This window comes from Arthrobacter sp. BE255 (assembly GCF_031457335.1).
GTDB lineage: Bacteria > Actinomycetota > Actinomycetes > Actinomycetales > Micrococcaceae > Arthrobacter.
The window spans coordinates 1-112134 of record NZ_JAVDWK010000003.1 but is presented as its reverse complement, the minus strand read 5'-3'; the positions used below and the strand labels follow the sequence as shown (position 1 = coordinate 112134).

At 66.2% G+C, this 112134-nt stretch carries 102 protein-coding genes, 7 tRNA genes, 1 other RNA gene, 1 pseudogene and 1 riboswitch (1 of these 112 only partly in view); of the genes and pseudogenes, 31 read left to right on the top strand and 80 right to left on the bottom strand.

What is annotated here, in order from left to right:
* The 7 genes from nrdF to J2X42_RS06830 form a co-directional block, all read right to left on the bottom strand.
* Nucleotides 1–653 carry the 5' portion of a class 1b ribonucleoside-diphosphate reductase subunit beta gene (nrdF, locus tag J2X42_RS06860; RefSeq protein WP_310163541.1) on the bottom strand. Its footprint begins 322 nt before the window's first position, so only the first 653 of its 975 coding nucleotides appear in the window; the start codon lies at nucleotides 651–653; its stop codon lies off the left edge, out of view.
* Between the two features lie 402 nt (nucleotides 654–1055).
* The gene (nrdE, locus tag J2X42_RS06855) at nucleotides 1056–3176 is read right to left on the bottom strand and encodes a class 1b ribonucleoside-diphosphate reductase subunit alpha (protein ID WP_310164283.1); all 2121 of its coding nucleotides are present in this window, start codon (nucleotides 3174–3176) and stop codon (nucleotides 1056–1058) included.
* A gap of 53 nt (nucleotides 3177–3229) precedes the next feature.
* The gene (gene nrdI / locus J2X42_RS06850) at nucleotides 3230–3634 is read right to left on the bottom strand and encodes a class Ib ribonucleoside-diphosphate reductase assembly flavoprotein NrdI (RefSeq protein WP_310164281.1); all 405 of its coding nucleotides are present in this window, start codon (nucleotides 3632–3634) and stop codon (nucleotides 3230–3232) included.
* Between the two features lie 197 nt (nucleotides 3635–3831).
* Nucleotides 3832–4077, bottom strand: a complete 246-nt coding sequence (nrdH, locus tag J2X42_RS06845; RefSeq protein ID WP_013601222.1) for a glutaredoxin-like protein NrdH — start codon at nucleotides 4075–4077, stop codon at nucleotides 3832–3834.
* Nucleotides 4078–4556: 479 nt separating this feature from the next.
* Entirely contained in the window at nucleotides 4557–5930 is a 1374-nt protein-coding gene (locus tag J2X42_RS06840) for a cyclopropane-fatty-acyl-phospholipid synthase family protein (RefSeq protein WP_310163535.1), read from the bottom strand.
* Complete coding sequence (locus J2X42_RS06835; RefSeq protein ID WP_310163534.1) at nucleotides 5927–6658, bottom strand: DUF1365 domain-containing protein; 732 nt, start codon at nucleotides 6656–6658, stop codon at nucleotides 5927–5929. Before J2X42_RS06835 ends, J2X42_RS06840 begins: the two co-directional genes overlap by 4 nt.
* Nucleotides 6655–8031, bottom strand: coding sequence for an FAD-dependent oxidoreductase (locus tag J2X42_RS06830; RefSeq protein ID WP_310163533.1), 1377 nt, complete (start codon nucleotides 8029–8031; stop codon nucleotides 6655–6657). The genes J2X42_RS06835 and J2X42_RS06830 overlap by 4 nt, the downstream gene beginning before the upstream one ends.
* 240 nt (nucleotides 8032–8271) lie before the next feature.
* On the opposite strand from J2X42_RS06830, the gene J2X42_RS06825 reads away from it, so the two are divergent.
* Entirely contained in the window at nucleotides 8272–9189 is a 918-nt protein-coding gene (locus J2X42_RS06825) for a LysR family transcriptional regulator (RefSeq protein WP_310163531.1), read from the top strand.
* Between the two features lie 46 nt (nucleotides 9190–9235).
* Complete coding sequence (locus J2X42_RS06820; RefSeq protein WP_131133166.1) at nucleotides 9236–9742, top strand: DUF2004 domain-containing protein; 507 nt, start codon at nucleotides 9236–9238, stop codon at nucleotides 9740–9742.
* A gap of 132 nt (nucleotides 9743–9874) precedes the next feature.
* On the opposite strand, the gene metE is transcribed toward J2X42_RS06820, so the two are convergent.
* The 8 genes from metE to J2X42_RS06780 form a co-directional block, all read right to left on the bottom strand.
* The gene (gene metE / locus J2X42_RS06815; protein WP_310163527.1) at nucleotides 9875–12205 is read right to left on the bottom strand and encodes a 5-methyltetrahydropteroyltriglutamate--homocysteine S-methyltransferase; all 2331 of its coding nucleotides are present in this window, start codon (nucleotides 12203–12205) and stop codon (nucleotides 9875–9877) included.
* Between the two features lie 55 nt (nucleotides 12206–12260).
* Entirely contained in the window at nucleotides 12261–13226 is a 966-nt protein-coding gene (locus J2X42_RS06810) for a methylenetetrahydrofolate reductase (protein WP_310163525.1), read from the bottom strand.
* 332 nt (nucleotides 13227–13558) lie between these two features.
* Complete coding sequence (locus J2X42_RS06805; protein WP_310163523.1) at nucleotides 13559–14326, bottom strand: hypothetical protein; 768 nt, start codon at nucleotides 14324–14326, stop codon at nucleotides 13559–13561.
* The gene (locus J2X42_RS06800; protein WP_310163521.1) at nucleotides 14323–15402 is read right to left on the bottom strand and encodes a VWA domain-containing protein; all 1080 of its coding nucleotides are present in this window, start codon (nucleotides 15400–15402) and stop codon (nucleotides 14323–14325) included. The genes J2X42_RS06805 and J2X42_RS06800 overlap by 4 nt, the downstream gene beginning before the upstream one ends.
* Nucleotides 15399–16418, bottom strand: coding sequence for a VWA domain-containing protein (locus tag J2X42_RS06795; RefSeq protein ID WP_310163520.1), 1020 nt, complete (start codon nucleotides 16416–16418; stop codon nucleotides 15399–15401). The genes J2X42_RS06800 and J2X42_RS06795 overlap by 4 nt, the downstream gene beginning before the upstream one ends.
* The gene (locus J2X42_RS06790) at nucleotides 16409–16879 is read right to left on the bottom strand and encodes a hypothetical protein (protein ID WP_310163518.1); all 471 of its coding nucleotides are present in this window, start codon (nucleotides 16877–16879) and stop codon (nucleotides 16409–16411) included. Before J2X42_RS06790 ends, J2X42_RS06795 begins: the two co-directional genes overlap by 10 nt.
* Nucleotides 16869–17750 (bottom strand): DUF58 domain-containing protein, encoded by an 882-nt coding sequence (locus J2X42_RS06785; RefSeq protein ID WP_310163515.1) that lies wholly within the window; start codon nucleotides 17748–17750, stop codon nucleotides 16869–16871. Before J2X42_RS06785 ends, J2X42_RS06790 begins: the two co-directional genes overlap by 11 nt.
* Nucleotides 17751–17757: 7 nt before the next feature.
* Nucleotides 17758–18765, bottom strand: a complete 1008-nt coding sequence (locus J2X42_RS06780) for a MoxR family ATPase (RefSeq protein ID WP_310163513.1) — start codon at nucleotides 18763–18765, stop codon at nucleotides 17758–17760.
* Between the two features lie 142 nt (nucleotides 18766–18907).
* Here J2X42_RS06780 and J2X42_RS06775 point away from each other — a divergent pair, with 142 nt between their 5' ends.
* Entirely contained in the window at nucleotides 18908–19111 is a 204-nt protein-coding gene (locus tag J2X42_RS06775; RefSeq protein WP_131133175.1) for a hypothetical protein, read from the top strand.
* A 16-nt stretch (nucleotides 19112–19127) separates the two neighbouring features.
* On the opposite strand, the gene J2X42_RS06770 is transcribed toward J2X42_RS06775, so the two are convergent.
* The 7 genes from J2X42_RS06770 to J2X42_RS06740 form a co-directional block, all read right to left on the bottom strand.
* Entirely contained in the window at nucleotides 19128–20000 is an 873-nt protein-coding gene (locus J2X42_RS06770; RefSeq protein ID WP_310163511.1) for a carbohydrate ABC transporter permease, read from the bottom strand.
* Nucleotides 19997–20914, bottom strand: coding sequence for a carbohydrate ABC transporter permease (locus J2X42_RS06765; protein WP_396134035.1), 918 nt, complete (start codon nucleotides 20912–20914; stop codon nucleotides 19997–19999). The genes J2X42_RS06770 and J2X42_RS06765 overlap by 4 nt, the downstream gene beginning before the upstream one ends.
* 3 nt (nucleotides 20915–20917) lie before the next feature.
* A complete protein-coding gene (locus J2X42_RS06760; protein WP_310163509.1) occupies nucleotides 20918–22270 on the bottom strand; it encodes an extracellular solute-binding protein in 1353 nt (450 codons plus the stop codon).
* A 108-nt stretch (nucleotides 22271–22378) separates the two neighbouring features.
* A complete protein-coding gene (locus J2X42_RS06755) occupies nucleotides 22379–23581 on the bottom strand; it encodes an ROK family transcriptional regulator (protein ID WP_310164277.1) in 1203 nt (400 codons plus the stop codon).
* 152 nt (nucleotides 23582–23733) lie between these two features.
* Complete coding sequence (locus J2X42_RS06750; RefSeq protein ID WP_310163508.1) at nucleotides 23734–24900, bottom strand: methyltransferase; 1167 nt, start codon at nucleotides 24898–24900, stop codon at nucleotides 23734–23736.
* Complete coding sequence (locus tag J2X42_RS06745; protein WP_310163506.1) at nucleotides 24881–26050, bottom strand: NAD(P)-binding domain-containing protein; 1170 nt, start codon at nucleotides 26048–26050, stop codon at nucleotides 24881–24883. Before J2X42_RS06745 ends, J2X42_RS06750 begins: the two co-directional genes overlap by 20 nt.
* 11 nt (nucleotides 26051–26061) lie before the next feature.
* Nucleotides 26062–26415, bottom strand: coding sequence for a zinc ribbon domain-containing protein YjdM (locus tag J2X42_RS06740; RefSeq protein ID WP_310163503.1), 354 nt, complete (start codon nucleotides 26413–26415; stop codon nucleotides 26062–26064).
* A 118-nt stretch (nucleotides 26416–26533) separates the two neighbouring features.
* On the opposite strand from J2X42_RS06740, the gene J2X42_RS06735 reads away from it, so the two are divergent.
* Nucleotides 26534–27868: a class I SAM-dependent methyltransferase gene (locus J2X42_RS06735; protein ID WP_310163501.1), complete on the top strand. Its 1335-nt coding sequence runs from the start codon at nucleotides 26534–26536 to the stop codon at nucleotides 27866–27868.
* Between the two features lie 74 nt (nucleotides 27869–27942).
* Here J2X42_RS06735 and J2X42_RS06730 read toward each other — a convergent pair.
* The 13 genes from J2X42_RS06730 to J2X42_RS06670 all read right to left on the bottom strand — a co-directional run bounded on the left by J2X42_RS06730 (nucleotide 27943) and on the right by J2X42_RS06670 (nucleotide 41352).
* Nucleotides 27943–28018, bottom strand: a tRNA-Ala gene (locus J2X42_RS06730).
* Nucleotides 28019–28229: 211 nt separating this feature from the next.
* Nucleotides 28230–28302: transfer RNA gene (locus tag J2X42_RS06725), tRNA-Ala, on the bottom strand.
* Between the two features lie 127 nt (nucleotides 28303–28429).
* The gene (gene rsfS / locus J2X42_RS06720) at nucleotides 28430–28831 is read right to left on the bottom strand and encodes a ribosome silencing factor (protein WP_131133182.1); all 402 of its coding nucleotides are present in this window, start codon (nucleotides 28829–28831) and stop codon (nucleotides 28430–28432) included.
* Between the two features lie 48 nt (nucleotides 28832–28879).
* A complete protein-coding gene (locus J2X42_RS06715) occupies nucleotides 28880–30076 on the bottom strand; it encodes a hypothetical protein (protein WP_310163497.1) in 1197 nt (398 codons plus the stop codon).
* Nucleotides 30077–30083: 7 nt separating this feature from the next.
* Nucleotides 30084–30713: a nicotinate-nucleotide adenylyltransferase gene (nadD, locus tag J2X42_RS06710; RefSeq protein ID WP_310164275.1), complete on the bottom strand. Its 630-nt coding sequence runs from the start codon at nucleotides 30711–30713 to the stop codon at nucleotides 30084–30086.
* A 40-nt stretch (nucleotides 30714–30753) separates the two neighbouring features.
* On the bottom strand, nucleotides 30754–30984 hold the full coding sequence (locus tag J2X42_RS06705; RefSeq protein ID WP_310163495.1) for a hypothetical protein: 231 nt from the start codon (nucleotides 30982–30984) through the stop codon (nucleotides 30754–30756).
* A 77-nt stretch (nucleotides 30985–31061) separates the two neighbouring features.
* Nucleotides 31062–32435 (bottom strand): glutamate-5-semialdehyde dehydrogenase, encoded by a 1374-nt coding sequence (locus tag J2X42_RS06700; RefSeq protein WP_310163494.1) that lies wholly within the window; start codon nucleotides 32433–32435, stop codon nucleotides 31062–31064.
* Nucleotides 32436–32461: 26 nt separating this feature from the next.
* A complete protein-coding gene (gene proB, locus J2X42_RS06695; RefSeq protein WP_310163492.1) occupies nucleotides 32462–33613 on the bottom strand; it encodes a glutamate 5-kinase in 1152 nt (383 codons plus the stop codon).
* A complete protein-coding gene (gene obgE / locus J2X42_RS06690; protein ID WP_310163491.1) occupies nucleotides 33603–35192 on the bottom strand; it encodes a GTPase ObgE in 1590 nt (529 codons plus the stop codon). Before obgE ends, proB begins: the two co-directional genes overlap by 11 nt.
* A gap of 116 nt (nucleotides 35193–35308) precedes the next feature.
* Nucleotides 35309–35572 (bottom strand): 50S ribosomal protein L27, encoded by a 264-nt coding sequence (rpmA, locus tag J2X42_RS06685; protein ID WP_009372867.1) that lies wholly within the window; start codon nucleotides 35570–35572, stop codon nucleotides 35309–35311.
* Between the two features lie 60 nt (nucleotides 35573–35632).
* Nucleotides 35633–35941: a 50S ribosomal protein L21 gene (rplU, locus tag J2X42_RS06680; protein WP_131133285.1), complete on the bottom strand. Its 309-nt coding sequence runs from the start codon at nucleotides 35939–35941 to the stop codon at nucleotides 35633–35635.
* A gap of 273 nt (nucleotides 35942–36214) precedes the next feature.
* Nucleotides 36215–37795 (bottom strand): bifunctional hydroxymethylpyrimidine kinase/phosphomethylpyrimidine kinase, encoded by a 1581-nt coding sequence (locus tag J2X42_RS06675; protein WP_310163487.1) that lies wholly within the window; start codon nucleotides 37793–37795, stop codon nucleotides 36215–36217.
* A riboswitch (TPP riboswitch) is annotated at nucleotides 37778–37875 on the bottom strand. (Overlaps the previous gene by 18 nt.)
* A 117-nt stretch (nucleotides 37876–37992) precedes the next feature.
* Nucleotides 37993–41352 (bottom strand): Rne/Rng family ribonuclease, encoded by a 3360-nt coding sequence (locus J2X42_RS06670; RefSeq protein ID WP_310163484.1) that lies wholly within the window; start codon nucleotides 41350–41352, stop codon nucleotides 37993–37995.
* Nucleotides 41353–41816: 464 nt separating this feature from the next.
* On the opposite strand from J2X42_RS06670, the gene J2X42_RS06665 reads away from it, so the two are divergent.
* Nucleotides 41817–42497 (top strand): vitamin K epoxide reductase family protein, encoded by a 681-nt coding sequence (locus J2X42_RS06665; RefSeq protein ID WP_310163482.1) that lies wholly within the window; start codon nucleotides 41817–41819, stop codon nucleotides 42495–42497.
* A gap of 116 nt (nucleotides 42498–42613) precedes the next feature.
* Here J2X42_RS06665 and ndk read toward each other — a convergent pair whose 3' ends face one another.
* Genes ndk through ileS form a run of 4 tightly spaced genes read right to left on the bottom strand, consistent with a single transcriptional unit; the run spans nucleotide 42614 to nucleotide 48197 of the window.
* Nucleotides 42614–43033 (bottom strand): nucleoside-diphosphate kinase, encoded by a 420-nt coding sequence (gene ndk / locus J2X42_RS06660; protein WP_131133190.1) that lies wholly within the window; start codon nucleotides 43031–43033, stop codon nucleotides 42614–42616.
* 37 nt (nucleotides 43034–43070) lie between these two features.
* A complete protein-coding gene (locus J2X42_RS06655; protein ID WP_310163478.1) occupies nucleotides 43071–43508 on the bottom strand; it encodes a DUF4233 domain-containing protein in 438 nt (145 codons plus the stop codon).
* 3 nt (nucleotides 43509–43511) lie between these two features.
* A complete protein-coding gene (locus tag J2X42_RS06650; RefSeq protein ID WP_310163476.1) occupies nucleotides 43512–44870 on the bottom strand; it encodes a folylpolyglutamate synthase/dihydrofolate synthase family protein in 1359 nt (452 codons plus the stop codon).
* A 3-nt stretch (nucleotides 44871–44873) separates the two neighbouring features.
* Nucleotides 44874–48197 (bottom strand): isoleucine--tRNA ligase, encoded by a 3324-nt coding sequence (ileS, locus tag J2X42_RS06645; protein ID WP_310163473.1) that lies wholly within the window; start codon nucleotides 48195–48197, stop codon nucleotides 44874–44876.
* A 390-nt stretch (nucleotides 48198–48587) separates the two neighbouring features.
* Between ileS and J2X42_RS06640 the strand changes: the two genes are divergently transcribed.
* Both J2X42_RS06640 and J2X42_RS06635 read left to right on the top strand, forming a co-directional pair.
* The gene (locus J2X42_RS06640; protein ID WP_310163469.1) at nucleotides 48588–49643 is read left to right on the top strand and encodes an endonuclease/exonuclease/phosphatase family protein; all 1056 of its coding nucleotides are present in this window, start codon (nucleotides 48588–48590) and stop codon (nucleotides 49641–49643) included.
* 65 nt (nucleotides 49644–49708) lie between these two features.
* Nucleotides 49709–50701, top strand: a complete 993-nt coding sequence (locus J2X42_RS06635) for an endonuclease/exonuclease/phosphatase family protein (protein ID WP_310163466.1) — start codon at nucleotides 49709–49711, stop codon at nucleotides 50699–50701.
* A 28-nt stretch (nucleotides 50702–50729) separates the two neighbouring features.
* On the opposite strand, the gene J2X42_RS06630 is transcribed toward J2X42_RS06635, so the two are convergent.
* Entirely contained in the window at nucleotides 50730–51488 is a 759-nt protein-coding gene (locus tag J2X42_RS06630; protein ID WP_310163464.1) for an SDR family oxidoreductase, read from the bottom strand.
* Nucleotides 51489–51570: 82 nt separating this feature from the next.
* Between J2X42_RS06630 and valS the strand changes: the two genes are divergently transcribed.
* Entirely contained in the window at nucleotides 51571–54189 is a 2619-nt protein-coding gene (valS, locus tag J2X42_RS06625; RefSeq protein WP_310163462.1) for a valine--tRNA ligase, read from the top strand.
* A gap of 351 nt (nucleotides 54190–54540) precedes the next feature.
* Here the strand turns inward: valS and J2X42_RS06620 are convergent, their stop codons facing one another.
* The 6 genes from J2X42_RS06620 to J2X42_RS06595 all read right to left on the bottom strand — a co-directional run bounded on the left by J2X42_RS06620 (nucleotide 54541) and on the right by J2X42_RS06595 (nucleotide 59754).
* Nucleotides 54541–55155, bottom strand: coding sequence for a DsbA family protein (locus J2X42_RS06620; RefSeq protein WP_310163460.1), 615 nt, complete (start codon nucleotides 55153–55155; stop codon nucleotides 54541–54543).
* A gap of 48 nt (nucleotides 55156–55203) precedes the next feature.
* On the bottom strand, nucleotides 55204–56484 hold the full coding sequence (clpX, locus tag J2X42_RS06615) for an ATP-dependent Clp protease ATP-binding subunit ClpX (protein ID WP_131133199.1): 1281 nt from the start codon (nucleotides 56482–56484) through the stop codon (nucleotides 55204–55206).
* Nucleotides 56485–56664: 180 nt separating this feature from the next.
* Nucleotides 56665–57324, bottom strand: a complete 660-nt coding sequence (locus tag J2X42_RS06610) for an ATP-dependent Clp protease proteolytic subunit (protein ID WP_267275380.1) — start codon at nucleotides 57322–57324, stop codon at nucleotides 56665–56667.
* 35 nt (nucleotides 57325–57359) lie between these two features.
* Nucleotides 57360–57980 (bottom strand): ATP-dependent Clp protease proteolytic subunit, encoded by a 621-nt coding sequence (locus J2X42_RS06605; protein WP_310164274.1) that lies wholly within the window; start codon nucleotides 57978–57980, stop codon nucleotides 57360–57362.
* Between the two features lie 219 nt (nucleotides 57981–58199).
* Nucleotides 58200–59597, bottom strand: a complete 1398-nt coding sequence (gene tig / locus J2X42_RS06600; protein WP_310163456.1) for a trigger factor — start codon at nucleotides 59595–59597, stop codon at nucleotides 58200–58202.
* Between the two features lie 82 nt (nucleotides 59598–59679).
* Nucleotides 59680–59754 (bottom strand) — tRNA-Pro (locus tag J2X42_RS06595).
* A 148-nt stretch (nucleotides 59755–59902) separates the two neighbouring features.
* Between J2X42_RS06595 and J2X42_RS06590 the strand changes: the two genes are divergently transcribed.
* Nucleotides 59903–59976 (top strand) — tRNA-Gly (locus J2X42_RS06590).
* A 69-nt stretch (nucleotides 59977–60045) separates the two neighbouring features.
* On the opposite strand, the gene J2X42_RS06585 is transcribed toward J2X42_RS06590, so the two are convergent.
* From J2X42_RS06585 to J2X42_RS06575, 3 genes are read right to left on the bottom strand one after another with little or no spacing between them, the layout of a single operon-like run.
* Nucleotides 60046–60936 carry a DNA-formamidopyrimidine glycosylase family protein gene (locus tag J2X42_RS06585; protein ID WP_310163454.1) on the bottom strand — a complete coding sequence of 297 codons (891 nt, stop codon included), beginning with the start codon at nucleotides 60934–60936 and terminating at the stop codon, nucleotides 60046–60048.
* Nucleotides 60936–61430: a ribose-5-phosphate isomerase gene (locus J2X42_RS06580; RefSeq protein WP_131133204.1), complete on the bottom strand. Its 495-nt coding sequence runs from the start codon at nucleotides 61428–61430 to the stop codon at nucleotides 60936–60938. Before J2X42_RS06580 ends, J2X42_RS06585 begins: the two co-directional genes overlap by 1 nt.
* A gap of 50 nt (nucleotides 61431–61480) precedes the next feature.
* Entirely contained in the window at nucleotides 61481–62488 is a 1008-nt protein-coding gene (locus J2X42_RS06575) for a hypothetical protein (protein WP_310163452.1), read from the bottom strand.
* A gap of 145 nt (nucleotides 62489–62633) precedes the next feature.
* Here J2X42_RS06575 and pepN point away from each other — a divergent pair, with 145 nt between their 5' ends.
* A complete protein-coding gene (gene pepN / locus J2X42_RS06570; RefSeq protein WP_310163450.1) occupies nucleotides 62634–65201 on the top strand; it encodes an aminopeptidase N in 2568 nt (855 codons plus the stop codon).
* A 9-nt stretch (nucleotides 65202–65210) separates the two neighbouring features.
* Nucleotides 65211–65684, top strand: a complete 474-nt coding sequence (locus J2X42_RS06565) for an OsmC family protein (RefSeq protein ID WP_310163447.1) — start codon at nucleotides 65211–65213, stop codon at nucleotides 65682–65684.
* Nucleotides 65685–65763: 79 nt separating this feature from the next.
* Here the strand turns inward: J2X42_RS06565 and J2X42_RS06560 are convergent, their stop codons facing one another.
* The gene (locus tag J2X42_RS06560) at nucleotides 65764–66756 is read right to left on the bottom strand and encodes an NAD-dependent epimerase/dehydratase family protein (RefSeq protein ID WP_310163446.1); all 993 of its coding nucleotides are present in this window, start codon (nucleotides 66754–66756) and stop codon (nucleotides 65764–65766) included.
* Nucleotides 66757–66875: 119 nt separating this feature from the next.
* Between J2X42_RS06560 and J2X42_RS06555 the strand changes: the two genes are divergently transcribed.
* Both J2X42_RS06555 and J2X42_RS06550 read left to right on the top strand, forming a co-directional pair.
* Nucleotides 66876–67571 (top strand): mechanosensitive ion channel family protein, encoded by a 696-nt coding sequence (locus tag J2X42_RS06555; protein ID WP_131133209.1) that lies wholly within the window; start codon nucleotides 66876–66878, stop codon nucleotides 67569–67571.
* Nucleotides 67572–67575: 4 nt separating this feature from the next.
* A complete protein-coding gene (locus J2X42_RS06550) occupies nucleotides 67576–68028 on the top strand; it encodes a globin (protein ID WP_310163442.1) in 453 nt (150 codons plus the stop codon).
* 37 nt (nucleotides 68029–68065) lie between these two features.
* Here J2X42_RS06550 and J2X42_RS06545 read toward each other — a convergent pair whose 3' ends face one another.
* On the bottom strand, nucleotides 68066–68725 hold the full coding sequence (locus J2X42_RS06545; RefSeq protein WP_310163440.1) for a hypothetical protein: 660 nt from the start codon (nucleotides 68723–68725) through the stop codon (nucleotides 68066–68068).
* A gap of 63 nt (nucleotides 68726–68788) precedes the next feature.
* On the opposite strand from J2X42_RS06545, the gene J2X42_RS06540 reads away from it, so the two are divergent.
* On the top strand, nucleotides 68789–69769 hold the full coding sequence (locus tag J2X42_RS06540) for an acyl-CoA thioesterase II (RefSeq protein ID WP_310163439.1): 981 nt from the start codon (nucleotides 68789–68791) through the stop codon (nucleotides 69767–69769).
* Between the two features lie 93 nt (nucleotides 69770–69862).
* Here the strand turns inward: J2X42_RS06540 and ettA are convergent, their stop codons facing one another.
* The 3 genes from ettA to J2X42_RS06525 form a co-directional block, all read right to left on the bottom strand.
* Entirely contained in the window at nucleotides 69863–71545 is a 1683-nt protein-coding gene (ettA, locus tag J2X42_RS06535) for an energy-dependent translational throttle protein EttA (RefSeq protein ID WP_310163436.1), read from the bottom strand.
* Between the two features lie 45 nt (nucleotides 71546–71590).
* A complete protein-coding gene (locus J2X42_RS06530) occupies nucleotides 71591–72079 on the bottom strand; it encodes a DUF6993 domain-containing protein (protein ID WP_310163433.1) in 489 nt (162 codons plus the stop codon).
* A 149-nt stretch (nucleotides 72080–72228) separates the two neighbouring features.
* Nucleotides 72229–72777, bottom strand: coding sequence for a single-stranded DNA-binding protein (locus tag J2X42_RS06525; RefSeq protein WP_310164272.1), 549 nt, complete (start codon nucleotides 72775–72777; stop codon nucleotides 72229–72231).
* A gap of 212 nt (nucleotides 72778–72989) precedes the next feature.
* Here J2X42_RS06525 and J2X42_RS06520 point away from each other — a divergent pair.
* Nucleotides 72990–73065, top strand: a tRNA-Arg gene (locus J2X42_RS06520).
* A 313-nt stretch (nucleotides 73066–73378) separates the two neighbouring features.
* On the opposite strand, the gene J2X42_RS06515 is transcribed toward J2X42_RS06520, so the two are convergent.
* Entirely contained in the window at nucleotides 73379–74653 is a 1275-nt protein-coding gene (locus J2X42_RS06515) for an ROK family protein (protein ID WP_310163431.1), read from the bottom strand.
* Between the two features lie 135 nt (nucleotides 74654–74788).
* Between J2X42_RS06515 and xylA the strand changes: the two genes are divergently transcribed.
* A complete protein-coding gene (gene xylA / locus J2X42_RS06510; RefSeq protein WP_310163429.1) occupies nucleotides 74789–75976 on the top strand; it encodes a xylose isomerase in 1188 nt (395 codons plus the stop codon).
* A 79-nt stretch (nucleotides 75977–76055) separates the two neighbouring features.
* Complete coding sequence (locus J2X42_RS06505) at nucleotides 76056–77477, top strand: FGGY family carbohydrate kinase (protein ID WP_310163428.1); 1422 nt, start codon at nucleotides 76056–76058, stop codon at nucleotides 77475–77477.
* A gap of 136 nt (nucleotides 77478–77613) precedes the next feature.
* Here the strand turns inward: J2X42_RS06505 and J2X42_RS06500 are convergent, their stop codons facing one another.
* From J2X42_RS06500 to J2X42_RS06490, 3 genes are read right to left on the bottom strand one after another with little or no spacing between them, the layout of a single operon-like run.
* On the bottom strand, nucleotides 77614–78453 hold the full coding sequence (locus tag J2X42_RS06500; protein ID WP_310163426.1) for a sugar phosphate isomerase/epimerase family protein: 840 nt from the start codon (nucleotides 78451–78453) through the stop codon (nucleotides 77614–77616).
* A complete protein-coding gene (locus J2X42_RS06495; protein ID WP_310163425.1) occupies nucleotides 78450–79664 on the bottom strand; it encodes a dihydrodipicolinate synthase family protein in 1215 nt (404 codons plus the stop codon). The genes J2X42_RS06500 and J2X42_RS06495 overlap by 4 nt, the downstream gene beginning before the upstream one ends.
* Complete coding sequence (locus tag J2X42_RS06490; protein WP_131133219.1) at nucleotides 79664–80833, bottom strand: Gfo/Idh/MocA family protein; 1170 nt, start codon at nucleotides 80831–80833, stop codon at nucleotides 79664–79666. Before J2X42_RS06490 ends, J2X42_RS06495 begins: the two co-directional genes overlap by 1 nt.
* A gap of 198 nt (nucleotides 80834–81031) precedes the next feature.
* Between J2X42_RS06490 and J2X42_RS06485 the strand changes: the two genes are divergently transcribed.
* Together J2X42_RS06485 and J2X42_RS06480 are read left to right on the top strand one after the other, a co-directional pair.
* A complete protein-coding gene (locus J2X42_RS06485) occupies nucleotides 81032–82135 on the top strand; it encodes a LacI family DNA-binding transcriptional regulator (protein ID WP_310163424.1) in 1104 nt (367 codons plus the stop codon).
* Between the two features lie 2 nt (nucleotides 82136–82137).
* Nucleotides 82138–82884 (top strand): alpha/beta hydrolase, encoded by a 747-nt coding sequence (locus J2X42_RS06480; RefSeq protein WP_310163423.1) that lies wholly within the window; start codon nucleotides 82138–82140, stop codon nucleotides 82882–82884.
* Here J2X42_RS06480 and J2X42_RS06475 read toward each other — a convergent pair.
* A complete protein-coding gene (locus J2X42_RS06475) occupies nucleotides 82860–83654 on the bottom strand; it encodes a TIM barrel protein (RefSeq protein ID WP_310163421.1) in 795 nt (264 codons plus the stop codon). The two genes, J2X42_RS06480 and J2X42_RS06475, sit on opposite strands and share 25 nt — an antisense overlap.
* A gap of 173 nt (nucleotides 83655–83827) precedes the next feature.
* On the opposite strand from J2X42_RS06475, the gene J2X42_RS06470 reads away from it, so the two are divergent.
* On the top strand, nucleotides 83828–84418 hold the full coding sequence (locus J2X42_RS06470; protein WP_310163420.1) for a GNAT family N-acetyltransferase: 591 nt from the start codon (nucleotides 83828–83830) through the stop codon (nucleotides 84416–84418).
* On the opposite strand, the gene J2X42_RS06465 is transcribed toward J2X42_RS06470, so the two are convergent.
* Both J2X42_RS06465 and map read right to left on the bottom strand, forming a co-directional pair.
* Entirely contained in the window at nucleotides 84411–85313 is a 903-nt protein-coding gene (locus tag J2X42_RS06465; protein WP_310163419.1) for an aldose 1-epimerase family protein, read from the bottom strand. The genes J2X42_RS06470 and J2X42_RS06465 overlap by 8 nt on opposite strands.
* Nucleotides 85314–85385: 72 nt before the next feature.
* A complete protein-coding gene (map, locus tag J2X42_RS06460) occupies nucleotides 85386–86153 on the bottom strand; it encodes a type I methionyl aminopeptidase (RefSeq protein WP_310163418.1) in 768 nt (255 codons plus the stop codon).
* A gap of 139 nt (nucleotides 86154–86292) precedes the next feature.
* On the opposite strand from map, the gene J2X42_RS06455 reads away from it, so the two are divergent.
* Complete coding sequence (locus J2X42_RS06455; protein ID WP_310163416.1) at nucleotides 86293–87012, top strand: DNA alkylation repair protein; 720 nt, start codon at nucleotides 86293–86295, stop codon at nucleotides 87010–87012.
* Here J2X42_RS06455 and mptB read toward each other — a convergent pair.
* Nucleotides 86995–88548: a polyprenol phosphomannose-dependent alpha 1,6 mannosyltransferase MptB gene (mptB, locus tag J2X42_RS06450; RefSeq protein ID WP_310163415.1), complete on the bottom strand. Its 1554-nt coding sequence runs from the start codon at nucleotides 88546–88548 to the stop codon at nucleotides 86995–86997. The genes J2X42_RS06455 and mptB overlap by 18 nt on opposite strands.
* Before the next feature lie 154 nt (nucleotides 88549–88702).
* Between mptB and orn the strand changes: the two genes are divergently transcribed.
* The 3 genes from orn to def all read left to right on the top strand — a co-directional run bounded on the left by orn (nucleotide 88703) and on the right by def (nucleotide 90246).
* On the top strand, nucleotides 88703–89347 hold the full coding sequence (gene orn / locus J2X42_RS06445; protein WP_310163414.1) for an oligoribonuclease: 645 nt from the start codon (nucleotides 88703–88705) through the stop codon (nucleotides 89345–89347).
* 129 nt (nucleotides 89348–89476) lie between these two features.
* Nucleotides 89477–89549, top strand: a tRNA-His gene (locus tag J2X42_RS06440).
* A 124-nt stretch (nucleotides 89550–89673) separates the two neighbouring features.
* Nucleotides 89674–90246 (top strand): peptide deformylase, encoded by a 573-nt coding sequence (def, locus tag J2X42_RS06435; protein WP_310163413.1) that lies wholly within the window; start codon nucleotides 89674–89676, stop codon nucleotides 90244–90246.
* A 15-nt stretch (nucleotides 90247–90261) separates the two neighbouring features.
* Here the strand turns inward: def and J2X42_RS06430 are convergent, their stop codons facing one another.
* The 4 genes from J2X42_RS06430 to rnpB form a co-directional block, all read right to left on the bottom strand.
* Nucleotides 90262–91059 (bottom strand): HNH endonuclease family protein, encoded by a 798-nt coding sequence (locus J2X42_RS06430; protein WP_310163412.1) that lies wholly within the window; start codon nucleotides 91057–91059, stop codon nucleotides 90262–90264.
* A gap of 112 nt (nucleotides 91060–91171) precedes the next feature.
* Nucleotides 91172–91375, bottom strand: a complete 204-nt coding sequence (locus J2X42_RS06425; RefSeq protein WP_310163411.1) for a hypothetical protein — start codon at nucleotides 91373–91375, stop codon at nucleotides 91172–91174.
* A 74-nt stretch (nucleotides 91376–91449) separates the two neighbouring features.
* Complete coding sequence (locus J2X42_RS06420) at nucleotides 91450–92928, bottom strand: glyceraldehyde-3-phosphate dehydrogenase (RefSeq protein WP_310163410.1); 1479 nt, start codon at nucleotides 92926–92928, stop codon at nucleotides 91450–91452.
* A 267-nt stretch (nucleotides 92929–93195) separates the two neighbouring features.
* Nucleotides 93196–93587: RNase P RNA component class A (gene rnpB, locus J2X42_RS06415), an RNA gene on the bottom strand.
* Nucleotides 93588–93643: 56 nt separating this feature from the next.
* Here rnpB and J2X42_RS06410 point away from each other — a divergent pair.
* Complete coding sequence (locus J2X42_RS06410; protein ID WP_310163409.1) at nucleotides 93644–94408, top strand: peroxide stress protein YaaA; 765 nt, start codon at nucleotides 93644–93646, stop codon at nucleotides 94406–94408.
* 59 nt (nucleotides 94409–94467) lie between these two features.
* Here the strand turns inward: J2X42_RS06410 and J2X42_RS06405 are convergent, their stop codons facing one another.
* Together J2X42_RS06405 and J2X42_RS06400 are read right to left on the bottom strand one after the other, a co-directional pair.
* Nucleotides 94468–95223 (bottom strand): C4-type zinc ribbon domain-containing protein, encoded by a 756-nt coding sequence (locus tag J2X42_RS06405; protein WP_310163408.1) that lies wholly within the window; start codon nucleotides 95221–95223, stop codon nucleotides 94468–94470.
* A 60-nt stretch (nucleotides 95224–95283) separates the two neighbouring features.
* A complete protein-coding gene (locus J2X42_RS06400; protein WP_310163407.1) occupies nucleotides 95284–96207 on the bottom strand; it encodes a Nif3-like dinuclear metal center hexameric protein in 924 nt (307 codons plus the stop codon).
* A 99-nt stretch (nucleotides 96208–96306) separates the two neighbouring features.
* On the opposite strand from J2X42_RS06400, the gene msrA reads away from it, so the two are divergent.
* From msrA to epsC, 3 genes are all read left to right on the top strand, one after another.
* A complete protein-coding gene (gene msrA, locus J2X42_RS06395) occupies nucleotides 96307–96831 on the top strand; it encodes a peptide-methionine (S)-S-oxide reductase MsrA (RefSeq protein ID WP_131133236.1) in 525 nt (174 codons plus the stop codon).
* A 65-nt stretch (nucleotides 96832–96896) separates the two neighbouring features.
* On the top strand, nucleotides 96897–97832 hold the full coding sequence (gene cysK / locus J2X42_RS06390; protein WP_310163406.1) for a cysteine synthase A: 936 nt from the start codon (nucleotides 96897–96899) through the stop codon (nucleotides 97830–97832).
* Between the two features lie 39 nt (nucleotides 97833–97871).
* Nucleotides 97872–98456, top strand: coding sequence for a serine O-acetyltransferase EpsC (epsC, locus tag J2X42_RS06385; protein WP_310163404.1), 585 nt, complete (start codon nucleotides 97872–97874; stop codon nucleotides 98454–98456).
* 3 nt (nucleotides 98457–98459) lie between these two features.
* On the opposite strand, the gene J2X42_RS06380 is transcribed toward epsC, so the two are convergent.
* Together J2X42_RS06380 and gndA are read right to left on the bottom strand one after the other, a co-directional pair.
* Nucleotides 98460–99296 (bottom strand): oxidoreductase, encoded by an 837-nt coding sequence (locus tag J2X42_RS06380; RefSeq protein WP_310163403.1) that lies wholly within the window; start codon nucleotides 99294–99296, stop codon nucleotides 98460–98462.
* 125 nt (nucleotides 99297–99421) lie between these two features.
* A complete protein-coding gene (gene gndA / locus J2X42_RS06375) occupies nucleotides 99422–100858 on the bottom strand; it encodes an NADP-dependent phosphogluconate dehydrogenase (protein ID WP_310163402.1) in 1437 nt (478 codons plus the stop codon).
* Between the two features lie 243 nt (nucleotides 100859–101101).
* Here gndA and J2X42_RS06370 point away from each other — a divergent pair, with 243 nt between their 5' ends.
* Nucleotides 101102–101830: a FadR/GntR family transcriptional regulator gene (locus J2X42_RS06370; RefSeq protein WP_131133241.1), complete on the top strand. Its 729-nt coding sequence runs from the start codon at nucleotides 101102–101104 to the stop codon at nucleotides 101828–101830.
* A 138-nt stretch (nucleotides 101831–101968) separates the two neighbouring features.
* Here the strand turns inward: J2X42_RS06370 and J2X42_RS06365 are convergent, their stop codons facing one another.
* The 3 genes from J2X42_RS06365 to J2X42_RS06355 are packed head-to-tail and all read right to left on the bottom strand — an operon-like array spanning nucleotide 101969 to nucleotide 104774.
* Nucleotides 101969–103078, bottom strand: coding sequence for an L-idonate 5-dehydrogenase (locus J2X42_RS06365; protein ID WP_310163396.1), 1110 nt, complete (start codon nucleotides 103076–103078; stop codon nucleotides 101969–101971).
* Nucleotides 103078–103848 carry an SDR family oxidoreductase gene (locus tag J2X42_RS06360; RefSeq protein WP_310163394.1) on the bottom strand — a complete coding sequence of 257 codons (771 nt, stop codon included), beginning with the start codon at nucleotides 103846–103848 and terminating at the stop codon, nucleotides 103078–103080. The genes J2X42_RS06365 and J2X42_RS06360 overlap by 1 nt, the downstream gene beginning before the upstream one ends.
* Nucleotides 103845–104774 (bottom strand): NAD(P)-dependent oxidoreductase, encoded by a 930-nt coding sequence (locus J2X42_RS06355; RefSeq protein WP_310163392.1) that lies wholly within the window; start codon nucleotides 104772–104774, stop codon nucleotides 103845–103847. Before J2X42_RS06355 ends, J2X42_RS06360 begins: the two co-directional genes overlap by 4 nt.
* A 70-nt stretch (nucleotides 104775–104844) precedes the next feature.
* On the opposite strand from J2X42_RS06355, the gene J2X42_RS06350 reads away from it, so the two are divergent.
* Entirely contained in the window at nucleotides 104845–105909 is a 1065-nt protein-coding gene (locus J2X42_RS06350; protein WP_310163391.1) for a D-2-hydroxyacid dehydrogenase, read from the top strand.
* A gap of 238 nt (nucleotides 105910–106147) precedes the next feature.
* On the opposite strand, the gene J2X42_RS06345 is transcribed toward J2X42_RS06350, so the two are convergent.
* From J2X42_RS06345 to J2X42_RS06315, 7 genes are all read right to left on the bottom strand, one after another.
* On the bottom strand, nucleotides 106148–107497 hold the full coding sequence (locus tag J2X42_RS06345) for an MFS transporter (protein ID WP_310163389.1): 1350 nt from the start codon (nucleotides 107495–107497) through the stop codon (nucleotides 106148–106150).
* A gap of 171 nt (nucleotides 107498–107668) precedes the next feature.
* Nucleotides 107669–108466 (bottom strand): IclR family transcriptional regulator, encoded by a 798-nt coding sequence (locus tag J2X42_RS06340; protein WP_310163388.1) that lies wholly within the window; start codon nucleotides 108464–108466, stop codon nucleotides 107669–107671.
* Between the two features lie 249 nt (nucleotides 108467–108715).
* A complete protein-coding gene (locus J2X42_RS06335) occupies nucleotides 108716–109006 on the bottom strand; it encodes a hypothetical protein (protein ID WP_310163387.1) in 291 nt (96 codons plus the stop codon).
* A gap of 93 nt (nucleotides 109007–109099) precedes the next feature.
* Nucleotides 109100–109175, bottom strand: a tRNA-Val gene (locus tag J2X42_RS06330).
* Nucleotides 109176–109282: 107 nt separating this feature from the next.
* On the bottom strand, nucleotides 109283–110203 hold the full coding sequence (locus J2X42_RS06325; protein ID WP_310163386.1) for a Sir2 family NAD-dependent protein deacetylase: 921 nt from the start codon (nucleotides 110201–110203) through the stop codon (nucleotides 109283–109285).
* Nucleotides 110204–110209: 6 nt separating this feature from the next.
* On the bottom strand, nucleotides 110210–110728 hold the full coding sequence (locus tag J2X42_RS06320) for a peroxiredoxin (RefSeq protein WP_396134033.1): 519 nt from the start codon (nucleotides 110726–110728) through the stop codon (nucleotides 110210–110212).
* Complete coding sequence (locus tag J2X42_RS06315; RefSeq protein ID WP_131133250.1) at nucleotides 110725–111144, bottom strand: DUF3052 domain-containing protein; 420 nt, start codon at nucleotides 111142–111144, stop codon at nucleotides 110725–110727. The genes J2X42_RS06320 and J2X42_RS06315 overlap by 4 nt, the downstream gene beginning before the upstream one ends.
* Before the next feature lie 397 nt (nucleotides 111145–111541).
* Here J2X42_RS06315 and J2X42_RS06310 point away from each other — a divergent pair.
* A pseudogene (locus J2X42_RS06310) lies at nucleotides 111542–112134 on the top strand (pyruvate dehydrogenase (acetyl-transferring), homodimeric type); the annotation flags it as partial.

Here is a 112134-nt window from a genome sequence, read left to right as displayed (position 1 = left end):
TCCTCGGAGAGACCTTCCAGGCCCTTCTGGAACTTGTAGCCGATGTAGTAGCCGTGCACGGCCTCGTCGCGGATGATCAGGCGGATCAGGTCGGCCGTGTTCGTCAGCTTGGCACGTGAGGACCAGTACATGGGCAGGTAGAAGCCAGAATAGAACAGGAAGCTCTCCAGCAGCGTCGAGGCCACCTTGCGCTTCAGCGGGTCGTCGCCTTGGTAGTAGTCCATGACGATCTGGGCCTTCTTCTGAAGGTTCTGATTCTCGGTGGACCAGCGGAATGCCTCGTCGATCTCCTTGGTGGAGGCCAGCGTGGAGAAGATCGAGGAGTAGCTCTTGGCATGCACGGACTCCATGAACGCGATGTTCGTGTAGACGGCTTCCTCATGCGGGGTGAGCGCATCCGGGATCAGCGAAACAGCGCCAACAGTGCCCTGGATGGTGTCCAGCAGCGTCAGACCGGTGAACACGCGCATGGTGAGCTGCTGCTCGTCCGGGGTCAGTGTGGCCCACGACTGCACGTCGTTGGACAGCGGGATCTTCTCCGGCAGCCAGAAGTTGTTGACCAGGCGGTTCCAGACGTCCACGTCCTTGTCGTCCTGGATGCGGTTCCAGTTGATGGCCTCGACGTGGCTCAGCAGCTTGACTTTCTCAGTCATGTCTTTTCTCTCTCCTCGACCTTACGGGTTTCCCCGAAGGCTAGCTGAGGCTGGGCCGGCGCCGATCTTTCGATTGACGCCGGTCCAGCCAAGGCCATCCGTTACTTCGATTCCTTCACCGTTGTTTTCGGATGCTTATCTGCGTACTTGGGTGTTACATACTGCCCAGTTCCGGCATCGCGGTACTTGGGCGGGTTCTTCTTACCAGCCACTGTATTCACCTCCTCACGGGATCTACGTCCCGGAAGGAGGATCGTCGACAGACGACCGACAACTCCTGTAAACTCAACAGTCCAAGGCAATCACTTTGGAACCGTCTCGTTACCGGGACGAATTGAGGAGTCATGTTAGAGCATGGCTCCTCAAGCTTTTAAGTGTCATTCCATTTACTTGAAACGTCAACTAAAGCATGCAAGAGACGCAGTTGTCCACCTCCGTCCCTTCCAGCGCGAGCTGGCGGAGACGGATGTAGTAGATGGTCTTGATGCCCTTCTTCCAGGCGTAGATCTGGGCCCGGTTGATGTCGCGCGTAGTGGCGGTGTCCTTGAAGAACAGCGTCAGGGACAGGCCCTGGTCCACGTGCTGGGTGGCAGCGGCGTAGGTGTCGATGACCTTCTCGTAGCCGAGCTCGTACGCGTCCTGGTAGTACTCCAGGTTGTCGTTGGTCAGGTACGGCGCCGGGTAGTACACGCGGCCCAGCTTGCCTTCCTTGCGGATCTCGATCTTGGACGCCACCGGGTGGATCGAGGAGGTGGAGTTGTTGATGTAGGAGATCGAGCCCGTCGGCGGGACGGCCTGCAGGTTCTGGTTGTAGATGCCGTGCTCCATGACGGAAGCCTTCAGCTCGCGCCAGTCATCCTGCGTGGGGATGTGGATGTTCTTGAACAGCTCCGCAACCTTCGCGGTCTGCGGCACCCATTCCTGCTCGGTGTACTTGTCGAAGAACTCGCCCGAGGCGTACTTGGACTTCTCGAACCCGCCGAAAGTCTGCCCGGTCTGGATTGCCAGAAGGTTGGAGGCGCGGACCGCGTGGAACACCACCGAGTAGAAGTAGATGTTGGTGAAGTCCAGGCCCTCTTCGGAGCCGTAGTGGACCCGCTCGCGCGCCAGGTAGCCGTGCAGGTTCATCTGGCCCAGGCCGATGGCGTGGCTCTGGTCGTTGCCGCGGGCGATGGACGGCACCGAGGTGATGTTGGACATGTCCGACACCGCCGAGAGGGACCGGATGGCCGTCTCAATGGTCAGGCCGAAGTCCGGGCTGTCCATGGTCTTGGCGATGTTCAGCGAGCCCAGGTTGCAGGAGATGTCCTTGCCGGTCTCGTCGTAGGACAGGTCGTCGTGGTACGTGGTGGGCTGGGAGACCTGGAGGATCTCGGAGCACAGGTTGGACATGATGATCTTGCCGTCGATCGGGTTGGCCCGGTTCACGGTGTCCTCGAACATGATGTACGGGTAGCCAGATTCGAACTGGATCTCGGCGAGGGTCTGGAAGAACTCGCGCGCCTTGATCTTGGTCTTCTTGATCCGGGAATCGTCCACCATCTCGTAGTACTTCTCGGTGACCGAGACGTCGGAGAACGGCATGCCGTAGACGCGTTCGACGTCGTACGGCGAGAACAGGTACATGTCCTCGTCCTTCTTGGCCAGCTCGAACGTGATGTCCGGGATGACAACGCCCAGCGAGAGGGTCTTGATGCGGATTTTCTCGTCCGCGTTCTCGCGCTTGGTGTCCAGGAAACGGTAGATGTCCGGGTGGTGTGCGTGCAGGTACACCGCACCGGCACCCTGGCGGGCACCGAGCTGGTTGGCGTAGGAGAAGCTGTCCTCGAGGAGCTTCATCACGGGGATGACACCGGAGGACTGGTTCTCGATCTGCTTGATCGGGGCGCCGACTTCGCGGATGTTGGTCAGCGCGAACGCCACGCCGCCGCCGCGCTTGGACAGCTGCAGCGCGGAGTTGATGGACCGGCCGATCGACTCCATGTTGTCTTCGATGCGCAGCAGGAAGCAGGAGACCAGCTCGCCGCGCTGGCGCTTGCCGGCGTTCAGGAACGTGGGAGTGGCCGGCTGGAAGCGGCCTTCGATGATCTCGTCCACCATCTGCAGGGCGAGCTGCTCGTCGCCGCGGGCCAGGTGCAGGGCAACCATGCAGACGCGGTCCTCGTAGCGCTCCAGGAAACGCTTGCCGTCGAACGTCTTCAGCGTGTAGGAGGTGTAGAACTTGAACGCGCCGAGGAAGGTTTCGAAGCGGAACTTCTTCTTGTACGCGCGGTTGAAGAGTTCGCGGATGAAGTTCATCGTGTACTGGTCGAGGGTTTCGCGCTCGTAGTACTGGTTCTTCACCAGGTAGTCGAGCTTCTCTTCCAGGTCGTGGAAGAACACGGTGTTGTTGTTCACGTGCTGCAGGAAGTACTGGTGCGCGGCCTCGCGGTCAGCCTCGAACTGGATCTCGCCGTTGGGGCCGTACAGGTTCAGCATCGCGTTCAGCTCGTGATAGCCCAGCCCCTTGTAGGCGGCCGGCATCTCGGGCTTTTCGACGGCGGCGCCCGCGCGGGTGCCCTGGCCTTCGGCCCTGGTTACTTCTGTATCTGCGACAGTCGTGTCCAAAACGTGTCCAATCCATTGTTGACGCGGGCAACGTCGTCTGGCGTGCCCATAAGTTCGAAGCGGTAAAGCCTGGGGACCTTGCATTTGGCGGCGATGATGTCCGCAGCCATGCAGTAGTGGTCCCCGAAGTTTGTGTTGCCTGCACCGATGACGCCGCGGATCAGTTTCCTGTTCTGCGGGTTGTTCAGAAAGCGGATGACCTGTTTGGGCACCGATCCCTCGCCGCCGGTGCCGCCGTACGTCGGCAGCACCAGCACAAACGGCCTGGTGGCGAGAAGGGGTGCGTCCTTCGGGTAAAGCGGGATCCGTGCCAGCTCGCGGCCGAGCTTCGCAACGAAGCGGCTGGTGTTCTCGGAGGTGGAGGAAAAATAGATGAGCTGGCTCTGCGTGGTGACCGGCTCCGGCGGAACCGCCTGGGCCTCACCGGCGCCATCCCGGCCGGCGCGCTGAGCCGCGTCAACAGGATTGTCGGTTTCACCACTCGCTGTGAAGGAAGCCCCGGCTGTTGCCAGTGCCACGGGAGTCACCTCAGCTGCATCGAAGGTTGCCTGACGGCAGGAAAAATGAGGCCCTAGGCCACGGAGGAAACGGCGGAGAGTGCCAGTTCCTCGATCTTGTCCGGGCGGAAGCCTGACCAGTGGTCCTGGTCGGTGACCACAACAGGAGCCTGCATGTAGCCCAGCGCCTTCAGGCGCTCGAGGGCCTCGGCGTCCTGGGAGATGTCCACGCTCTGGTAGGTAATGCCCTTCTTATCCAGTGCACGGTACGTTGCGTTGCACTGAACACAAGCCGGCTTTGTGTAAACCGTAACGGTCATGGTCCCTGTCCCCTTTGTCGAAATATCGCTCTTCATAGGCGGGCCGTTCCGAACTGGAATCCATGTCCGTTACTGCCCTGGCCTGCATGCCGCTTCCGCGGCCCGTCTACAGTTTGATGTCCTGCGCTGGTGTCCCGCTCAAGCTGTATGTAGATACTACATGTAGTGCAGAGGGCTCTCTGGAACCCCAAGATGATGTATTACAAGTATGTCATTTAATGCACTTTTAATCCACAGGCAAGCCCCCGCAAAATGTCCGGAAATCCGCTGATTTCAGGGACGAAATCCACACCCTGTGGAGTACTTAGCCACAATTAACCGTCAGCGTGTCGCTCCGTGGACGGCGTGTCGCGCCTGGTGCCGGGGACCCCATATGTTGTGTCCGGCACACAAAAAGGGGTCCCGAAGTGACCTTCGGAACCCCTCAAGGTGATCAATCCCACGGACAATTGGGCAGCGTCCGCGCGATGACCCAAAAACTAGAGTTGCGCCTCCCGGCGGTCCAGCACAATCTGCTGCACGTCCAGGTAGCCCGACTGGAAGCCTGCCCGCGAGTAGCACAGGTAGAAGAGCCACATCCGCTGGAACACCGCGTCAAATCCCAGCTCGCCCACTTCAGGCGACCGGGCAATAAACCGCTCCTCCCAGAGCCGCAGGGTTGCCGCGTAGTGATCGCCCATGCCCATGCGTTCCCGGACACGGAGCGTGGTGTGCTGCTGCGTCACGCCCTCAATGGCGCGTACCGACGGCAGGAACCCGCCCGGGAAGATGTACTTGTGGACCCAGGTGTAGGCGTTCCGGGTTGCAAGCATGCGCCCGTGCGGCATGGTGATGGCCTGGATGGCCACCTTGCCGCCGGGGGCAAGGACACGGTCGATCGTCTGGAAGTAGATCGGCCAGTACTCGTAGCCCACGGCCTCGACCATCTCAACGGACACAACGGCGTCGAATTCCCCCTCCACGGCCCGGTAGTCCTGCAGTGCCACCGTCACCCGGTCCGCGTAGCCTGCGGCAGCGATCCGCTCCTGGGCCAGGGCCTGCTGCTCGCTGGAAAGGGTGACGCTGTACACGGTGGCGCCGCGCGCCGCAGCCCGCAGGGCCAACTCGCCCCAACCCGTGCCGATTTCCAGCACACGCGTTCCGTCGGCCACGCCGGCCTTGTCCAGCAGCCTGTCGATCTTGGCCCGCTGTGCTTCCGCCAGGGACTCCCACGGCACGGACGTCAGGGCCCCGGCATCCGCCGGGAACAGCGCCGACGAGTAGCTCATGGTGCCGTCCAGGAAGTTCGAGAACAGCTCGTTGGAGAGGTCGTAGTGCCGCGAGATGTTGCTGCGGGTGTTCTGTTCGTCGTTGCGCTCCTGCCGCGGCGTCCGTGGCAGGTACAGGGTCCGGAGCTTCTGCAAAGGTGTGGGGATCAGCGTGTCCACGGACGCCGCGAAAACCTCCAGCACACATGCAAGATCAGAGGCCTCCCAGTCCCCGGCCATAAACGACTCCCCCAGGCCGATCAGTCCGTTGTCCCCGATCCGCGCCTCGAATGCGTCGGGCCTGACCATGGTCATGACGGGTGCTTCCGGGCCGCCGGTGCCAAGGACCGAACCGTCCGGGTAGGACACCCGCAGGGGCAGCCGGCGGACGGCCGCCTTGAACAGCAGTCCCGCGGCCTTGCCCGCCACCAGCGCCTTGGTGCCCGACGGCGCGTGGGCAACACCGGGCCAGACGTCAGGATCGATCGTGGCAGGCGCTGCCGGTACCCCGGCACCGTTCCAGTCCGTCACCGGGTGCCGGGTGCCTGGCTTCGCAGTGGCAACCTCCGCGGCTGCAGCTGTTCCGTTCTCATCGGTCATTGTCATTGGACTGCCTCCTGTGAGGGGTGATGTGGCTTTTTGACGACGGGCAGGCGTTTTGCCCAGAGTTTAACGCCCTGGATTCTGATCAGGGCGGATACCAGCAGCGGCGCGGCCGGGACGGCCACTGCCGCTGCGAGGATGTTCCTGATGGTGGCCGGATGCCGTTCACCATCCATGGTGGCGATGAACGGCCGGTGTCCGTCCCGCTCCAGCACGATCGACACAGCCAGCCGCTCATCCGGTGCGGGCAGCTTCATCCGGTACTGCCCGTCAAGGTCGTTGAACGGTGAAACATAGAAGGCCTTGGGAACGCTGGCGCGCCCGGACAGATCGGTTTCCAGGAGGTAGCAGTGGCGTTCGCCGTAAGTGTTGTGGACTTCGGCGACTACACACTGCAGGTCCCCGGACTGCCGGTAGCACCAGAACAGCGTGAGGGGGTTGAAGACATGGCCGAAGACCCGGGCGCTGGCCAGCATCCGGATGGCCCCGCCGTCGGGCTCCATTCCCCGTGTCCGCAGGAACCGCTCAACATTGGCGCGGATGGTTGCCGACGGGTTTCCCAGATGGTCGCCGGCACGGAACTCCGCCAGCGGCCGCATCAGCAGCGGCAGGCGCGGCAGCCGGTCGACGTCAACGAACCAGCTGTAGCTGCGGTACGTGAAGGCGTTCTTGAGCGGGGTCTGCCGCACGTGGGAAATCGAGGTGCGGTAGATGGCTGCAGTGGAACTCATGTGCCCTCCACAGCCGCCAGCAGTTCCGGCTCCGCCGCCGTACCGGGCACAGCCCAGGTCCGGCCCAGGCTTGCGGCGGCGCGCACACCGGACAGTGCACCGTCCTCGTGGAAGCCCCAGCCGAGGTAGGCTCCGGCGAACGCCACACGGTGGTCGCTGAGGGCGGCGATGCGCTGCTGTGCGTGCAGCGAGTCGGGGGTGTACTGGGGGTGTTCGTACACCATCCGTTCCAGGACCTTGTCATCGGCGATGAGTTCGGACTCCCCCAGGCTGACCAGGTAGGGCCGTCCGTCTGCGGGTTCTAGCCGCTGGAGCCGGGTGAGGTCGTAGCTGACCAGGACCTTGTCCGGACGGGCGTCGCAACCGGGGAGCCGGTAGTTCCAGGACGCCTTGGCGTTGGCCGCGGCGGGAAGGACGGCTGGGTCGCGGTGGAAGACGGTGTGGTTGACGGAGTAGGGCATGCCGCCCAGCGCCGCCTTCTCGTCCGGGGTGGCGTCAGCAAGGAAGCCGAGGGCCTGTGCCGGGTGCGTGGCGATCACCACGGCGTCGAAGTTTTCCACGCCGTCCGCTGTGCCGACCTCTACGCCGCCGGCGTGACGGCGGACAGCTGTCACCGGTGTGCCAAGCCGGATGTCCGTCAATGTTGCCGCGAGCTTCTCCACGTACCTCACCGAACCGCCCGTGACCGTACGCCACGGGGGCGAACCCTTGACGCCCAGCATGCCGTGGTGCCCCAGGAAGGTAAACAGATACCGTGCCGGGTAGGACAGGGCAGTGGTGGGGTCGCAGGACCAGACGGCGCTGACCACAGGGGTCATGAAGTGCGAGATGAAGTAGGGGCTGAAGCGCTCCCGCTCCAGGAACTCGCCAAGGGTCGGCTCCGGAGCGGCGGCCTTGGGGTCAACGGACGACGCCGGCACCTCCTGGATCAGCGCCCGGGCCCGGCGGTAGAAGCGCATGACTTCGACCAGCATCCGGAGGTAGCGTCCACGCAGCAGGCTCGACGGGCGCGCGATGATGCCGCGGGCGCCGTCGCGCGCCCCGGCGTATTCCAGCCCGCAGCCGTCACAGCGGACGGACATGCTCATTTCGGAATCCTGCGTTTCCACGCCCAGCTCGGCGAACAGCCGCAGCAGTGTGGGATAGGTCCGTTCGTTATGGACGATGAAGCCGGTGTCTATCCCCAGGGCAGGGCCGTTCTGCTGGGGCACGCTGTGCGTATGTGCGTGGCCGCCCAGCCGGGTATCCGCTTCGAAGAGGGTGACGCTGTCATGCCGGTTGAGGACATAAGCCGCCGTGAGTCCGGCCACGCCGCTGCCGACGACCGCCACGCGGCGGCCCGTGCTCCCGGCGTTTTTCCCTGGGATTGACACTGATCTGCTCCTGTTACTCGGACTCGTTCTGCGTTTTTTGCGAACTTTCTAGGGGCAATTCGTCACCGTGGCGCCTCCGGATGAGTGCTTTCCCAAGAATCTTTGCTGATCCCGATTCTCCAGTGCGGGCGGGCGGGGACCGGCGCGACATACCGGCGGTGATTGTTCGTGTGCCAGAATGAAGCGGCCGCCCAGACCCTGACCACCCCGGTCCGCCCGGCCCTGACCTGAAGGACAGCGTTGGTAAATCCGGTTCACCTGAAGACACTCCTCGAAGTGACGCGGCTCGGCTCGTTTGCGTCCGCCGCCGCACGCCTGGGCTACACGGCATCAGCGGTGTCCCAGCAGATGTCCGCCCTTGAACGGGACACGGGTGTGGTTCTTTTCGAGCGCTCAGCCCGCAGTGTGGTTCCCACCGAAGCCGCGGTGGTGATGACCCGGCACGCCGCCAAGGTGCTGACGGACATCGAGGCGCTGATGGCCGCCGCGTCGAAAACACAGGACAGCACCAGCCAGGAACTGCGGCTGGGGATCTTTCCCAGCCTGGCCACCTACGTCCTGCCGCGGATCCTTAAGAACCCTGCGTGGAAGAACCTGGGAATCGACCTGCGGGTCTCCGTGGCCGAACCGTCCCAGACCATCCAGGGACTGCGCACGGGCGGGGAGCTGGACGTGGCGCTGGTCTTCCAGGTGGGCCAGTCCGGGCTCGCCTGGCCGCACACCATCAACCGGCAGTGGATCGGGGACGACAACTTCCGCGTTGTGCTGCCTGCCGGCTGGGGGTTCCGCTCCGACGCCAAGGTGGCCGCGGACCACTTGTCCGAGATGCCGTGGATCATGCACCATCCCGGATCCCCCGACGCCATGGTGATCGAACGGCTCTTCGCGAGCTGCAACCTGCACCCGCGCGTCGTGGCCTACAGCGACGATTTCCACGCCAGCCTGGAGATGGCGGCCGCCGGACTGGGCGCCGCACTGGTGCCTGAGCTCGCGCTGCGGCACCGGCCGGCCGGGGTGGTGGTGCTGGATGTTCCGGAGATCAGGCTGGCCCGCAATGTTTTCGCGCTCCTGATCAACGAGAAGAAAACGGCACGCGTGCAGCTGTTCGTCGACCTGCTGGCCGAAACATTCGCAGGCTTGGGGACAACAGGCAATTAGAGCCGAATGCTTGGAACCGACCGCTTGACGGGTCTATGTTGAAGATATGAACAGGGTAGCGAGCCAGCACTTTGGAGAAATCGAGCTCAACCACGGCGAGGATCACAACATCGCCGCCAAACATGAGCTTGGTGGTACCACTCTGGAACTCGACCTGAACATCAACGCGCATGACCATTTTGACGAAGCGGCCATGCACAAGGTGGACTACCGGCTCCGCTACCTCCCCGAACTCGTTGACGAGGTCCGGGACATGATCGCCGAAGAACTGGAGCAGGAGGGCACCAGCCCGCAGGAGTATCTCCGCTTCCACTGCAACGCCCTCAAGGATGAACACCTCAAGAAGGTCTTCGGCGTCGAGGACCGCAGCGAACTGACCAACGCAGTGTTCCTCAAGGCCCTGAAACTCGGCCATGTCGGCATCTATCCCGGCCAGCCCGAACGCTACTTCGTCCTCGATTTCACGCTGGGCTCGCACTTCACGGACGAGGTCCTGGTGGTGTCCGCGGATGAGGACGGCGTGGTTGACGACGAAATCCTCTGGGAATCCTGAACCAAATCAACTTAAAGCACGACGGCGGCCCCTCACGTTGGTGAGGGGCCGCCCGTTCGCTCGCTTCTCAAGGTCCGGTGCGCTGAGCGCACCGGACCTTGAGTCTCTGCGAGCTCTCTTAGCTCTGTTCGGTTACTTGGCGGATTCCAGCAGGCCGGCGCGGACCGTCCTGGTGGCCTTGACCAGGTTGCGCAGGGACTCCTCGGTCTCGGCGTAGCCGCGGGTCTTCAGGCCGCAGTCCGGGTTGACCCAGAGCTGGCGGGACGGGACGTGCTTGACAGCGGTGCTGAGCAGCTCGGTGACTTCCTGCTCGCCCGGGACGCGCGGCGAGTGGATGTCGTAGACGCCCGGGCCCACGCCGCGGCCGAAGCCGTGGGACTCGAGGTCGTGGACAACCTCCATGCGGGAACGTGCGGCCTCGATGGAGGTCACGTCGGCGTCCAGTCCGTCGATGGCGTCGATGATGGCGCCGAATTCGGAGTAGCACAGGTGGGTGTGGATCTGGGTGGCGTCTGCAGCACCTGCGGTGGAGAGGCGGAACGAGTTCACGGACCAGTCCAGGTAGGAGGCCTGGTCCGCCTTGCGCAGCGGCAGGAGCTCGCGGAGGGCGGGCTCGTCCACCTGGATGACCTTGATGCCGGCAGCTTCGAGGTCGGCGATCTCGTCGCGCAGTGCCAGGCCAACCTGGTTGGCGGTCTCGCCCAGCGGCTGGTCGTCGCGGACAAAGGACCAGGCCAGGATGGTGACCGGGCCGGTGAGCATGCCCTTCATCGGCTTGTTGGTCAGGGACTGTGCGTACTTGGCCCACTCAACGGTGATGGGGGCGCTGCGGGTGACGTCGCCCCAGAGGATGGACGGACGGGTGCAGCGGGAGCCGTAGGACTGGACCCAGCCGTGGACCGTGACGTCGAAGCCTTCGAGGTTCTCGGCGAAGTACTGGACCATGTCGTTGCGCTCGGGCTCGCCGTGCACCAGGACGTCGTAGCCGAGCTCTTCCTGCAGCTCCACAACGCGCTTGATCTCATCCTTCATGAGCTGCTCGTACTGCTCGTTGGTGAGGTCGCCCTTGTTGTTGCGGGCACGGGCCGAACGGATTTCCGACGTCTGCGGGAAGGAGCCGATGGTGGTGGTGGGCAGCGGCGGCAGGTGCAGTGCCTCTTCCTGGGCGGCTTCACGGACCGAGTACTCGGAGCGGTTGAAGTCGGCCGGGGTCAGGGCGGCGGTGCGGGCCCGGACGTCGGCGCGCTGGACGCCTTCGGCAGCGGCGCGGGAGGCGATGATGCGGGTGGCCTCGTCGATGGCAGGCTGAACGGCAGCGGCATCGGTCAGGACGCCGGCGAGGGTGACAACTTCAACAGCCTTCTGGTCGGCGAAGGCCAGCCAGCTGCGGAGCTGCTCAGACAGCTGTACCTCCTCTTCGACGTCATGCGGGACGTGCTGGGTGGACGTGGAGGTGCTGATGGCCAGCTTGGCCACGGACTTCTTGAGCTCGGCGATCTTGTCCGCAGAAGCCTGCAGGTCGTTCCGCCAGATGTTGTGGCCGTCCACGACGCCGGCGACCAGAGTTTTGTTGCCCAGGGCGGCCAGTGCTGCTGCGGAGGGGACGGAGCCCTTGAAGACGTCGACGTGCAGGGCGTCGATGTTGGTGGCTGCGAGGGTTCCGAGCTGGCCGTTCAGCGCACCGTACGGGGTGGAGACGAACAGCTGCGGACGGGCGGCAACAGCCGACAGGACCTCGTAGCTGCGGGCGACGGCGGCCTGGATCTCCTCGGCGGAGGTGTCCTGGTCCACAACCAGAGCGGGCTCGTCCAGCTGGACCCAGCTGGCACCGGCTGCGGCCAGCTTCTCCAGCAGGGCGGCGTAGACCGGCAGGACGTCCTCGAGTCGGGACAGCGGGCTGAAGCCGGCGGGGGCGTCGTCGGAGGCCTTGCTCAGGAGCAGGAAGGTGACCGGACCCACGATGTAGGGGCGGGTTTCCACGCCGTTGGCGAGGGCGTACTCGAATTCCTCAACGATGCGGTTGGAGGTCAGCGCGAAGTTGGTCTCCGGGCCGATTTCCGGCACGAGGTAGTGGTAGTTGGTGTCGAACCACTTGGTCATTTCCAGCGGCTGCTCGTCCTTGTTGCCGCGGGCCAGGGTGAAGTAGCCGTCGATGCCGAGCTGGCCTTCGGCGTTGAGCAGGTTGCCGAAGCGGGCCGGCACGGCACCAATGTGGGCGGCGGCGTCGAGGACCTGGTCGTAGTAGGAGAAGGTGCCCGGTACGGCGGCGGCTTCGGTCAGCCCCAGGCCCTGCAGGCGCTTGGCGGTGCCCAGCTGGATCTCCTTGGCGGCGGCGTCAAGGGCTGCGGCGTCGATCTTGCCGGCCCAGTAGGCCTCAATGGCCTTCTTCAGTTCGCGGCGGCGGCCGATACGCGGGTAGCCGAGGATCGAGGCAGCGGGAAACGGGGCGTTAAATTCAGTCATGGAAGATTCCTTGAAGTGGTGAGACGGTTCGGAAGATCTTGCAGATGTCTAAGGATCAGCTGGCCAGCTGGCGCCGAGCGATGGCGCTGCGGCGGCTGGCTGAGCGTGAGTGGCGCGGAAGTGCCAGTTTGTCCAGCACTTCCAGCGCGCTCTGGTGTTCGTTGAACGTGTACAGGTGGATGCCGGGCGCGCCGGCTTCGAGCGCCGCGTTGGCGAGGTCCACCGTGGCGCGGACACCGATCCGGAGCCGTTCGCCGTCGGTGTCGGCTGCGGCGAGGCGTTCCAGGAGTTCCGGGGCCGGCTCGACGCCGGCCAGCTCCGCAAGCCGTGTGACGCGGCGCAGGCTGGTGAGCGGCATCACGCCGGGGATGATCGGGATGGTGACCCCGGCGCGGCGGGCCCGGGTGACCAGGTCTGCGTACTGCTCGGAGTGGAAGAAGACCTGGGTGATGGCGAAGTCCGCGCCGGAGCGCTGCTTGGCCAGCAGTACTTCGATGTCGTGTTCCTCGCTGGGCGACTCAGGGTGCTTGGTGGGGTACGCCGCGACACCCACGGCGATCTTCCCGGCGCACAGCAGGGCTGAACGCCGCTGTTCCACGCGGCGGATGAGGTCGATCAGGTCCTGCGCGTAGGTCAGCGAACCTGCGGCCGGCTGTGCGCCGTCCTGGGGCTGGTCACCACGCAGGGCCAGGATGCCCCGCACGCCGGTGTCCAGCAGTTCCCCGATGATCTCCGCCAGTTCCTGCGGTGTGTTGCCGACGCAGGTCAGGTGGGCCAGGGGGCGCAGCGTGGTTTCCTGGACCAGCCGGTGGACGAGTTCGAGGGCCGTGTCCCGGTTGGAGCCGCTGGCACCATAGGTCACTGCGACGTAGTCGGGGTCGGTGGTCTCAAGCTCACGGATGGTGTTCCAGAGGGATTCCGCAGCCGCGGGCGAACGCGGCGGGAAGAGCTCATAGGAAAGAGCCACCGGGGCGGCGTCTGTGAGGTTGGGATGGTGGTCAATAAGGCTTGGTGGTGACATTTGCGTCCTTGGCTTTGAGCCATTAACGGCAACTTTCGACAAAGTTGCGACAGTGCTGCCGTCAATGAATTGAGTTTGGGGAACACGGAAGGAACTCCACTAGGACGCAGCCGCGACTGCTACGCCTGGAATGAAGTTGTCCGTGAGCAAATGTCAGGCCCACATGGGGGCACCCACACCCTCCATGACGGAGGATCGCTGACACGTTACCGCGGTAACTTATATAGAACTCTAGGAGCCCTGCCGGAAGCGTTCAAGTCGGCCACCGAATTAAGACGCACCTTTACGCCGTATTTCGTGGCAGTGCAGAATTTTGTTCGCTGCCACGGCGGCTACCAGGGCTTGTCGGGTCCCGTGCTGTAATCGCCGTCGCGCAGGTATTCGTCGCGTTCCTGCCCGTTGTTGCGTTCCAGCTGGGAGTTCCGGGCGCTGTCGTTGAGCTGCTCGAGCCGGGTCTGCCGTTGCGGGTCGGCGTCGGCCGGTGACTCCGCAGTGCTTCCATCAGGCTGTTGCCCTTCGCTGTTGCCGGCCTTGGCGTCCCCGGATTTCTGCCGGAGGCGGGCTTCGGCCTGTTCCAGCTTCTCCCCCGCGTCCCGGGCGGCGTCCGGTGCCGCAGGCTGGCCGGAGGCGGCCAGGCAGCCTTCGGGCGCCCCGTCCACCACGGCCAGCCCTTCCGCGAACAGCTTTCCCGCCGCCGTCGCGTCCTTCGCCGCCAGCCGGGCATCACCAAGCTGTTCGATGCTGAGCACGAGATTGACGCGGATGACGCACTCATCGTCCCGTCCGCCGAGCGAAAGAGCCTCCTCGAAGAGCCGCCTCGCTGCCTCGAAGTCGCCTGCCAGGACCCGCGCGTCGCCCTCAGCGAAAGGTGCCTTGTGCGGTTCGACGACATTGGCAGCCCGCAGCCCCGCTGCGGCAGTACCCACCGTGTCGGCGTCCCGGGCTTCGAAGCCTGCGGCGGCCTGGCCCGTGAGGACACTGAGACTGAGCAGCTTGGCGGACAGGCAGAGGACCAACAGCACGGGCAGCCCTGACCAGAGCAGGAGGAGCCGCCGTCGCCGGCGTAATGCCGCCGGCTGCGGTAAACGATCAGGATTCATTTCGAAGCTCCCTGTGCATGCTGGCGGTCGCGGCCGGACCGCGGACTTGCCGGCCCGGTATGACTCAGCGGCCGGAGTTCCCGCAAATGCCGCAGCACGAGCACCGCTTCCCGCAGGGCCAGCGCGAACGCCCCGGCCGCGAGGATCCAATACAGTTCCGTCCGTCCTTCGAGGCTGCCGTCCCCTTCCCCGCGCTGCAGGGAGCCGGGGTCGGATTTCTGCAGCATCGGCGCCGCAGCGTCACCGGCCGAGCGGTGCACGTAAGGCACACCGAGGTCATTGGCGATCTTCCGGAGCTGGCCTTCGTCGATGAGGGAGAGGGCGTCCCGTCCGGCGCCGCCGCTGCGGTCCGGGATGTAGCCGGCGTCTTCGTCGGGGCCGGGCCCGGTGTTTTCCTTTATCCGTCCCCCTTCGGCTGTCCCGTAGCCCAGCACTGCTCCCCCGGTGACCAGGCCCGCGTCCAGCCGCATCGGTGCCGGGGCTTTTCCGCTGGTCTGCTCCCCGTCTCCGAGATAGAAAACGATCCGGGGCCGCTCCGGGTGGGTCTCGCGTGCCGCCCGGAGCCGCTCGTCCAGGACCTTGGCCGCCACGGTGACGCTGCTTCCCTTGGAGTAGGCTGCCACCTGGGGTTCCAGCACCGTGACCAGGGTGTCCAGCGCCGATGTGTCGGTGGTCAGCGGCATGCGGACGACGGCATTGGTGTCAAAGGTGATCAGCGAGAAGCGCGCGCCGGCCAGTTCTTCGGCGATGGCCATGATGTCCGCGCGTGCACCCTCCAGCCGCGGCCGGGAGTCACCGTAGTCCTCGGCGGCGATGCTGCTGGTGGTGTCCACGACGAAGAAGACGTTCATGTCCGCCGTCGCCGCCTCGGCGCTTCCGCCCGGGATTCCCGGCCGAAGCGCCGCCCCGAGAACGAGCAGCACAAGGAGGCCGCGGAGCAGCCAGTCGCGGCGGAAACCTGGCTCCAGACGGGAGCTTCCCCAGCGTGCATTGATGAACTGCCAACCGAGAAACAGCACGACGGCGGCCACCAGCGGCAGCATGATCCACGCCGGCAGGACGGGTTGAAGCGTCATGGCCGCAGCCGCCAGGTCGCGCCGGCCAGCACCAGGCCGGACAGCAGGGCCGCTGTCAGTGGAACGTCCGGCCGGTCCGTGACCACGGCACGGGGTGCGCCCTGGATGCCGGCTGCCTCTGTTGCCTGGACGTCCCGGACGATGCCCGCCACGGCGTCGGGGCTGCCCAGCGGATAGTAGGCACCGCCGGTGGCTTCCGCCGCGGCCCTGAGCAGGGCACCCGGCTGTCCGGAAGCGGTGCCGTAATCAAAGTCGCCCGGGTTCAGGGCGTAGACGCGGACGTCCCGTTCCTGGGCCAGGGCTCCCGCCTGCTCCAGGGTGAAGATCGGATCGCCGGACAGGAAGTTGTCCGTTGCCAGCACCACCGACCGCGAGCGCGGTGCCCCGTCCTGCGCCGCCGTGCCATCCCGGGGCGTGCCGTCTTTGGCGGGGAAGCTCTCCACGCAGCTGGCCAGCCCGTCGCCGATCAGGGACGAGCCGCGGCCGTTCCAGGTGCCGTCCAGGAAGCCCGACGTGCCGGGTTCCCCGTTGAAGACATCCGTGGCCATTTTCAGCTGCTCCTGGACATAGCTGTAGTCATCGGTCAGGGGAAAGACCTGAACCGCGCTGCTGTCGAAGATGGTGAGCCCGATCCGCTCACCGTCGAAGTCGGCGGCCAGTTTGGAGAAGACGTCCACTACTGCGGCGTCGGCGCCGCTCATGGACCCGGACGCGTCCAGGCACAGGACGATGTCCCGGTTGTGCTGCTCGGGCCGGATGGTGGCCAGGTCCACTGGCCGGGCGGCAGCGATCACCGCCGAGGTCAACAGGGTGACGGCCGCGAGCGCCGCGACGCCAAGCCAGCGGCGGTACCTGCGGACAGCGGCCTGGTATTCGGGCAGGGAGGTGAGGCGGTCCGCGTTGGCCACCGGCCGCCGTCGTGCGTTCCCCCGGGCGCCCCTGCGGAACACGAGCCAGCCGGCACCCGCCGCCGCGGCCGCGGCGACGGGGAGCAGCCACCAGTACATCAGTTCCATGAGCGCACCGCCTGCCGCGCCGTTTCGGCGGACCGGGCCAACGGCGGCAGCGGTTCCGCGCCGAACTCTCCGGGGTAGAGCCGGCCCACAGCGTTGGCCGCGGCCGGCAGCGGGTGGCTGTCCAGCTCGGCGAAGGTCATCCTGGGCGCGTCGACGCCGGTGACGTCGCGGGCGAATTTCCGGACCAGCAGGCTCAGCTCCTGGTGGGACGCGCGGGAGGTCATGCGCCCGGCCGCGGCGTCGGCTTCCACCGCGTCGATCCGCAGCAGGTATGCCTCCTTGAGGCTCTGGATGTCCGACGGCGGCGTGAACCGCGGAATGGCTGCCGGCACCGCGCGTGGGCGGGTGCTGAGGAATACAAAGAGGTACCAGCCCAGGACGAGGGCCAGCAGCCCGGCGCCTGTCCACAGCCACAGCTGGCTGTATTGGAGCGGCCCGTAGAACCCGGCGTTATCCTGCACGCCGGTGCCGTTCCAGCAGGGCGAACAGTTCGGTCATGACGTCGTGGCTGTTGGCCACGTGGCCTTCGGAGATCCCCACCCTGCGCAGCATGGCATGCCGGCCTGTGTCCCGTTCCGCCGTGGCCGTTGCGTAGGCCGCTGCCACGGCAGGCGACTCCGCGATCCGGCTGAGCAGCGGCGCGGAGTCCGCCACGCTGAAGGCATCCCCGGAGGGGGTAGCGCCGGAGAGTTCGGCGTCCCGGATGGTGAGCCAGAGGATCTCGTGCTGCGCCCGCAGCCGGCGCAGGAGCTGCTCCAGGCCCGGTTCTGCGGCGATTTCGTCCGTGACCACAAAAAGCAGCTTCCGTCCCTTGACTGTGCGTGCCACGTGCTGGAGCTGCTCCTCAACCCGGCTGGCCCCGCTGTCCAGGCTTGTCCTTGAGTCAACCTCCTGCAGCAGCAGTTCCAGGTGGGCCTCGCCCGCCTTGGCCGGGAGGGTGCGGCAGCCATGGGCATCACCGCACACCAGTCCCACCACGTCTCCGTGCCGGTGTGCCAGGTACCCCATCACGCCGAGGGCCATCACGGCGATATCCTTCTTGGTTTCGCCGTCACGGGACTCGGCGGCCATGTTCCGGCCAGTATCGGCAACCAGCATGAGGGTCTGCCGGCGGACCGCGACGTACCGCTTGATGAGCGGGGAGCCGTGGCGGGCGGAGGCCTTCCAGTCGATGTCCCGGACCTCGTCGCCCGGTACGTACGCCCGGAGGTCGTCAAAGTCGAGGCTGCGGCCGCGGAACACTGATCCGTACTCGCCGTCGAGGATGCCCCGGGCTTTCCGGTGGGCGAAGATGGACATCTTCGACTTGACGCGTTGGAGGAGACTGGTCACTACGGGCTCAGGGTGTCTGGACGGACGCCACGATGGCATCGATGACGGTCTCCACCGGCACCTGTTCGGCCACGGCCTCGAAGTTCAGGATCAGCCGGTGCCGCAGCACGCGGTGCGCGAGCGACTTCACGTCCTCGGGGATCACGTGGTCCCGGCCATTGATGAGCGCCACCGCCCGCGCTGCCTGGCTGAAGGCGATGCTGGCACGGGGGCTGGCGCCGAATTCGATGAAGCCGGCCAGCCGCCGGTCAATGTACTGCCCCGCGTTCCGGGTCACGAACACCAGGCCCACGATGTAATTGATGATGGCCGGATCGATATAGATGCGCTTCACCAGCTCCTGGACGCCCACCACGGCGTCCAGTGATGCGGCGGCCGCCGGAATCTGCTCCGGGGTGAAAATCCCGGCGTCGATGCGGCGGATGATCTCCGCTTCTTCCGCCGGTGAGGGATAGTCAAGGACGTCCTTGAGCATGAACCTGTCCATTTGGGCTTCGGGCAGCTGGTAGGTGCCTTCCTGCTCGATCGGGTTCTGCGTCGCGAGGACCAGGAACGGCGACGGGAGCTTGTATTCCACTCCGCCGATGGACGTCTGCCGCTCCTGCATGGCCTCCAGCATGGCGCTCTGGGTCTTGGCGCTGGAGCGGTTGATTTCGTCGAGCAGGACGATGTTGGCGTGGACCGGCCCCAGCTGGGTGACGAAGGTGCCCTTGGCTGCGTCGTAGATCTGCGTGCCCACGATGTCGCTGGGCAGCAGGTCCGGCGTGCACTGGATCCGGCGGAACTCGGCGCTGACGGCTTCAGCCACCGTCTGCGCGGCGGTGGTCTTGGCCAGGCCGGGGACGCTCTCCAGCAGGACGTGACCCCCGGTCAGGAGGCCCACCAGCAGCGATTCCCGCAACCGGACCTGCCCCACCACCTTCGCGTCGAAGCTGCGGGAGATGTTGGCCACCACCTGCTGCGCGCGGGCCAGTTCCGCAGGTTCGATTCGCGCGGATGTAGTGGTCTGAAGCACTGGTGTTCCCCCTGATGGCCGGTACGGACGGCAATTTGCCTGCTGGCTGCCCTCCGCCCGCCATCCTATCCAAGCCAACCGCGGCAACCGGTGCAATGGGGACCCCTCCCCATGGATGGCACAGCAGGTCTATCCTGTTGCAATGAGCGAGCTTCCAGCCAGTTACAAGCAGTTCCTCGCCGACAAAAGCGAGAGCTTCGTCCTTGCCGTCAAACCTGTGCTGCAGCAGTCCGCTGCGGACCAGCTGCACGGCGTCCGGGTCACCTACAACGTAGGTCCCACCGGCCACCAGGCACACCTCGACGACAGCATCCCGTTTGGCGTGGTGGTCGAGGACATCGACTGACCAGCTTCCGGTACGGTCAGCCCTTCATGGCGCCTGACAACGCGAAGGAACTGCCGGCGCCCCGCGCCACCATGACGTACAGGACCAGGACCGGAACTGAATAGAGGATCGAGAACGCGGCCAGCTGGCCGTACGCCACGGCGCCGTGCTGTCCGAAGAAGCTGAAGATGGAAACCGCCGCGGGCTGCCTCGCCTCCGACAGCAACAGGACAAACGGGACAAAGAAGTTTCCCCACGCCTGGATGAAGACAAAGATGAAGACCACGCCCAGCCCGTGGCGCATCAGGGGCAGGACGATGGTGCGCAGGGCGGCCATCGCTGAGGCGCCATCCACCCACGCCGCCTCCTCGAGGGAGACAGGCACCGCGTCCATAAAGTTTTTGGTCATCCAGATGGCCATCGGGAGCGTGGTGGTGGCCATAAAGAAAACCGTCGCCGGCATGGAGTCCAGCAGTTCAAGCTGGACGAAGAGCCCGTACACCGGCACCATGATGGCGGTGATGGGCAGGCACGTGCCGAACAGGACCGTGTACAGGAACGGCCCGTTGAACCTGGACCGGTACCGGGACAGCGGGTACGCCGCCAGAACTGCCACCACGAGGTTGACGGCAGCCGTTCCCGCGGAGAGAACCAGGCTGTTCCACAGCGGCTGGAACAGCAGGCCGGGCGTCATCACGGCGGCAAAGTTGTCCAGCGACACCTCGCCGGGCACCCGCGTCTGGTGCCCCGCTCCGGCATCAAGGGACGCAAACACCAGCCACAGCAGCGGCAGGACAAAGCATGCCCCGATCAGCAGCAGGGCGGCGTCGGCCGGAAGCCGGGCACGCCGCCGGCCGCGGGACTGCCCTAGGTGCCGCGTCCGCGGGGAGGCGGGTGCCGCCGTCGTCATGGTTTGCCTTCGCGCAGAAGGCGGACGTAGGCCGCGCCGAAAGCCGCCCCGATGAGGATCAGCACGGACGCAACAGCGGTTCCGTAGCCGATGTCGCCGAATTTGAAGGCCTCGACGTAAGCCAGCACGGGCAGCGTGGTGCTGGTGTTCGACGGTCCGCCGGCGGTCATGACCCAGACGAGCGTAAAGACAGCAAGGGTCTGCAGCGTGATGAGCATCAGGTTGGTGGCGATGCTGCCGCGGATCATGGGGAGCGTGATGAACGCCAGGCGCTGCCACGCGCCGGCCCCGTCCATCAGCGCGGCCTCCGTCACGTCGGCGGGGACGTCGTCGAGGGCGGCGCGGTACACCAGCATGGAAAAAGCGGTGCCGCGCCAGACGTTGGCCAGCATGATCGCCACCATCGGAAACGCGTACAGCCAGTCCGGCTGGCCGAGGCCCAGCCCGCCGAGCAGCTGGTTCAGCGTCCCGTCCCGGCTGAAGTACGCATAGGCGGCGAACGCCGCCACAATCTCGGGGAGCACCCAGGCAGCCACCACGGCAGTTCCGACGACGGCGGCAACAGGCCTGCGTGCCTGCCGCATCAGCACCGCGATGGTGAGTCCGAGCAGGTTCTGCCCAAGAATGGCGGACCCGCCGACGAAGAGGACCGTGAGGCCCAGCGAGAGCGGCAGGACCGGGTCGGTGAACAGCCGCTGGTAGTTCTCCAGCCCCACCCAGCCGGGGCTGCGCGCGTTGCGTCCGGTCAGCGCGGCGTTGGTGAAGGAGGCGTGGAACGCCCACAGCACGGGGCCGGCCAGGAACACCAGAAGGAGCAGGACTGCAGGGACCGCCGGCAGAAGGCGTGCCCAGCGCCTGAACGCGGCCTGCGTCCGCGGCCTGGCCGGCGGACGGCTGCGGGGAAGTTCCGGCACAGCCTACTTCCGGACGGTCTTGTCGCCGCCCACAATGCCTGCCACCGCGGCGTCGTAGTCCGTGGCTGCCTGTTCCGGCGACTTCGCGCCGGTGATCACTGCTTCCGTCGCTTCCTGCACGGCGGCCGAGATCCGCGGGTAGTCGGCGGTTGCCGGCCGGTAATGCGTCACGGAGACAAGTTCGGAGACGTCCTTCACGAACGGGTTTGCCGCCTGGTAGCCGGCGTCGGATGCGACATCCTCCCGGACCGCGATCTGGGAACTGCCGATGTTGAACGTCAGCGAGTTCTTCTGGTTGAGCGCGGTACCGAGGAATTTGAAGGCCAGCTCCGGGTCCTTCGTGCCGGCGCCCACCGCCAGGGTCCATCCCCCGGACATGCTGACCCCGCCGGGTGCCTGGCCGTCCTTCGTGGGGAACGCGGCCACTCCCATGTCCGTGCCGTATTCCGGCCATTCGTAGCTGCCGCCCTTCTGCCAGAACGACGGCGCGTAGGAACCTTCCACGGCGGCGCCCATCTTGGCCTGCGGGAGCCATTCCCCGAACACCTTCTTCCACACGTTCGCGTCAAGGGCCTCGGCCGGGGAGACGGCGAGCTGCTCGTCGTAAAGGGTCTTGAGGAATGCCAGCGAATCCGTGAACCCGTCCGAGCCAACCACCCACTTCTTGGCGTCGGCGTCGTACAGTTCATCGCCGGTTCCGTACAGCAGCTCATAGAAGCTCTGCATCACGGTACCTTCGCCGCTGGCCTTGCCCGCATACATGTTGAACGGCACCACCGTGGGGTCGCTGGCCTTGATTTTCCTGGCGGTGTCCAGGATGTCCTGCCAGGTCCTGGGCTCCCACGGGAGGCTGACGCCTGCGGCGGCGAGGACTTTTTTGTTGTACCAGATGGCGCGTGTGTCGGTGCCCAGCGGAACCGCGTATGTGCCGCCGTCGTCCCCCAGCCCCGCAGCCTTGGCGGCGTCGTCGAAAGTGTCCCAGTCCTTCCAGTCTTTGAGGTGGTCGTCCAGTTTCAGGAGGAAGCCGGCGTCGACGTCGGAGCGGACCTTGAAGGTGTCCTCGTAAAAGACGTCGGGAGCGGTGGATTGTGACCGGAGCGCAAGGGCCAGCTTGGTTCCGTAGTCGTCGTCGTTCGCCTGGATGGGTTGCAGCTCGACGGTGACGCCTTTGTTGGCGGCCTCGAATTCGGCCTTCGCAGACTTGAACAGGTCATCCAGGGCCGCGAACGAATCGGTCTTCTGGTAGACCACTTTCAGGGTCTTGGCCTGGTCGGCGGGTGCCGCCGGGGAACAGGCACACAGCGCCAGGGCTGCGGCGGCGATCAGGGAGGTAACGCTCAGGGCCCGGGGACGCATGGTGCTCCATTCAGTAAATGGCTGCAGTCCCTTTTGTCTGCGGGCCCCCAGCCGCGGCGATATCCAAATGCTAGATGGGCACCTTGCCGCGGGCAAGGCGCCGCGGGTTCAGCTCTCCAGCAGGAGCCGCTGCGCCCGGGGTGCCAGGGTATGTTCCAGGACCAGGCATGCGGCACCGACGGCGCCCACGTCCTCCCCTACGCCGGTCCCCACTACTTCGACGGTGTGGATGAGCCGGGCAGCACTGTTGGCGTCCAGGAGCGCCGGAATTTTCTCCAGGTACCGCTCGGACAGCCGGCTCCAGTAGGGTCCGCCGAAGACAACGCGCTCCACGTCCAGCGTGTTTGTCACGACCGAAACGGCCCGGGCCACGAGCACCGCCGACTTGTCGATGATGGCGAGCGCCTGCTCGTTCCCCTCATCCGCGAGGTCGCAGAGCCTGGAGAAGCTCTGTTGGACAACCGCCCCGCTGTTGTCTGGGCGGGAGCCGTCAAGGATGCCGGCGGCTTCGGCTTCGGCCACCAGCACCTGCGGGATAGCCGACGATTTAACGCAGCCGTGCAGGCCGCAGTCGCATAGGGGGCCGCCGGGGTCCACCACGATGTGCCCGATTTCGCCGGCGTTGCCTGACGTGCCGCGGACCACCTCGTCGTTGAGCACGATGCCGCAGCCGATGCCGGTTCCCATATACATAAAAATGAAGCTGCCGGCGCCGCTGGGGCCGCCGGCCCACGTTTCGGCGACGGCGGCGCTGGTGACGTCCTTGTCCACGAGGACCGAGTAGCCGGTGGCCTCGGTGAGGGCGTTGCGGAGTTCAACCCGGTCCCAGCCGGGCAGCAGCGGCGGATCAACCACTGTGCCGTTGTCCAGGTCGATCGGGCCCGGGGCGGCCACGCCCACGCCGGCGATCTTGGCGGTGTCCACGCCGGAATCGGCGACCAGTTGCTCGATCTCGGCGGCTATGGTTGCAATCACGGCCGCGGGGTCATTCCCGCCCGGAGTCTTGATCCGGGAGTGCTGCACTACCGCGCCCACCAGGTCCAGCACCACGCAGGTTGTGACGGCGGGGTCCAGATGGACGCCGATGGCGTACATGCCCGAGGGGTTCAGCCGGAGGATGGTTCGCGGCTTGCCCGGTCCGCTGCCTTCCTTGCCGGCTTCCACGATCAGGTGCTGGTCCAGCAGGCGGCGGGAGATGTTGGAAATTGTCTGCGGGGAGAGTCCCACGATCTGGGCGAGTTCAACCCTGCTCAGGCCACCGGAGGACCTGCGGATGGCATCAAGGATGACAGTGAGGTTGAAGTCCCCCATCCGCGGCAGGTTGGTGCCGCGCCTGGGCGATGGCTGCCGGATCTCGGACACGGATTCCCCTAAACGTTTTCGGCCACTAAATGATGTCTGAATCGTACGTTACCCCTTGTCATCCGCCCACATGCGGAGGCAGGGGTGCGGCGCGGCCATGCCTACCCCGCACGCCGCTTCGTCGAGACGGCAACGGTGAACTTGGGGTTTTGGCCTTTGACGGTGGTGGGGCCCACGAGGCGTTCCAGTGCGGGCAGGTAATTCAAGTGCCGGTTGAACACGGTCCAGAGTTGGCCGCCCGCCGCGAGGACCCTGCCTGCCGCTTCAAACATCTTGATTCCGGCGCCGGCGTGGACAGCAGCGCCAAGGTGGAAGGGCGGATTCAGCAGGATAAGGTCCGCGCTGCCGTCGGGAAGGGTGCTCATCGCGTCGTCCTGCAGGACACTCACCCGGTCCGCGAGGCCGTTGGCTGTTGCCGTGGCCTGGGCGGACGCGACGGCGGCGGCTGACTGGTCTGTGGCCGTGACCAGGGATCCGGGGTTCTGCCGGGCGTACATGGCGGCCAGGATCCCGGTGCCGCAGCCGAGGTCCACGGCGTGCCGGGCGGCGGGCATCCCGGTCAGGAACGTCAGCAGGAACCTCGTGCCGATGTCCAGTTTCGCTCCCGCGAAAACGGCTCCGTGCGCCGCAACGTCCAGGTTGAGCTCGGCCAGGTGCGCCACGGCAGGAACCGGTTCGGGCCCTGGCGCTTCCCTGGCGTCCGCGGCCGTGATGACGCGGGACTTCTGCCGGGCAAGCTGCGGCTGGACAGTGGCGAAATGCCGTTCAAGCACGGTGTTCATGCCCAGCGACATGTGCTTGACCCGACCGCCGGCCAGCAGCACCGCCCCGGGAGCGGCGTGCCGTGCCACGGCGCCGGCGATGTGGTCGAGTTCGGCCAGCGTCTTGGGAAGCTGGAGCAGGACGATGCCTGCACCAGCCAGCAGGTCCTCGCCCAGGGGCAGCTGCTCGAATCCGGGCCGCGTTCCGGCGTCGGGGTGGGTGGTGTCCAGGCCGAGGGCGGCGGCGTTGTTCCGCAGGGCACGCTCACCCGTGATGAGGTCCTGGTGGACGCGCACCGTATTGATTCCGAGGGTGGCCAGGGCGCCCAGGGTGAGGGCTCCGTAGCGGTCCCCGATGACGGCCACGCTGGTGTCCGCATGCACGTGGTCCGCCGCCGCCTCCAGGAGAAGCCTGTCCGTGGCGTCCCACGCCTGCAGGTTGGGCGCCTCAACGTCGGGGTGCCGCCGGAGCGCCCCGAAGACGTCCTCAAGACTGTTCTGTGCCACTGGCCGGTGCCGCCTTTTTGTTCGATGATGCTGGGGAATTGGATAGTCCGGGGGATGTTGGGGGTTCTATGCCCGGCAGTTTCAGGATGGCCGCCACGGCAGCCCGGCCTGCCCGGTTCGCGCCGATGGTGGACGACGACGGCCCGTAGCCCACCAGATGTACGCGCGGTTCCGCGGCCACCTGCGTGCCGTCCATGGCGATGCCCCCGCCCGGCCCGCGGAGGTGCAGCGGGGCGAGGTGTTCCAGCTCGGCGCGGAACCCGGTGGCCCACAAAATGACGTCGGCAGCCAGCAACGTGCCATCCGCCAGCCGGACGCCGTCGGACTCAATGGCCGTGAACATGGGACGGCGGTCCAGCGCTCCCCTCCCTGCCGCGGCCCGCAGCGCGGGCGTCCAAATCAAGCCGGTGGCGGCCACCACGCTCTGCGGCGGCAGGCCCTGGCGCACACGCTCTTCCACGAGTGCAACGGCGTTGTGGCCGGCCTGGGCGTCGAACCCGGCGTCCCTCCATTCGGGTTCCCTGCGGGTGAACCAGCTGGTGGTGGTCACCTGTGAGATTTCGTCCAGGAGTCCGACGGCGGAAATTCCTCCTCCGACCACGATGACGTGCCTGCCGCGGAACTCCTCCGCGGCGACGTAATCAGCGACGTGCAGCTGCCTGCCACGGAAGGTGGCCTGCCCCGGGTAGATGGGCCAGAACGGCCGGGTCCACGTGCCGGTGGCGTTGATCACCGCCCTCGCGGACCATCCGCCGTCGGACGTGGTGATGCCCAGCCGGCCGCTGGGATCGGCGTCCTCCCGGCTGACCGCCGTGACTTTGACAGGCCGCCTGATGGCGAGCCCGAGGTCGCGTTCGTAGCCGGCAAAATATCGCTCCAGGAACTCGGAGCTGGGTTCCGCCGGGTTCACGTCAGGCTTGGCGATGCCGGGAAGATCGCTGATGCCGTTGACCGTGGCCATCAGCAGGCTCTTCCAGCGGTGCCGCCAGGCACCTCCCGGGCCGTCCTCGGCGTCGAACACGGCGTACGTGGCGGCACCACCGGCACCGGCGCCGGCGGGCGTGAGGCCCCGCCGTTGCAGGTGGTAGGCGGCCGAGAGCCCGGCCTGCCCCGCACCAATCACCGCAACATCCACCAACTGCTTCTCCATGGCAGCTCCGGCTAGGCCTTCTTCACGACAGAGGATTTGAGCTGCATGGGACCCACACCATCCACTTTGCAGTCGATGTCGTGGTCCCCCACCCCGTCCATCAGCCGGATGCCCCGCACTTTGGTGCCCACCTTGATCACAGTGGAGCTGCCCTTGACCTTCAGGTCCTTGATGACGGTGACAGTGTCGCCGTCGGCCAGGACGTTGCCTACCGCGTCCTTGATCACGCGCACATCAGCTCCTGCCGCGTCGTCGTCGGCCTCCGGGGACCATTCGTTGCCGCACTCCGGGCAGACCAGGAGGGCGCCCATCTCATAGGCATACGGGCTGGAGCATACGGGGCACAAGGCGAGGGTGTCGGTCACCTCCCAATGATAATCGCGGCTCCGGCTCTCACCGTTCGCGCAAAATTTCGCCGGTAATCGCTGACAGAGGCCCTGCGCGGCCGTACTGTTGGCGCAAGGCGGAAGAGAGGCGACCATCATGACAAACACCACAGCAGCATCTCGGCTGGCCACAGCGCTGGGCATCGTCCTGGGGACGGCGGAGATCCCGCTCCGGCTGCGGGCCTGGGACGGGTCGGAGGCAGGGCCGGCTGACGCGCCCGTGCTGGAGTTCCGCAACCGCCGCGCCCTTCGGCGCATCCTGTGGTCGCCGGGGCAGCTAGGCCTGAGCCGTGCCTATGTTTCCGGTGACATCGATTCACCGGGAGACATCTTCGCGGCCTTCACGGCGCTCAGCTCCGCGGGAAAGTTCGCAGAGCCCGGACCGTTCAAGCCACTCACCCCTGCTGAAGTCTGGACGCTGCTGACAACCGCTGTCAGGTTGGGGGCGCTGGGGCCCAATCCTGCCCCTCCGCCCGAGGAGGCCCGTGTCCAGCGCGCGGGGCGCATGCACTCGAAGCGGCGGGATGCAGCCGCGATCTCGCACCACTACGACGTCGGAAACGACTTTTACTCAGTGGTGCTAGGCCCGTCCCTGGTCTACTCCTGCGCCGTCTGGGGAAGCATGCCCGGCTCGGATCCATCAGGCACTGGTCCCGGGGACGGCTCCCCCGACAGCCTGGTGGCAGGACTCGACTCCGCCCAGGAAGCCAAGCTGGACCTGGTCTGCCGCAAACTGGGGCTCCAACCGGGCATGAGGGTGCTGGACGTCGGCTGCGGCTGGGGCAGTTTCGCACTCCACGCCGCGGCACGCTACGGCGTCAGCGTTGTGGGTGTAACGCTCTCCACCGAACAGGCACTGCTGGCCCGTAAGAGGGCTGCCGACGCCGGCCTGACGGAGAAAATCGATATCCGGGTCCAGGACTACCGCGACGTGGACGACGGTCCCTTCGATGCCATCAGTTCCATCGGAATGTCCGAGCACGTGGGCCGTGAACAGACCCCGCACTACGTTTCCCGGCTTTACAGCCTGCTGCGGCCGGGCGGGCGGCTGCTGAACCACGCCATCTCCTGGAACGCCGGGCCCACCAGCCCGGACCCGGACTCCTTTATTCCGCGCTATGTTTTCCCGGACGGCGAAATGATCAGCCTGGGCGAGATGGTGTCCGCCCTGGAGGCGGGGGGCCTGGAAATCCTCGACGTCGATGCGTTGCGCCGGCACTATGCGCTCACCCTGCGTGCGTGGGTGCGGCGGCTTGAGGCCAACTGGGATGAGGCCGTGAAGCTCACCAGCATGGGGCGGGCAAGGGTGTGGCGGCTGTACATGGCCTCAAGCGCCCTCGGCTTCGAGGCGGGCATTACCGGCGTGAACCAGGTCCTGGCGCAACGCCCGGGCGGTGCGGAGCCGCCGCTGCGCCGGACCGACTGGATCTGATCCTTCGCCGCGTGGGAAATGCACCGGCGGCGGGAACCAAAAAAGCCACCCGGACCGGGTGGCTTTTTTGTGTTTGGTGGAGCTGAGGGGACTCGAACCCCTGACCCCCTGCATGCCATGCAGGTGCGCTACCAGCTGCGCCACAGCCCCAAACTTCTGATTCCGCGGAACTCTCGTTCGTGGAAGCAACCTGATCAGCTTAATGCAGAATTGCCGTGGACGCCAATCGGACGGGGCGTGTCCGCCGCAGGCACTCCCGAACAAGTCGTATGGGCTGGCCGGACGCATTCCGGGACGGGAAACAACGCGGACAGAAACAAAAAGATCCGCCGGAATCTTTCGATTCCGGCGGATCATCCGGTGGAGCTGAGGGGACTCGAACCCCTGACCCCCTGCATGCCATGCAGGTGCGCTACCAGCTGCGCCACAGCCCCAGATTTTTTCGCTGATCCGGTGTTTCCCCGAAGCAACTCAAATATCTTAGAACAGCATTTCCGAAAATTCCAAATCGGGCATATTCGGCCTGCCGGTACTGCTTTTCGCTGCAGTTTTTAGGCTGCTTTACTCTGCTTCGGAAACTGCGGGCGCCTTGGCCGATGTGTCGTCGCCCAGCTGCAGGTCAACCACTGGGCAGTCCTTCCAGAGGCGCTCCAGGGCGTAGAAAACGCGGTCTTCCTCGTGCTGGACGTGGATGACGATGTCGGAGTAGTCCAGGAGGACCCAGCGGCCGCCGGACCGGCCCTCGCGGCGCACGGGGCGGAGGTCCTGCTTCGACAGTTCCTCTTCGATGCCGTCAACGATGGCGTTGACCTGGCGTTCGCTCGGTGCCGAGGCAATGAGGAACACGTCGGCAAGCGCCAGGCGCTCACTGACGTCCAGGGCCACAATGTCCTGGGCGATCTTGTCCGCGGCTGCTTTGGCAGCGTGGCGGGCTGTGGCGATGGATGAATTTGATGCAGTCACGGGACTCCTTGTTGTTTTCAAAAACTATGGTTGGTGGCCGCAGCCAGGTCAGCGGGTGATGCCGCTGATAATGAGGATGACCCCGGAAACGAGGGCAACGATCCCGAAGGCGAGGACGCAGAACTGAATCATCCGCATCCTCTTCGCGCGGGCGAGCCCTGCAGTTGCCGCGTCAAGCGGCTCCAGTCCGTAGGCGGAGCTTGCCGGAATACGGGGCAGGTCATCAAAAAGATCGTCTGACTGCCCGGCAGCTTCAGCCGGGCTGAAGACCACAGGCTTCGGCCGGGAGGCAGCCTTGGCCGCGGCCTCCGCCCTGGCAATGACCCGGGAGCGGCCGCTGGCCGCGGGGGCCTCGCCGGCCCCTGCTGTCCGCTGCGTATCAGCCGGACGCCGGCCCTTGCCGGATGATGGCTGGACTTTCGGCCCCGGGTTGGTGAGAACCGGCACATAGGACGTCGCCGGGGGCTTCATGACGGGCCGGTCAATGCCAGGAACCTGGACGAACTCCAACGGAGTGACCATTGCCAGGTTGCTGGCGGTTGAAGGGGCGGCGCGCGGGGCGGCGTCCGCTGCCGACGGGGCGGCCTGTTCGGCCAGTTTCTGCTTGGCCATGGCACGGCGGTTCAGCACTGCCGCACGCTCGGCCAGGGCAATCTGTTCGGCAAGGATTTCCGGGTCCACGGCTTCCGGGTCCAACGAGGCGATGTGTTCCATCTTGGCCAGCTGGTTCTTGGCCTGTTCGGCGATCAGGGTCCTGGCCGCCAGGGCCTGTTCAACGCTCATGCCGTCCGGGACACGCGGACTGCCGGGCTTGGCAGGGGTCGTCCGGGGCTTGGCGGACTTTGGCGCGGCGTTGTTGGGCGAAGCGGCGGGCTGTTGTGCCGGAGCGGCCGGACTCCCGGGTCCGCCTTCGGCAGGCAGCGCCGGGGCCACCACCGGGTTGGCGGAGGTCACGGCCTGTTCCTTCAGCTGCTGGAGCCGCAGCTGCCGGCGTGTGGGCGGTCCCCCGGCCGCCAGCTGCTCCTCTTTTTCTTCAAGTTCCTTGATGGCACGCAGGGCAGCCCTGTCCCGGGCCCGGATCTGGGACGAACGCTGGGCGTGTGCCTGGTCAGCGGCCGGGCTTGCCGGAGGTTGTTTCGAGGCAGGCGAAACCTGGCCCGGACCCGTGGATCCGTTAGCCTGCTTCTCATCTCTGGCCCGCCGAAGTTCTCGGCGGCTGCGGACGGGGGGCTGTTCCTGACTCATTGAGAACTCATTCAGTACTGGCTGGTTCGTCTGTTTCGGTAGTTCGTACACCCGTGGCGGCAGCACCCTCGGCATACAGTCCATATTTGGCGATGTACTGCACCACACCGTCCGGCACGAGGTACCAGACAGGGTTGTTCTGGGCCACCCTGGCACGGCAATCCGTGGACGAGATGGCCATGGCCGGGACCTCCAGGAGGCTGACGTCTTTCCTGCCCATGCCGTCAAGCACGTGCCCGGGCCTGGTGACGCCGACAAAATGCGCGAGCGACCACAGCTCGTCGATGTCCTTCCACGACAGGATCTGCGCCAGTGCGTCGGCACCGGTGATGAAGAACAGGTCGGCGTCCGGACGCTGGGTCCGAAGGTCACGCAAAGTATCAATGGTATACGTTGGACCGGGACGGTCCACATCCACGCGGCTGACGGTAAAACGCGGATTCGATGCCGTGGCGATCACCGTCATCAGGTAGCGGTGCTCTGGCTCGCTGACCTGCTTATGGGTCTTCTGCCACGGCTGGCCCGTAGGAACAAACACCACTTCGTCCAGGCCGAACTTGGCGGCTACTTCACTGGCCGCGACCAGGTGGCCGTGATGGATGGGATCAAACGTCCCGCCCATCACGCCCAGCCGCAGCCGCCCTTCGGCACCTTGACGGTGCAGAACGCGTGAAATGTTAGTGGCCCTGGCCGTGGTCGTGCTTGTTCGGGTGCTGGCGGTGCGGATCGGCGTGCTCTTCCGTGGCGGAGTGGCGGTTGCCGAGGTTGGAGTAGGACAGCGTGATGAACATCATCACCAGCAGGATGGCAAAAATGGACACGCCGAAGACCCACGGTTCAGCCCACAGCGGGGCCGGTGCGTGTTCTCCGCCTTCGGCGATGGTCGTGGCAATCTGCTGGAGCAGCATGTTCTCCCCTAGGGTTCAAAGGATGTGGCAGCGGATGTCCCCGCCGTTCCGGACTTTACGTCTATGTTACCGCGTTGCTACCCGCGGACCTGGCCCTCGCCCTGCACGATCCACTTGGTCGTGGTGAGTTCGGTCAGGCCCATCGGGCCGCGGGCGTGCAGCTTTTGCGTGGAGATTCCCACCTCAGCGCCGAGGCCCAGCTCACCGCCGTCGGTGAAGCGTGTGGACGCATTGACGATGACCGCTGCTGAATCCACCTCGGCGATGAAGCGCTCGGCGTTGGCGAGGTTGTTGGTGAGGATGGCTTCGGTGTGGCCCGTGGACCACGTGCGGATGTGATTGACGGCGTCGTCCAGGCTGTCCACCATGGCCACGGCGAGATCCAGGTCCATATACTCCGTGCCCCAGTCCTCGTCAGTGGCCGGTTCGGAGGCGATCGAGGCAGGCAGTGCCGCGCGGATGCGCTCGTCCGCGTGGAGCGTGACTCCGGCCGCGCGCAGCGCAGCAGCGACCGCGGGAAGCACGGTGGATCCTGAATGGACCAGCAGCGTCTCCACGGTGTTGCAGACACTGGGACGCTGGGTCTTGGCGTTGAGCAGGATCTCCACGGCCATGTCCTCGCTGGCGGATTCGTCGATGAAGATGTGGACGTTGCCTTCGCCGGTCTCAATAACGGGCACAGCCGAGTTGGTGACCACGGTCTGGATGAGTTCCCGGCCGCCGCGGGGTATCAGGACATCCACCCGGCCGCGGGCGCGCATCAGCGCGTTGGCGCCTTCGCGGCCGTACTGGTCCACGGTCTGCACAGCGTCCGAGGGGAGCCCCACCGAGTCCAGGGCTTCGCGCAGCACACGGACCAGTGCTTCGTTGGTGGCCGCGGCGGCAGTCCCGCCACGCAGGATGACGGCGTTGCCGCTCTTGAGGGCGAGGCCGGCAATGTCCACGGTGACGTTGGGGCGGGCCTCATAGATGGCGGCGACCACACCCATGGGAACGTTGACCTGCCGCAGGCGCAGCCCGTTGGGGAGGGTCTGCCCGCGGACCACGTTGCCGACCGGATCGGGCAGGCCGGCGAGGTTCTCCAGCGCCGCGACCAGCCCGGCGATGCGGGTTTCGGTCAGGGTGAGGCGGTCCAGCATGGCCGCGGAGGTCCCGTTCGCCTTCCCGGCGGCGACGTCTTGCGCGTTGGCCGAAAGGATGACGTCCTGACGCTCCACCAGGGCAGCGCCGATGGCCCGCAGGCCCCGGTCCTTCCACGCACGGTTTGCCCGCGCCATGCGGCGGGCCGCCTGGCGTGAACGGTCGGCGATGGCGTGGACGGCGGCTTCGACGTCCTCCACGGAGAGCGGCACTGCAGCTGACAGCGGCTGGTTGCCGTCCTCCGGGGCAGCGGGGGCAGCAGAGGTGTCCCCGGAAGTCGCAGCGGTGTTGTGGATCAGTGCCTCAGTCATGATCCAAGTTTAGGCGAGGCCCAGGCTCAGACCAGCACCAGGTCGTCAACATGAACAACTTCACGGTCATAGCCGCGGCCCAGGGCCTTGCCCAGTTCCCTGGTGGAACGGCCAAGCATCTGCGGCAGCTCGGCAGCCGAGTAGTTGACCAGTCCCCGGGCGATGACGGTTCCGTCGGCGCTGACCATTTCGACGGCGTCGCCTGCTTCGAAGTCGCCGTCGACGCCGGAAATCCCGGCGGGGAGCAGCGACGTGCGGCGGTGGCGGACCGCCTTGACCGCGCCGTCGTCGAGGATCAGCCGGCCGTGCACCGACGCGAGGTGGGCCAGCCACAGGAGGCGGACGGGCTTGCGGGCACCGTTGACCGTGAACCAGGTGCCCACGTCCTCGCCTGCCAGCGCGGCGGCAGCGTTGGCCGTGGACGTGACCAGTGCGTGGATGCCGGAGCCGGCGGCGATGGTGGCCGCCTCCACTTTGGTGGTCATGCCGCCGGTACCGACGCCGGCCTTGCCGGTTTTGCCGATGGTCACGCCGTCGAGGTCGTGCGGACCCTCCACCAGGGGAATCCGTTTCGCCCCGTGCGACGGCGGCCCGTCATACAGCGAGTCGACGTCCGAAAGCAGCACCAGGGCGTCGGCCCGGACCAGGTGTGCCACGAGGGCGGCGAGGCGGTCGTTGTCGCCGAAGCGGATTTCGTGCGTGGCGACGGTGTCGTTTTCGTTGACCACCGGAACCACGCCGAGGTTGAGGAGCCTGTCCAGTGCGCGGAAGGCGTTGGTGTGCTGGCTGCGGCGCATGAGGTCGTCGGCGGTAAGCAGCACCTGGCTGACCGTGACACCGTGCGCGCCGAACGCCTGCGTGTAGCGGGCCATGAGCAGGCCCTGGCCGACGCTCGCCGCGGCCTGCTGGGTGGCGAGGTCCCGGGGGCGTTTGGCCAGCCCGAGCGGGGCGAGGCCGGCAGCGATGGCGCCGGACGACACGAGGATGATCTCCGTGCCCGAGTTCCGTTTGGCGGCCAGTGCGTCGGCCAGGGCGGTCAGCGACTCTTCCGAGATGCCGCCCTTGATGCTGGTCAGCGACGACGACCCGACTTTGACAACGATCCTGCGCGCGCCCGAAAGCACGCTCCTGTCCGCGGTGCGCCGGGCCGGCACTGCGGTGGCGGCGCTACTCGTCATCGCCTGCGCCCAGTCCACTCTCCTTGAGCGGCTTCGCAACCCTGCGGCTGCTGACGGATTCGGTCCAGATCCCGGCCTTGCGCTCGGCTTCGAGCTCGGCGCGGGCGGCCGCCTTGGCGTCCTTGCGTTCCTGCTGTTCGTCGCGCTTCTGGCCACGGGTGGGCCGGTCGCCGATGTCTGCGAAGCGGACGTCGGTGCCGCGCGGCGAAGCGAGCAGCTCCGCGCCGGCCATCATGGTGGGCTCCCAGTCGAAGACAACGCCGTCGTCTTCGCCGATCACCACGGTGTCGCCCGGCTTGGCGCCCTGCTTGAACAGTTCGGTTTCGACGCCGAGCTTGGCCAGGCGGTCCGCGAGGTAGCCGATCGCTTCCTCGTTGGTGAAGTCGGTCTGCTTGACCCAGCGCACGGGCTTGTCACCCAGGACGCGGAAGAGCGGCTCCAGGTTCTTTTCTTCGCGGCGGATCTTGAAGCCGGACTCGTTGACGGCGCGGGGCTTGAGGACCACAGGCTGGACCTTGGGCGGCGCAGCGGCCAGGGTGTCGCGGGCGGCCTTGACGATTTCGGCCATGGCGAAGCCGAGCTGGCGGAGGCCCTCGTGGCTGGTGGCGGAGATTTCGAAGACGCGGTAGCCGCGGGATTCAAGTTCGGGCCGGACGAATTCGGCCATGTCCTTGCCGTCCGGGAGGTCCACCTTGTTCAACGCCACCAGGCGGGGGCGGTGGTTCAGCGGAACCACTTCGCCGTCCTGGCCGGCGTAGCTCATGTCGACGGCGTACTTCTCCAGTTCCGCCTCGATGATGGCAAGGTCAGCCAGGGGGTCGCGGTCCGATTCCAGCGTGCCGCAGTCCAGCACGTGCACCAGCGCGGCGCAGCGCTCAACGTGGCGCAGGAAGTGGTGGCCCAGCCCCTTGCCCTCGGACGCGCCTTCGATCAGGCCGGGGACGTCGGCGATGGTGAAGCGGACTTCGCCGGCCTGGACGACGCCCAGGTTCGGGATCAGGGTGGTGAAGGGGTAATCGGCGATCTTGGGCCGCGCGGCAGACATGGCTGCGATCAGGCTCGACTTGCCGGCGGACGGGAAGCCCACCAGGGCGATGTCTGCAATGGACTTCAGTTCCAGGACGACGTCGCTGGATTCGCCCTCGATGCCGAGCAGCGCGAAGCCGGGGGCCCTGCGCTTCTGGGAGGACAGGGCTGCGTTGCCCAGGCCGCCCTGACCGCCGGCGGCTGCGACGTATTCGGTGCCTTCGCCGACGAGGTCTGCCAGGACGGTGCCGTCCTTGGACTTGACCACGGTGCCGTCGGGGACGGGGAGGATCAGGGTTTCACCGTTTTTGCCGCCACGCCAGTCGCCCATGCCGGGTCCGCCGTTGGTGGCGTGCCGGTGCGGGGCGTGGTGGTAGTCCAGCAGGGTGGTGGTCTGGTGGTCGACGCGGAGGATGACGTTGCCGCCGTCGCCGCCGTTGCCGCCGTCGGGGCCGCCCAGTGGCTTGAACTTCTCACGGTGGACGGAGACACAGCCGTGGCCGCCGGTACCGCCGGATACGTGCAGTACTACCCGGTCTACAAAGCTCGCCACGTGGATCTCCTCAGTGCTGTTTCCTGGACGCCGCAAAGCGCCAAGATGATTGTAATGCGGTTAAAAGAACAGTGGAGCGGACCATATGGCCCGCTCCACCGCTTCAGAACTATGAGTTACTCTGCAGCTGCAGCAGCAACGATGTTGACGACGCGGCGACCGCGGCGGGTGCCGAATTCAACGGCGCCCGGGGTCAGGGCGAACAGGGTGTCGTCGCCGCCACGGCCAACGCCGGCGCCCGGGTGGAAGTGGGTGCCACGCTGGCGGACGATGATTTCGCCTGCGGAAACTACCTGGCCACCGAAGCGCTTCACGCCGAGGTACTGGGCGTTGGAGTCACGACCGTTGCGAGTGGAACTCGCGCCTTTTTTATGTGCCATTTGAAATGCCTGCCTCTAAATTCTGGGGAATCTGCTGAAAACCTGAACAGTAACCGGTGGTTACTTGATGCCAGTGATCTTGATCTTGGTCAGTTCCTGACGGTGACCCTGGCGCTTCTTGTAACCGGTCTTGTTCTTGAACTTCTGGATGACGATCTTCGGACCACGGAGGTCATTGAGGATCTCAGCCGTAACAGTTACCTTGGCCAGGTCCGCAGCGGCGGAGGTGACCTTGTCACCGTCTACCAGGAGCAGTGCGGGCAGCTGAATAGTGCTGCCGGCTCCACCGGGGACGCGGTTCAGGGTAACGAAGTCTCCAACGGAAACCTTCTCTTGGCGGCCGCCTGCGCGGACAATCGCGTACACCACTTGGGAACTCACTTCTCTCGACGTTTATTACTAGATTTGCGTGCGGAACCTGGGCCTATGTTTGGCTGGGCTCTCGCTGTGCCTCAACGCCGTGGGGTCGTAACCCAAGTGTTGGCGTAAGCACCGAAGATCTAGAATACGCTAATTTTGCCTTCGGCCGCAAATGAGGCTGGTTCCGGCGGGCTGTCCGTGATAGGCACCACAAGCAGGTGCCGCACGAACAATCGCCGAACCGTGCCCGACTATCGTACCGGCTGGATCGGCTCTGGACGGTCAGGCGTGGATACGCGGCGCGTCGAAAAAATCCACTTCGAAGCGGCACGACTGGCTGAAGGCCACCACCATTGCGGCCCGCTCGTCCTCCGAGCCGCGCCGCCCGGCCTCGTCGGCCATGGCAATGGCCTCACGGGTGGCCTGCGCGAAATCCTCGTCGGCGTAGGTCCGCAGCCATTCAGCGTATGGGTGGTCGGCCGGGGCGCCGGCGGCGAGGAATTGCGCGTGCAGGGTCTGTCCGACTTCAGCGTAGAGCCAGAAGCACGGCAGGACGGCCGCCACCAGCACCGCGTAACTGCCTGAGGTCGAGGCGGCCAGCAGGTGGTCCACGTAGGACTTGGTGACGGGGCCAAGCACGGGCTCCACCGTGCGGGTGCTGAGCCAGCTCCGGTGCAGCTCCGACTCGACCTCCAGGCACTGCTGCGCCGATCGGGCCCAGAACAGCTGCGCGGCCTCGGTGGGGGCCAGGGCGCTGGCCCGTGCCAGCACGCGTGAGTACCCGTTGAGGTAGGTGGCGTCCTGGGCAAGGTAGTAGGCGAACTGCTGTTCGGGGAGGCTGCCGGCCGCGAGGTCCCGGATGAAGTCCAGGTTGTAGATGGCTTCGAGGTCGGCTGTGGACTCCTGGCGGAGGATTTCGGCGAACTCCCCCACGGCCAGCCCTCGGTGCGGTTCTGCGGGCGCGCCCGGTGCCTGCATGTGGTGGAAATGGTGGATGGGACCGTTTCCCGCCCCGACGTCCAGGCTGCCCGAGGACTCCAGCGCACCGGCCAGCCAGGGCTTGACGAGCCGCAGCGAGGCCTCCCAGTCCCCCAGCCGGGCCTGCGCCGTGGCCATGGCCGAGGAAAGCGAGCAGCCCGTGCCGTGGCTGTTCCGTGTGGGGACCCTGTCCCCCGGAACCTCCACAATTTCCCGGGCAAGCAGTCCCCCGGTGTTGACGAGGGCATCCGGGCAGGCGGCGCCGTCGAGATGTCCGCCCTTCACCAGGATGGTGGCCCCGGTCGCCGCGGCGAGCCGCCGGCCCTGTTCCAGCGCTTCAGCCCAGGAGCCTGCCTGGGCCTCGCCGAGCAGCATCGCCAGCTCCGCGAGGTTGGGGGTGATCAGGTCTGCCAGCGGCAGGAGTCCGCGGAGGGCAGCCTCGGCCGATGCCTGCAGGAGCCTGTCGCCGCTGGTGGCCACCATCACCGGATCAAGGACCACGACGCCGGGGCGCACCTTGTCGAGCCAGCCGCGGACGGCGGCCACCACCTCGGCGTCGCCGAGCATGCCGATCTTGACGGCGTCGATGGTGATGTCATCGCTGACGGCTTCGAGCTGCTGGGCCAGGAAGGCGGCCGGGGGGACGTGGACCGCGCGGACACCCTGTGTGTTCTGCACTGTCAGGGCGGTGATGGCGGCCATGCCGTAGCCGCCGTGGGCTGCAATGCTTTTCAGGTCGGCCTGGATGCCTGCGCCGCCGGACGGGTCGGAGCCTGCGATGGACAGCACGCGGGGTACGTCCCGGAGGACGGGCGACGGCGCCACGGCACTGGGTGCGGAAGCGGGCGCCTGAGGCAGGACTGAAGTTGAAGACAAGGAAGACATCCCTTCGCCGGTGCTAGCCGGACAGGTTCAACGGGTGTGGATCTCAGCCGGCCCTCTGCGCGGCACCCCGTGTCGGTACCCCAGCCTAGCGTTTCCGCGCCGGCCGCCGTGTCAGATGAAGCCCTTAACGCCGGAATGCCCGGACACGCCCTGTGAAGGGCGGGCCCGGGCATCCTGGCGGATTTCCTTGCGGAGGGTCAGAGCTCGGAGGCCGGAACTCCTACGCCGAGGATGATGGGCGCTTCGGCGGGCGTTTTCGCGGCCGTGCCGGTTTTGGCGGGCTCTGGTGCCTTGGCGGCGTGGGAGTGGGTTCCGGCCGCAGACTGCGTTGCCTCGTGGTGCTCCACCGAGGTGGCGTTGGCCGCGCCCTGGGCCCGGCTGGCGCTGCGGTTGCGGCGCGGCCTGCGGGTCCGGGACTGCTCCGCGGTGTGGTCGGAGTAGTCCTTCTCCTCTGCAGCCACAGCGGCCTGGGGAACCGAAATGGCCGGTGCGGCGGACTGCGGCGCTGCCTGCGAGGGCTCCGGCGCGGTGACGGCGGGTTCGCCGAGGTGCGCAAATGCTTCCGCCAGCCGGTCGAGGGTCAGGGCAGGCTGCTGCGGCTGGTCGGCCGCGTGCTCCACGAACGGCAGTGCCACCTGCTCGCCGCCGAACGTGAGCACGGCAGCAGGACGTCCGGAGGCGTCAGCGTCGTGCTGCGCGGCGGCCGGGGCTGCGGGTGCCTGCTCGGGCGTTGTCCGTGCTGCGGGCGCGGCGGGGGCCTGGGCTCCTGCTGAAGCGGCGTGGGCTACCTCGTCGTCGTGCAGGTGTGCTGCGTGCGCTGCTGCGGCGATGTTGGCGAGGGCCGCCCTGGTGGCCTCGGCCTTGGCGTGCCGTTCGGCGTCGCTCGGGTCCGGGTGGACGGTGTGGATCTGCACCGGTGCGGACGGTGCGGTCTCCAGCGGGGCGCCTCCCCGTCCACGGCGACGCTTGCGGTCGTTGCGGCCGCCGGGCTGGCTGTCAGCCCGCTGGCTGTCCGGGCGCTGGTCAGGGCGCGGGGTTTCGGTCCGGTGGCTGTCCGCACGCTGTACGTGGTGCTCTGCTGCGACAGTGTTGGCGCGGCGGTGCTCCACGGGATCGTCGTGGGTGACCACTCCGCGGCCGGCGCAGGTTTCGCACTGCTCACCGAAGACTTCGAGGAGCCCGGTGCCCATGCGCTTGCGCGTCATCTGCACCAGACCCAGCGAAGTCACTTCGGCCACCTGGTGCTTGGTCCGGTCGCGGCCCAGGCATTCGACCATGCGGCGCAGGACAAGGTCCCGGTTCGATTCCAGGACCATGTCGATGAAGTCGATGACGATGATACCGCCGATGTCGCGGAGCCGGAGCTGCCGGACGACTTCTTCGGCCGCCTCGAGGTTGTTCTTGGTGACGGTTTCCTCGAGGTTGCCGCCGCTGCCGGTGAACTTGCCGGTGTTGACGTCCACCACGGTCATGGCTTCGGTGCGGTCGATCACCAATGAACCGCCGGAGGGCAGGAACACCTTGCGTTCGAGCGCCTTGTGGATCTGCTCGTCGATCCGCCAGGAGGCGAAGATGTCCTGGTCCTTGGTCCACTTTTCCAGGCGGCCCACCAGGTCCGGGGCAACGTACGTGACGTAGGCCTCGATGGTGTCCCAGGCCTCTTCACCGGAAACGATCAGTTTGGAGAAGTCCTCGTTGAAGACGTCGCGGACCACCTTGATGGTGAGGTCCGGTTCGCCGTACAGCAGTTCCGGGGCGAGGATCTTGGTGGACGTGGACTGGCTTTCAATGCCCTCCCACTGGGCCCGCAGCCGGTTGATGTCGTGGGTGAGCTCCTCTTCCGAGGCGCCTTCGGCAGCCGTGCGGACGATGACGCCGGCGTGCTCGGGCAGGCGGTCCTTGAGGATGCGCTTGAGGCGGTTGCGTTCGACGTCGGGCAGTTTCCGGGAGATGCCCGTCATGGAGCCGCCGGGTACATAGACCAGGTACCGGCCGGGAAGGGAGATCTGGCTGGTCAGGCGTGCGCCCTTGTGGCCCACGGGATCCTTGGTGACCTGGACCAGGACGGTATCGCCTGACTTCAGGGCGTTCTCGATGCGGCGCTGCTTGCCTTCGAGGTTGACGGCTTCCCAGTTAACCTCGCCTGCGTACAGGACGGCGTTGCGGCCGCGTCCGATGTCAACGAACGCCGCTTCCATGGACGGCAGGACATTCTGCACCTTGCCGAGGTAGACGTTGCCGATCAGGGAGTCCTGCTGCGTCTTGGAGACAAAGTGTTCCGCCAGGACGCCGTCCTCCAGGACGGCGATCTGGATTCTGTCGTCGCGCTGGCGGACGATCATCTGGCGGTCCACGGATTCGCGGCGGGCGAGGAACTCTGCCTCGGTGATGACCGTGCGGCGGCGGCCGGTGTCGCGGGATTCGCGGCGGCGCTGCTTCTTTGCTTCGAGCCTGGTGGAGCCCTTGACGGACGTCACGCGGTTGTTCACCGGCGCTTCAGTCACGGCGCGGGGAGCCCGGACGCGGGTCACCGTGTTGGGGGGATCGTCGTCCCCTCCTCCGGTCAGTTCCAGGTCCTGGTCACCGCGGCGGCGCCGGCGGCGGCGGCGTGAGGTGACGCCTTCGTCTGCCTGGCCGGCTGACTCCTCGTCAGCCTCGTCGGTTTCGTTGTCGGCGCCTTCGCTGTCGCCGTCAATCTCGCGGTCGCCGGTGCGGCTGCGCCCGCGGCGGCCACGGCTGCGGCGCCTGCGGCGGCCGTTGGCGTCGTCCTCGTCGCCGAGTTCGGCGTCGTCCTCTTCCGGCTCCTCTGCCGCGGCGGCGGGTCCCGGTGCGGGGCGGACTACGGTGCTCAGGTCCGGGGCCTGGAACAGGACGGACGTTGCCGATCCCGGCTCCAGGAAGAGTGAGCCGAACGGGCTGCCGGGTGCGGCGTCGGCCGGTGCCGGCTCCGCCGTTTCCGCGGATTCGGTGACGGCTGCAGCGTCCGGGACTGTGGATTCGGCGGCTGCGGGGGCCTGGGCTTCCTCAGCGGGGTTTTCCGGCGTGGCGGCTTCGGGCGCCGGGGCTGCCGGCGCAGCTTCAACAGCTGCGGCGGTCTCCGGTGCCACATCGGGCTCGACGGCGGCGGCGACGTCGGGAGCCGACGTCTTGCGGGTTGCGACGCGGCGGCGGCGGACCGGCTTGGTCTCCGGTTCCGCGTCGGCGGGGGCTTCCGCCCCGGCTGCGGCGTTCGCGGTGGCAGCAGGTTCCGTTGGCCCGGTGCTGTCGTTGGCTCCGGCGTCACCGGCCGCTTCGTCTGCGGCAAAGGCAGGCAACGGTTCGGCGGCGGCGTCGACCTTCTTGCGGGCGCGGGTACGGCGTACCGGTGCTGCCGCCTCAGGAACAGACGCATCAGCTGCGTCCTGGGTGCCGGCGTCGGCAGCGGTTACTTCGGCGCCTGCAGTAGTTTCCGGCTTCGGCGCGGCCTTCCGCCGGGTCCTGGTGGCCTTCTTGGGCGCGTCGGGCGCCTCGGCTGCCGCTTCATCGTTGTTAACGGCCAGTACTTGTTCATTTTCCATATGTGGCAACACTCCTGCCCCTGACGTACCGCCACATCCGGCACCCATTGGGGCATATATTTGTCAAAACCCGCAGGCGTTGACAGAAGTCAAGTGGATACTCCCAGGTTCGCACCGGCAGTGGGGTGCGGCAGCCCGTGGGAGCCGGCGGCTGCGTTCTGAAACCCGTTGTTCTACGTGCCACAACCAGGTGCCGACCAATGGAATGGCGGGAAAGACGGATCAGAGAATCCGAAGCCTGCCAGCTCATCATTGGCGGTCTTGGGAACAAAGCCACCGGACCGGAGTCCGAATGTGGGTCGGCCTCCAGCCAAACTCATTCTCTCACACGCGGACTAAAAGGCGGCGGAAGCAAGAGCACGTGATCACTACGTGCCCGCATTGGTGTCCCGGCTGGGCGCCGGATTCAGCCTGCGGCGTTACAATCGGGGCAAAGAGCACCCGATGATAGGACGCCTGAAACCATGCCCAGCATCTCGCCCGTCAGCGGCGCCGAAACCGGCAGCCCGGCATCCGCCCGCACAGCGGCGGCCACGGAGCCCCACGGGACTGTTCCCCCCATGACACGCGACCGGCCGCTCGGCTGGCTGATGGTTGTCACCGGCATCATCGGCTGGCTCGCCTCCGGAACCCTGGTCCTGGAAAAGCTTGAAGTCCTCAAGGACCCGAACCACACCACCGTCTGCGATGTTAACCCGTGGATTTCCTGCGGGCAGGTGATGCAGACGTGGCAAAGTTCAGTCTTCGGCTTTCCCAACATGTTTATCGGCATCGTGGCGTTCGCGGTCATCATCACCATGGGCATGGGGCTGCTGTCCGGCGCTGCGTTCTCGCGCTGGTACTGGGCAGGACTTCAGGCCGGCGTAACGCTGGGGTTCGCCTTTGTGGTGTGGCTGTGGTCCCAGGCCCTGTACGAGATCCACATCCTGTGCCCCTTCTGCATGATTGTGTGGGCTGCCATGATCCCGCTCTTCGTCTGGACCACCATCAGGAACATCAGCCACGGCGTCATCCCCGTACCGGCCGGCGCGGCCAAGGTCCTGGGCGACTCGGGCTGGATCATCACTGCGCTGCTTTACGTGGCCGTCGTCGCCACGATCTTCTTCGCCTTCATCCAGGTGTTCGCGGGGACGTCAGGCTTCTAAGGGGCAACCCCAGCCCACCCACCAAACAGCCCACCAGACAGCGCGAACGTACAGTTGAGGCCCTGGTTTCCGCGGAAACCAGGGCCTCAACTGTACGTTCGCGCCTAGTGGTGGGGTTAGTCCTGGAACCAGATCTTGATCTCGCGCTCAGCCGAGTCCACGGAGTCCGAGCCGTGGACCAGGTTCTGCTGGACCTTCAGGCCCCAGTCGCGGCCGAAGTCGCCACGGATGGTGCCCGGGGCAGCCGTGGTGGGGTCCGTGGTGCCGGCGAGGGAGCGGAAGCCTTCGATGACGCGGTGGCCTTCGAAGATCGCCGCGACAACCGGGCCGCTGAGCATAAACTCCACGAGGGGCTCGTAGAACGGCTTGCCAACGTGCTCTTCGTAGTGCTGTTCCAGGAGTTCGCGGCTGGCGTCAACCTTCTTCAGCTCAGCGAGGGTGTAGCCCTTGGACTCGATGCGGCTCAGGATGGCGCCACTGAGGTTGCGGGCCACGCCGTCGGGCTTGATCAAAACTAGGGTGCGCTCAATGCTCACAGTTGCTCCAATGCGTTGGTGGGGTTTCGGGACAATTCTACGAGGATTCCGGATGCGCGGCGTTCCACTCGGCCTGCTCGCGTTCGCGCTGGGCGGCCTCGGAGTCGATCCTGATGCCGGTGCGGATGCCGTACCACCAGGCGAGGCCGAACAGCCCGCCCACGAGGAACATCATCGGTTCCACGAGGCCGGTCAGGATCAGCACGATCTGCAGGATCCAGCCCAGCCCCACGCCCCACGGCTTGGACAGCACTGCGCAGGCGAGGACCATCACTACACTCAGCGCGATGCCGATCCCCAGGATCAGGGCAGGCGGGAACTCGCCCCGGCGCAGGCCGAAGACCGCCAGCGTGGCAAAAAACACCACAAACGCCTCGAGCAGCAGGACGGTGGAGGCGAACATCACCTTCGTGGACCGCCGTTTTTTGGGCATTCCCGGGCGCCATTCCCGCTGCGCCTTGGTCAGTTTGGCCACGGGCTACACCCCCGTCTTTCCGAGCAGGATCCGGGCTTCGGCCACCAGCGTGATGGAGCCGGTCACCAGGACCCCGCCGGCGAGGTCCTCGTTGGATTCGGCGCGCTCCACCGCCCATTCCAGGGCGTCGTCCAGCTTCTCCGCGATGTGGATGTTGTCCTCCCCGAAGCCCAGCTCCACAGCCAGTTCGGCGAGCTCGACGGCGGGCACGGCACGCGGGGAGTTGGACTGCGTAAAGCAGTATTCATCGGCGAGGTCGCCGAGGGACTCCTTGAGCTGGCGCAGGATCTCTTCGGCGTCCTTCTCCTTCAGCACACCCACCACCGGCACCAGCTTGCTGAAGCTGAACGCCTCCTGGATGGCTTCGGCTGAGACCCGGATGCCGTCCGGGTTGTGGGCCGCGTCAACGATGATGGTGGGCGCGGTACGGACCACCTCAAGCCGCCCGGGCGAGGTGACTGAAGCGAAGGCCTCCTGGAGCACCTCGGCGTCGAGCTCCTTTTCGCCGCCGAAGAACGCTTCCAGCGCTGCAACGGCGACGGCGGCGTTCTGGGCCTGGTGGGCGCCGTGCAGCGGCACCATCAGTTCCGGATACCGGCCGGCGAGCCCCTGGATGCTGACGATCTGGCCGCCGACGGCCACGGTCCGGGACTCGACGCCGAACTCCACGCCCTCGAAGCGGAACGGGACGGACACTTCCCGTGCCTTTTCCAGCAGGACCTGGGCGGCGTCCACGGGCTGGGCCGCGCTGACCAGGAAACCGCCCGGTTTGATGATGCCGGCCTTCTCGCGGGCAATGTCCTCCGTGGTGTCCCCCAGCAGGTCCGTGTGGTCCAGCGAGATGGGGGTGACCACGGAGACCTGCCCGTCGCCCACGTTCGTGGCGTCGGTGATGCCGCCCAGGCCCACCTCGATCACGGCAACGTTGACGGGCTGGTCGGCGAAGATGGCGAAGCCGAGGATGGTGAGGCACTCGAAGTAGGTGAGCCGCGGCTCCCCCGCAGCGGTGAGTTCGTCGTCGACGATCTGCAGGTAGGGGCGGATCTCATCCCAGATGCGGACAAAGGTCTCGTCCGGCACGGGGGCGCCGTCGATGCTGATCCGTTCGGTGACCTTGGACAGGTGCGGGCTGGTGTACCGCCCGGTGCTCAGTCCATGCGCGCGCAGGCCCGCCTCGATCATCCGGGCGGTGGAGGTCTTGCCGTTGGTGCCGGTCACGTGGATGATCGGAAACGCCTTGTTCGGCTCCCCCAGCACATCCATGGCCCGGAACAGTGGCGCCAGCCGGGGCTCCATTTTGTTCTCGGGTGCCCGGCCCAGCAGCTCGGCGTAGACGCTTTCCACGGAAAATTCGTCGGTCATGTCCTAGGCCTCTACTTTTTCAACGATTACTTGCAGCTCAGTGTCGTCGCCGGAGGACCCGAGATCGAGTTCGACGGTCAGGGTTTCGGCCGTAAGGAGCTCCTCGTTGGCCCTGATGGCATCGAATACAGCCTTCGGAGCCCGGATGATGGTCCGGATCCGGTCGCTTACGTTCAGCCCGGCGTCCTTGCGCGCCTGCTGGACCGCGCGGACCATGTCGCGTGCGGCGCCTTCGGCTTCGAGCTCCGGGGTGACCTCGGTGTTGAGCACCACAAAACCGCCGCCCGGCAGCACTGCGGCCGCACGGGAACCGGCGCCTTCCGCGGCTTCGGCCACGACGGTTTCCAGGGTGTATTCCTGAGGTTCCAGCTCCAGGCCGCCGGCGGTGACCAGACCGGCGTCGGAAACCGACCAGTCGCCGGACTTGGAGCCCTTAATGGCCTGCTGCACGTTTTTGCCCAGGCGGGGACCCGCGGCGCGTGCGTTGACCACGAGCTTCTGCTCGATGCCGAACTCCTCCGGGGAGGCGCTCTCGGCGTCGAGCAGGCGGACAGTGCGGATGTTCAGTTCGTCGGCGACGACGGCGGCGAAGCCTTCCAGCGCATCCGCGCCGGGTGCCACGACGGTCAGTTCCTGCAGCGGCAGGCGGACGCGCAGGCTGGCTGCCTTGCGCAGCGAGGAACCGGTGGAGCAGATCTGCTGGACGCGGTCCATCGCTTCCACCAGTGCCGTGTTGGAGGGGAACAGGTCAGCCTCGGGCCAGTCGGCCAGGTGCACGGAGCGTCCGCCCGTCAGGCCGCGCCAGATTTCCTCGGACACCAGCGGCAGAAGTGACGCCGCCACGCGGGAGACGGTCTCCAGCGCCGTGTAGAGCGCGTCGAAGGCGTCGGCGTTCTCGTCGAAGAAGCGCTGGCGGCTGCGGCGGACGTACCAGTTGGTGAGCATGTCCAGGTAGCCGCGCAGTTCGTCGCAGGCACCGGAGATGTCGTAGCTGTCCAGCTGGGCGGTCATGTTGCGGACCAAGTCGCCGGTGTTGGCCAGCAGGTACTGGTCCAGGGTGTCGGCGTAGCCGTCGTAGCGGAGCTTAGCGTCGTAGCCCTTGCCGCCGTCCGCGGCGTTCGTGTAGAGCGTGAAGAAGCTGTACACGTTCCACAGCGGCAGGATGACCTGGCGGACGCCGTCGCGGATTCCCTGTTCGGTGACCACCAGGTTGCCGCCGCGCAGGATGGGGCTGGACATCAGGAACCAGCGCATGGCGTCGGAGCCGTCGCGGTCCAGGACCTCGGAGACGTCCGGGTAGTTGCGCAGGCTCTTGGACATTTTCTGCCCGTCCGAGCCCAGCACGATGCCGTGGCTGATGACGTTGCGGAAGGCCGGGCGGTCAAACAGCGCGGTGGAGAGGATGTGCAGCATGTAGAACCAGCCGCGGGTCTGGCCGATGTACTCCACGATGAAGTCCGCCGGGTTGTGCGTGTCGAACCAGGCTTCGTTCTGGAACGGGTAGTGCACCTGGCCGTAGGGCATGGAGCCGGAGTCGAACCAGACATCCAGGACGTCCTCGACGCGGCGCATCACGGACTGGCCTTCTTCGGGGGTGCGGGGGTCGTCCGGATTGGGTCGGGTGAGTTCGTCGATGAACGGGCGGTGCAGGTCAACCTGGCCGTCCTTGTTCAGCGGCAGGCGGCCGAAGTCGGCCTCGATTTCAGCCAGGGAGCCGTAGACGTCGGTGCGCGGGTACTCGGGGTCGCTGGACTGCCACACGGGGATGGGGCTGCCCCAGTAGCGGTTGCGGCTGATGGACCAGTCGCGGGCGTTGGCCAGCCACTTGCCGAACTGGCCGTCCTTGACGTTACCGGGGATCCAGTTGATCTCCTGGTTCAGTTCGGACATCCGGTCCTTGAACTTGGTGACCTCGACATACCAGGACGAGACGGCGCGGTAGATCAGCGGGTTGCGGCAGCGCCAGCAGTGCGGGTAGCTGTGCTCGTAGCTGGCCTGGCGGACCAGGCGGCCCTGGGCGCGGAGCACCTGGGTGATGGGCTTGTTCGCTTCGAAGACCTGTAGCCCGGCGATGTCGTGCAGGTCCCCATGCTTGAACAAGGGCAGGAACTTGGCACCCTCGTCCACGGACAGCACCACGGGGATGCCGGCCTCTTCACAGACCTTCTGGTCGTCCTCACCGTAGGCGGGGGCCTGGTGGACGATGCCGGTGCCGTCGGTGGTGGTGACATAGTCCGCCACGAGGATGCGCCAGGCGTTCTGGGTGCCGAACTTTTCGGTGTCGCTGAAATCGTGCCACAGCGGCTCGTACTGCAGGCCCTCAAGTTCGGCGCCGGTGTGCGTGGATGTCACGGCGGCCTCGGCGGAATCCACGTCCTCGTAGCCCAGGTCCTTGGCGTAGGTGGCCAGCAGGTCGGCTGCGAGGAGGAAGCTGCCGGTGACAGGCGCGTCCGGCGAGGCGCCCTTGATGCCGTTGGGTCCGGCGGGCAGCACGGCGTACGTGATGGAAGGCCCGACGGCGAGCGCCAGGTTGGTGGGCAGCGTCCAGGGTGTGGTGGTCCAGGCGAGCGCCTGCACCCCGGCCAGCTGCCGTGACAGCCCGGATTCCCCTGCCGTGATGGGGAACGTCACGGTGACGGTCTGGTCCTGGCGGTTCTTGTAGACGTCGTCGTCCATGCGCAGTTCATGGTTGGACAGCGGCGTTTCGTCTTTCCAGCAGTACGGCAGCACGCGGTAGCCGTTGTAGGTCAGGCCCTTTTCGTGCAGCTGCTTGAACGCCCACAGGACCGACTCCATGTACTCGACGTTGAGGGTCTTGTAGTCGTTGTCGAAGTCCACCCAGCGGGCCTGGCGGGTGACGTAGCTCTGCCACTCGTCCGCGTACTTCATGACGGAGGCGCGGCAGGCGTCGTTGAACTTGTCGATGCCCATGGCTTCGATCTGGGTTTTGTCCGTCATGCCCAGCTGCTTCATGGCTTCCAGCTCGGCCGGCAGGCCGTGGGTGTCCCAGCCGAAGCGGCGTTCCACCCGGCGCCCGCGCTGCGTCTGGTACCGGCCCACCAGGTCCTTGGCGTAACCGGTCAGGAGGTGGCCGTAGTGCGGCAGCCCGTTGGCGAACGGCGGCCCGTCGTAGAACACGAATTCGTTGCTGCCGGGCTGCCCGCCGGGGGCGTCGGCGCTGCGCTGGTCGATGCTGGCCTGGAAGGTGCCGTCCTGGTCCCAGTACTTCAGGATGCGTTCTTCGATTTCCGGGAACTTCACGGAAGCCGAGACACCGGAGCCCGGTGCGGCTGAAGGGGAGGCTGAGGCTTTGGGGTAATACGTCATTCTCGACATCCTGGGTTGAGCTGGTGAACCGTCCAGCCGTTGCTGGCCGGTTCCGTTCAGGATGCGAGGACGGCTCCTGCGCAGTCCGGGACTGCACGCTTACCGCGGTACCACCTCACTTACCGGCACCCCATCACGCTCCGGGGAGGATCGTGCTGTTGCACCGGCCGCTCATTACTGCTGTGACGGGCTTACCCGTCCGGTTCTACTGACACTGGCCACCAGGTGCCTGGCGTAGCGTGCGTTCTTCCGGAAGCTCACCGGTGATTGCCGGGTCGTAGCCAACTTCGAGTCTACTATCGCCGGGCCGCCCACCGCCATTCCCCCGGCGCGCGCGCTTTCCGGGCCGGGTCCGTTGGAAGTCCCGCGCCTGCCGCCAATAATGGGGGTATGCATAAGGGCGGCTCGCATGGGCAGGGCAGGCGGCGCCTGGGCGCGGCCTGGTGCTGGGCGGCCGCGGCACTTTTGTGCCTGCCGGGAGCCGGCCTGGCGGTGCTCCGGCTGATCCCGTGGGACATTGGCACTCCGTGGATCCAGCTCCTATCCCTGTTTCCTGCCAGCGTGGTGGTCACAGCGGCGGCTGCTGCGCTCGCTGTCCTGGCACTCTGCCTGGATTCCCGGCCCCGGCGGACGGTCCTTGCCGCGGCGGTAACGGGCGTGCTGCTGCTGCAGCTTGCCATGGTCCTTCCCCGCGTCCTGCCCCAGGGAGGAGCGGCGGCCCCGCAGGCTGCGCCGCCGCCGTCGTCCGGCCGTTCCGTCCCGGGCGGTTCAGTGACGGTCATGGCCCTCAACGTGGGACCCGCCGGCGTCGATGTGGAGGCGTTGCTGGCCGAGGTGCGCGCCAGACGCGTCGACATCCTGGCCCTGCCGGAACTGACGCCCCCGACCCTTGAGGCGCTGGAGGGGGCCGGAGTGGCGTCTGACTTTGCCTACCGGGTGCTGGACGTTGACTGGGCCGGCACGGGAAGCGGGATTTTCTCCCGCTTCCCGCTGGACACCCTGGAACGCGTGCCTGGAAGCATCTTCTACCAGAGCCGGGCGGTGGCGGCCGTCCCCGGAGTAACGGGCGGCGTTCACCTGACGGCCGTGCACATTGACTCTCCCCGGCCAGGGCACACACCGTACTGGCGGCAGGAGCTGCGCCAGCTGGGTGGGCTGAGGCCGGCATTGCCGGGCCCGCCTTTAGCTGTCCTGCTGGGCGATTTCAACGCCAGCCAGGACCACCGAGAGTTCCGGGACCTCCTGGCCACTGGCCTCATCGACGCCGCCCAGGCTGCGGGTAAGGGCCTGGCGCCCACCTGGCCGGCCAACTCGCAGGTGCCGCCGTTTGTGGCACTTGACCATGTGCTGGTCAGCCCGGGCATCGGCATCCTGGACTTCGCTACATTCACTGTTCACGGCACGGACCACACTGCAGTCGTGGCGGAACTCTCCCTTGACGGATAGGGGAAAGACACCGGGAACGGCCATGGCCCCGCCGATGTGCCGGACTGTTGCCTAGACTCAGAGCCATGACTGCTTCCGGCCACAAACACCTGGCAGCGGCTGGCCGCTGGCTGGCGCTCCTGGTAGCCATGCCGGTGCTGGCCCTGTCGGCGCTCCGGGCCGTTCCTGCGCAATGGCCGGTCCTGGCCGTCCAGCTGCTCTCCTTCACGCCGTGGCTGGCCCTGCCTGCCGCGGCGGCACTGGCGCTGGCGCTGCTGGCCCGGAACCGGTGGCTGCAGGTGTCCGCTGCGGTGCTGCTGCTGTGCCAGGTGTTCTGGCTCTTTCCCCTTGATGTAGCCAGGCCCGCCACAGCCTCGGGCCCGGCAGCCACCGTTGAGTTCAAAGCCATGAACATCAATTCGGAGTTTGGCCAGGCGGACGCCGCCCGGATCGTGGAGCTGGTCAGGGAGAACGGCGTCGGGTTGCTCACCATCCAGGAGCACTCGCAAGCGCTCCAAAACCGGCTGTCTGCGGAGGGCCTGGACGGATTGCTGCCGATACGGGTCAGCGACCCCACGGACGACGCCGGGGGCTACGCGGTGTACTCCCGCTTTCCGCTGGAGCCTGTGGGCCTCGTCCCCGACACACCGTTCAGGATCCCCACCGTCCGGCTGACGGCAGGGACCAACGGGTCCGTGGCCGTTCTTGAAGTGACCAACGTCCACGCACTGCCGCCGGTGGACGCCAGGGTTGACCAGTGGCGCAGTGACCTTAAGGCTGTGGCCAGGGTCGCAGAACGTCCGGGCAACCGGCTGCTGATTGGGGATTTCAACGCCACCTATGACCATGCGGAGTTCCGGGAGCTCCTGGGCGCCGGACCGGGACTGGTGGATGTGGGGGCGGCCTCCGGTTCCCGTCTGGTGCCCACCTGGCCCATGGAAGGACCACGGCTGCCCGGGATCACCATCGACCATCTGGTGACCAGCCAGCAGGTCGGCAGCTCCGGCTACCAGGTCCACGCCGTGCCCGGAACGGACCACGCGGCTGTGCTCGCCACGTTGTCCATCCCGGCCGGCTGACCGGTTACGTCATTCTTCTTCCTGCGGCTCAGTTTTTCCGGATCAGTTTGTGCGTGGCGGCCTGCGCCACGGGCCGGATGACGATCTGGTCCAGGTTCACATGGTGCGGCGCGCTGACTGCATACCGCACCACATCCGCTACATCGGCCGCGGTCAGCGGCTTCTCCACGCCCTGGTAGACCTTGCTGGCCGCTTCCTGGTCACCGAGCCGGTTCAGGGCGAACTCCTCAGTGTGGACCAGTCCGGGCGCCACCTCGATGACGCGGACATTGTGTTCGGCCTCCTCCAGCCGGAGCGCCCCGGTCATCGCGTGCTGCGCGAACTTGGCGGCGTTGTAGCCGGCACCGCCCTCGTAGGCCACCAGCCCGGCCGTGGACGTCAGGTTCAGGACGGTGCCTTCGCCGGTGGCGCGGAGCATCGGGAGGAAGGCGCGGGTGAGCTTCATGGTGCCGAGGACGTTGACCCGGTACATCCAGTCCCAGTCCTCGGTGCTGGCGGCGCCCACCAGGTCCGCGCCGCGCGCCCCGCCGGCGATGTTGACCAGTGTGTCCACGCCCCCGGCTTCGGTGACGCGCGCGAGGAGCCGGGCAACGTCGTCGTCCTCGGTGATGTCAGCGGGGATCCCGACGGCGCCGGTCTCCGCTTCCAGCGCGGCGAGGCGTTCGGCGCGGCGCGCCACGGCGAAAACCGTCCACCCTTCCGCTGTCAGGGCGCGGACGGTTGCTTCCCCGATGCCGGTGCTGGCCCCTGTTACTACTGCTGCCTTGGTGCGCGAATCTTCAGTCATGGCACCACCCTAACGGGCCCGGCCGGAGCCGTGCGCGGAGCGATGTCGCCGGATGAAGTGGCGGCCATGAAACAATTGGCAGATGGCTGAAGACACTCAGGGTACAGACACGCCCTCCACCGCCCCTATCAACGTTCCGGACAAGCCCGCCCTCGAGGGGCTCGAAGCTGCCCTCACGCAGCGCTGGCTTGCCGAAGGGACCTACAAGTTCAACCCGGACACCACCCGGGAGCAGGTCTACTCGATCGACACTCCCCCTCCCACCGCGTCGGGCTCGCTGCACGTGGGACACATGTTCTCCTTCACGCAGACGGACGTGCTGGCCCGCTACCAGCGCATGATCGGCAAGAACGTGTTCTACCCCATGGGCTGGGACGACAACGGCCTGCCCACCGAGCGCCGCGTGCAGAACTTCTACGGCGTCCGCTGCGACCCGGCCATCCCCTACAACGCCGGCTACCGCCCGCCGGCCCAGCCCGCCAAGAACCAGCGCGATTTCGACGTCGTATCCCGCCGGAACTTCATCGAGCTGTGTGAAGAGCTGGCCGTGGAGGACGAGAAGGTTTTCGAAAGCCTGTTCCAGCAGCTTGGCCTCTCCGTGGACTGGCAGCTGACCTACCGGACCATCGACGACGCCTCGCGCGAAGTCTCCCAGCGGGCCTTCCTGGCCAACCTCGCAGCCGGCGACGCCTACATGGCCGAAGCCCCCACCCTGTGGGACGTCACCTTCCGGACGGCGGTGGCCCAGGCCGAACTGGAAGACCGCGAAGTGGCCGGATCGTACTACCGGTACCCGTTCTTCACCGAAGACGGCGAAAAGATCTACATCGAGACCACGCGCCCTGAACTGCTCGCAGCCTGTGCAGCCCTCGTGGCAAACCCCGACGACGAGCGGTACCAGCCGCTGTTCGGCAAGAAGGTCACGTCCCCGGTCTTCGGCGTCGAGGTTGAGGTCAAGGCCCACCCGCTGGCCAAGGCGGACAAGGGCTCCGGCATCGCCATGGTGTGCACCTTCGGCGACCTCACCGACGTCACCTGGTGGCGCGAACTCCAGCTGCCCACCCGTGCCATCGTCGGCCGGGACGGGCGCATCATCGGCGACATCCCGGACTGGATCACCACCGATGCCGGCCGCGCCGCCTTCGAAGCCATCGCGGGCAAGACCGTGTTCAGCGCCAAGGAAGCCGTGGTGGAGCTCCTCGACGCCGATGGCCTGATCGACGGCGAGCCGAAGAAGATCATGCACCCCGTGAACTTCTACGAAAAAGGTGACAAGCCGCTCGAGGTTGTCACGTCCCGGCAGTGGTACTACCGCAACGGCGGCCGCGACGAAGACCGCCGTGCCCGCCTGATCGCGCGCGGCCACGAGATCGACTTCCACCCGGCCTTTATGCGCTCCCGCTTCGAGAACTGGATCTCGGGGCTGAACGGTGACTGGCTCGTCTCCCGCCAGCGCTTCTTCGGCGTGCCCATCCCCGTCTGGTACCCGCTGGACACTGACGGCAACCCCAACTACGACGCCCCCATCGTGCCGCTGGACGGGCAGCTGCCGGTTGACCCCGCCGCGGACGCGGCCCCCGGCTACGAAGAAGCCCAGCGCGACGTGCCTGGCGGCTTCACCGGCGACGCCGACATCCTCGACACCTGGGCGACGTCCTCGCTGACGCCGCAGATTGTGGGCGGTTGGAGCCGGGACGAGGACCTCTTCGCCAAGGTCTACCCGTTCGACCTGCGCCCCCAGGGCCACGACATCATCCGTACGTGGCTCTTCTCCTCCGTGGTCCAGGCAGACGCGCTGCAGAACACCGCCCCGTGGAAACACGCGGCCATCTCCGGCTGGATCCTGGACCCGGACCGGAAGAAGATGTCCAAGTCCAAGGGCAACGTGGTGGTTCCCACCGACGTGCTGGACGAATTCGGCTCGGATGCCGTCCGCTACTGGGCCACGTCCGCCAAACTCGGCGCGGACACAGCGTATGAGATCGCGCAGATGAAGATCGGCCGCCGGCTGGCAATCAAGCTGCTCAACGCCTCCAAGTTTGTCCTGAACCTGGGTGCGACCGAGAACTCGGTGGTCTCCGCAGACCTCTCAGTCCTGACCAACCCCCTGGACCGGGCCCTGCTCGCCCAGCTGGCCGATGTTGTGCGCCAGTCCACCAAGGCGTTCGAGAACTACGACTACGCCCGCGCCCTGCAGATCACGGAGAGCTTCTTCTGGCAGTTCACCGACGACTACGTGGAGCTCATCAAGGACCGCGCCTACGGTGCGGCCGGTGAGCAGGAGCAGGCTTCCGTGCTTGCCGCCCTCGCCACCAGCCTGGACACGCTGCTGCGGCTGTTTGCCCCGTTCCTGCCCTTCGCCACCGAAGAGGTCTGGGGCTGGTGGCGCAACGGGTCGGTGCACCGCGCGCAATGGCCCACTGCCGTAGAGGTCGACGGCGACACCACCCTGCTCGCCACCGTGGGCACTGCCCTGAGCGGCGTCCGCAAGGCAAAGTCCGAGGCCAAGGTCAAGCAGCGCACCGAGGTGCTGTCCGCCACCATCACGGCGTCGGAGTCGCTGACCACCCAGTTGAAGGCGGGGCTCGGGGACCTCAAGGCTGCATCGAACGCCCGCGAACTGACGCTGGTGGCCGGAGAAGGCGAACTGACCGTGAGCGACGTCGTCCTGGCGGCTCCTGAGGAGCCCGCACAGGTCTGACCGGATCCGGGCCGGCTTCCGGGCGGGCCCGTTTTTGGGCAAAGGGGAAGCCCCATCAGCGTTTTGCCGTTGGTGGGGCTTCGACTTTTCGGCCATCTGGTGACGTCTTTGATGGTCTGGCAGGATCCGCTGATCTTCAGGTCTTCCTACCTCGTCACTGGTAGCTTGTATCCGGCTTTGCCGATGGCTGCGTCAGATACATATCACTGAATCTTTGGTTCCTGCGTCTCACTTCTTTCGAAGTGGGTAAAAACCATTCTGGTCCCGCACGTGGGGATGCGCAAGAGCCCCGGAAGAACTACATTAGAGTAGTTTTCCCGGGGCTCCTTTCCTGCTTTGGGGGCGCGGGCTTCAGTCGAACTGCGGACGCTCGGTCCGGCTCCGCTTGATCTCAAAGAAATGCGGGTAGGAAGCCAGCGCCACGGTGGCGTCCCACAGCAGCCCGGCCTGCTGGTCCCGCGGGATGCGGGTCAGCACGGGGCCGAAGAAAGCCGTCCCGTTGAAGGCCACCACGGGGGTGCCGACATCCTGGCCCACCAGCGAAATGCCCTCCTCGTGGCTGGCACGCAGCTGCGGATCAAACTCATCCGAGGCGGCGGCAGCAGCCAATGCAGCCGGGAGGCCGCATTCGGCCAGGGCCTTGCTGATGACAATGCCGAAGTCCTTCTGCCCGCCGTCGTGGATCTGGGTTCCCATGGCGTCGTACAGCGGCTTGACGACGTGGTCGCCATGCTGTTCCTGGGCCGCGATGATGACGCGCACCGGACCCCATGCCTTGTCCATCGATTCCCGGTAGGCCGGCTCCAGGTCGCGGCCCTCGTTCAGGACCGCGAGGCTCATCACGTGCCAGACCGTCCTGATGTCCCGGACAGCCTCCACCTCACCGATCCAGCGTGAAGTGATCCACGCGAACGGGCACAGCGGGTCGAACCAGAAGTCGGCCTGGTTGGTGGTGGTTTCAGTCATGCGGAAGTCCTCTGGGTTGTTCAACGTATTTCGGGGAGGCCAGTATCGTCAGGCGGATTTACGGCGCTTGGTCACGTGGGGAATCATGGTCGGTTCGGCCTTGCTGAGCACAACGTCGGCCGTGATCACCACGCTCGCGATGTCCTCCCGGCTGGGGAGGTCGAACATGACCGGGAGCAGCACTTCCTCCATGATGGCGCGCAGGCCGCGTGCGCCCGTGCCCCTTTCGAGGGCCTGTTCCGCGATGGCGTTGAGGGCGTCCTGGTCAAAGACCAGCTCCACGCCGTCGATCTGGAACATCTTCTGGTATTGCTTGACCAGCGCGTTCTTAGGCGTGGAAAGGATCTGGATCAGGGCGTCACGGTCCAGGCTGGACACTGTGGTGATGACCGGGAGCCGGCCGATGAACTCAGGGATCAGACCGAATTTCAGGAGGTCCTCGGGCATCACTTCGCCGTAGGAGTCGACCTTGTTGCTGGCGTCGTTGAGAGGAGCCCCGAAGCCGATGCCCTTGCGGCCGGAGCGGGAACCGATGATTTCTTCCAGTCCGGCGAATGCCCCTGCCACGATGAAGAGCACGTTGGTGGTGTCGATCTGGATGAATTCCTGGTGCGGGTGCTTGCGGCCGCCCTGGGGCGGCACCGAGGCGACCGTTCCTTCGAGGATCTTCAGGAGTGCCTGCTGGACGCCCTCACCGGACACGTCCCGCGTGATGGAAGGATTCTCGCTCTTCCGGGAGATTTTGTCGATCTCGTCAATGTAGATAATGCCTTGCTCGGCCTTCTTGACGTCGTAGTCCGCGGCCTGGATGAGCTTGAGGAGGATGTTCTCCACGTCTTCGCCCACGTAACCGGCTTCGGTCAGCGCGGTGGCGTCGGCGACGGCGAAGGGGACATTGAGGCGGCGCGCGAGCGTCTGGGCGAGGTAGGTCTTGCCACAGCCTGTGGGGCCGATCAGGAGGATATTGGACTTGGCGATTTCGACGTCGTCATGGTGGCCGCCCTCGGCAAGGCTGCCGCTCTTGGGCGCATGCCCTGCCTGGATCCGCTTGTAGTGGTTATACACGGCGACAGCGAGGGAGCGCTTTGCCGGCTCCTGGCCAATGACGTATTCCTGCAGGAAGTCGAAGATTTCCCGGGGCTTGGGCAGTTCAAAACTTCCCAGATCGGCGACTTCCGCGAGCTCTTCTTCAATGATCTCGTTGCAGAGCTCAATGCATTCGTCGCAGATGTAGACACCGGGCCCGGCAATAAGCTTCCGTACCTGCTTCTGGCTCTTTCCGCAGAAAGAACACTTCAGCAGATCCGTGCTCTCGCCAATCCGAGCCATATGTGAACCCCTTAGTATCTTGCTGCCAGGCAGCTGTGCACCGTTGCTGGAATCTGGACCGGCCTGGGAGGGCCCGCCGTGACAACATCCACTCTAGGTCACATTCGGCCCCAAGGGTGGAAAGCGAAGGCCGGTGCGGCCCAAATGAACTGGACCGCACCGGCCTGGCGATAAGCCTTACTACCTGGTAATTGCCTGTGGCTTGATCTTGCGGGAATCCAGGACCTGGTCGATGAGGCCGTAATTCATGGCCTCTTCGGCGGTGAGGATCTTGTCGCGTTCGATGTCGTTGTTGACCTGCTCCGAGGTGCGGCCCGAGTGGTGGGCGAGCGTGTCCTCAAGCCAGGAGCGCATCCGCATGACTTCAGCGGCCTGGATTTCAAGGTCGGACGCCTGGCCGCCCTGCCCGCCGGAGAGTGCCGGCTGGTGGATCAGGACGCGGGCGTTGGGCAGTGCCAGCCGTTTGCCGGGGGTACCGGCAGCAAGCAGGACCGCAGCGGCGCTGGCAGCCTGTCCAAGGCATACGGTCTGGATCTCAGGCCGGATGTACTGCATGGTGTCGTAGATCGCCGTCATGGCGGTGAAGGAACCGCCCGGGGAGTTGATGTACAGCGTGATGTCGCGGTCCGGGTCCGTTGACTCCAGGACCAGCAGCTGGGCCATGACGTCGTCGGCAGAGGCGTCGTCCACCTGCACGCCGAGGAAGATGATGCGGTCCTCGAACAGCTTGGTGTAGGGGTCCTGCCGCTTGAAGCCGTAGGGTGTGCGTTCCTCGAACTGGGGCAGGACGTAGCGGCTGGTCGGAAGATTACCGGCAGTCGATCCGAAGTTGTAGGTCATTTTATTGCTCCTGATCTGAGTGTTCTGTGTGCCGGTTACGCTGAAGCCGACTCGCCGGACGTGCCGTTGGCGGTTCCGCCGCCTCCGGACACGGACCCGGCGTGGGCCGCGATCTTGTCAAAGAAGCCGTACTCGAGGGCTTCCGGGGCAGTGAACCACTTGTCGCGGTCGTTGTCCTTGAGGATGGTTTCAACGCTCTGGCCGGTCTGCTCGGCAGTCAGCTCGGCCATGACCTTCTTCATGTGCAGGATCAGCTCGGCCTGGATCTTGATGTCCGAGGCGGTGCCGCCGATGCCGCCGGAGGGCTGGTGCATCAGGACGCGGGCGTTCGGGGTGGCGTACCGCTTGCCCTTGGTGCCGGATGAGAGCAGGAACTGCCCCATGGAGGCTGCCAGGCCCGTGGCCACGGTGACAACGTCGTTCGGGATGAACTGCATGGTGTCGTAGATGGCCATGCCGGCGGTGACTGAGCCGCCGGGAGAGTTGATGTAAAGGTAGATGTCCTTTTCCGGGTTCTCCGCGGACAGGAGCAGCAGCTGCGAGCAGATGGCGTTGGCGTTGTCATCGCGCACCTCGGAGCCCAGCCAGATGATCCGCTCTTTCAGGAGGCGGTTGTAGATGTAGTTGTCCTGGGCTGCAGGATCGACTGTCGCCATCCGTGGGGCCTCTACGTGCTGTGACATGTGTACTTACCTCTCGCTGGTGACGGTGACATCACTGAACTTCACTACTTGGACACTAACCGTTTTGACGGCCGATTTGTTCGCCCGAATCGCGCTGTTCGCTGACGGCGCACGAGCCGGAAACCGGCTGTTAAAGCGCCCAGCCCCCGGACCGGCAGGGTCCAGGGGCGGGCGGTGGAAATTAATGCGGTATTAGAACTTCACTGCAGCGGGATCGTCATTCGCTGCGGTGTCGGTCGTGGCTTCGTCCGAAGCGGCTTCGGCTGCTTCTTCCTCAACGGCCGGAGCTTCCTCTTCGCCGCCGGGGCGGACGAAGTCGCTCAGGTCAACGCTGTTGCCGGCGGAGTCGGTGACGGTCGCCTGGCCCAGCACAACGGCCAGGGCCTTGCGGCGGCGGACCTCGGAAACCATCATGGGGACCTGGCCGCTCTGATCGATGATCTGGGCGAACTGGTTCGGGTCCATGCCGTACTGGCTGGCGGTGGTGACGATGTAGTCGATCAGCTCGTTCTGGCTGACGTTGACTTCTTCCTTTTCGGCGATGGCGTCAAGGATGATCTCGTTCTGGAAGGCGCGGGCGGTGTTGGCCTTGACCTCGGCGCGGTGCTCCTCGGTGTCGTGTTCGCCTTCACCGTGGCCGCTGCCCTCCTTGAAGTGCGCTTCGAGCTGCTCTTCAACCACGGAGTCCGGAACCGGAACCTCAACGAGCTCAACGAGCTTGTCCAGGACCTTGTCGCGGGCCTCTACGCCCTGCTCGACGACCTTGGAGTCTGCAGCCTGCTTGGCCAGGTCTTCGCGGAGCTCAGCCAGGGTGTCAAACTCCGACGCCAGCTGGGCGAAGTCGTCGTTGGCTTCGGGGAGCTCGCGCTCCTTGACAGCCTTGACGACAACCTTGACCTGGGATGCTTCGCCGGCGTGGTCGCCGCCCACCAGTGTGGTATCGAAGATGGCGTCCTCATCGGCGCTCAGGCCGGTGACTGCCTCGTCCAGGCCCTCAAGCATGGTTCCGGCGCCAACCTGGTAGGACAGGCCGGCAGCGGAGTCCACTTCAGCGCCGTCAACGGTTGCGGTGATGTCGATGGTCAGGAAGTCGCCATCGGCAGCCGGGCGGTCCACGGACTTCAGCGTGCCGAAGCGGCCACGGAGTTCGTCCAGGGCCTTGTCGACGTCCTCATCGGAGGATTCCGCAGCGGCAACCTCAACCTTGATGCCGGCGTAGTCAGGCAGCTCGATCTCGGGGCGGACGTCAACCTCGGCGTGGAACTTCAGTTCCCCGTCGGTGGAGGTGGGGTCCGGAACTTCGGTGATCTCAACCTCGGGGCGGCTCAGGGGGCGGATGCCCGACTCCTGCACAGCGGCCTGGTACCAGCCGTTGAGGCCTTCGTTGATGGCGGTCTCCAGAACGTAGCCGCGGCCAACGCGCTGGTCGATCAGCTTGGACGGGACCTTGCCCTTACGGAAGCCAGGGACCTGGATCTGCGAAGCAACAGTCTTGTATGCCTCGTCGATGCTGGGCTTCAATTCCTCAAAGGGGACCTCAACATTGAGCTTGACCCGCGTGGGGGTGAGGTTCTCGACAGCGCTCTTCACGGTCTAAGTACTCCTGGGTTTGTGGGATGGGTTTCTGCAAATTCTTGTGTTCTGTCCAGGCCGTCCGGTCCGGGCCGCAGAGTCGGGGTGACAGGATTTGAACCTGCGACTTCCTGCTCCCAAAGCAGGTGCTCTAGCCAAGCTGAGCTACACCCCGTAAGTGCACAGGCAAGTCTACGTTCATACCGGCCGTGATTGCACATTTGACACGTGGGGCATGAATTAGGTTTAGTTGTATCCGGCTTGATCAGCCAGCCCGAAAGACCGGCCGCTAACATTGTAGATGCTAGCAGTGCTGTTCTCCCGGGGACGTAGCTTAATGGTAAAGCCTCAGTCTTCCAAACTGATTACGCGGGTTCGATTCCCGTCGTCCCCTCCACGACCGGTCCAGTCCAAGGACCACAGAAAAGGGCCCCTCGATGAGGGGCCCTTTTTGTGCCTTCAGCCCCTAGTCCTGCTGGCAGCCGGGGCACCAGTACAGCTTCCGGCCGCCCAGCTCCGCCAGCGCGACCGGAACGGCGCAGATCCTGCACGGCAGCCCCTGGCGCTTGTAGACGTAGTGCGCTTCGTCGACGGCCGGCAGGGCGGCGCCTTCTCCCCAGTACGACGCTTCAGTGGTGATGATCCTGCCGTCGCGTACGCCGTCGCCCATCACGGCCGCGGTGTCGTCCCAGAGCCCTTCCGCCGTGTCCCGGGGCAGGGAGCTTCCCGGCAGCAGCGGAGCGATCCGCTGGCGGAAGAGGACTTCGGCGCGGTAGACGTTTCCGACGCCGGCAATCACCTTCTGGTCCATCAGCAGCGCCGCGATGGGCGTCTTACGTGACCGGACGCCCGTCACAAAGCGCTCCCGGTCCGGCGGCAGGTTGCGCAGCGGATCCGGTCCCAGCCTGGCCAGGACAGCTGACGCTTCGGCCCCGGTGATGGCAGCACAGGTGGTGGCGCCGCGCAGGTCCGCCCAGCCGTGCCGGCCCACAAGCCGTACCCGGACGGCACCGACCGGCGCGGGCGGGCCTGCATAGGCCGGGGCGGCGCCGTCGTCGAACGTTTCCCGCTCCCCCACCTTCCGGGGGGCGCCGATGCTCGACGCACCCCGGAACGCGGCGTCGCCGCCGAAATCCCAGGCGCCATAGAGTCCGAGGTGGACATGGAGGACCAGCGCGTGGTCAAAGTGCAGGAAAAGGTGTTTGCCGTGGGCCTGCGATTCGATCATCATGTGGCCGTCCAGCAGGGCTGCGCCGGCTGCGAACCGCCCCTGCGGGCTGCTCACGGCCAGTGCCTCACCGCCAAAGACGTCGTGGAACTGGCGCGCCAGCCGGCGTACCGAGTGGCCTTCGGGCACTACTCGATGACCTCGCCGGTGGTTTCGTAGGCGGCGATCTTGCCGATCCTGCGCACGTGCCGTTCGTCATTGCTGAAGGGTTCCGCCAGGAACGCCTCGATCAGCGCGGTAGCTTCCTCGACGGTGTGCTGGCGGCCGCCGACGGCCACGACGTTCGCATCGTTGTGCTCGCGCGCCAGGGTGGCTGTGGAGTGGTTCCAGGCGAGGGCCGCCCGGACCCCTTTGACCTTATTGGCGGCGATCTGCTCGCCGTTGCCGGACCCGCCCAGGACGATTCCCAGGGCGTGGACGCCTGCCTGCTGGTCAGCCACAACGGCGAGCGCGGCGTTAATGCAGAAGGACGGGTAGTCGTCCAGCGCGTCGTACTCCTTGGGACCGTGGTCCACCACGTCGTAGCCCTTGGCCGAGAGGTGGCTGACGAGGTGGGCGCTGAGTTCCATGCCTGCGTGGTCAGTGGCGATGTGTACCCGCGGGAAGGCAGGGGAAGAAGTCACGACAGTATCCGTTCGGTTTTGGGGGGGTCAGGGCATCAGGAACAAGAATACTAGGAGTCCCGCCCAGCCCCTGAGGCGCCGCCGTGCGCGCGTGCAGCCACCCGGGTCAGGACGTCGGCCAGGCGGGCGGCCGACGCCGGGCTGCCGCCACTGACGGCGAGGCGGTGGCCGTCGGTTTTCCGGACGACGACGGCGGGGCCGCTGCTGACCAGCATCGCTGCGGTGCCGCTGTGGTTCCGGTAGCCCCACCCGCCGTAGTCAGCAGCCTTCACCTCGGAGGCGCTGGCCTCCGAAATAGCCGCCGCCGGGACGTGCATCACAGGCAGGACCCCCGCCACAAGCACCCGCAGGCCGCTGCGGTCGGCCTTGACCCTGGCGCAGAGGAACGCCGCGGCCACCACGGCCAGGGCAGCCAGGAACGCCCCCAGCCACGGCAGGGCAACAACGATCAGGGCCGCGGGAAACAGCACGGCCACCGCAATCATCACAAACACCGAACTGCGGGCATGGACCCAGAGCCGGATCGAATCGCGCGCCAGGTCCGGGTCCAGCTCCCTGGCGATGGCCAGCTCGAAGGCCCTGTCATCGTCCGGGGACCATCGCCGGTCAGCCTTGAAAACGAAGCCCATGATCACGCCCAGTGAGAGTGCCGCCCCGCTTCCCAGCGCAAGCACTGTCAGGTCCACGCGGGACTCCCGAGCGTCGGCCAGCCCGGACTGTCCCACCAGCCCGGCGGCCAGGACGCTGGTGACAAAGAGGCACAGGAACAGCCCCGCCCCCATCATGATCCTGCGCATCACCACGGGACGGGAGACCGGAACGGCCTGCGACAGGACCAGCCAGCCGGCGGCCACGATGATCAGCGCCCCGCCCCACGCGTAGGCGGCAAACGGGGCAAAGGAGGCGCCGCCGTCGTCCGTCCAGCTCACCGCCAGCGGCTCCGGAAGGCTGGGCCGGAGCAGGAAGGCACAGAAAACAAACGCCCCGGCCAGCACCACGGGAAAACCCACCGCGAACCGAAGCGCTTTGGTGTCCACCGCATCCCTGAACTTACCCATGGCTTAACGCTACTCCCGCGGTGTCAGGTTGTGATCTGCGTCAACTTGCCAACAGCCCAAGAAGTGAAAGAATGACTTCACAGTGCCGGCGCAGGCTACTCCCCCGCCGGCAACAGCAACCTTCTGGAGGTCCCACTTGCCGGGTATGAACCTGACGCGCGCCGAAGCACGCGAGCGCGCCGAACTGATCAACGTTGAGTCCTACGACGTCAGCCTGGACCTGACCCGGGGCGGGAAAGTCTTCGGGAGCACCACCACGGTGAAGTTCGAAGCCGTACCAGGTTCCTCCACCTTCATCGACGCCATCACCCACACGGTCCACAGCATCACGCTCAACGGGCGGGCCCTGGACCCTGCAACCGTTGCCGACGGTGTCCGGATCCAGCTGCCGGACCTGGCCGCCGCCAACGAGCTCACCGTGGTGGCCGACGCGCCGTACATGAACACCGGCGAAGGGCTGCACCGCTTTGTGGATCCGGTGGATAACGAGGTCTACCTGTACACCCAGTTCGAGGTGCCGGACTCGCGCCGTATGTTCGCCGTGTTCGAGCAGCCGGATCTCAAGAGCACGTTTACGTTCACCGTCACGGCGCCGTCGCACTGGGATGTCATCTCCAATTCCCCCACCCCCGCGCCGCAGGACACCTCCCCCGGGGACGATGGCGGCGCCCGCTCGGTCTGGCAGTTTGCGGCCACGCCGCGGCTCTCCAGCTACGTCACTGCGCTGATCGCAGGACCGTACCAGTCGGTCCGGTCCGAGGTCACCAGTTCCGATGGCCGCATCATCCCCCTGGGTGTTTTCGCCCGGAAATCCCTGATGCAGTACCTCGACGCGGACAACATCTTTGAGCTGACCCGGCAGGGCTTTGAATTCTTCGAGGCGCAGTTCGGCTGCCCCTACCCGTTCGGGAAGTACGACCAGCTGTTTGTCCCCGAGTTCAACGCGGGCGCGATGGAGAACGCCGGAGCCGTCACCATCCTCGAGGGTTACATCTTCCGCAGCAAGGTCACCGGCGCGCAGATCGAGCGCCGCGCCATCACCGTGCTGCACGAACTCGCGCACATGTGGTTCGGCGACCTGGTGACCATGCGTTGGTGGAACGACCTCTGGCTCAACGAATCCTTCGCCGAGTACATGTCCCACCTCGCCGCGGTGGAAAACACGTCCTTCACCAGTGCGTGGACCACGTTCGCCTCGGTGGAGAAGTCCTGGGCCTACCGCCAGGACCAGCTGCCCACCACGCATCCGATTTTCGCCGAAATCAACGACCTCGAGGATGTGGAGGTCAACTTCGACGGCATTACCTACGCCAAGGGCGCATCGGTGCTGCGCCAGCTGGTGGCGTGGGTCGGGCCGGAACAGTTCATGGCCGGCGTCCGGGAATACTTCGGCAAGCACGCGTGGCGGAACACCGAGCTCAGCGACCTCATGGTGGAGCTGGAGAAGGCAAGCGGCCGCGACCTGGACCGGTGGGGCCGGCTTTGGCTGGAGACGGCCGGCGTCAACACGCTCAAGCCCGAGCTGGAGACCGACGCCGACGGGAACCTCACGTCCTTTGCCATCATCCAGTCGGCGGTTGCGGACTGGCCCACCATCCGGCCGCACCGCCTTGCCGTTGGCTTCTACAACCTCAATGACGCCGGAAAGCTGGAGCGGGTGCACCGCGAAGAGCTCGACGTCGACGGCGAACGCACCGAGGTGCCTGCCCTGGCGGGCCTGGCACAGCCGGACCTGATCCTGGTCAACGACGACGACCTCGCGTACGCCAAGGTCAGGCTGGACGGGAAGTCCCTGGCGACGGCGACGGCGCACCTGAAGGACTTCAGCGAGAGCCTGCCGCGGACGCTGGTGTGGAATTCCGCCTGGGATGCCGCACGCGACGGCGAGACCCCGGCACGCCGCTACGTGGAGCTGATCCTGGCCAACGTGGCCGCGGAATCGGACTCCTCCGTGATCCTGGTCCAGCTCCGCCAGCTGGCCACCACCCTGAACTTCTACGTTGCCGAGGAGCACCGCGAGGCCACCGCTGTGGCCGCCGTGGACACCCTCTGGAACCTCGCCAACGCGGTACCGGGCGGGTCCGACGCGCAGCTGCAGTTTGTGAAGTCCTTTGCCCTGCTGGCGCGCAGCACCGGGCAGCTGGACACCATCGCCGGACTGCTGTCGGGCACGGCAACACTGGAGGGACTGGCCGTGGACCAGGACCTGCGGTGGGAGCTCCTGGCATCGCTGGTGGCAGGCGGCAGGCTGGGCACCGAAGACATCAACGCCGAGATGGAAAGGGACAACACCGCCAGTGGCCAGAACGCCGCCGCGCTGGCCAAGGCTGCGATCCCCACCGCCGATGCCAAGGCCGCCGCCTGGGAGTCGATCGTGGTCAAGGGTGACCTGTCCAACGCCTTGCAGGGCTCGGCGGTCGCGGGCTTCACCCGGGTCCTGGACCGCTCCCTCCTGGAACCGTACGCGGAAAAGTACTTCGCGGCCGTTCCCGGGATTGTCGCCAGCCGCACGCACGCACTGGCCCAGCAGATCGTCGTCGGGCTGTACCCGGCACAGCTGACCACCCAGGCCACGATTGACCGGACGGATGCTTTCCTGGCAGGCCTTCCGGCCGAAAGCGCCGCCCTGCGCCGCATGATGCTGGAAAACCGCGACGGCGTTGCCCGGGCGCTGCGGGCCCGTGCCGCTGACGTCCTTCCCGGGCAGGCCTAGGCCGGCGCCATGGGACTGGGTGAGCACCACTATTCGCTGACGGTGCAGTGGACCGGCAACCTGGGTGAGGGAACATCGTCATACCGCGGATACTCGCGGGACCATGATGTCCTGATCCCGGGGTTGCCGGTGCTCCCGGGTTCCGCCGACCCGACGTTCCACGGCGACAGGTCACGGTACAACCCCGAGCAGCTGCTCCTGGCCGCCCTGGCCCAGTGCCACATGCTGTCGTTCCTGCACGTGGCAGTGCGGCACGGTGTGGTGGTCACCGGCTACCGGGACGAGGCCACGGGGATGATGCGGCTGAACCGCGACGGCAGCGGGCAGTTTGAATCCGTGACGCTGCACCCGCGGGTGACGCTGGCGGATCCGGCGCACGCAGTGCTCGCCGGGCAGATGCACCACGAAGCCAACCAGGTCTGCTTTATCGCCCGCAGCGTCAATTTTCCGGTGCTTCATGAACCGGTGACCCTCACGGCCTGACCACCCAACCAGCTGGCACTTAACGCGGTTAATCCGCCGTTTGAGTGCGTTAATGCCGGTCAGGTGGGGTGCACGGGGCTCAGTGGGTGTGAAGCAGCTCCCGCACGAGCCGGGCTTCCGTCGCGGGCGCCAGCCCGGCCTTGCGGCGGCGGGTCAGGCCGCGGCTACGCTCGTCCGCAAGGGTGTCTGCCACGGTTTCCTGCCAGGGCCGCAGCGTCAGCCCGGCGGCCGTGGCTGCCTGGTTGCTGCGGGCGCAGAATCCTTCGTGGTCCGGCGGCAGCCACAGCGGCAGGGAATCCGGCCCTGCCCAGTAATCGATCCCGTGTTCCACGAGCCAGCCCTCTGAAGCCGACACAACCTCGCCTTCAAAGGCGGCGGCTGTTTTCGACGCCTCAAGGTAGTCAGCAAACGGCACCTGGTCCCCCACCGCATTCAGTGCCCCGGTGACGCCTTGTGACGCCGCGGCAAGGATCCACCCGGCCAGGTCGCGGACATCGATGACCTGGGTGGCGTGGCGGGGAATGTCCGGGACCAGGGCCGGACCGTTGTCCCGGGCAAATCTCGCCGGCCAGTAGCCATAGCGGTCCGTTGCGTCGCCGGGCCCGCCAATGAGCCCGGCCCGGCAAAGATGCGCCTTCCCGCCGGCAGCGGCGAGGGTTGCCAGCTCTATGGCCGATTTCGATTCGCCGTAGTTTTCGGGGGCCGAATCCGTCCCGGCAGGCAGGGGCTGCAGGAGCGCAGCGTCCTCCGCCGCTCCGGGCGTTGAATGGTCGGCGTAGACCGAACAGCTGGAGACAAATGTCCAGTGGCCGGCCCCTTCGGCCAGGGCTGCCAGCGCCTCCGAGGCCTGCACGGTGTCGCGGGCCACCTCGATGACCGCATCCCAGTTCCCGGCCACGGCCGCGTAGCTGTTCGCGCCCAGTGAACGGTCCGCCTTAACCCAGGTGGCGCCGTCGGGCGGTTCTGCCGCGGAACCGCGGGCCAGGCACGTGACCTGGTGCCCGGCTGCCACTGCCTGCCGGGCAATTTCTGAGGAGAGAAAGGCGGTTCCGCCGAGGATCAGGATGCGCATGAGTCCACGCTACGGCGCTAGGGTTGAAACAGAACAGAGCCTTATGCGCCGGGCGAAACCCGCGCATGGGACCCATGATTCCGGCCGCAGTCGGAGAACCCCAAGGAGCAAACCCGCCTATGTTCAGCACGTTGTCGATCACCCCTTCCCTCGCCTCCGAGCCAGATGGAGTCAGCGTCACGGGCATCGTGATCAGCATCGGCGTTGGCGTTGCCGTCTGGCTGGTGGCAACCTTCGTCATCTCCCGTATCAGCAGGCGCGTGGCAGCGGGCAGCAACTTCTTCAAGAAGGCCCACTTCAAGTGGGTTGCGCCGGCGATCCGGGCACTGGACCATGAACGGCGGGTGCAGCGCGCGGAGACCATCGGTTCACTGCTGAACAGCATCGTGGGCGTCCTGGTGGCCGTGATCACCATCATGTACGTGCTGCAAAACCTGGACATCAACATCGCACCGCTGCTGACCAGCGTGGGCATCCTGGGTGTCGCCATCGGCTTCGGCGCGCAGCAGCTGATCCGTGACTTCCTGGCGGGCATCTTCATCACCATTGAGGACCAGTACGGGATCGGCGACGTCATCGAAACCAGTGAGGTAGTGGGCGTGGTGGAATCCATGGGCCTGCGCATCACCCGGGTCCGCTCCGAGGACGGCGCCATCTGGTACCTGCGCAACGGCGAGATCCTGCGTGTGGGAAACCGCTCGCAGGGCACGTACGTGCCGGTGCCTGACGCACCCGCTGCGGGCCCCGAAGCCGCACTGCACGAGCCGGCCAGCAACACCGAGACTAAAAAGACTGACCAGAAAGCCGGAGAATAGGGACATGAGCACACCCGCCGAACCGCAGCAGCCGCGCCAGCTGATGCAGAACGATCCGTTCAGCCAGCCGGGCTACACGGACAATTTCTATGACGCCGTGGGCGGCCATGACACGTTCGTCCGCCTCATCGATGTGTTCTACGACGGCGTGGCCACCGATCCGCTGCTGCGGCCGATGTACCCGGAAGAAGATCTTGGCCCGGCCAAACGCCGGTTCCTGATGTTCCTGGAGCAGTACTGGGGCGGTCCCACCACCTACGGTGAGGAACGCGGCCACCCGCGGCTGCGGATGCGGCACATGCCGTTCCGCGTGTCGCCGGAGGCAAAGGACCGCTGGCTGTTCCACATGCGCGCGGCCGTCGATTCCCTGGAGCTGCCCCCGCTCTACGAGGGCACGCTGTGGGACTACATGGAGCGCGCCGCCCTGTCCATGGTGAACAGCCCGTCGGAGGCCTGAGGTCCCGCCTGCTGGCGGGCTTACCGGGTGGGGGGGCTTAGCCCAGTCCGCTGCCGGTCCGGGCCAGGACATGCCCGCGGGGGCCGGTGAGGCGGAACCAGCGGCCAGTGCGGTAGAGCTTCTGGTCGTCGTCGGCAAGGAAACCCAGCGTCAGCGCGGCGAACGCGGCTCCGGCCGGCAGCCCCGAATCGTCCAGCGGACGGCCCCAGACGGCAGCCCGGGCGTTGTTGACGATCAGTGCGCCGGGCTTATCCGGCACAATGCCGGCCACTTCGGCGATGCCGGCCTCGGCGGCCTGGCGCAGTTCGGCATCCGGAACGGACCGGACCAGTTCCCAGCCTGACCTGGGGGCACCGACCCCGGTCCACGATTCGGTGACGGTGGACGGCGGAACCGGCAGCTCGACGTCGTCCTCCCCTGCCCGGGCGAGCCGGTCCAGGACCGCTGACAGCGGGACCGTGACGTCCGTGCCGGACCGTTCCGCGAGTCCCATGGTGCGCAGCCCCAGGATGGTGGGGGTTGCTTCGCCGAGCAGCCGGGGCCTGAGCACGCACACGTACGCAGCGAGGACTGAGCCCGCGGCCTGAAGCCGGATGGCGCCGTCGTCGATTGCCTTGGCCCGCGTGGCGAAGGTACGCAGATCGGCCAGATCACGCGGATCGGCGAAGCGGAAGGACTGGGTGAGTAGATCTGTCACACTATGAACACTACCGGCTGCACCTTGGTTGAGCGGTGCCGGGGTGGCGTCTAGAGTCGAACCATGACTGAAGCCGACGCCGGATTGCTGGCCCCGCCCAGCGGTGACCCCACCACATCACTCATCCACCTGCTGGATCTTGGCGAGCTGGAGGGGGCCCGGACTGACGAGGACATCTTCCTGGGGCCGTCGCAGCAACAGCCGCACCAGCGGGTTTTCGGCGGCCAGGTCCTGGCCCAGTCGCTCATCGCGGCCAACCGGACGGTGGACGCCGAGCGGCACGTCCACTCGATGCACGGATACTTCCTGCGGCCAGGCGATGCCAACAAGCCCATCACCTTCGGCGTCCAGCGCCTGCGCGATGGCCGTTCGTTCTCCGCACGCCGGGTCCACGCCTACCAGGAAGGCGTGCCCATCCTGTCCATGATCGCGTCATTCCAGGGCGAGGACGAAGGGATCGAACACGAGTCAGCGATGCCGAAAGGAATCCCGGATCCGGAGTCGCTGCCGAGCACGGCGGACCTCCTGGGCAAGTTCGACCACCCGGTGGCCCGGCACTGGTCCTACGAACGGCCCTTCGACATCCGGCATGTTGATCCGCCCCTGTACGTCTCGGCGAAGGGCAAGCGGGAAGCCCGGAACGCCGTGTGGATGAAGACGTTCGGGCCCATGCCGGACAACGCCAACCTGCACCGTGCCGCGCTGGCCTACGCCAGTGACTACACCCTGCTGGAATCCATCCTCCGCCGGCACGGGCTGAGCTGGATCACCCCGGGCATGAACGTGGCCAGCCTGGACCACGCGATGTGGTGGCACCGCCCTGCCCGCGTGGACGAGTGGCTGCTTTACGTCCAGGAATCCCCCAGCGCCCAAGGCGCGCGCGGGCTGGCAACGGGAAAGATCTTCAACCGGGCCGGACAGCATGTTGCATCCGTGGCCCAGGAGGGCATGGTCCGCGTTCCCACCGACCTGAAGAACAAGGTGGTGGGGGCCTTCCAGTCCAAAGTCCTGGAGCACCAGATCCGCAAGGCAGGGCGGGACTAGCCGCCCCGTCCGCCTGATTCCGGACAGCGAAAAGGCCGGCACCCCGCGGGGGTGCCGGCCTTTTCGCTTCACGCAGGGGTTAGCCCGTGGTGATCAGTCGCGCGTCAGGCGGCGGTGGGTGACCCGGTGCGGCTTGGCTGCGTCAGGGCCCAGGCGTGAGACCTTGTTCTCCTCGTAGGATTCGAAGTTGCCCTCGAACCAGTACCACTTGGAGGGGTTCTCCTCGTCACCTTCGTAAGCGAGGATGTGGGTGGCCACCCGGTCCAGGAACCAGCGGTCGTGAGAGACCACCACGGCGCAGCCGGGGAATTCAAGCAGCGCGTTCTCGAGGCTGCTGAGGGTTTCGACGTCGAGGTCGTTGGTGGGTTCGTCAAGGAGCAGCAGGTTCCCGCCCTGCTTGAGCGTCAGGGCCAGGTTCAGCCGGTTGCGCTCACCACCGGACAGCACGCCGGCCTTCTTCTGCTGGTCCGGGCCCTTGAAGCCGAACGCGGCGACGTAGGCGCGCGACGGCATTTCCACATGGCCCACCTGGATGTAGTCCAGGCCATCGGAGACAACTTCCCACAGCGTCTTGTTGGGGTCGATGCCGCCGCGGCTCTGGTCCGCGTAGGAAATCTTGACCGAGTCACCGATCTTCAGCTCGCCGCCGTCGAGCGGCTCCAGGCCAACGATGGTCTTGAACAGCGTGGACTTGCCCACGCCGTTGGGGCCGATGACGCCGACGATCCCGTTGCGGGGAAGGGTGAATGACAGGCCGTCGATCAGCGTGCGGTCGTCGAAGCCCTTCTGCAGGTTTTTCGCCTCCAGGACCAGTCCGCCCAGGCGCGGTCCCGGCGGGATCTGGATCTCTTCGAAGTCAAGCTTGCGGGTGCGGTCTGCCTCGGCAGCCATCTCCTCGTAGCGTGCCAGACGGGCCTTGGACTTGGTCTGGCGGCCCTTGGCGTTGGAACGGACCCATTCCAGTTCCTCGGTGAGGCGCTTGGCCTGCTTGGCGTCCTTCTTGCCCTGGACTTCAAGGCGCGCACGCTTCTTTTCCAGGTACGTGGAGTAGTTGCCCTCGTACGGGTAGAGGTGGCCGCGGTCAACCTCGGCGATCCATTCCGCGACGTGGTCAAGGAAGTACCGGTCGTGGGTGACGGCCAGGACAGCGCCTGCGTAGTTTGAGAGGTGCTGCTCAAGCCACAGCACGCTCTCGGCGTCCAGGTGGTTGGTGGGCTCGTCGAGCAGCAGCAGGTCAGGCTTCTGCAGGAGCAGCTTGCAGAGGGCCACCCGGCGGCGCTCACCACCGGAGAGGAGCGTGACGTCCGCATCGGCAGGCGGGCAGCGGAGGGCGTCCATGGCCTGCTCCAGCTGGGAGTCCAGGTCCCAGGCGTCGGCGGTGTCAATGGCTTCCTGCAGGTGGCCCATCTCTTCGAGGAGGGTGTCGTAGTCAGCGTCGGGGCTGGCCATTTCCTCGGAGATCTCGTTGAAGCGCTGGATCTTGCCGTAGATCTCGCCTACGCCTTCCTGGACGTTGCCCAGGACGGTCTTTTCCTCGTTCAGCGGCGGTTCCTGGAGCAGGATGCCCACCGTGTAACCGGGGCTGAGCCGCGCTTCACCGTTCGAGGGGGTGTCCAGTCCGGCCATGATCTTAAGAATGGTGGACTTACCGGCGCCGTTCGGGCCAACAACACCAATCTTGGCGCCCGGGAAGAAGGACATGCTTACGTCGTCGAGAATAAGTTTTTCGCCAACGGCCTTACGGGCCTTGGTCATTGTGTAGATAAATTCCGCCATGGTTCCAAATCTAGTGGGTTGGCGGGGATAACTCACATTCGTCCGTCAGGCGGGAGCCCCGACAAAGCACTTGCCGCTCGCAAGAACCGGGAGGACGCTGACAGTGACGCTGCCGTCCCGGATCTGTCCTATGACGCAGTCCCCGCCCGCCGGGACGGCGGCTTCGATGGCGTCCGCTTCCAGCCCGGTGGGTGTACGGCTTTCCGAGACTTCAAGAGCTGCGCCCGGGATGCCGGCACCGGTCAGCGCGTCCGCCACCTGGGCCGTTGCGGGTTTCGGCGTTCCGGCGGCCAGGCGGTTCAGCGCTTCGGCGAGGGTCTGCTTCAGAGTGGCCGTTGCCGGGTTGTCACCCGCCGCTGTTCCGGCTGCCTGGGCAGCACCGGCCGGTTCCGGCGTGGTTGACTGCGCGGCGGCGCTGGCCGGCGGTGTGGAGCTTGTTGCTGCTGTGGATGCTGCAGGACCTGGCTGGGACCCGGTGCAGGCTGACAGGGCTGCGGCACCGGCGAGGCAGCCGGCCACCGCGAGAAGAACCATGCGCGACGGAGCACTGGCAGATGACAGGGCTCCCGGCCGGGGAGCGTTTGGATGTTTCGGCCGGTGATTCGTGTTGCTCGTCATGCCGCCCATTCTGCCACGCCGCAACGGCGGGGTTTGTTGCCGCGTGGCAGGGCAGGACCGCGCAGTCAGGCTGGTGAGCCGGCAAGTTCCCCGGTTTCCGTGTCCACGGAGACGTAGTCGCCGTTTACGTCTTCGACCATAAGTTCCTCGGGAGTGCCGTCCTCCCCGGCAAAGTCGCGGTCCCCGAAAGCCCCGCCCGCAGAATCAGTCCCATCCTCGGCGGGAGGCGCATCATCCGGCACCGCCTGCGGGCCGTTCTTGACCGTGCGGATGAAATTGGCCGAGCCAAGGGTCAGATCGTGGCCCACGGATTCCGCATCGATTTCTGCAGAGTGATAGATCCGGCCATCCCTTTCCCAGCTGCGCATCCTCAGGCGCCCCACGACAATGACAGGCTGACCCTTGCGAATGCTGCAGCCAAGGTTTCCGGCCAACTGACGGTAGCCCTGGACCCGGAACCAGTTCGTATGGCCATCAACCCATGCCCCGGCGGAGCGGTCGTACCATCGGCTCGTGGAGCCCATCCGGAACGATGCCGTGCCGACGCCGCCGGGCGTTGTGGATGTTGTGATGTCGGTGGCGACGAAGCCACGGACCGTAATGAAGTCACCCATGCTCATTTTCATGTCCTGTCTCGAATGGTGTTGCCCATGCTGGCAAAACCAGCGTCGCGCAGACTCCCTGCTCCGGCGAGGGGCGCATTCACGTATGTGCACAACCAAGCCCGGGACAGCGTTGTGGAGGACAGGTGCCAACGTGAGCGCGGCAACGCCCGGGGGCATGTAAACTTTTTGATGCGCCGGAATAAGCACTCCGGACAGCGCGTGCCCCAGTAGCTCAGGGGATAGAGCAGCGGCCTTCTAATCCGCCGGTCGGGGGTTCGATTCCCTCCTGGGGCACCAATAAAGCATGAGGCTCCGGCCTGCGGATGACGCAGGCCGGAGCCTCACTGCATTTGTGGCCTGCGCGTCTGCCGTCGCCCCCGAGGCAGCGGGCTTAGTGCCGTGCCCCGCGCCGGAGGATGCCGGCGCAGAATCCCAGGACGGCCGCGAGCGACCCCAGGATGATGGCCAGGCCGGAGAAGTATTCGGTAATGCTCATGAGTTGGACCCCTTTGCTCTCGCTGATGCACTGAAGCTACCCATCGAATCTCAGCATTCGCGAAGGACCAGGCGGAGTGTTGGATCAAGATTTGCCGCGGCCCCGGACGACGGCCTACGGAGCCTGGACCTGGAGACGGTGCGGGGCTTCCACAAGAGATCGGACCACACTGCCGGCGGCGCCCAGCAGCGCTCCGGCCTGGCCCACGTCAGACAGGCTGATGTTGCCGGGAAGGACTTTCCCGGGTGCGTACCGTTCCAGGCTGTCGGAAAGTGCGGGCAAGATCCACTCCCCCAGGATGGCAAAGTGTCCGCCCAGCACCACGGAGGAGATATTCAGCAGCCGGACAGTGGAGGCAACTGCGACTCCGAGGAAGCGGCCGGCCCGCGTGACGGCGTCGAGCGCACTGGCATCCCCGGCCGCGAGCGCTGACAGCAACTGCGCCAGGCACTCGGATCTGGACGGACCGGATGCCGCCGGGCCCGAACGGGAAGCCGGTGCCGCCTGCGTGGCAATCCCTGCGGCCGCAAAGATCGCGTCCTGGCCCGCCACGGTTTCCAGGCAGCCCGTGCCGCCGCAGGAACATGCCGTCCCGTCAGGCTGGACGACAACGTGTCCCAATTCACCGGCATGCCCGTGGGGGCCGGTGAACAGTTCGGAACCAATCACCAGCCCGCCGCCCACACCAACCTCACCGGAGACAAAGAGGAAGTCCGCGCCGCCGGCCGGGCGGTACCGCAGCTCCGCCAGGGCCGCCGCGTTGGCTTCGTTGAAAAGCGTGGTGCCCAGGGGCACACCGGGAAGCAAGGCATCCAGGTCCAGTGCCTCGGTGTTCCAGCCGAGGTTGGGAGCGGTAATGACGGTGCCGGTCCTGACATCAACGAGTCCGGGAACAGCCAGGCCGCCGCCGAGGACACAAACCCCCTGGGCCTCCGCGTTGCCCCTGAGGTCAGCTGCGAGGCCGGCGAGCGCCGCCGCCACGGCGCCTGGGGAGGCGATGCGGTTGTCCTGCTCCTGCGTTTGGTGGAGCAACAGGTTGCCGGCCAGGTCCGTTACCCCGGCGGAGATGTAGTCGACATTGATTTCCATGCCCATCACGCCCATGGCCGGACTCAGCTCGAGCCCCACGCCCGGCCGCCCGCGCTCCCCCTGCGGATTCAGCCCGATTTCCCTGACGAGCCCGGCATCGAGGAGATCCAGCACCAGGCTCGAGACAGAGGCCTTGGTGAGCCCGGAGGCGGCAGCGACCTGGGCCCGGGTCAGGTGCATCCCTGCGCCGGACTGGGCAATGCGTCCGAGCACCAGGGCCAGGTTGCCGCGGCGGACGTCACCCATGCTCCCCGGCGTCGCGGAGTCGGGGGCCCCGGCGGCAGGCGCAGAACTGGCCATGCGGCCCTCCTTTTCGAAGTTCGTGCCCAATGGGCAGGCTCATGCTATTGACCATAGCTCATTCCCGCTTATATAGTTCAAGCGATAAACTAACTCCAGGGGTTCCCCGGTTCCCCCGAAATGCAAGGACGCATCATGACTCTTACGCCCACACCCGGCGACAAATTCACCTTCGGCCTCTGGACCGTCGGCTGGACCGGGGCGGATCCCTTCGGCGTGGCCACCAGGAAGCCGCTGGACCCCGTGGAAGCCGTCCACAAGCTCAGCGAACTGGGCGCGTACGGCATCACCTTCCACGACAACGACCTGGTCCCGTTCGACGCCACGGCCTCCGAGCGCGAGCTGATCCTGAAGAACTTCAAGGCAGCCCTGGCCGAGACCGGCCTCAAGACCCCCATGGTGACCACCAACCTGTTCAGCCACCCGGTCTTCAAGGACGGCGGCTTCACCTCCAACGACCGCGCCGTCCGCCGCTTCGCGCTCAGCAAGGTCCTGCAGAACATCGACCTCGCCGCAGAACTCGGCGCCGAAACGTTCGTTATGTGGGGCGGCCGCGAAGGCAGCGAATACGACGGCTCCAAGGACCTGTCCGCCGCACTGGACCGCATGAAGGAAGGCGTGGACACCGCCGCCGCCTACATCAAGGACAAGGGCTACGGCCTGCGGATCGCCCTCGAGCCCAAGCCCAACGAGCCCCGCGGCGACATCTTCCTGCCCACTGTCGGTCACGGACTGGCTTTCATCGCCCAGCTCGAACACGGCGACATCGTGGGCCTCAACCCCGAAACCGGCCACGAGCAGATGGCCGGCCTGAACTTCACCCACGGCATCGCCCAGGCCCTCTGGGCAGGCAAGCTCTTCCACATCGACCTCAACGGCCAGCGGGGCATCAAGTACGACCAGGACCTCGTCTTCGGTCACGGCGACCTCACCAGCGCCTTCTTCACCGTTGACCTCCTCGAGAACGGCTTCCCCAACGGTGGCCCCAAGTACGACGGTCCGCGCCACTTCGACTACAAGCCCTCCCGCACCGACGGCTACGACGGTGTCTGGGAATCCGCGAAGTCCAACATGTCCATGTACCTCCTGCTCAAGGAACGCGCGCTCGCCTTCCGGGCAGACCCTGAGGTGCAGGAAGCACTGAAGACCTCCGGCGTGTTCGAACTCGGCGAACCCACGCTCGCCGCGGGTGAAACCACCGCGGACCTGCTGGCCGACGCGTCGGCTTTCGCGGAGTTCGACGCCGATGCCGCCGCCGAGCGGTCCTTCGCCTTCGTGCGGCTCAACCAGCTGGCCATCGAGCACCTGCTCAACGCACGCTAGGCCGCAGGCAACCAACCGACAGCACCACGGCGCCGCCGGATCCACGATCCGGCGGCGCCGGCGCATCAAAAGGAAACCCATGGCCCTCGTTGCCGGAATCGACAGCTCCACCCAATCCTGCAAGGTGGTGATCCGCGACGCGGACACCGGCGCGCTGGTGCGCCAGGGACGCGCCAGCCACCCCGACGGAACCGAAGTCCACCCCGAGCACTGGTGGAACGCCCTCCAGGCCGCCATCACGCAGGCAGGCGGACTCGCTGACGTCAGCGCCGTCTCCGTGGGCGGCCAGCAGCACGGCATGGTCTGCCTCGACGGCGCCGGAGACGTCATCCGGCCGGCACTGCTGTGGAACGACACCAGGAGTGCTCCCGCCGCCCTGGACCTGATCCGGGAAGCCGGCGACGGCGACTCCGCAGAAGGTGCCCGCTACTGGTCCCGCGCCACGGGAACAGTCCCGGTTGCCTCGCTGACCATCACCAAGCTGCGCTGGCTCGCCGGAAACGAACCCGACAACGCGGCCCGCGTCGCAGCCGTCTGCCTCCCCCACGACTGGCTCTCGTGGCGGCTGGCAGGCTTCGGTCCCGGCAGCGGCGAGGCTGGCCTCGCGGCACTCCGCACTGACCGCTCCGACGCCTCCGGCACCGGCTACTACTCCGCATCCGCCGGCGAATACCTTCCTGACGCCCTCAAAAGGTCCCTTGGCCACGTCCCCCGGCTTCCCGCAGTCGTCGGCCCGCTGGACATCGCCGGGAAAACCCCGGAAGGGTCGCTCATCGGAGCGGGGGCCGGGGACAACGCCGCCGCCGCGCTGGGCGTGGGCGCGGGCGTGGGCGACGTGGTCCTGTCCCTGGGCACGTCCGGCACCGTGTTTGCGGTGTCATCTACCCCTGCGGCCGATGAGTCAGGGCTCGTCGCGGGATTTGCGGACGCCACCGGCAATTACCTGCCCCTTGCGTGCACGCTCAACGCGACCCGGGTGTTCGATGCGACGGCCGCGCTGCTGGATGTCAGCCTGGCGGAATTCAATGAGCTGGCGCTGGCGGCCCCGGCAGGAGCCGGCGGCTTGACGCTCATTCCTTACTTCGATGGGGAACGGACGCCCAACCTTCCGGACGCGGCCGGATCGCTGCACGGCATCACCAGGACGAATTACACGCCCGAAAACCTGGCGCGCGCCGCCGTCGAAGGCGTGGTCTGTTCCCTCGCCGACGGCCTGGCCGCACTCCAGGCGCAGGGCGTCGAAGCCCGGCGCGTCATCCTGGTGGGTGGCGGCGCACAGTCGCCGGCCGTGCAGCTGGCAGCCAGCCAACTCCTTGGCCTTCCCGCCTTTGTGCCGACGCCCGGCGAGTACGTGGCAGACGGCGCCGCCTGCCAGGCCGCAGCAGTGCTGGCCGGGTCCTTCCCGGAGTGGACCCTCAGCGGCGTGGAACTGCCGGCAGAACCGTCCGACGGCGGCGTCCTGGCCCGGTACCGCAGGCACGCCGCCGCATACCTCGCCTAGGTCCGGCGGCGGACCGTGCCCTGAGTATGGACAGCAACGCAAAAGGACCCGCCCCGCCAAGGCGGTGCAGGTCCTTTTACTGGTGGGGCGCAGGCTCCTGCCGTGACGTTAGCAGGAGCCCGCGGTCTGAATCAGGTCATGCGTACGGGAGTACCAGCTCCGCGTAGCGCTCCTTGACCGTGGAAAGGACGGTATTGCCGTCCGTGTCCCAGATCTCCTGATTGAAGATTTCGACCTCGATGTCGCCGGTGTACCCGGCGTCCCTGACCCAGGTGCCGATGGTGGCGAAGTCAATGACGCCGTCGCCCATGTATCCGCGCGACAGCAGCGGATCCGCGGCGATGGGCATGTTGAAGTCGCACACCTGGTAAGAGGCGATCCGGTCTTCCCGCCCGGCGCGTTCGATCTGCGCCTTCAGCTCCGGATCCCACCAGACGTGGAAGGTGTCGACGGCTACGCCAACATCCTTCGTGTCGAACGGGGCCGCGACGTCCAGGGCCTGTCCCAGGGTGGAGATCAGGGCACGGTCAGCGGCGTACATGGGGTGCAGGGGCTCGAGCACCAGCCGGATCCCGTTCTCGGAGGCGAACGGAACAAGGTCGGCGAGGCGGTCGGCGACGCGCTGGCGGGCAGCGACGACGTCCTTCTCCCCCGGAGCCAGCCCGCCGACCACCAGGAAGAGTTCCCGGGTGTCCAGCGCCGCGGCCTCGAGGATCGCCGCGCGGTTGTCCGCGAGTGCGGCGGCCTGGCCTTCGGCGTCGGCGGCCGTCAGGAATCCGCCGCGGCAGAGCGAGGAAACCCGGAGACCGGCGTCCTTGATCAGCTTGCCTGCCTTGTCCAGTCCTGCTTCCTCAACACGGTCCCGCCAAGGGCCGATCGACGGGATGCCGGCGTTGACGCAGCCTTCGACGACCTGCGCGAGGGTCCACTTCTTGGTGGTTGCGCTGTTGATCGCAAGGCGGGAGAAGTCGCTCATACGCCCACTCCGTTGATGCGCAGGTAGTCGGACATCCGGAACGCGGCCAGGGCCGGGTCCTTCAGCAGTCCGGCCTGGTCGGCGAGTTCGAACGTCTTGGCCAGGTGCACCACGGAGCGGCCGGAGTGCAGGCCGCCCACCATCTGGAAACCGGGCTGCTTGCCGTTGAGCCAGGACATAAAGGCGATCCCGGTCTTGTAGTAGAACGTGGGGGCGCTGAAGATGTGCTTGCCCAGTTCCCGGGTGGAGTCGAGGATGGCCCGCGCTTCCGCAGCGTTGCCGGCGTCGTAGTGCTGCAGCGCAACGGAAGCCGCCGGGTAGATTGCTGCGAAGATGCCCAGCAGGGCGTCCGAGTGGTGGCTGCCGTCGCCGTCGATCAGTTCCGGGTAGTTGAAGTCGTCGCCGGTGTAGAGGCGGACGCCTTCGGGCAGGACGGCACGGAGGGCCACTTCGTGGCTGGCATCCAGCAGGGACACCTTGACGCCGTCCACCTTGTCCGCGTTCCCGCGGATGAGGGAGAGGAACGTCTCGGTGGCCTGGGCGACGTCATCCGAACCCCAGTAGCCGGCCAGGGCGGGATCGAACATGGTCCCGAGCCAGTGCAGGATGACGGGCTGGTCCACTTCCTGGAGCAGTGTGGAGTACACCTTCAGGTAGTCTTCCGGGCCGGTGGCCACGCGGGCCAGGGCCCGGGAGGCCATCAGGATGACCTTGGGCCCGGCCTCGGACACCACAGCAATCTGCTCGCGGTAGGCCTCGAGGACGGCGTTGAGTCCGGCCTCGCCGGCGGGCAGCGTGGCGATGTCCAGCTGGTCGGTGCCGGCGCCGCAGGAGACGAGGTCCCGCACGGTTTTTCCGGCGGTCGCGGCGTTGCCGGAGGAGACCACGGAAGCAGCCTCCACACCGGTGCGCTTGATGAGCTGCTGTGTCGCGGCCCAGTCAAGGCCCATTCCGCGCTGGGCGGTGTCCATGGCATCGGCCACACCCAGCCCGTAGGACCAGAGCTCGTGCCTGTACGCCATGGTGGCGTCCCAGTCGAGGCGGGCCGGGGCGCCCGGCGTGTTGTCTGCCAGGACCTCGGGGATCACGTGCGCCGCGGCGTAGGCGCGGCGGGCCGTGAGGGGGGCGGTGGGGCGGGCCCAGGACGCACCGCCCTGGAGGCGGTACTCGCGTGTGCCGCCGTCGTCGGAGGGAAGGATCAGGGAAGTCATCAGAGCGTGATCTCCGGGATGTCGATGGTGCGGCGTTCGTCGTTGGACTGCAGGCCCAGCTCGGCGAGCTGGACGCCGCGGGCGGCGGACAGCAGGCCGAAGCGGTGTTCGCGGCCGGCTACGACGTCGCGGAGGAATTCTTCCCACTGCAGCTTGAAGCCGTTGTCCAGCTCGGCGTTGGCGGGAACTTCCTGCCACTGGTCGCGGAAGGATTCCGTGACGGGCAGGTCCGGGTTCCAGACGGGCTTGGGGGTGTGGGCGCGCTGCTGGGCGACGCACTTGTTCAGGCCGGCGACGGCGGAGCCGTGGGTGCCGTCGATCTGGAATTCGACCAGTTCGTCGCGGTAGACGCGCACGGCCCAGGAGGAGTTGATCTGGCCGATGACGGGCTCGCCGGCCGGGGTCTCGAGTTCGAAGATGCCGTAGGAGGCGTCGTCAGCGGTGGCCTTGTATTCCTTGCCTGCCTCGTCCCAGCGGGCCGGGATGTGGGTGGCGGTCTTGGCGTTGACGCTCTTGACCTTGCCAATGATGCCTTCGAGGACGTAGTTCCAGTGGCAGAACATGTCCGTGGTCATTCCGCCGCCGTCTTCCTTGCGGTAGTTCCAGGACGGGCGCTGCGCGGCCTGGACGTCGCCTTCGAAGACCCAGTAGCCGAATTCGCCGCGGATGGACAGGATGCGGCCGAAGAAGCCTTCGTCAACCAGGCGGCGCAGCTTGACCAGGCCGGGCAGGTACAGCTTGTCGTGCACAACACCGGCCGTTACGCCGGCTTCCTTGCCGATGCGGGCCAGTTCGATGGCCTCTTCGAGCGTTTCAGCCGTGGGCTTCTCGGTGAAGATGTGCTTGCCGGCCAGCATGGCCTTCTTCAGGGTGGCGGCACGGAGGCTGGTCATGGAGGCATCGAAGATGATGTCCACGGAGGGGTCGTTGATCACGGAATCGAGGTCGGTGGTCCACTCCGCCACCTTGTGCAGTTCCGCCAGTTCGCGGATCTTGGCCTCGTTGCGGCCCACCAGGATCGGTTCGATCTGGACCTTGGTGCCGTCCTCCAGCGTGAAGCCTCCGGCGTCACGGATCGGGAGGATGGAACGCAGCAGGTGCTGGCGGTAACCCATCCGGCCGGTGATGCCGTTCATGGCGATGCGGATCGTCTTTGTTTCGAAGCCCATGTGTCCTCCACGGTGAGTGAGCAGTGTTACTCAAGCTGGTCTGGGAAAGCGCATTCCCACTGCATCCATTCTGCACCCAACGGGCGGGAATTGGCAAGCGCTTTCCGGGAAGTGCCTAAAACTGCCATAATGTGGTCACCGCTGTTGGCGGCTGAGTTCCGCCAAGTTCCGCTAAGTTCCGCTGAAAAAGGAGATCCCGTGGCTGCAAGTACCCTCACCGAGGTGGCCCGGCTGGCCGGCGTGTCGCCCGCCACGGCTTCGCGCGTGCTGAACGGTTCCGCCCGGAAACCCGGTCAGGACATTGCGGACCGAGTGCGGCAGGCTGCGGACTCCCTGGGCTACATCCCCAACGCCCAGGCCCAGGGGCTGGCCAAATCGAGTTCCGGCCTGATCGGACTGATTGTGCACGACATCGCCGACCCCTACTTCGCGGCCATCGCCCGCGGCGTCCAGGAAGCCGCGCGTGAACAGGGCCGCATGGTCCTGCTCGCCACCACGGCCGGCGCTCCCGGGGATGAAAAGGAAGCCGTTGCCGCCTTCGCTGCCCGCCGGGCCGATTCGATCGTGATCGCCGGTTCCCGCTCGTCCCGCACCGAGGACACCGACGGCAATGCCGACCTCGCCGCTGAACTCGACAGGTATTGCCGCAACGGCGGCCAGGTGGCTGTAGTGGGCCACCCGGTCGTTGGGGCCGCCGTGTCGGACGGGTACCACGTGGTGGAAGTACCCAATGAGGAACTTGCCGCCAGCCTCGCCTCGGAACTTGCCGCCTCCCGGGCGGACGACGACTTCGTGATTATTGGCGGACCGGAAGGGCTCTTCACCTCCGACGACCGGATCCGCGGATTCCAGCAGGGCCTCGCCGAAGCGGGACGCCCCCCGGCGGAAATCCTGCGCAGTTCCTTCAACCGCGCCGGAGGTTTCGAAGCCGGGCTCACCCTGGCCGAACGCATCAAGGCCGCCCGCCCGGAAGCCGGCGGCGTCGGGGGCACGGGGAACGCAGGCGGCTCCAAGGGGCTGTGCATCTTCGCGGTCAACGATGTCATGGCTATCGGGGCTGCCGCAGCCCTCCGGAGTGCAGGGCTGCGCATCCCCCGCGACGCCACTATCGCCGGCTTTGACGACATCGAGACGCTGCGGGATTTCCGCCCGGCTCTTTCCACGGTGCACCTTCCGCTGGAGGAAATCGGCAGGATCGCAACGCGCAGCGCCGCGGGCACCGCGGCCGCAGACGGTACCGCGGCACCGTCTCCGGTGACCGGACGGGTGACCCTGCGGCGCAGCACCGAGACGGCCTCCTGACGGTGGCGGCGGTTTCCCTCACAGCTGTCCCCGCGCGCGCCGACGGGCCACGGCCTGCCGTCCTGGTCCTTCCGGGCGGAGGGTACGGCCACCAGGCTGACCACGAGGCTGAGCCGGTGGCGGAGTGGCTCGCCTCCCTGGGGATCCACGCCTACGTACTCCGGTACCGGGTGGCGCCGCACCGCCATCCGGCACCGCTGGAGGATGCCAAAACGGCGCTGCTGCAGATACGCAGCGATGGCAGCGGGCAAGCTGTCGACGCGACCCGTGTGGGAGTCCTCGGATTTTCCGCCGGCGGCCACCTCGCAGCCACGCTGTCAACGGCAGTGGCAACCGGAAATCCGGCTCTGGATGTCAGGGCCGCCGTCCCGGACCTCACGGTCCTTTGTTACCCCGTGGTGTCCTGCACCGATGACGTCCACCAGGGGAGCGTGGACAACCTGCTGGGCGCGTCGCCGTCGGACGACCTGCTCCGGGAGGTGTCCGCAGACCTCCAGGTCACCGCTGCCACTCCCCCGGCCTTTGTGTGGCACACCGCTGATGACGCGGCAGTGCCGGTCCATCACAGCCTTGCCTACACCGGCGCGCTCGTCCGCGCCGGGGTGCCGGCCGAACTTCATGTTTTCCCGCATGGCCGCCACGGCCTGGGGCTGGCGAGCGGGGATCCGGGGCCGGATCAGTGGACATCGCTGTGCGCGGCCTGGCTGACGCGGAGGGGATGGAGTCAGTCCTCGCCCAGCGCAATGTGATGGAGGAAGTCCGCATCGTGGCTGATGTTCTCCGGGAGGTCGTCCGCGACGAACTCAAGCATCATGTCGAAGGGCCTGCCTGCCTCCCGCAGGATGTCGGCCGCTGACTGCCAGAGCTGCTTACGGCCGCTCAGTGCCAGCCGCTCGTGCTCCGGCCACCAGGAAAAGCAGTGCACGCCGGTTACATGGTCAAGCACCTGGCGCAGGCTCGCCAGGGCGGCCTGGTCGGTGAGGCCGACGGCGGGCTGCCAGTAGGTCCCCACGTTGTCCCGGCCGATTTCCTGCAGTAACCGGAGGGTGGAATCCGGAGTGTCCGTGAGGGTGCCGCCGTGGTACTCGAACGCAACGTCCACGCCGTGTCCGCCGGCTATTTCCGCGATCCTCCGGGCGTCCTGGACGACCGTCAAGCGCCCGTCGCCGTCAGTGTCTGCCGAGCCCTGTTCACCTGCCCACACCCGGATCCGGGGCGCCCCCAGCCGGACGGCCAGCTGCACCACTGCGTCGAAATCGGCGAAGGATCCGGCCCGGTAGTAAGAGCCCAGGGAAAGGACCGCCATGCCCGCATCCAGGGTGGCCTCCCGCGCCTCATCCGCCGAGTCGAGATCACCGATGTGCACGTCCGTCCCCCACTCGATTCCGGCCAGGCCGGCCTCCGCAGCAATCGCGGCAACGTCCGTAATACTGCTGTGCCGCAGCGTCACGGAGCACAGGCCGGGGGTGAGCGCTGACCGGTTCCAGTCCGCCAGTTCCGTCTGCTGTCCAAAGGTCATTGCCATTCTTTCCGTTGCTGCGGCCCAATGCCCGCGGGCCGGGAGGGATCGCAGTCCAGCGTAGCGGGAATGCGCTTGCCCCGTAAATCATTTCGCGCCGGGTCCGTCCGGGCGGACTAACCTGTACGGATGAAGCACCAGCCTGTCCCCGGCCTGACGACTGAGCCCGCGGAATGGCCCGGCGTCGAGGGCCTGTTTGGCCTGCCCGGGGAACGGTCGCGCTGCTGGTGCCGGTACTTCTCCCTCACGGGCCCGGAATATTCCGCCCTGGAACCGTCCGCGCGCAAGGCACAGCTGAAGGAAAAGTTCGACGGCGGCGCCCCTCCCCGGGGGTCCTCGCCTTCCGGGACGGTGAGCCGGTGGGCTGGTGCGCCGTGGAGCCGCGGGCGTGTTATCCGAGGGTGCTGCGCTCCCGGGTACTGCGGCTCGCTGAAGCATCAGCTCCAACCGGCGCAGGGGCCGCAGAACCAGGGCGCCCCGACGGGGTGTGGTCCGTGACGTGCTTTGTGGTTGCACCGGGCCACCGCCGCGGCGGCGTGGCCGATGTCCTGCTGCGCGCCGCCGTCGACCATGCCAGGATCCACGGGGGGGACGTTGTGGAAGGCTACCCGGTTGACCGCCGGCTGAGGCCCAAAGCAGGGCCTGCGGACCTCTACCACGGCACGCTGAACCTCTTCCTGCGCGCAGGATTCCAGGTGGTCAGCTCCGCCGTCCCCGGGCGGGCCGTGGTGCGCCTGGACCTTCGCGGAGCTGCTGCTAGCTGAGTGCCCTGATGGTCCAGCTGGCCTCGTGCGACTCCCCGGGCGCCAGGTGCACCAGGTCCGTCCCTGAATTGAACGCGTCCGGCGGGCAGGTCATCGGTTCCACAGCCAGCCCCAGCCGGTCCTTGCCGACTGGCTTGTCGGCAGTATGGACCTGTACCCAGGGCCAGTTCCCGTCCCACTCCAGCTCAACGCCGGTGCCCGACGGATCAAGGACACGGACGGCCGCGAGGCCGCCTTCTCCGCGGACGATGCCGGTGAAGGCGTGGTCGATTTTGACAGTGCCCAGAGGGCGGGGCGTCCGGAAATCGAACTCGTGGCCATCCACCGGATGGATGCCTTCGGGCAGCAGCCGGTTGGCGGACACCGCCAGGAACTCCCGGGCGGGAAGCTCCAGGGTCCACTCGTCCAGCGGCGAGGAACCGGCCACGAGATAGGGGTGGGGACAGACGCCGTACGGCGCAGTCTCGGTGCCGGTGTTCCTCGTCAGCACGGCGGCCTTGAGCCCGTCCGCGGACAGACTGTAGGTGACGGACACGTCAAGGCCGGCCGGGTAGGCCGCGCCGGCTTCGACCGTGCCGGCGAGGGTGACGGAGTCGGCAGTGTGCCCGCGAAGTTCCCAGTCCACGCCGGTCAGCAGTCCGTGGAGGGCCGTGCCGCGCGCGGGTTCGTTGATGGCCGCCTCGAAGGACCGGCCGGCGTAGCTGTAGGTGCCGTCCGCCAGGCGGTTGGGCCACGGGGCGCAGATGACCCCGCGATAGTCGGGGATGTCGCCGTCCGGCCCGAAGGTGACCACCAGGTGGCGCCCGTGGAATTGAAGTTCGCGGAGAGCTCCGCCACGTGCCGTGATGATGGCCGAATACGGCCCGAATGCGATGCTGTGTTCCGTGCCCGACATGGTGGATCCTCTGCGTTCCAGCTGGTTGTTAGCGCTAACTAGCGTACCGCATCCGATCTTCAGGGGTACTTGTTACGGGAGCGTGAGGATCACGGGGCCGTCGGCGGTGATGGCCACGGTGTGCTCGCTGTGTGCAGCGCGGCGTCCGTTGGCCGACCGCAGCGTCCACTCGTCGTCGTCGTGGTAGTAGTCGTCCTTGCCGCCCAGAATGAGCATGGGTTCAATCGCGATAACCAGCCCCTCCGTCAGTTTGATGCCACGTCCCGGCCGGCCGTCGTTGGGCACCGGCGGCTCGGCGTGCATGGTCCGGCCAATGCCGTGGCCTCCGTGGTCGGCGAGCAGCCCATAGCCCGCCCGGCGGGCCGCGCCGCCGATGGCGTAGGCGAGATCGCCCATTTTGTTGCCGGTCCTGGCCGCGTCCACGCCCCGGGCCAAAGCGGCGTCCGTGGCGTCGATGAGGGCCTGGTCCACCGGGTCCGCGGTGCCAACGATAAAGCTGACGGCCGCGTCTCCGCACCAGCCCTCCAGGAATGCGCCGCAGTCCACGCTGAGGAGGTCGCCGTCCTGAAGCCGGTAGCCGTCCGGGATCCCGTGCACCACTGCATCGTTCACGCTGGCGCAGATGACACCCGGAAAGGGGACGGAGGCCCACCGCGGGCGGTAGTCCAGGAAGGCAGGCTTGGCGCCGGCCTTGGCAATGTGTTCGGCCGCGAGCGCGTCCAGCTCCCGAAGGGAAACGCCGATGCCGGCCGCCTCGCGCACAACGGCCAGCGTGTTGGCCACCACACGCCCTGCCTCACGCATCAGGGCGATCTCCTCCGGGCTCTTGATCATCGACATTCGAAAGTTCCTCCAGTAGCTCGCGGCGGCGTTCGTGGTGCGGGGCTTGGTCCACCCCTGCCCCGTGCTCCTACTTTAGGTCGGACGCGGCGGTGCTGCACGGCAAGCGGCCGGCTGGTTGGCTGGCTACAGTTGCAGCATGGTGAACCGGGAGCTGCTGGCCGCGATCCGTGCGGCCCTTGAACAACAGGCCGACGCCGAACGCGGTGCGGGCGCGCAGGCCTACATGAAATCGGATATCCCGTCGCTGGGCGTCCGGGTACCCGAGGTCCGGCGCCTGACCATGGCTGCGGCCGCCGCCCACCCCTTCGAATCCCCGGAACAGTTGCGGGCAACGGTGCTGGAGCTCTGGCGTGACGCCACGGTACGGGAGGAACGCTACGCGGCGATCGACCTCACCGGGGTGAAAATGGCAGCCAAGGACCTGGCGATGCTTCCGGTGTACGAGGAAATCATCCGTACCGGTGCCTGGTGGGACTTCGTCGACGGCGTGGCGCACCGGATCTGCGGCCTCCTCCAGGCGCACCGGCCGGCCATGACAGAGGTCCTTGGACGGTGGAGCACGGACCCGGACTTCTGGATCAGGAGGGCCTCGATCACCGCCCAGCTCAAGGCCAAGGTCGACACCGACCGCAGGCTGCTCCGGCAGGTCATCGAAGCCAACCTCGCGGATCCCGAATTCTTCATCCGGAAGGCCATTGGCTGGGCGCTGCGCGAGTTTGGCAAAACCGACTCCGAATGGGTGCGGACCTTTGTCGCGGAATACGGCGCACGGCTCAGCCCGTTGTCCCGCCGCGAAGCCGTGCGGAATCTTCCGTCAGATGACGGGGCGGATCGTCGGTCAGATGACGGGGCGTGAGGTAACCGGCTGGTCCGGCTTGCTGAACAGCTGTTTGGTGCGCGGGTCCAGGAAGATCAGGTAGAGCGCGAACAGCAGGGCGATGATGGCCGCGCCGTTCCGTGCCAGCGCAAGCGCCAGGCCCAGGTCTTCGGTCTGCAGGTACGGGAAGACCTCCAGCTGGTCCGAAATGGCGTAAACCATAAAGAAGGAAACAATGAAGTAGAGGGCTTTGACCTGCCAGTCATCACGGATACCGGTGACCGCAAACAGCGGGATGAGCCACACCACGTACCAGGACTGGATCATGGGGGCCAGCAGGACGATCGCAGCAAACGCCAGTGTCAGGCGCCGCATGAGGCGGTCGTGGTCTCCCTTGAAAATCTGCCAGGCGACGATGCCCACGGCAAGCAGCTTCCCGGCGTCGTACACCCATTTGGCGAGCCCCCAGCCGTCGAGGCTGAACGCGTTGGCGATGGAGGCCACCACGAGGCCCATCAGGCCGATCGGGGCGTACCAGATCCAGATGCTGCCGGGGGCCGACAGGCCATTGATCCAGCCGAAGCCGAAGCCGTTGACGCGGCTCATGGCAAAAAGGAGTCCGACGCTCAGGCCCGCGGTGAGTCCCCAGTACAGGAACTTCCGTGGCCAGCTGGCGCCCTTCCCGGCCCAGAGCAGGCCAATGAAGGGCAGGAAGACGATGGTGATCGGCTTGACCGAGATGGACAGGGTAACCAGGACGATGCCGAGCACCACGCGGCGTGTGGCGCAGTAATACAGGCCGGCCAGGGCCAGGCCGATCATCAGGGCGTCGTTGTGCACGCTGGCAATGAAGTTGGTGAGGAACAGCGGGTTGGCAGCAGTGAGCCAGAGGGCCCGGTGCGGGTTCACTCCGTGGAGGTCCGCCAGCTTGGGGACGTAGATGATGCACAGCACAATGCCCACGAGTGCGGCCAGCCGGAAAAGCATCACGCTGGCCTCGGGGTGCACGTTGGTGGACCAGACCACAAACTGCTCAATCCAGAGGAACAGCTGGCCGTACGGAACCGGGGCCTCCGTCCACATCTTGTCGGCACCGAGCTGGAAGTAGTTGGACAGCGCCGATATCCCGTTTTCGTATGGGTTGAAGCCTTCCACCATCAGCCTCCCCTGGCCGATGTAGGCATACACGTCGCGGCTGAACAGGGGCACTGTGAACATCATGGGCAGGCCCCACACCACCACCGCCTGCAGTGTGGCCTTGCGCGCCTGAAGGCCCCAGACCCGGACGCGCTGACCCAGCCGCAGCCAGGCCCGGACAAGCAGCATGCCGCCGACAGCCAGGAGGATGATGGACAGCGCTACCCCGATGGCCTCGGTCCGCATCCAGATGAAGAGCGGCATCCGCCGCAGTTCCGAGACGGGCGCAAGCCAGCCCACTCCCAGGGAGCCGATCATCATAAAGACCGAACCGATAAAACCGGCGATCAGCGGAGACCGTGCGTTGTCGACCTCAGCCTCCGGCCGCATCGGGATCGTGGCGGCCTTCTCCCCCGCTGCAGGCACAGGCGCCGTCATCTCAGGAATGTCCAATCTCTTGCATTGCGCGCTTCCACCCGACGGGCCTGACAGGGCCGGACGGGGCATAGTACAACGACGGAAAACTCACCGCCGCGTTTCCGAAATCCTAGCATCGGACGGCCCGGACGGAGCTAAACGGTAGGCTTGTCAAGTGCCTATATCTAATGAACGCATCGTCTGGATCGACTGCGAAATGACCGGCCTGGACATCAAGAACGACGCCCTGATCGAGGTGGCGGCCCTGGTGACGGATTCGGAACTGAACATCCTGGGTGACGGCGTGGACGTCGTGATCAAGCCGGACGACGCCGCACTGGCGCAGATGAATGACTTCGTCCGCGACATGCACACGCGATCGGGGCTCCTGAAGGAACTGCCGCACGGCAAGACCATGGAGGAGGCCGAGGCGGCCGTCATGGAATACATCGAAAAGTGGGTGCCGGACCCCCGCAAGGCGCCGCTGGGCGGCAACTCCGTGGGAACGGACCGGGTCTTCCTGTCCCGGGACATGCCGGCAGTAGTGGAACACCTGCATTACCGCGTGATCGATGTGAGCACCATCAAGGAACTGTCACGCCGGTGGTTCGCCCGGGCCTATTTCCAGTCCCCCGCCAAGAAGGGCGGCCACCGCGCCCTCGGAGACATCAAGGACTCCATCGACGAACTCCGCTACTACCGCGAAGCGGTGTTCGTTCCTGCGCCGGGGCCCGACAGCGCAACGGCACAGGGCATCTCCAAGCGCATTGCCGCCGGCACCGCCGCTTCGGACACGGACGCAACAGTCCCCGGGAAGTAATCTGCACCACGTTTGAGGGATTTTTCGCCAAAAACCGGAAAAGTGGCAAAAGCATCCCCGAACAGCAGGTAAGCTATTTGAGTTGCCTTTCAAGGGAGCCGGTCAGCCGGTAAACCAGCAAGGCACATGGTGGGCTTAGCTCAGTTGGCAGAGCGCCTGGTTGTGGTCCAGGAGGTCGCGGGTTCAACCCCCGTAGCTCACCCTCACAGGATGGTACGAACACCCGTCCAAAAAGAAGGCCGCACCGGATATCCGGTGCGGCCTCCTTTGTTTTTGTCCCACGCCCGGTAACCGAGACCGGGCCGCACGCCGAAGGGATGCTGAAGATGACAGTTATGCCAATCACCATCTGGGGGGAACCGGTCCTGCACCGCCGGGCTTCCGAAGTGGACGTGTTCGACGACGAACTCCGGACCCTGATTGCCGACATGTTCGAAACCAACGACGCCGCAAACGGCGTGGGGCTCGCGGCGCCGCAGGTCGGCGTGGGCAAGCGGATCTTCGTCTACAAGTTCGCCAACGATGACGGCGCTCCCCCCACCGGAGTCCTGGTCAACCCCGTCCTGACACTGTCCAAGATTTCCGGCGCCCTTCCTGATCCCGATGAGGAAGAGGAGGGCTGCCTCTCATTCCCCGGCGGCCAGTACCCGTTGAAACGCGCCGAATGGGCCCGGGTCCAGGGCTTCGACGGCCACGGGCAGCCGGTCGAATTTGAGGCCACGGGATGGTTCGCACGGGTGATCCAGCACGAGTACGACCACCTCGACGGAAAGCTTTACGTCAACCGGCTCATGGACCGTTATGCCCGCAAGGCGATGAAGCAGGCCAAGAAGAGCGGCTGGGGCGTTCCCGGCCTGACCTGGATGCCCGGAGTCGATCCGGATCCCTTCGGCCACTAGCCCATCCAGCGGACCTCAGCCCGCCGTCACAGTGGCCTGGTCCGGACAGGTGTCCAGGACCCGCTTCATGGCATCCTTCTCCGGCTGCGTCACCCAGAGCCCGTAGGCTGCCTTCACCGAGATCTGCCGGGCAACGTAGTGGCAACGGAAAGCCTTGTTTTTCGGCAGCCAGGTAGCGGCGTCGCCGGCGCTTTTTTGCTGGTTGGCGGGACCGTCGGCGGCGATGAGGTTCACGGGATCGTTGGCCAGGCTTTGGCGCTGCTGCGGAGTCAACTGCTGCGCACCCTTCTGCCAGGCGTCACCCAAAGCCACCACATGGTCTATCTGCACTGCCTTGCTGCTTTCCTGGCCGCGGCGGAAATCCACCAGCTTTCCCGTGTAGGGCTCATGGAAGGTCCCGGCGGCGATCCGGCATTTTGAGCCTTCCGTGAATATCACGCCGGTCAGGTCGCGGCGAAGGATGTCATTGCGGGTGTCACAGCCGTTCCGGTCGACGTCCAGCCACGCCTGGCCGAAGGCTTCGCGCTCGTAGTTGTCGTTCGGCGCACGTCCAAAAACCTGCAGCCCTTCGAGTGCTTCGCGGGCGCTCCCCTGCGGCACGGCATGTACCGGGACCACGGGTTTCATAAATGCCGCGTCAAACACAGGAGCCGCGGCGGGTCCGGTGGTGGCCGGTTCCGCCACGGCGAACTGGCCCGCTGTGAAGAACCAGGCCACCAATGCCACTGCGGCGCAGGCCAGGAGGACCACCAGGGCCCAGGCCTGCCTGGACCGCCGGCGCGCCTTTCGGTAGGCAGACCAGCTGACGGTCACGGGCGTCCTGCCCTTCCGGATACGTATTGCACCAGAAGAGCCTAGGCCACCCATACGACAGCGTGGCCGATATCCACAGTGTTGGGGAAAGGTGGCCGGCCGGGGATGGCCGCTATTGCTCCCTTGTCACCCTCCGGAGGTCTTCCGCGGCAACCTGGAGAAGCCCTTCGAGCTGGCGCACGCGGTCCTCGCGGATGTCCCCCGCCTGATAGGCAGCCCGGGCATCCTCCAGGAGCCGGACGGCCTCCTTATGGTTGGCCTTTGCCACATCAAGGGCGTGTTCAAGGGTGGTGTCGTGGAGAGTTTCGTTGTCCATGCCACCAGTGTGGTCCCGTTTCCCGGCTGATTCCAGAGAACCAGCCGGGAAAGTGCAGGGAACCTGAGCTGGAATCAGACGGCGATGGCTGCGAGGGCTGCCGCAGGTTCCTTCGCCGGGAAGGACGGCGGGTTGACCCCTGCCATCTCTTCCATGACCCGGACCACCTGGCAGCTGTAGCCGAATTCGTTGTCGTACCAGACGTAGATGATGACGTTTTTGTCGTTGGAGATGGTGGCCAGGCCGTCCACGATGCCGGCGCGGCGTGAACCAACGAAGTCCGTGGAAACAACCTCGGGCGAGTCGATGTAGTCAATCTGCTTGCGGAGGTCCGAATGCAGGGACATCTGGCGCAGGTAATCGTTCACCTCATCCTTGGTGGTGCCGTTTTCCAGGCTGAGGTTCAGGATGGCCAGCGAGACGTCCGGCGTGGGGACGCGGATGGAACTGCCGGAAAGCTTGCCCTGAAGTTCGGGCAATGCCTTCGCCACAGCAGTGGCCGCTCCGGTTTCGGTGATGACCATGTTCAGGGCGGCGGAGCGGCCGCGGCGGTCGCCCTTGTGGAAGTTGTCGATCAGGTTCTGGTCGTTGGTGAAGGAGTGGACGGTTTCCACGTGGCCGTGGATCACGCCGAACTTGTCGTTGATGGCCTTCAGGACCGGGGTGATGGCGTTCGTGGTGCAGGACGCTGCGGACACGATCTGGTCGGTGTCCTCGATGCTGCCGTGGTTAATGCCGTGCACGATGTTCTTCAGCGCGCCCTTGCCCGGAGCGGTCAGGAGCACGCGGGCAACGCCCTTGCTCTGCAGGTGCTGGGACAGGCCTTCGGCGTCGCGCCAGCGGCCGGTGTTGTCCACTACGAGCGCGTTGTGGATACCGTAGGCGGTGTAGTCGATGGTGGCCGGGTTGTCCGAGTAGATGACCTGGACCTGGACGCCGTTGGCGGTGATGGTGTTGGCATCCTCATCCACGCGGATGGTGCCTTCGAAGGACCCGTGGACTGAGTCGCGGCGCAGGAGGCTGGCGCGCTTGGAGAGGTCCTTGTCCGAGCCGCGGCGCACAACGATGGCGCGCAGGCGCAGGCCGTGGCCGCCGCCTGCCTTTTCGATGAGGAGGCGGGCCAGGAGGCGGCCGATCCGGCCGAAGCCGTACAGCACAACGTCGGTGCTGGTGCGGTCGTCAGCGCCGCGCTTGCCCACTACCTCGGCCAGTTCGGCACGGAGGAACTCTTCCAGGGTGGCGCCGCCGCCCTCAGCCTTGAACTTCTGGTTCAGGCGGGCGATGTCGATCGCTGCCGCGCCCAGTTCCAGGCCTGCGAGCGTGTTCAGCAGCGGGGCTGTCTCCTCCAGGAGCAGCTCATCCTTGCTCATGCGGCGGGCGAACCGGTGCGCCTTCAGGATGTTCATGGTGGACTTGTTGATCAGGCTGCGGCCGTGAATGCTGGTCACCACATTGTTTTCGCGGTACAGCCGGCCGATCACCGGAATCATGGCCTCGGCGAGTGCCTCCCGGCCCATCCACGTATCAAGACAAGAATCTGACGTCTGGCTCACAGAACTACCTTCCTTGGGTCAACCACATACGTCCTCGTACGCGGAGGGCGGCCGCCGGAGGTGTTCCGGGGCGCGAGCGTCGGCGGGGATTCGGTCCACCCCGGACACCTTGGAGAAGCGCAAAGAAAAGCCACCGGCTGCGAACGCAGACCCGGCGGCAGAACTTCTACGTTCGCTCTCCATTCTAGGCCGGAGGGGGGCCCTGAACTGCCCCCGCGGGCGTGAAGTCACTCACATGCGGCTCCGGGCAGCCCGGCTGGGGTTGGTTGGATGGGTTGACCGATACGCCGGGTTCTGTGCTCCCGTGCCGTTACCAGCGCGGGAGTAGCGGCCATCCATCTACGGACGCCGTTGCCGACGCCCTCCAGCGGCCTACCCGGACACTCGGGCGGGCAGCCCTCAAACGTGTCCTGTCTGGCCTTGCTCCGGGTGGGGTTTACCTAGCCTTCCCGGTCACCCGGGAAGCTGGTGGTCTCTTACACCACCGTTTCACCCTTACCTGGTTCGTGCCGCTTTCAAAACGGCGCGATCCAGGCGGTCTGTTCTCTGTGGCACTGGCCTGCGGGTTACCCCGAGTGGGCGTTACCCACCACCCTGCCCTGCGGAGCCCGGACGTTCCTCGAGCCACTTGCGTGACGCGCGGCCGCCTGGTCAACCCATCCGGGGTCCATTCTACCGTCGGAACGGGGCCGGTAGTCGCCGGTAGGATCGTACGGTGCTGATTCTGCTTCCCCCCTCCGAAGGCAAGACCCCCGCAGTCCGTGGATCCGCCGTCGACTGGCCTTCCCTGAGCTTCCCGGCACTGAACACATACCGGGCCAAGGTCCTGGAGGCGCTGGGAACGGTGAGCGCCCACGAGGATGCCCTCGCACTGCTGGGCGTCGGGGCATCGCTGAAGGACGACGTCGAACGCAACACCCGGCTGCACGCGGAACCGGCGGCTCCTGCCCACCAGATCTATTCGGGCGTTTTGTACGACGCCCTCGGCTATAAAACGCTGACGCCGGCGCAGCGACGGAAGGCCGATGATTCGGTGCTGGTGGTGTCCGCGCTGTGGGGAGCCATCCGCTTCGCCGACCGCGTGCCCGCCTACCGGCTGTCGATGGGAACGGCACTGCCCGACGTCGGCCGCCTCGCCTCGTTCTGGAAACCGCAGCTCTCGGAAGCCCTCGCCGAGGCGTCCGCCGGGCACCTGCTGGTGGACTGCCGCTCCAGCACCTACTCCGCGGCGTGGGCCCCGCCGCCGGCGCAGACGGTGGCCGTCAACGTTTTCACGGAGGTGAACGGCGTGCGCAAGGTGGTGAGCCACTTCGCGAAGCACACCCGCGGCGAACTGGCGAGGCACCTGCTGGCCCGCCGCGGCAACGCCCCGCAGACGCCGTCGCAACTGCTGAAGGCGGCCCGCGAAAAGTGGGACGCGGAGCTCGTGGACGGTACAGCGCGGAAGCCGCACGCGCTGAACATCATCCTGCCCAACTAACTCGCATTTAACGTCGTCATTCGCACTTTTTCACGACGTTACCTGCCGCTACTTGGCTGTTAGCTGGCCGGGGCGGCCGTGTTCCACTCGGCTGAGCGGACCAGGATCGCGCCCGAATCCGGGCAGAAGACGATGTCGTCCTCGGCTGCTGCCTTGATCTCAGCCAGGTCGCCCGGGCTGAGTTTCATTCCGGAGGCCTCGGACGTCCCGTGGAACAGCCGTGCGGCGCCCACCCCGCGCTTGGCCAGCGTTTTTTCGTAGACGGCCAGCATGCCCGCATCGAGCGTGGCGGCGAATTCGGTGCGCTTTCCGCGGACTGCCGTCGCTTCGGCATCAACTTCGGCAAGGGCTTCGTCCAGTTCGGCGCGGATTCCGCCGAATGAGCCCTGGATGTCGTCCACAATCAGCTGCTGGGCCGCCTGCCTGGCGCGGAGCGAGTCCAGCCGTTCCATGACTTCCAGCTCCACGTCTTCAAGGTCCGACCGGCGCCTGTTGAGCGATGCGATGTCCTTCTGCAGGGCCACGAGGTCCTTGGACAGCCCCGTTCCGCTGTTCAGCCGGGCTTCGTCGCGTTCGATCCGGGAGGCGACCTGTTCGACGTCGGCTTCTGCCCGCTTGAGCTCGGTCTCGGCGTCGTGGACGGCCACCTTGGCGCTGCCCAGTTCGCCGTTCGCGACGGAAAGGGCGGCCTGTAGGTCAGTGATCCGGGGATCGGTATCCAGGGTGCGGCGCCGGCTGGCGAGCGACTTCAGCTTGGCGTCGAGCCCCTGCAGTTCGAGCAACTTCAACTGTTCCGCCGGTGCTGCCTTAGCCACTGTTACCTCCGCTTGATCCCACCGGCCGGAGCCGGGCACCGTACCGGCGCTCTATAGACTCTAGCCGGGAGTGAGTATGAAGTCCCACGGATCGCTGTTGGTGGTGCTGACCTGGATCTCCACGTCGTGGCCCTGGTCGGCGAGAACGTTGCCCAGCGCGGACGCCGCCGCCGGCAGCCACAGCCACTCGCTTGCGAAGTGGGAGACGTCAATGAGGTAAGGCCTGCCGTTCACCGCCGCCTCCCGGGCCTCGGACGCAGGATGATGCCGGAGGTCAGCGGTCACAAAGACGTCTGCATTGCTCGCGCGGACCTCGTTGAACAGCGAATCGCCTGCGCCGCCGCAGACCGCGATCCTGCGCACCAGCCCGTCCTTGTCCCCTGACACGCGCACTCCCCCGGCCACGGACGGCAGGATGCCGAAAACCCTTGCGGCGAAGTCACCGAGGCTCATCACGTCGGGCAGGTCACCCACACGACCGATGCCTTCCTCGGGCAGTCCGTTGCTGGCGAGGGTCAGCGGTGCCACGCCCTCCAGCCCCAGTGCGTCCGCCAGGACGTCAGAGACACCGCCGACGGCGGAATCACCATTGGTGTGGACGGTCAGCAGGGCGGTTCCCGACTCGATCAGCCGGTGGATTGCCTTGCCTTTCGCCGTTGTCGCCGCAACTGACGTGACGCCCCGGAGGAGCAAAGGGTGGTGGGTGATGAGCAGTTCGGCGCCCCACTCCACGGCTTCCTCGATGACTTCCAGGGTGGGATCGACGGCGAACATCACCCGCGTAACCGGGGCCGAGGGCCGTCCGGCCACCAGGCCCACTTCGTCCCAGCTCTCGGCAAGAGATTCGGGCCACAGTTCCTCTACCGCCAGCAGCACCTGGCCCAGCGTGGGCGGGGCCGCCCCATCCGCGACAGGGGCATCCTCCCGGGGGGTGCCCTCGTCGTGCGGTTCGGCATCTGCAACGCCGGTGTCTACAGGTTCCATAGTCTCAGTTTTACCCCATCACCAGCCCTGGCCCGCATGTGCCACAGTCTCGTAGGGTGGTCAGGGAATCATCCGGGGCGCTCAACCATTGAAGAGGTCATGAAAACTTTTGTTCTTGGCGGGGGCTGCTTCTGGTGCCTTGACGCCGTCTATCAAAAAACCAAGGGCGTCAGCTCGGTGATTTCCGGCTACACCGGCGGCCACGATCCGTATCCGGACTACTACTCGGTCTGCAACGGCACCACCGGGCATGCCGAGGTGGTGGCAGTGACCTTTGACGAGGCCGTGATCCCGGCCGAGGTCATCCTGGACATGTTCTTTGTGCTGCACGATCCCACCACGCTCAACCGGCAGGGATACGACGTCGGCACCCAGTACCGCTCGTCCATGTTCTACGAGACCACGGAGGAGAAAATCCTGTTCGAGGAGGCGATCGAACGGAACCAGGCGCTGTGGTCGCACCCGATCGTCACCGAGGTCAGCCGGCTCCCCCGGTTCCACGTGGCGGAAGACTTCCACCAGGACTACTACGCCAAGCACCCGGAACAGGGGTACTGCCAGGTGATCATCAACCCCAAACTGGCCAAGGCCAGGAAATATTACTCTGCATGGCTTAATGCTTAGCAACGGTTGCGCCGCCATCGTTAGGCTGACCTCAGTATTCACTCTTGAGAGATAGGCATATCCACATGGCACGGATCTATGACGACGTAACGCAGCTGGTCGGCGGCACTCCGCTGGTCCGCCTGAACCGGCTGAGCGAAGGCCTGGGTGCCACGGTCGCCGTCAAGCTTGAGTTCTACAACCCCGCCAACAGTGTCAAGGACCGCATCGGTGTTGCCATCGTCGACGCCGCCGAAAAGTCCGGTGCCCTCAAGCCCGGCGGGACCATCGTTGAAGGCACGTCCGGAAACACCGGCATCGCCCTGGCCATGGTCGGCGCCGCCCGCGGCTACAAAGTCATCCTCACCATGCCGGAGACCATGTCCACGGAACGCCGTGTCATGCTGCGCGCGTTCGGCGCCGAGATCGTGCTGACCCCGGGTTCCGAGGGCATGCGCGGCGCCGTGGAGAAGGCCCAGGAAATCGTGGCCAACACGGAGAACTCCATCTGGGCCCAGCAGTTCGCCAACGAGGCCAACCCCGAGATCCACCGCACCACCACCGCTGAAGAGATCTGGTCCGACACCGACGGCAAGGTAGACATCTTCGTCGCCGGCATCGGCACTGGCGGCACCATCACCGGCGTAGGCCAGGTCCTGAAGGAGCGCAAGCCTGAGGTCCAGATCGTTGCCATCGAGCCGAAGGACTCCGCCATCCTGAACGGCGGCGCTCCCGGCCCGCACAAGATCCAGGGCATCGGCGCCAACTTCGTCCCGGAAATCCTGGACACCAACGTCTACGACGAGGTCCTCGACGCCACCCTTGAGGACTCCGTGCGCGTTGCCCGTGAACTCGGTGTCAAGGAAGGCATCCTCGGCGGCATTTCCTCCGGCGCTATCGTCTGGGGCGCCCTGGAACTGGCCAAGCGCCCCGAGAACGCCGGCAAGCTGATCGTCGCCGTTGTCTGCGACTTCGGCGAGCGTTACATCTCCACCGTGCTCTATGACGACATCCGCGGCTGATCAGCCCGTTGTCGCCCCGTTTCCTGTAGAAAGAACTTTGTGGGCTTTTTCGCAAGACTGAAGGAAGACCTCGACGCCGCCCGGTCCCACGACCCGGCGGCTCGAGGTTCTTTTGAGAACTTTTTCGCCTATTCAGGGCTGCATGCCATCTGGATCCACCGGCTGACGCACCGCCTGTGGCAGAACCCTGCACTGCGGTTCCCTGCACGGCTCGTTTCCCAGCTGGGCCGCTTCCTGACCGGGATCGAGATCCACCCCGGCGCCACCATCGGACGGCGCTTCTTTATCGACCACGGCATGGGCGTAGTCATTGGCGAGACCGCTGAAATCGGCGAGGACGTCATGATCTACCACGGTGTGACGCTGGGCGGCCGCTCCCTGGCCAAGGTCAAGCGCCACCCCACCATCGAGGACCGGGTGACCATCGGCGCCGGAGCCAAGATCCTGGGGCCCATCACCATCGGCCGGGACAGCGCTGTCGGCGCCAACGCCGTAGTGGTGAAGGACGCGCCGCCGGAATCGATCGTTACCGGCGTGCCGGCCAAGTGGCGCCACCGGGACGCGCAGCGTGAAACAACGCCAGCGGTGGATCCGGCCGAGTACGACATCGAATACCGCATCTGACGTTTACCTGGCCGCCACCCGTTTGAGCACAAGCATGACCACGGGGTCGAAGAGCGGGTCCGGCAGGAGCCGCCTCAGCGTCAGGATGGCCCGGGCGCCGCGCCCCACGGGGTAGCGGGTCCGGGGCCGTGCGGCGCTGGCCGCATGCAGCACCGCTTCTGCGATGACTTCCGGGGGCGTAGACGTTTCGGGCCGGTTAGTGGATTCCAGCGCGCCGGCCATCTCCCGGGCCTGCGAGGCGTAGGGCCCGGTTCCGCTGGTTGCCAGCAGCCCCTCGGCAGCGATCCCTCCCCATTCGGAGACGGTGCTGGCCGGTTCAATGATGGACACGCTGATGCCGTGCGGCTTCAGTTCGAGCCGCAATGCGTCGCTCATGCCCTCCACGGCGAACTTTGTGGAGTGATACCAGGCGCCGAGCGGCTCATAGAATTTGCCGCCGATGGACGACATGTTGATGATCCGTCCCCGGCCGGCTTTCCGCATGGCGGGCAAAACCAGTTGGGTCATCCTCGCCAGGCCAAAGACGTTGACGTCGAACTGCCGCCGCCCTTCGGCCAGGTCCACTTCCTCCAACGCGCCGAAGGAACCGTACCCGGCGTTGTTGACCAGGACGTCGATGCGTCCGCGTTCCTCCAAAACACGGACGACGGCGGCGCGCATCGATTCATCGTCCGTCACGTCCAGCGACAGGACATGGACTCCGAGGGCCTTGAGCGGTTCCATCCGGTCCACTCGGCGCGCCCCGGCGTAGACCGTGAACCCGTTACTGCTGAGTTTCCTGGCTGCTTCGAAGCCGATCCCGGTGGATGCTCCGGTGACGAACGCGACTGGCTGGGCCATGCTGGACTCCCTCGCTGGACGGATACCGCAGTTGCCGCCGAACAGCAACGGCCGGCAGCTCCCAGAGTATCGGGGAACTGCCGGCCGCAGGCGCCGCATCATCGTGCCGCGGCGTTAGCCGAAAACTAGTGCGTGTCTACAGCTTCGATTTCGGACTTGTCTTCGCCCCACAGGGTGTGGAACGTGCCCTCGGCGTCAACACGGCCGTAGGTGTGGGCTCCGAAGAGGTCGCGCTGGCCCTGGATCAGGGCGGCGGCGACGCGCTTGCGGCGCAGGCCGTCGTAGTACGCGAGCGAGGACGAGAAGACCGGCACGGGGATGCCCAGCTGCACGGCGGTGGCGACCACGCGGCGCCAGGCCGGAAGTGCCTCCGCGATGGCCTTGGTGAAGGCAGGCGCGAACAGCAGGTTGGCGGGCTTCTCCTCGGCGGCGTAGGCCTTGGTGATGTCCTTGAGCAGCTCAGCGCGGATGATGCAGCCTGCACGCCACAGGGAGGCAATCTCGTCCAGCTTGAGGTCCCAGCTGTACTCCTTGGCCGCGGAGGTCAGCATGTCCAGGCCCTGGGCGTAGGAGACCAGCTTGGAGGCGTACAGCGCCTGGCGGACGTCCTCGACGAAGGTGTCAGGGATTTCCACGGCGGCTTCCTCGCCGGCCAGCAGCTCCTGGCCGAGCCTGCGCTGTTCGGCTTGGGAGGACAGGGCACGGGCGAACACGGACTCGGCGATGCCGGAAACCGGGGAACCGAGTTCCAGGGCGGAGATGACCGTCCAGCGTCCGGTACCCTTCTGGCCTGCGGCATCAACGACGACGTCCACGAACGGTTTGCCGGTCTTGGCATCAACGTGGCCCAGGACCTCGGCGGAGATTTCGATCAGGAAGGACGAGAGGTCGCCCTTGTTCCATTCGGTGAAGATCTTGGCCTGCTCGGCGGGCTCGATGCCTGCTCCCGAGCGCAGGAGGTCGAATGCTTCGCCGATGACCTGCATGTCGGCGTATTCGATGCCGTTGTGGACCATCTTGACGAAGTGGCCGGCGCCGTCGGTGCCAACCCAGGCGCAGCAGGGCTCGCCGTCGACCTTGGCGGAGATCTTCTCCAGGAGCGGGCCGAGGGCGTCGTAGGATTCCTTCGAGCCGCCGGGCATGATGGAGGGGCCGTTCAGTGCGCCCTCTTCGCCGCCGGAAACGCCAACGCCAACAAAGTGCAGGTCCTTCTTGGCCAGTGCGGCTTCGCGGCGGCGGGTGTCCTCGTAGTGCGAGTTCCCGGCGTCGATGATGATGTCTCCGGCTTCGAGCAGCGGTTCAAGCTGTTCGATGACCGAATCGACGGGCTTGCCGGCCTTGACCATGATGAGGACGCGGCGCGGCTTCTCCAGCGAGTCCACAAGTTCCTGCAGGGTCTCGGTGCGGACGAAGTCGCCGTCCGTGCCGTGCTTTTCCAGCAGTGCGTCAGTCTTTTCTACCGACCTGTTGTGCAGGGCAACGGTGAAGCCGTTCCGGGCCAGGTTACGCGCCAGGTTGGCTCCCATCACCGCAAGGCCGGTGACACCGATGTGTGCTGACATCAAAAACTCCAATTCATTTCTGTGCAATGGATGTGCAGGTGGCCCCGCTTTGACCGCGGAGCGTGCAGTTGCGAACCAAGGGATCCGAATAAAGCATATATATTCAAACGGTTTCGGGAAAGTAACGCCCACTTTGTGGAACACCGGCCGTCACAGCCAGTCTAGGACGGCGGCCCCCAGGCGGCTCCGCCGGCAGTCCGGCCTGGCGATTCTGCGGGCAGGAACCCTATTAGGCTTGTCTTTATGTCAACCAGCCTGCACCACCGTGCCATCGAGAACCTTGGCACCCGCATCGTCGCCGGCGAGCTTCCCACCGGCCACATCATGCTGGCGGAGCAGCTGGAGGACGAGCTGAAGGTCTCACGTTCAGTCATCCGCGAAGCCGTCCGGGTGCTGCAGTCCCTGGGCCTGGTGGAGACCACCAAACGGGTGGGCATCAAGGTCCTGCCGTCGAGCCGCTGGAATCCCTTTGACGCGCAGGTGATCCGCTGGCGGCTCTCCGGCGACGGCAGGGGCGCCCAGCTGCGCTCACTCGCCGAGCTGCGGTCCGCCGTTGAACCGGCGGCTGCCGAGCTGGCTGCGCTCAACGCCCCGGCGCGCCTGCGCCGGGAGCTGGTGGACATTGCCCATGACCTGCGCGACGCCGGCCACTCGGGTGATGTGCCCCGGTTCCTGGAGCTGGATATTGCCTTCCACTCGGTACTGCTTTCCGGGTCCGGCAACGAAATGTTCGCGAACCTGATGGGGCAGGTGGCCGAGACACTCACCGGCCGGACAGTGCACGGCCTGATGCCGGACCACCCGCATGAGGGCGCGCTGCAGTGGCACGTGGACCTGGCCGAAGCGGTAGCTGCCGGGGATGCCCCTGCGGCCCGGGCGGCCTCGGACCGGATCATGCGCCGCACCATGTCGCGGATGTCCGGCACCTGGACGGACCAGCCCCGGGTATTTATCCCCGTGCGCCGCGACTGAGCGCGAACGTACACTTCGCGCCCTCAACCACGCGCGAACTGGCAGATAATGCGCTTAAAACCCGGTTTTGAGGGTATTAGCTGCCAGTTCGCGCGTGCGAGCGGGCTAGGGCCCAGGTGTACGCTCGCCCAAAATTCCTTACCCCGCGCCGAAGCTGAGGAGGACTTTGCCGGATTCGGCGGAGTTGCGGGCGATGTCGAAGGCTTCGAGGGCGTGTTCGACGGGGTAGTCGTGGGTGATGACAGGGTCGATGTGGAGGGTGCCGTCGGTGAGGGCGGCGATGACGTCGTCGATCTCGTTGTTGAACCGGAAGGAGCCTTTGAGGTCCAGTTCCCGGGTGATGGCCAGGGAGATCAGGACCGGCTGCGGACCGGTGGGCAGCAGCCCGACCATCACCACGGTCCCGCCGCGGGCCGCGCCCTGGATGGCCGAGGCCAGGCCGTGGTGGCTGCCGGAGGATTCAATCACGACGTCGGCCTGCACGGCCGCGATCGCCTCGAGGTCACCGGCGGTGATCACCTCGTCAGCCCCGACGGCGGCGGCGATGTCCAGCGGTTTGGGGTGCATGTCCACCGCGGTGATCCGGGCCGCGCCGGCCCGCTTCAGGACCGCGACGGTCAGCGCACCGATGGGCCCGGACCCGATCACGAGCGCGGTCTTCCCTGCCACGTCCCCGGCACGGGCGACGGCGTGCCAGGCCACGGACGCGGGTTCGATCAGCGCCGCGGTCCGCAGGTCCAGGGCCGCCGGGAGTTCCCGGAGCATCCGGGCCGGCAGGTTCACGTACCGGGCGAACGCGCCGTCGGTATGCGGGTAGCGGGCCGCGGACCCCAGGTAGGTGCACCCGGGTGAGAGGTTGGGCCGGTCCGCCGGATACCGGATCTCCCCGGCACCGGGCCCGGGGGTGGCCGGGTGGACCGCGACCGGGGTCCCCGCGGCCGGGCCGGTGCCGTCCGCGGCGGCGCGGACCACGGTCCCGGAAATCTCATGCCCCAGCACGAGCGGGGCCTTCAGGACCGACTCCCCCGCCGCGCCATGCAGCCAGTAATGCAGGTCAGACCCGCAGATCCCGCCGTACCGGACCTCAACCACCGCCTCATCCGGGGCGGGCGCGGCCAGCGGCACCTCATCGATGCGCAGGTCCCCCTTCGCGTGCGCCACCACCGCCAGACCCGACACCGGCAGCACCGACCCGGGCACGGCAGACCCGGGCACGGCAGATTCGGGGAGGGTTGTGTTCGTGGGCATCAGACCACCACCGTCATTCCGCCGTCGATGAAGATCGTCTGCCCGTTCACAAAATCCGACCCGCCCGAGGCCAGCCACACCGCCGGCCCGGCAAGGTCCTGCACCGTGCCCCACCGGTGCGCCGGCGTCCGCCCCAGGATCCAGGCATTGAAGTCCTCGTCGTCGACCAGGTTCTGGGTCATCTCGGTATGGATGTAACCGGGCGCGATCCCATTGATCTGCAGGCCCGAGGCAGCCCACTCCGCCGTCATCGCCCGGGTCAGGTTCCGCAGCCCGCCCTTCGCCGCAACATACGGGGCGATCGTCGGCCGGGCCAGGTCCGTCTGCACCGAGCAAATGTTGATGATCTTCCCGTGGCCGCGGGCAATCATGTGCCGGGCAGCCTCCCGGCCCACCAAAAACGCGCTGGTCAGGTCCGTGGAAATCACCCGCTCCCAGTCCGCGACGTCCAATTCCAGCATCGGCACCCGGTGCTGGATCCCGGCATTGTTCACCAGGATCTCCAACGGCCCCACATGCTCCTCCACCCACGCAACACCCCGCGCCGCCTCAGCATCAGACGTGACATCGAAGGCGATGCTGTGCACCCGGCCCGGCGCATACTCCGCGGCCATCAACGCCGCAGCATCCTTAAGCCGCTCAGCATTAAGACCGTTCAGCACCACCGTCGCACCGGCATCGGCCAACGCCCGCGCCAACGCATTCCCAATCCCCCGGCTCGACCCCGTCACCAAAGCCACCCGCCCCGACAAATCAAAAAGTGAACTCATGCTGAAACCGTTCCTTCCGTAGCGCTGCCGGCGTGGGCATCGCTGAGTTGTGAAATTGCCTGCCGGACCACTGCCAGGTCCTGGTCACCCAGGCCCTGGCGCTTGAGTTCGGCGTAAAGCTCGACGCCGGCGGACGCCATGGGCACGGCAGCGCCCGCCGCGCGGGCAGAGTCAAGGACAAAGGAAAGGTCCTTATGCATGAACTTGGCCGGGCCGGTGGGCCTGTAATCCTTGCTGACCAGCCGGGGGCCCACCACCTCCAGGACGCGGCTGCCCGCCAGGCCGCCTGCCAGGACCTCGAACAGGGCCGCAGGATCCATGCCCGAGCGTTCGGCGAGTTCCGCGGCTTCGGCGAGTGCCGCCGTCGTGGTTCCCACGATGAGCTGGTTGCAGGCCTTGGCGAGGGATCCGGTTCCTAACGCGCCCATGTGGCGCACTGTGGTGCCCATGCTGTTGAAGAGCGGCTCCAGCCTGTTGAAGTCTGCGGCGGCGCCGCCGGCCATGATCGCGAGCGTCCCGTCCACGGCTCCGGCCGTTCCGCCGCTTACCGGAGCATCCACCACCGCAGCGTTGCCGTGGCTGGCCTGCTGCACCTCACGGCCGAAGTCCTGCACGCCCGAGGGCGAGACGCTGCTCATGACCACTACGGCGGTGCCGGACCGGGGCGGCGCGGCGCGCCAGCTCTCCAGGAGCCCGGCGGCCGCCTCCTCGATGAACGGCAAGTCCGGAAGCATAAAGACGATAACCGGGAGATCGCGCATGTCGGCGACGTCCGGAGTCCGCCGGCCGCCGAGGTACTCGAGGTCCTCCAGGGCACCGGCCGACCGGTTCCAGAGCGCAACGTCCCAGCCGCTGCGAAGGAGATTGGCGGCCATGGGCCTGCCCATGTGTCCCAGGCCTACAAAGCCCGCAGTTTTGTTTTCCATGTATGGCTCCGCCTCACATCATCGTGGTTAATGAAGAGAAATCTGTTCAATATCCTAGCCTCCATTCAGTATGATGAACACTATGACGTCTGAAACCACCGTCGCCATCGCCGTCCCGCTCGAAGCTGAGCTCGTTGACCGCATCCGCGCCGTAGATCCTTCCGTTACCGTCCTCTACGAACCCGACCTGCTGCCCCCGGAGCGTTTCCCGGCAGACCATTCGGGCGACCCTGACTTCCGCCGAACACCCGAGCAGGAGGAGCGTTATTGGTCCATGCTCAACCGGGCCCAGGTCCTGTATGGCATGCCCAACGAAAACGCCGCCGGCCTGGCCCGGATTGCGCGCGAGAACCCGCACCTCCAGTGGGTGCACTGCATGGCAGCCGGCGCCGGCGGCGCAGTGAAGGCCTCCGGGCTGGACCAGGAAACCCTGCAGAAGTTCAAGGTGACAACCTCCGCCGGCGTACATGCCCTGCCCCTGGCCGAGTTCGCCGCCCTTGGAATCCTCAACGGTTTCAAGCGCAGCGCCGAACTCGCGCAGGACCAGGCCGCCAAGGTGTGGCCGGAACTGCGCACCCCCACCCGGCTGGTCAGCGGATCCACCCTGGTAGTCACCGGGCTGGGCGAAATCGGCCTGGAAACGGCACGGATCGCCCGGGCCCTGGGCATGAAGGTCAGCGGCACCAAGCGCACGGTGGAGCCTATCGAGGGTATCGAGCAGGTCTCAGACAACGCCGGCCTGGCTGGCCTGCTGGCCTCCGCAGATGCCGTAGTGAACACCCTGCCTGGCACGCCGTTCACGGAGCGGCTCTTCAACCGTGATGTCTTTTCCGCCATGAAGCCCGGAACGGTTTTCGTTAACGTCGGCCGCGGCACCGTGGTGGACGAGGATGCCCTGCTGGAGGCACTGGAGAACGGCCAGGTGTCCTACGCCTGCCTGGACGTCTTCGCCGTTGAACCGCTCCCCGCGGACAGCCCGCTCTGGAACCACCCCAAAGTCATGGTTTCGCCGCATACGTCCGCGTTGAGCGCGGCGGAGAACCGCCTGATCGCGGAGCGCTTCAGCAGCAACCTGCGCACGTTCCTCGACGGCGGAGAGCTCCCGCACCTCGTGGACACCGTCCACTTCTACTGAGCCGCCGCTTCGCACGGCAGAGCCCCTGCCGGGGACTCCTGAACAGGGAGTTCCCGGCAGGGGCTCTTTTGTGTTGGCAGGACTGCCGGCGGAACTGTTGGCGGGACTGCCGGCGGGTGCCGCATAACGGAACTCGAGCGGATGGCCCTTGGCCCCAAGTGTCCGTTCGCGCTGTTAACGCCGGAAGGTGGCCACCCCGCTGGCGGGGAGGCCACCTTCCGGCGCAGCTGCGGGATGGCTAGCCGGCATCCTCCACGAGGACCAGGTCACGGCCGTTGGTCTCCGGCGTGAAGAACGTTGTCCCGAAGGAGATCAGCGCCAGGACCAGGGAGTAGAGCGCCGGGACCAGCCAGGAGTGGCCCGTGGCAGCCAGGAGTGCAACTCCGATCATAGGAGCGAAGCCGCCGGCGAGGACCGCCGAGAGTTCGCGGCTCAGGGCCACCCCGGTGAAGCGGTGCTGGGAACCGAAGAGCTCGGGCAGCAGTGCGCACTGGGGGCCGAGCATGGACTGGACGCCCAGGGCGATGCCCACCACCATGACCATCCAGACCAGCGTGACGTTGCCCAGGGTGACCAGGTAGAAGGCCGGGAGGGCGATGATGGCCTGGAAGAGGGCTCCGTAGCGGTAGACCGGGACGCGGCCGAACCGGTCGGAGAGGGCACCGAAGGTGACCACCATGACGGCGGCGAATCCGGCGGCGATGAGCAGGCCTGTCGGGCCGATGAACTTGTCGCCGGCAAAGACTCCGGCGGGCATGCTGATGAAGGACACCAGGAGGGCGGAGTAGATGGAGGAGTTTCCGTTCTCGCCCATCCGCAGGCCGATCCCGATGAGCACGTTCTTTTTTGAGTGCTTCCAGATCTGGCCTACCGGGTTCTTCACCACGGCCTTGTGCTTTTCGAGTTCCTGGAAGACCGGGGTCTCCTTCAGGCGCAGCCGGATGAACACGGCGATGACAATCAGGATGACGCTGGCAAGGAAGGGCACGCGCCACAGCCAGCCCTGCAGGACCTCCTTGTCGGCCAGCGCCATCAGGGCGAAGGTACCCGCGCCCAGGAGTGTCCCGAGCTGGATGCCGACGAACGGCAGGGAGGCGAAGAAACCACGACGGCGGCGCGGGGCCACTTCGGAGATCAGTGTTGTGGCGCCGGCCTGCTCAGCTCCGGCGCCGAGGCCCTGCAGGATGCGGAGGGCCACCAGGAGCACCGCTCCCACCATCCCGGCCTGTTCGAAGGTGGGCAGCAGGCCGATGGCGAAGCTGGCCATGCCCATCAGCCCGATGGTAAGGATCAGGACCATCTTGCGGCCGTAACGGTCGCCGATGTAGCCGAAGACAACTCCGCCGAAGGGCCGGGCAGCGAAGCCCACGCCGTAGGTGGCGAACGAGGCGATGACCGCGCCGCTCTCGCCCAGCGGAGAGAAGAAGAGTGGCCCAAAGATCAGGGCCGAGGCCAGGCCATAGATGTAAAAGTCGTAGTACTCCAGGGCGGAGCCCACTGAGCTGGCAAGCGTTGCCCGGCGCAGCTGCTCGGGATCGACGACGGCGCCGTCCACGTCAGCCTGCGGTGATTTAGTACGAGTTGTCACTGGAACTCCCTCAAAAACACTCCAGACCCCCGTTGGCCTGGTGGGTTAGCGACAGCACTTGTTGTGCGGATCACTATATTGAACAGAGTACAGCAAGTTGAACAGCGGGCAAGTGGCTGACGGAAAATTCTTCGTTTTGCGACGCCGCTCCTCCCCGTTCCGGGGCACAGGTCAGCCCATGGGGTTGCCCAGGGACCTGGCCAGCTCCTTAAGTTCCTTCACCATCTGGGCGCCCTGCTCCGCGGAATATGTCGCCTTCAGGGCGGTCACGGACAGTCCAAGGCTGGGCCCGTGCGCACCCCGGGTCGGCACGGAGACCGCCAGGCAGACCACTCCCGTGGTGGATTCCTCGTCCTCGAAGGCGTAACCCTGCTCGCGGATCGTCTCTAACTGGGCCTTGAGCTCCGCTCCGGTCCTGAGCGACTTAGGGGTCAGGACGGGCAGCTCCTCGTCATCGGCGAACATGGCGTCAATGTCATGGTCGTGGAGCCGGGCAATCAGGGCTTTGCCCACAGCGCAGAGCGAGACGGGCATTTTATCGCCGATATTCGACGTCAGCCGGACCGCCGGATGGCCCTCATAGCGGGCCAGGTAAATGACGTTGGTCCCGTCCAGCATGGCTATGCGCACCGTTTCGCCGGAAAGGGTGGGCGCCTGCTCGCAGAAGCGGTAGAACTCCTGCACTTCGTCGAGCCGGCTCAAGTACGCAGCACCCAGTTCCACGAGCTTGCGTCCGAGCGTGAAGTCGGCACCCTGGCGGTTGATCAGCCGCGCTTCCTCCAGGGCAAGCATCAGGTTGGAGGTGGAGGACTTGGGAATGCCGAGCTCGCGGGACAGGTCGCTGAGCGTCAGCCGGCCGGTTGCCGAGGCGGCCAAGGCTTCCAGGACGGCAGCGGCGCGGGTGACCGCCGGTGCGGGCGACGCGCTTCCCAAGCCGTCGGAGGATCGGGGTGTACGGGAATCGGCCATGATTCTCCTTCAATCGGCGCGCCAGTGCGGTGGTGAGTCACAGTGTTCATTCCACTGAACACAAACCATCATAATGGCTGGAAGCCGCGGCGGGTTGGCCTTTATGACACGTCGGCGAAAAACATGGCGCACGGCGGGCGTGACATTTTTTGTTTCCGGGAGTTCACGGTATATTCATTTCAGACCCTCCACCGCGGCATCCCCCAATAGTCGCGGTGGAGGGTTTTCCAATGCCCGGGTTGATTTCACTCAGGCCGCGTCCGCTACGGACTCCCTCAGCCTCCAGCTGCCGCCGAGCCCGTCCCGCACCAGTGTCATGGTGGTCAATGCCGAGTGGGGATTGCTTCCCAGCCGCACCTGGACCTGCAGGACCTCCACGTCCACGCGGCTCAGTCCCGTGGGCATGCGGCGCTGGGCTTCCCACCAGCTGACGCGTTCAAACCACCTGACCGGTTCGGCGCTGACCGCCCACTGCCTTCCGCTGCTGACCACCGCTGTGGGAGCTCCATTTGCTGATGTCTTCAGCACCACATGTTCCATGCCTGCACCATACGGGCGGGCACTGACAATGACTCAGGCAGCAAAAAACCCCGCCATTCCCGGCCGAAGAGGCTGGAACAACGGGGTTTTGCCTGGTGGGTCCTACCGGGATCGAACCGATGACATCCACGGTGTAAACGTGGCGCTCTACCAGCTGAGCTAAAGACCCATGGGGCTGATTTCCGCGTCACTGCGCGTCAACCAACGAACATAGACTCTACCTGAGGGTGCTGGCCAAAAGCGAATCGGCAGCGAAAACGGCTCCGCACCGGCCGTTCACAGCGGCGGCAGCTCCTCGGCCAGCCACGCCAGGGATTCACTGACGCCGGCATGGAGCTTGATGGTGGCGCGGTCGTCCCCGCGGGTGGCTCCCCTGTTGATGATGACAACCGGTTTTGCGTCGTTGGCGGCGTGCCGGACGAACCTCAACCCGCTCATCACGGTGAGTGAGGATCCCGCAACCAGCAGCGCGCCGGCGTCGTCCACCATCTCGTAGGACCGCACCACCCGGTCCTTCGGAACGTTTTCGCCGAAATAGACGAAGTCAGGCTTGAGCGTGCCTCCGCACGCCGGGCAGACTGCCACGACAAAGCTGCCAATCAGGGTCTGGTCCTCAACGGTCGAGTCAGCGTCCGGGGCCATCTCCACCAGGCCGGACGCACTGGCGTGTTCCAGGAAGCCGGGGTTGAGCTCGTCTAGCATTCCTGCCAGCAGGCGCCGGGAATACGTGCGTCGGCACTCCAGGCAGACAACCTGGTCGAAGCGGCCATGAAGGTCAACAACGTTGACGCTCCCGGCTTCTTCGTGCAGGCGGTCCACGTTCTGGGTAATGAGGCCGGTGAGCAGGCCGCGGCGCTCCAGCTCTGCCGCCGCACGGTGCCCCGCATTGGGATCGGCATGCCTGATGTGCGACCAGCCAATGTGGTTCCGGGCCCAGTAACGCTGCCGGTTGGCCGGGTCCCCAACGAACTCCTGGTACGTCATGGGTGACCGCGGCGCCGAATCGGGACCCCGGTAGTCGGGAATCCCCGAATCCGTACTCAGCCCGGCACCGGTCAAAAGCGCAATGCGCCTGCCGGCGAGAAGCTCACGGATCCGGTCGAGCACTTCGAGGTCAGCGGCGGAAAGGGCGGCCGGGCCGGCAACGGGCAGACTGGCAAACCCCGTCAGCCCTACTCCGTGCCTGCGCTGCTCCATTTCTTGTCAGGCCCGGTCCAGGCCCGCCAAGGCTTCACGGTAGGCGGACAGGTCGCGGGCCTGGCCGCGCGGATTCACCACCACGTAGCGGATAACGCCTGAGGCGTCGATGATGAAAGTCCCGCGCCGCGCCATGCCGCTCCCGGCATCAAAGACGCCATACTCGCGGGCTACCGAGCCGTGGGGCCAGAAGTCCGCGAGCAGGTCAAAGCTGTAGCCTTCCTGCTCCGCATAGGCCCGCAGGCTGAATTTGCTGTCCACGGAGATGGCCAGGACCGTGGCCTTGGCATCTTCGAAGACACCAAGGTTGTCGCGGATCTCGCACAGCTCGCCCGTGCAAATGCCGGAAAACGCGAACGGATAGAAGACCACAACTACGTTCTGGCCGCGGAAAGATGACAAACGGACTGGCTCACCATACTGATTCGCCAGCTCGAAGTCCGGTGCGGACTCGCCGACGGCGGGGACGGGCAGGTCCACGCTCCCCTGCAGGGTCAGGCCGCCAGCGGCAAGTCCGGACGTCACTTATTCTTCTTGCTGACCAGCCGGGTTGCGCTCCAGTCCTTGGATACGCCGGCGGAGGTGGTCAGGTGAAGCCCGGCAGTGGGTGCTGCCTCCTGGATTTCGGCGGGAGAGACGTAACCCTTCCGCCCGGACTTGGGGGTCAAGACCCAGACAACGCCGGTCTCGCTCAGGGTGGTCAGGGAATCCATGAGGGTGTCGACCAGGTCACCGTCGCCGTCGCGCCACCAGAAGATGACAGCGTCAACGACGTCGTGGTCGTCCTCGTCCAGGAGTTCGGACCCGGTCAGATCCTCAATATCGTCACGTAAGTCGAAATCGACGTCGTCGTCGTAACCGAACTCCTGAATCAGATCCCCGTTTTTGAAACCCAATTTTTCCGCCACATTTACCGAAGTGGCGGCGTCGGCCTCGCTCACGTGTTCCTCCAATGCCTAATACATGCAGTGCGCATAGTGATTTCCATTACTCCAAGCCAACACCCTTTGTGCCTGCGCTTCAAGCTGCCCGTGCCGCGATCCGCCATATTCTGCGTCACATCCGGCACCGCCAACCCGCATCGCAGCGGCTTTTCGTCACACAACCAGTATGACGGCGAAATACAACAGCGGTGCCGAAGGCGCGGCTACGCATCGCGCTGGAGTCACAGCTAGAGTGATCGGTGACAACTATGCCTGCGGGGCGACCGCCCTGGAACTCTATGCAGACATAGGCGTGATAGGACCCTGCCCGGCGCACATGACCGGGCTGTTGTAACCGATACGTCGCACACGTCGCATTCACGCCGGACACACCCTGCCCGGCCTGGGAGCGCCGATGAATGCGCGCAAAGAGAGGTTGGACGTGGCTGCAGGAGAAGATACCTCCCATATCCTCAGCGGGTTGACTAACCAGCTGCCTGATCGTGATCCGGAAGAGACCGCCGAGTGGGTTGAGTCCCTGGATTCACTGATCAGGGAACAGGGCACCGAGCGTGCCCAATACATCATGCGGAGCCTGTTGCAGCGTGCCGGTGCGCAGAGCGTCGGGGTGCCGATGGTGACCACCACGGATTACGTGAACACGATCCCGGTGGACCAGGAAGCCGAGTTCCCCGGCAACGAGGAGTTCGAGCGCCGGTACCGGGCGTACATGCGCTGGAACGCCACGGTGATGGTGCACCGGTCCCAGCGGCCGAACATCGGCGTGGGCGGGCACATCTCCACCTACGCCGGCGCCGCGACCCTGTACGAGGTGGGCTTCAACCACTTCTTCCGCGGCAAGGACCACCCCGGCGGCGGTGACCAGGTCTTCTTCCAGGGCCACGCGTCCCCTGGCATGTACGCGAGGGCGTTCATGGAAGGCCGGCTGACCGAGGAGGACCTGGACGGGTTCCGGCAGGAAAAGTCCCGCGAAGGCCACGCCCTGTC

What these genes read in the sequence shown, in the direction of transcription:
- J2X42_RS06515 (WP_310163431.1), bottom strand. Translation starts at nt 74,653, where the DNA reads ATGGCCAGTTCTGCGCCTGCCGCCGGGGCCCCCGACTCCGCGACGCCG.
- J2X42_RS06475 (WP_310163421.1), bottom strand. Translation starts at nt 83,654, where the DNA reads ATGACCTTTGGACAGCAGACGGAACTGGCGGACTGGAACCGGTCAGCG.
- J2X42_RS06505 (WP_310163428.1), top strand. Translation starts at nt 76,056, where the DNA reads ATGGCCCTCGTTGCCGGAATCGACAGCTCCACCCAATCCTGCAAGGTG.
- J2X42_RS06635 (WP_310163466.1), top strand. Translation starts at nt 49,709, where the DNA reads ATGACTGCTTCCGGCCACAAACACCTGGCAGCGGCTGGCCGCTGGCTG.
- J2X42_RS06425 (WP_310163411.1), bottom strand. Translation starts at nt 91,375, where the DNA reads ATGGACAACGAAACTCTCCACGACACCACCCTTGAACACGCCCTTGAT.
- J2X42_RS06555 (WP_131133209.1), top strand. Translation starts at nt 66,876, where the DNA reads ATGTTCAGCACGTTGTCGATCACCCCTTCCCTCGCCTCCGAGCCAGAT.
- mptB (WP_310163415.1), bottom strand. Translation starts at nt 88,548, where the DNA reads ATGACGGCGCCTGTGCCTGCAGCGGGGGAGAAGGCCGCCACGATCCCG.
- J2X42_RS06745 (WP_310163506.1), bottom strand. Translation starts at nt 26,050, where the DNA reads ATGGAGAAGCAGTTGGTGGATGTTGCGGTGATTGGTGCGGGGCAGGCC.
- J2X42_RS06340 (WP_310163388.1), bottom strand. Translation starts at nt 108,466, where the DNA reads ATGGCCGATTCCCGTACACCCCGATCCTCCGACGGCTTGGGAAGCGCG.
- map (WP_310163418.1), bottom strand. Translation starts at nt 86,153, where the DNA reads ATGTCGATGATCAAGAGCCCGGAGGAGATCGCCCTGATGCGTGAGGCA.
- J2X42_RS06560 (WP_310163446.1), bottom strand. Translation starts at nt 66,756, where the DNA reads ATGCGCATCCTGATCCTCGGCGGAACCGCCTTTCTCTCCTCAGAAATT.
- ileS (WP_310163473.1), bottom strand. Translation starts at nt 48,197, where the DNA reads ATGACGTATTACCCCAAAGCCTCAGCCTCCCCTTCAGCCGCACCGGGC.
- J2X42_RS06495 (WP_310163425.1), bottom strand. Translation starts at nt 79,664, where the DNA reads ATGACTTCCCTGATCCTTCCCTCCGACGACGGCGGCACACGCGAGTAC.
- pepN (WP_310163450.1), top strand. Translation starts at nt 62,634, where the DNA reads ATGAACCTGACGCGCGCCGAAGCACGCGAGCGCGCCGAACTGATCAAC.
- J2X42_RS06540 (WP_310163439.1), top strand. Translation starts at nt 68,789, where the DNA reads ATGACTGAAGCCGACGCCGGATTGCTGGCCCCGCCCAGCGGTGACCCC.
- nrdE (WP_310164283.1), bottom strand. Translation starts at nt 3,176, where the DNA reads ATGCCGGCCGCCTACAAGGGGCTGGGCTATCACGAGCTGAACGCGATG.
- J2X42_RS06350 (WP_310163391.1), top strand. Translation starts at nt 104,845, where the DNA reads ATGATGAACACTATGACGTCTGAAACCACCGTCGCCATCGCCGTCCCG.
- xylA (WP_310163429.1), top strand. Translation starts at nt 74,789, where the DNA reads ATGACTCTTACGCCCACACCCGGCGACAAATTCACCTTCGGCCTCTGG.
- J2X42_RS06530 (WP_310163433.1), bottom strand. Translation starts at nt 72,079, where the DNA reads ATGGTTCTTCTCGCGGTGGCCGGCTGCCTCGCCGGTGCCGCAGCCCTG.
- J2X42_RS06490 (WP_131133219.1), bottom strand. Translation starts at nt 80,833, where the DNA reads ATGGGCTTCGAAACAAAGACGATCCGCATCGCCATGAACGGCATCACC.
- ettA (WP_310163436.1), bottom strand. Translation starts at nt 71,545, where the DNA reads ATGGCGGAATTTATCTACACAATGACCAAGGCCCGTAAGGCCGTTGGC.
- J2X42_RS06705 (WP_310163495.1), bottom strand. Translation starts at nt 30,984, where the DNA reads ATGCTGCTCCAGCAGATTGCCACGACCATCGCCGAAGGCGGAGAACAC.
- J2X42_RS06325 (WP_310163386.1), bottom strand. Translation starts at nt 110,203, where the DNA reads ATGGAGCAGCGCAGGCACGGAGTAGGGCTGACGGGGTTTGCCAGTCTG.
- J2X42_RS06360 (WP_310163394.1), bottom strand. Translation starts at nt 103,848, where the DNA reads ATGAGTTCACTTTTTGATTTGTCGGGGCGGGTGGCTTTGGTGACGGGG.
- J2X42_RS06400 (WP_310163407.1), bottom strand. Translation starts at nt 96,207, where the DNA reads ATGGAACCTGTAGACACCGGCGTTGCAGATGCCGAACCGCACGACGAG.
- J2X42_RS06835 (WP_310163534.1), bottom strand. Translation starts at nt 6,658, where the DNA reads ATGAGTTCCACTGCAGCCATCTACCGCACCTCGATTTCCCACGTGCGG.
- J2X42_RS06770 (WP_310163511.1), bottom strand. Translation starts at nt 20,000, where the DNA reads ATGACGACGGCGGCACCCGCCTCCCCGCGGACGCGGCACCTAGGGCAG.
- J2X42_RS06670 (WP_310163484.1), bottom strand. Translation starts at nt 41,352, where the DNA reads ATGGAAAATGAACAAGTACTGGCCGTTAACAACGATGAAGCGGCAGCC.
- J2X42_RS06665 (WP_310163482.1), top strand. Translation starts at nt 41,817, where the DNA reads ATGCCCAGCATCTCGCCCGTCAGCGGCGCCGAAACCGGCAGCCCGGCA.
- valS (WP_310163462.1), top strand. Translation starts at nt 51,571, where the DNA reads ATGGCTGAAGACACTCAGGGTACAGACACGCCCTCCACCGCCCCTATC.
- J2X42_RS06700 (WP_310163494.1), bottom strand. Translation starts at nt 32,435, where the DNA reads ATGACTGAGGCACTGATCCACAACACCGCTGCGACTTCCGGGGACACC.
- J2X42_RS06335 (WP_310163387.1), bottom strand. Translation starts at nt 109,006, where the DNA reads ATGGAACATGTGGTGCTGAAGACATCAGCAAATGGAGCTCCCACAGCG.
- J2X42_RS06760 (WP_310163509.1), bottom strand. Translation starts at nt 22,270, where the DNA reads ATGCGTCCCCGGGCCCTGAGCGTTACCTCCCTGATCGCCGCCGCAGCC.
- J2X42_RS06840 (WP_310163535.1), bottom strand. Translation starts at nt 5,930, where the DNA reads ATGACAATGACCGATGAGAACGGAACAGCTGCAGCCGCGGAGGTTGCC.
- J2X42_RS06755 (WP_310164277.1), bottom strand. Translation starts at nt 23,581, where the DNA reads ATGGGGGACTTCAACCTCACTGTCATCCTTGATGCCATCCGCAGGTCC.
- J2X42_RS06820 (WP_131133166.1), top strand. Translation starts at nt 9,236, where the DNA reads ATGAACAGGGTAGCGAGCCAGCACTTTGGAGAAATCGAGCTCAACCAC.
- J2X42_RS06565 (WP_310163447.1), top strand. Translation starts at nt 65,211, where the DNA reads ATGGGACTGGGTGAGCACCACTATTCGCTGACGGTGCAGTGGACCGGC.
- J2X42_RS06525 (WP_310164272.1), bottom strand. Translation starts at nt 72,777, where the DNA reads ATGGGTGACTTCATTACGGTCCGTGGCTTCGTCGCCACCGACATCACA.
- rpmA (WP_009372867.1), bottom strand. Translation starts at nt 35,572, where the DNA reads ATGGCACATAAAAAAGGCGCGAGTTCCACTCGCAACGGTCGTGACTCC.
- def (WP_310163413.1), top strand. Translation starts at nt 89,674, where the DNA reads ATGACAGTTATGCCAATCACCATCTGGGGGGAACCGGTCCTGCACCGC.
- nrdH (WP_013601222.1), bottom strand. Translation starts at nt 4,077, where the DNA reads ATGACCGTTACGGTTTACACAAAGCCGGCTTGTGTTCAGTGCAACGCA.
- J2X42_RS06605 (WP_310164274.1), bottom strand. Translation starts at nt 57,980, where the DNA reads ATGGCGACAGTCGATCCTGCAGCCCAGGACAACTACATCTACAACCGC.
- gndA (WP_310163402.1), bottom strand. Translation starts at nt 100,858, where the DNA reads ATGTCAGCACACATCGGTGTCACCGGCCTTGCGGTGATGGGAGCCAAC.
- J2X42_RS06775 (WP_131133175.1), top strand. Translation starts at nt 18,908, where the DNA reads ATGAGCGAGCTTCCAGCCAGTTACAAGCAGTTCCTCGCCGACAAAAGC.
- J2X42_RS06640 (WP_310163469.1), top strand. Translation starts at nt 48,588, where the DNA reads ATGCATAAGGGCGGCTCGCATGGGCAGGGCAGGCGGCGCCTGGGCGCG.
- J2X42_RS06575 (WP_310163452.1), bottom strand. Translation starts at nt 62,488, where the DNA reads ATGGGTAAGTTCAGGGATGCGGTGGACACCAAAGCGCTTCGGTTCGCG.
- msrA (WP_131133236.1), top strand. Translation starts at nt 96,307, where the DNA reads ATGAAAACTTTTGTTCTTGGCGGGGGCTGCTTCTGGTGCCTTGACGCC.
- J2X42_RS06550 (WP_310163442.1), top strand. Translation starts at nt 67,576, where the DNA reads ATGAGCACACCCGCCGAACCGCAGCAGCCGCGCCAGCTGATGCAGAAC.
- J2X42_RS06355 (WP_310163392.1), bottom strand. Translation starts at nt 104,774, where the DNA reads ATGGAAAACAAAACTGCGGGCTTTGTAGGCCTGGGACACATGGGCAGG.
- J2X42_RS06620 (WP_310163460.1), bottom strand. Translation starts at nt 55,155, where the DNA reads ATGACTGAAACCACCACCAACCAGGCCGACTTCTGGTTCGACCCGCTG.
- J2X42_RS06470 (WP_310163420.1), top strand. Translation starts at nt 83,828, where the DNA reads ATGGCCCGGCGTCGAGGGCCTGTTTGGCCTGCCCGGGGAACGGTCGCG.
- J2X42_RS06630 (WP_310163464.1), bottom strand. Translation starts at nt 51,488, where the DNA reads ATGACTGAAGATTCGCGCACCAAGGCAGCAGTAGTAACAGGGGCCAGC.
- J2X42_RS06610 (WP_267275380.1), bottom strand. Translation starts at nt 57,324, where the DNA reads ATGACCTACAACTTCGGATCGACTGCCGGTAATCTTCCGACCAGCCGC.
- J2X42_RS06675 (WP_310163487.1), bottom strand. Translation starts at nt 37,795, where the DNA reads ATGTCTTCCTTGTCTTCAACTTCAGTCCTGCCTCAGGCGCCCGCTTCC.
- J2X42_RS06500 (WP_310163426.1), bottom strand. Translation starts at nt 78,453, where the DNA reads ATGAGCGACTTCTCCCGCCTTGCGATCAACAGCGCAACCACCAAGAAG.
- proB (WP_310163492.1), bottom strand. Translation starts at nt 33,613, where the DNA reads ATGACGAGTAGCGCCGCCACCGCAGTGCCGGCCCGGCGCACCGCGGAC.
- J2X42_RS06795 (WP_310163520.1), bottom strand. Translation starts at nt 16,418, where the DNA reads ATGGAACTGATGTACTGGTGGCTGCTCCCCGTCGCCGCGGCCGCGGCG.
- J2X42_RS06805 (WP_310163523.1), bottom strand. Translation starts at nt 14,326, where the DNA reads ATGAATCCTGATCGTTTACCGCAGCCGGCGGCATTACGCCGGCGACGG.
- J2X42_RS06465 (WP_310163419.1), bottom strand. Translation starts at nt 85,313, where the DNA reads ATGTCGGGCACGGAACACAGCATCGCATTCGGGCCGTATTCGGCCATC.
- metE (WP_310163527.1), bottom strand. Translation starts at nt 12,205, where the DNA reads ATGACTGAATTTAACGCCCCGTTTCCCGCTGCCTCGATCCTCGGCTAC.
- J2X42_RS06715 (WP_310163497.1), bottom strand. Translation starts at nt 30,076, where the DNA reads ATGAGTCAGGAACAGCCCCCCGTCCGCAGCCGCCGAGAACTTCGGCGG.
- clpX (WP_131133199.1), bottom strand. Translation starts at nt 56,484, where the DNA reads ATGGCTCGGATTGGCGAGAGCACGGATCTGCTGAAGTGTTCTTTCTGC.
- J2X42_RS06735 (WP_310163501.1), top strand. Translation starts at nt 26,534, where the DNA reads ATGACAAACACCACAGCAGCATCTCGGCTGGCCACAGCGCTGGGCATC.
- J2X42_RS06365 (WP_310163396.1), bottom strand. Translation starts at nt 103,078, where the DNA reads ATGCCCACGAACACAACCCTCCCCGAATCTGCCGTGCCCGGGTCTGCC.
- J2X42_RS06800 (WP_310163521.1), bottom strand. Translation starts at nt 15,402, where the DNA reads ATGACGCTTCAACCCGTCCTGCCGGCGTGGATCATGCTGCCGCTGGTG.
- cysK (WP_310163406.1), top strand. Translation starts at nt 96,897, where the DNA reads ATGGCACGGATCTATGACGACGTAACGCAGCTGGTCGGCGGCACTCCG.
- J2X42_RS06380 (WP_310163403.1), bottom strand. Translation starts at nt 99,296, where the DNA reads ATGGCCCAGCCAGTCGCGTTCGTCACCGGAGCATCCACCGGGATCGGC.
- J2X42_RS06370 (WP_131133241.1), top strand. Translation starts at nt 101,102, where the DNA reads ATGTCAACCAGCCTGCACCACCGTGCCATCGAGAACCTTGGCACCCGC.
- J2X42_RS06650 (WP_310163476.1), bottom strand. Translation starts at nt 44,870, where the DNA reads ATGACCGACGAATTTTCCGTGGAAAGCGTCTACGCCGAGCTGCTGGGC.
- J2X42_RS06455 (WP_310163416.1), top strand. Translation starts at nt 86,293, where the DNA reads ATGGTGAACCGGGAGCTGCTGGCCGCGATCCGTGCGGCCCTTGAACAA.
- J2X42_RS06810 (WP_310163525.1), bottom strand. Translation starts at nt 13,226, where the DNA reads ATGTCACCACCAAGCCTTATTGACCACCATCCCAACCTCACAGACGCC.